Origin of the sequence: Ktedonobacter racemifer DSM 44963, from assembly GCF_000178855.1 — a bacterium.
Taxonomy (GTDB): Bacteria; Chloroflexota; Ktedonobacteria; order Ktedonobacterales; family Ktedonobacteraceae; genus Ktedonobacter; species Ktedonobacter racemifer.
Genome location: NZ_ADVG01000002.1, coordinates 2595037 through 2710379, shown reverse-complemented (window position 1 = coordinate 2710379; position 115343 = coordinate 2595037). Strand labels below are relative to the sequence as shown.

Below are 115343 nucleotides of genomic sequence, written 5' to 3'. Positions count from 1 at the left end.
CCTGCGCCCAGGATAGTAATACGAAGTGATGACATATTTTCTCCTCCTCTTCTTCTAGCTCTATATTTGCGCTTTTAGCGTCACAAAACAGTGTTGTTATCGCAAATTATAAAGAAGAAGCTTTCTTTCTGTAAGGAGTGACCGCAAAGTGATATAGTTACCTCCTAGTAACCATCATTTTCTTCTCTTAACTTGACTTTTTGTTTTGTTCAGCTAAAAATATCTATATGTAAAGCCTTTTCATAAGGAAATGAAGATGTGAATATTTGTGTAGATGAGGGGAAACGCTATTTCTAACTTATGGCTTTACAGCGTATAAGGGAGATCTGTACTAGAATTACGCCATGCGCATAGCACTGCTTCTCTTGTCATGTGTCAACGTTGTGGTACTGGGAGTTGATGAGATACTCTATGGTCTACTCGATCTCACGAAGCAACCACAGTTTAACCAGATAGATCAAATAATTAAGTCGTTTGCCCTTGTTAGCCTCTTCATATCACTAGTCCTTCTCGCGATCTATATAATTCGGCAGGCGGTAGCTCAAGAACGGCAACTCAAAAAGCAGGGAAGAAAAAAATCGGTAGTGACTCCGGAAGGGGGTGATAGAATAGAGAGGAGGAGGTGAACGATGAACAAGCGAGAAGCAGAGGAGCAGAGCAGTCTGCCAACGTGTCCCAATCCCGCATGCTCAGGGCCGCGCGTTGTGCGCAATGGCAGCCACCGGGGACGGCAACGGTATCTGTGCCGCACCTGTAAGACGTACTTTGGAGCAACGCAAGGCACGCCGATGTATGGGTTGAAGACGCCTGCCCCCGAGGTAGCGCAAGCGCTCTTGGTGGTGATGCGGCGCGGCAGCTTGCGGGCTGCCGAGGAGATCACCGGGCACAAATACGAAACGATCAGTGTCTGGCTCAAGCGAGCAGCAGAGCATGCCGAGGCCCTGACGCAGGTGATGGCTTGCGATCTGCACGTGAGCCAGGTGGAAATCGATGAGTTCTGGTCGTTTGTCCAGAAAAAAAGGGGACTGAAGGGGCGTCCGACGAAGGAGCACGCTGGGCTTGCCTCGTCCAAGATCGGGAGAGCCGCTTCGTGGTTGCCAGTGCCACCGGACCGCTGGGCGAGAACCTGATGACGCGGGCCGTCAGCAGGACGGTCCTGCGAACCCATCGCCGCCCGCTCTGCTGGTTTAGTGATGGCTGGCATGGCTATGCGGCCATTCTCCATCGTGCCTATCGCCAACCCCAGTCGCGTCAGGGCAAAACCGGACGGCGCAAGTTGGTGGTGCCTGACACCGTGTCGTTGACGCAAACAGTCAAACACCGTGATGAGCATGGACGCCTCCTGTCAGTAGCAATCCGCATGGCGATGGGAGCAAGCCAGGGACCCGCCGGGACCGTGCACGTGGAGCGACTTCATGGTGCGTTGCGTGATCGGTTGAATGCGCTGACCCGCAAGACGCATGCTTTTGCCAAACGAGACGCGACCTGGGATGCGCTGGTCGGCTTGCAGATCTTCGATCACAATTTCCATCGGGCTCATTACGCTCTACGCCTGCCGCTTCAGATTGTCGATGGCGTTCATCGCTATCACCATCGATCTCCAGCAATGGCTCTGGGCGTGACTGATCATCTCTGGTCCTTCCAAGACTTGTTGACTACTCGACTCCCTATCACCTCTTAGAGGAGTCACTACCAAAAAATCTTTAGCGGGAACATTTTGCGCACGACAAGCCCAAAGACCAGGCCTTACAGGCGAGAGGCCTATCTACAAAAGGCTCTGTTTATGGGTCTTACTATTGCTGGATTATTTCGACCTGTGGCGTATTTGATGTTCCCCTATGCAACGGCTCCTTTTAAACCTGTGACTCTCCTGGATTGGGCTGGTATCCTTGGGATGTCTCTATGTTTGCTCATTTATGCCATTCTCAGCAGCGATCTTACCAAAGGGAACAGTGTTAACAGCGGAAAAAGGAGAAATCAAGGGAAGAGAGAAAGCGTAAGCGAACTACATATGCATAAAGCACGTTCAGGTTTGGAACTGTAATCAAGGATATGATATAGTTACCTCATGGTTACCAGAAATAAAGTTGAAGAGCCGATTATTCGGCCGGATTGTCGCACGCGGCGCGGTCTGGAATTGATCGCCGATCAGTGGACTATGCTGGTCATTGTGGCCTTGCGTGGAGAGACAAGGCGCTTTAGCCAGATACATGCACATATCCAGGGTATCTCGAAGAAGATGTTGACGCAGACCCTGCGCGGCCTGGAGCGTAATGGCCTGGTCAAACGCGTGGTCTATCCTGTGATCCCACCTATGGTGGAGTACTCTCTGACGCCATTGGGTCGGACGCTTATCGAGCCGATCTGGGCGCTACGCGAGTGGTCGGAGCAATATATCGAAGAAGTTGAACAAAAGCGCGCCGACTATGATCAGGTGGATAGAACCACTCTTCAGGATCAGATCATCACGCTTGTCCAGCAACGGGGAGAAGTATCCTCCTGACCGACGCTGCTAAAGCACGCGTCTACATATCATGATACGAGATACTTCCGTACCATGATATGTAGACGCGTGCTTTAGCAGCGTCGTACCCTTAGCCGAGGAAGAAGGCCTCGAGCGCGGGAGCGAGAACGTTGTCGACCGGCCCGTGGTCCTGGCCTTCGAGGGTGCGGCGCTGGGCATTGGGGAGGATGTTGGTAATCGCTTGTGCTCCGGTATGCATAAACACATGGCTGGCTCCGCCATCCATTACGAGCGTGGGAACGGAGACAGAGGCCCACTTCTTGAGTGGGCGCGGATCGCCGCGCATGGTGTCGCCCATGATAGTGCCATCGTATGCGATTGTGTGGGCTACTGCCTCCAGCCCAGGCCACATGGGTGATTGACGCATCTGGGCAACCATTTCGGCGGGAACTCCCACCGCCTCCGTCATAAAATATTCAACTGCCTGACCCCGTTGATCAGATGAGATCAGCTCGTTCAAGTGTGATACATAGTTCTCTGGTGTGGGAGGTCGGCTATCATCGACGATAAATGGTGGTTCGTATATCGCTAGCTTTGTGATTTTACCAGGGAGGAGGCGTGCCGCCTCAAGGGCCAGGACCGCTCCAGAGGAGTGACCAAAGACAAACGCTGAACCTCCAGCCTCGTCAATCAGGGCCTCGATATCCTCTATCTCGCGTTCGACTGCGTATGGCGTGGTATCTCCACTGTCGCCTCGCCCTCGCCGGTTATAGGCGAATACAGTGAAATGTGGCGCCAGGACCGTGGCTAAGGATGTCTCGGCTATGCGCGTCGCGGTCGCGCCTGCCACAAGGATGAGTGCGGGGCCTTCCCCAAATTTGTCGAAGGCGATGGGTGTACCATCTTTGGAAGCAGCTTTTCGCATGTTATCTCCTCTCATATCGGCCGCATTCTCTTTCTTACTAGCAGGTTAAGTGTACCATTCTGGCCCCTAAAAATCTTCTCCAATCTTGCCCTCTGTCACCTGCATGCCTTGATTTCTCGCTCCTATGGCGTTCACACATGGGGGTGTGGTGTGGAGCGTGTTGGCAGCCTGCTGCTGAGGCCTCTCCGGCATACATGCACGGAGGTTCCTGTTCCTCACCCACCGTTTCCGGCCTCTCCCGAAGGAGAAACCGGCTCTTGGTGGAGATAGGCAGGACTTTTCAGCCGACGCGCTCCGGCACGGGCAGCTCCGCTTTTGCGTCGAGCCACTAAGCCCATGCTTCGGGGCAAGGGCTGCCCCTCATTTGCACGTTGTTGAAGCTCCTCCATCACGGCTTGCAGGCGCGGCTCCGCACCTTCCCAGACAGGCTGGGTGAGAGAGGGGATCGTTTGCTGCGGTTCCAGGTAGGAAAGCAAGAATGCCGAGTAGAGATCACGCTGCACCGGCCCGAATCCGCAAGGACATTGGTGCCAGCGCTCTGATCTTGGCTTCTTGTGATACTGCCCCGACTTCTGGCAGTACTGAGAGAGTCTGGTCTGGTAGGCTGAGGCTTCGTGCAGGGTGCCGCCAGTTTTTGCAACTATGCGAGTCAAATGCCCTAGAAAGATCCCTGGTGCGCGAAGTCCGATGCTCCGACCATACTGCTTCTGCCATCCTTTGAACGAGGTTTTCTCTATGGTGATCGTGTTCCCCACCGAAGCGATGCGATGAGCCAGATTGCCATGCAGACTCTTGCGGTGTGCTGCGAGTCTGTGCTCAGCATTGGCGTGTTGTCTCCTGGTCGCCTGGTACCGCTTGCTCTCCTTCCAACGCAGGCGTTTGCCCGACTTCACCCGGCCTTGCTCATCGTAGTTTTCTGGATTGTTGGCACGGCGTTGCCGGTCCATTTTCCGTTGGATGCGCCGCTTTTTTCGGGCGTTCTGGGTTAATTCCTCGCAGAACGTGACCAGATCGGCTTTGCCCTCGCGCGGCACAATGGCAAGGCTGGAGGGGCCGATATCCAGACCAATCGTGTCGGTTCCGGTCTGCACGTGTTTTTTCTTGATGAGTGCGTGCCCCTCTAAGATGAGCTGGACGCGCATAGCGATTGCCATCGTGATCGGCCCCTTGAGCGGATGGCGAGGAAGCCTTGCGGCGGACCAGGCGGACATATTTGATCTTGTGGCGCATACCATGCTGGATCACGGGATCGTGCCAGTCGATGATCGCCGGAATGACCTCTTGGTTCCAGATCAGGAAGCCACCGTCTCCCGCATTGGGGTCCAGCACGAAGCGCATGCCGGCGTCGTTGCGTTTGCCCTCCACGCTATCAATGCCACGTCCCTTGCTGCGGAAGCGTACTCGTTTGGCTTTCCCAACACAGACCCGATTGACCGCCTGATAGGCGCGAGTCGCAAGGGTTTGAGCCATCGTGCTCTCAATGTGGTCGACGATCCAGGAGACACGGGCACGCTTGGCATACTCGTGCATCTCATATTCTGAGAAGTGGTATTTTGTGCGTAAGGCAGAAAAAGCCTGAGCGCGTTTCTGTTTGTGCGAGTGTGGGAGAGCCCGCGCCTTGTTCCATGCAGGATCATTGCGCATGCACCGGAGCCGCTTCATGGCTTCAGCAAGCAGAGCGTTGTAGAGGCACCGAGCCGCTTCCAGGTGCGCACGTACCTGGCGTTCCTGGCTCCAGTCGACTTGGAGAGGGAGTTCAAGAAGAAAGGTCGGTGTCTTTGCTCGCTTCATGACGTGCTTTGCCTTCCGATGCAGAGTATCTCTTGAGAAAGAGACAGGACGGCTGCCCGTCCCTCGTGTCTTTCCACACGTTCACATGTCTACACAGCTATTCCAGTTGGGCAGGCTTCTTCCGGTCACTCGACGACGTACCGTTCGGAAATGGATTCGTGAGAAGCAACTCCGTGCGATTACGTTAGGTCGAAGAGGAGGATACCGGATCCGCGTTCTGACTGAAAGGAGTTTCGCGCGCAAGCGTGAAACAAGAGAAGACGATGATCTTTCTTCATCTTGTGGAGAACACAGTACGAAAGAAGAGTGATGCTTCCCCTCCACCCAACCAGCCCGAAAGGAACGCCCATTCATCCCCGCCTTAGAAAAAGCGGGGCTTTCTGGGCCGTTCTCTGTAAATGACGTGAAAAGTGAGTACTAGCAGGAACGTGCCTGGGTACACCGCTCCTCATCGGGTATACTTCTCCTGGACCTTGTAAATTGCGCTCGTTGTCGCGAGACTGATTGATCGTTGTCGCAAACCATATGCTGCTCTCCTGAGGAAGAATGAATGCGATACGACACGTGGTGAAGAGCAAAAAGACGTCGTCAATATCATCTGAACTGATCTGGGTTGTAAAAAGAAAGAAGGAACTCCCCTCATGGTCGTCGTTGACAAAAAATTCGGCAAATATGTTCACCCTGAGGTCGAACGGAAATTCTTGTTAGCCACCATTCCACCTGATACCACTTTCCATGCAGACATTACAGACCACTATATTCCAAATACCACCTTCCGTTTACGGAGAATGCAGACTGAGCATGAAGTAACATTTAAGTTTGCACAAAAATTACGCGTTCATCCTCATGATACCCGGGTAATTTTACATACGAATTTTTACATATCGGAAGCTGAGTATGTTTTCTTAGCTTCTACTCTGCCCTCTCATCGACTTGAAAAAAGACGATTTAGGTTCCATGGAGGAACGATCCCCATGGCTATTGACCAATTTCAAGGACATCTCGAAGGCTTAGTGATTGCAGAAGTGGATTTTGGCCCGAACGGTGATCCTTCATCTCTCACCATGTCCTCTTTTTCACTTGCAGAAGTGACTGATGATGAGCGTTTTACCGGAGGGCGTTTAGCTTTGATAACCCGTCCACAAGTAACAACACTTCTTGACGAGTTCAATATAAAGTAAAGAAGAGGCCCGCCGTTCGCGAACGGCGGGCCTCTTCTTTACTTTGCTGTACTCTTACTTGAGCATCATAGGCGCGGCTTGTTGCGCGAGCTGGACGAGCCAGAAGGGCAGGACCGTACCGACCGCGAGTGTGCCGATGGCCGCGATGACCAGGGCAGTCCAGGCGAACCAGTTAAGGCTGGGCGCTGGATCTTGCTCCTCTGCCTCGGCGGGGAGAGGTGAGTTCACCACAGCCGTGCGTGTCTCTGGTTTGACGGCGACGGCGGCGCCACCACGCGAGAGCGTCGCGGTGGTGCTCCGAGTGGCACCAGCCGAACGTGCCGGGCGGCGAGACTCGCTGACCTTGGGCGAGGCTGGAACGGTTCCCAGGGTCGGTGCCTCTTTCTCCTCCTCCGTCTGCTCCATGAACATGGTGGCGATGACGCGCAGGTAGTAATACATACCCAGGACGCTGGCGAGGACACCAATGATCAGAAGTTCAGGATGCCCACCCGCGAGCGCGGCGTAGAAGATGTAGTACTTGCCAGCGAAGCCTGCCATGGGCGGGAAGCCCGCCAGGGCCAGCAGGAAGAAGGCCAGCAGACCAGCTACGACCGGGCGTCGGTACCAGAGACCGCGCAGATCGTTGGAGCTGCTACCCCCGTTATCCAGGCCCTCTAGAACTGAGATTGTGCCGAAGGCGCCCAGGTTCAGGAAGGTATAGCAGGCCAGGTAGAAGAGTAGCGCGCTCATGCCGAGCGTGCCACCCACCACGATGCCGATCAGCATATAGCCAGCGTGCGCGATGCTGGAATAGGCCAGCAGGCGCTTGACGTTGGTCTGTACCACGGCCATGATATTGCCGCCAACCATGGTCAGGATGGCGATGGCCCAGATCACGGGCGCCCAGGTATCATGGAAGGGCAGCAGAACCAATCCGAAGAGACGCCCAAAGGCGATCATGGCAGCGGCCTTGGTGCCGACCGACATAAAGGCCGTCACAGGAGCGGGCGCGCCCTGGTAGACGTCGGGCGTCCAGGCCTGGAAGGGAATCGCCGAGACTTTGAAGGCGAAGCCTACCGTGAGCAGGCCTAGGGCCACGATCAGAAGAATCGGAGCCTGTGCCGTGCCGTTAGCTGCGCCAGGCAGGTGCGAGGCAAAGAAGGCGATATCCTGGAAACGTGTGCTTCTGGTCGCGCCATATGTCAGGGCCAGGCCATAGAGCAGGAAGGCCGAGGCAAAGGAGCTGAGCAGGAAGTACTTCATACCTGACTCCAGCGAGGCGCGACGGCGCTCGATGAAGCCCGAGAGAATATACAGGGCCAGCGAGAGCATCTCAATGCCCAGGAAGATCGTAAGCAGGCTGGTCGAAGCGGCCAGCAGCATCATGCCCGCGGCAGCCAGGAGCATCAGAGTGTAATACTCGCCCTGGTGTACCAGTTGCAGGCGCTTGAGATACGGCGGCGAGAGCAGGATGCCCAGGCCAGCGGCGCTCAGGATAATCAGGTACGCCAGTTGCGTGCCCTGATCTGAGCCAACCATGCCATTAAAGGCCTCGCCCTGATTCCCGCCAAGTAAAAGCCCGATCGTGGTTCCGATAGCGCCAGCCACACCCACAAATGCCAGAATTGGCAGAATGGTGTAGTTCTGTGGCCCGCTATGCTTGGTGCGCTCACCCTCATGCGGCAATACGGCATCAACCAGCATCACAATGAGAGCCATGCCCACCAGGACCACTAATGGCGCTATTCGCCACCAATCAGCGGCGGTGACAGTGAATGTAAACGTCATTGACCATACCTCGTGAGAGAGGAGCCTCCTTTATGGCGGCTCCCTCTACGCTCATTTGATGAACGCATTGCCTAGATTTTGCATCGTGTTCAACACCGGCTGGTGCAGCAGGAAGGTGAGCGGCGCAGGCTGCAAGCCGATGTAGAAGATCAACGCCAGGAGTGGTAAGATCGCCAGGAACTCGCCCATACGGATATCCGCCAGGCCGCCGCGACGTGTGACCTGCGCCACCGGACCCAGGGCCGGGCCTGGACCCGTCATCACGCCCTGGAAGAAGCGCAGCATGTACCAGGCGGCAGGGACGACCACGGCGGTTCCCAGCACACCCAGAGTCACGTTACTGCGGAACGCGCCCAGCAGCGAGAGGAACTCGCCCGCGAAGCTGTTGAGTCCAGGTAGACCCAGCGACGAGAGGGCCGCGATCAGCAGCACCGTCGCCATGATCGGCACACGTGTCGCGATGCCGCCAAAATCGGCGATGTTGCGCGTTCCCACGCGCTCCTCGATGTAGCCCGCGATCAGGAAGAGGGCCGCGGTCGTAATACCATGGTTGACCATCTGCAGGACCGAACCCTCGACGCCCTGCGCGTTAAAGGCGAACATACCCAGCATAACCACGCCCAGGTGGCTGATACTGGAGTAGGCCAGAATGCGCTTGAGATCCGTCTGAACCAGGGCCAGGACCGCGCAGTAGAGAATACCGACGACGGCCAGAATGCTAAAGAACGGGGCCAGGGCCTGCACTGCCAGCGGGAAGAGCGGAATGCAGATGCGCAGGAAGCCATAGGCGCCAGTCTTCGACATCGCGCCAGCCAGGATAGCCGTCACGGGCGCGGGCGCCTCGCTATAGGTATCCGGTAGCCAGGAATGGAACGGCACAAAGGGAATCTTGACCGCGAAGGCCGCCGCGAAGGCCAGGAAGAGCCAGAGCTGCGTTGTGCTATCGAAATGGGCCGCGCAGGTGACCGCACCCGTATTGGGATTGGTCAGACCGTTAGTCAGGGTGCCCATATCGAGCGTGAAGCCACAGCCTGCACCCACCGTCCGCGTATAGAAGTAGCCCACGGCGATAATGCCAGCCAGCATCAGCAGGCTACCCGCCGAGGTATAGAGCACAAACTTGAACGCGGCATAAATGCGGCGCTCTCCGCCCCAGGTGCCCACCAGGAAGTAGGCTGGAATCAGCATCAACTCCCAGAAAATGTAGAAGAGGAAGAGGTTCGCCGAGAGAAAGACGCCCAGGATACCGCTTTGCAAGAGCAGCATAAAGGCCATGTAGCTCTTAAAGCGCTTCTGCTGGCGGTAGGAGGCTGCCATACACACCAGTCCGAGCAGCGAGGTCAGCACGACCAGCAGCAGACTGATGCCATCGACATCCAGGGTATAGTTGATGCCAATCGAAGGAATCCAGGGCAGGCGCTCCTGGAAGCTCGAATGGCTGAAATTGCTCACCGTGGCCTGCGAATACAGCAGAGCCAGAATGAACGAGAATAGCACGTTGGCGCTTGCGAAGGCTAGCGAAACCCAGCGAATGAGTACCTGGTTCGCCTTCGGCAGACAGAGCACAACGGCTCCTCCAATTAGCGGGAGGAAGATCAGTAACGAGAGAATGTACGACTGCATAACTTCTACCCCCTCACCGCGTAGTACAGAACGATCAGCAGCACGCCGAACAGGATCGCCAGCGCGTAGTTGCGCATATAGCCGGTTTGCAGGCGACGGATGCCACTGCTCGAACCGCGGAAGAGCGCGGTAATACCAGTATTGATGCCGCCCAGCAGGCTCCCATCGAGGAAGCGCGTGGCGAGGCGACCCACGCCCTGAACGGGCTTGACGATGATCCAGCCAAGGGCCTCATCGACATAGTACTTATTGAAGAGCAGCTTGTAGACCGGGCTGGTGCTTTCTTTGTAGGCAAAGCCCTGCGCGTAACGAGCACGAGCCAGGAAGAAACCTACAAGCGCTGCTGCGATACTCAGGCCAGCCGAGACCCATTCGAGACCCAGCGAGATTTCAGGAGTCTGAACACCCGAGAAGGCCGGAGCCAGGAAGTTGCCCAGCGGCGACCAGTTAGGCAGGCCGATCAGCGAGAAGGAGCCGAAGACACCACCGATGATCGAGAGGAAGGCCAGGATCGCCAGCGGCATCCACATGACAGCCGGAACCTCGTAGACCTGGTAGATGCTGGCGGGCGCGCCATGGCCGTGGCCATGATTCGCGGGAGCCAGGTCTTCTTCCTCGTCATCCTCGTGCGCGGACTGGACCGCCGCGCCGCCGCGATACTCGCCATAGAAGATGGAGAAGAAGAGGCGGAACATATAGAAGGCGGTCAGGCCAGCCGTCAGGATACCGACACCCCACAGCACGTAGTAGCCGTAGTTGGCGGTATGCACGGCCTGGGCGAAGATCGAACCCAGGATCTCGTCCTTACTCCAGAAACCGGCCAGGGGTGGCAGACCACTGATGGCCCAGGTCGCGAAGAGGAAGGTCCAGAAGGTAATCTTCAAGCGGCTACGCAGGCCACCCATATTGCGCATATCCTGTTCGCCGCCCAGGGCATGAATCACCGCGCCCGCGCCCAAGAAGAGCAGGGCCTTGAAGAAGGCATGCGTCAGCAGGTGGAAGATGCCTGCCGAATAGTTGTAGACGCCCTCGGCCATGAACATATAGCCCAGCTGGCTGATGGTCGAGTAGGCCAGGACGCGCTTGATATCTAGCTGTACCAGGGCGATGGTCGCCGCGAAGAGCGCCGTCGCGCCACCGATACCCGCTACAACGTTGAGCGCCACGGGCGCGATCTGGAAGAGCGGATGTGCGCGTGCCACCAGGTAGACACCAGCGGTCACCATCGTCGCGGCATGGATCAGGGCGCTGACGGGTGTCGGGCCTTCCATGGCGTCGGGCAACCACATGTAGAGTGGTAACTGCGCCGACTTGGCGGCACAGGCCACGAAGATCAGCAGCGTAATCGCCACGGCTGTCGCGCTACCGGTCGAGACCGCGTTGACGTTCGTGAAGACACTCTGGAAGTTCAGCGTGCCATAGTTCAGGAAGATCAGGAAGATGGCCAGCATCAGGCCGAAATCACCAATGACGTTGATGACGAAGGCCTTACGTGCTGCGGCCACAGGGGCCGAGCGCTGGTACCAGAACCCGATCAGCAGGAACGAGGCCAGGCCCACCAGGCCCCAGCCCATCAGCAGGAAGAGGAAGTTATCCGCGGTGACCAGCAACACCATCGAGAAAATAAAAAAGTTCAGATAGGCGAAGAAACGCCAGAACCCCGGATCATCCTCCATATACCCTGCCGAGTATATATGGATCAGCAGGCCCACGCCCGTCACGACCAGCAACATCGTCGCGGTCAGGGGATCGAGCAGTAGACCGAAGTCGACATTGAACGCGCCGCTACCAGTGCCCGACGTGATCCAGTGATAGACCACTGTATCATTGACACGGCCGTTATTGGCGGCTGATGTGCCGAGCATCGAGACAAAGTTGCTTAGCGCGAAGAGAAAGGCAAGGCCACACGCGCCCCAGCCCACGGTCAGGATCGCGGCGCGGGGCAAGACTTTGCCAACCAGCCCCAGCACGATAAAACCGAGCAAGGGTGGTAGCAGTACCCACAGACTAAGATTGATCATACTGCCCCCTCATTAGCCTCGCAACATATTCATCTCGTCAACATCAATGTTGCGGCGGGTGCGGAAGATGGAGACGATAATGGCCAGGCCCACGACCACCTCGGCGGCGGCCACGGTCAGCACCAGGAAGACAAACATCTGTCCATCCGCGGAATCGAGAAATGTTGAAAAGGCCACAAGCGATAGGTTGACGGCATTGAGCATCAACTCAATAGACATAAAGATTACCAGCGGGTTGCGCCGGATAAGCACGCCAATCGCACCGATACCGAATAATATGGCGCTGACGATCAGATACGCTGAGAGTGGCGGCAATGTAGAAATTTCAGGCATGTTAGAAAAAGACCTCCATCCTCACGTTCAGCGAAGACCCTGAAAAACAGGGAAGAATAGCTTCATCTCAGGCCCTCCGACCGAAGACCAGGGCGCCCAGGATGGCGACCACGATCAACAGGCTGGTGACCTCAAAAGGGAAGAGGTAACCATGGAAGAGTGCCAGCCCAAAGGCTTCAACGTTGCCATGCGTGGCGACGGCATGGCTATAGCTCTCACCGGCCTTGAGCACTGTTGGGCTACCAGAGACATTCTTGAAGATCAGGTAGCTCAGCGCGCCAACCAGGACTACGCCCAGCAGGCTGCCGACATAGCGTTGCCAGGGGATGCGATCCTCTCCCTTGTCCTGCGCATCAGATGTGAGCATGGTCACGACGAAGAGGAAGAGCACCATGATCGCGCCCGCGTAGATCAGGACCTGCACCACGGCGATAAACATCGCGCCCAGTTGCAGATAGAACATCGCCAGGAAGAAGAGCGTCAGAATCAGGCTGAGCGCGCTGTAGACGGCGTTCTTAAAGGCGATGACCCCGATAGCGGAGGCGGCGCTGGCGACTGCCAGCACGGCGAATGCGAGTATCGTAGGTGTCATAATAACGATTCCTTATTTTCCTAGCTGGCGGCGGTCCGCGTCCTGGTCAGGATTCTCGAACAGCACGGGGCGCTCAGTCTGGTAGTCGCCCAGGCCGACCGCAGTCGCGCTGGCGACTGCCAGCACGGCGAATGCGAGTATCGTAGGTGTCATAATAACGATTCCTTATTTTCCTAGCTGGCGGCGGTCCGCGTCCTGGTCAGGATTCTCGAACAGCACGGGGCGCTCAGTCTGGTAGTCGCCCAGGCCGACCGCAGTCGCGCTGGCCTGTGAGCCATCGAAGGCATTGCCCTTCTGCGGCACAGGCTGCTCAGCCGAATCAGGTTCGGGCGCGGGATCGGCCCAGACCTCGTTCGAGCCAACGGTCGCGCTGCCCTTCGGCTCCAGAAGCTGCTCTTTATGATAAACCAGGTCTTCCGGATGGAACGAGGCCAGCTTGTATTCCTTCTCCAGGGTAATCGCGCCCGTAGGACAGGCCGCCTGGCAATAGCCACAGAAGATACAGCGCAGCATATTGACATCGAAGACGCGGGCATAACGCTCACCTGGAGAGACGCGCTCCTCCTCGGTATTCTCCGCAGCCTCGATGTAGATGGCGTCAGCTGGGCAAGCTCCTGCGCAGAGATAGCAGCCCACACAGCGCTCCAACCCGTTGTCATAGCGGTGCAGCACATGGCGTCCGCGGAAGCGCGGCGCCAGTTCTCGCTCCTCCTCGGGATAGGAGATGGTGGTAGGCTTCTTGCCCATATTTTTCAGGGTCGTGGTCATACCCTTGAGAATTTCAAAAGACATATGAACTCCTTAAAGCTTTAAGGACGCGTTCTTAAGTATGAAGTAAGAAGGGGGAATTTTGTGGGGACACCCCACACCCCGGCAGGAGGGAGACCCTCCTGCACCTCCCCTCTTTCTACGCTTGAACTGCTGTTGGCTCTTGCTCGGAGCTGGTGCTTTCGGTGACGGCTTTGGGCTCGTACTTGACCAGGCGAACCGAGGTGGGGAGCAGGAGCTTGCCCTGCTTCTCCTCAAAGCGCGTGCCCTCGCTGAAGCCCTGACGGCGAGCGACAAAGAACATGACCGCGAGCACGACCAGGCCAGCCACACCACTGATCGCCCAGTGCCAACCCAGCGCCACCACAAAGGCGGTGATTACCGCGTTGAGGACGGCCAGGGGCAGCAGTAACTGCCAGCCGAAGCGCATCAGGCGGTCATAACGGATACGTGGTAGGGTCGCGCGCAACCACATAAAGATGAACAGGAAGATGGCAATCTTGACGACGTAGATGATGATCGAAGCGCCAGGGAAGAGCGTCTCCAGGCCGAAGAGGCTCCAGCCACCCAGGTAGAGCGTTGTCGCCACCGAGCTGACCGTGATCATGTTGATATACTCAGCCATCTGGTAGAGGCTCCAGCGCAGGCCTGCGTATTCCGTCAGGTAGCCCGCGGTCAACTCTTGCTCGGCCTCGGGCAGGTCAAATGGCGCGCGATTGGTCTCGGCGATGCCCGCGATGAGATAGATGACAAAGCCCAGGGGCTGCGCCAGGATGAACCAGGACATGCCAGAGGCTCGCTGCATATCGATAATGCCGACCATACTCAGGGTCTGAGACCACATGAGTACGCTGCCGAGGGCCAGGCTCAGACTGGTCTCGTAAGAGACCATCTGTGCCGCGCTACGCAGAGCGCCCAGCATGGAGTAACGGTTGCCGGAGGCCCAGCCACCGAGCACGATGCCGTAGACTGCCAGCGAAGAGATAGCCAGGATCCAGAGCAGGCCAATGTTGACATCGGCAATCAGGGGATCCCAAACATTGTGTACGCTGGTCTTGCCGCTCCAGTTGAGACCAATGGGCACCACGGCAAAGGCCGAGAGCGCCACGATGGTTGAGAGGATTGGCGCGATACCGTAGATAAACTTACGCGCCTGCCCCGGAACAAGCTGCTCTTTGAAAGCCATCTTGATGCCGTCGGCGAGCGGCTGTAAGAGACCGAAAGGGCCAACGCGGTTTGGTCCCAGGCGACCCTGGATCTTCGCCAGCACGCGACGCTCGATGAGCGTCATATAGGCAAAGACCGTGAGCAGGATCGCGATAACGATAGCGCTTTTGATGACCGCGGCGACGATCTCGTTGTTTAAGAAATCAAGCATGAGCTACCTCCTGCTCCAACGAGCGAACGCCCTGCATGCCCAGATCTTCGTGGGCCAGGCCCGCGTAGAAGGGGTTGTGCTCGGCGATCTCGTCGAAGATATCGCGGGGGTGCATATAGTTCCAGTCGGCTCCCAGGGCCTGGGCGAGCTGGATTAGGATCTCCCAATCGGCCTTGGCGCCGGGCAGGGGCCGCAGGGCCTTGCGTACGAGCTGCACATGGTGGTCGAGGTTGGTCATGGTGCCGTCCTTCTCGGCGAAGGTCACGGCGGGCAGAACCACGTCGGCCTGCTGGGCGGTCTCGTTGAGGGCGACGTCCTGCACGACCAGGAACTCGATGGACTGGGGCAGGGTCGCGCCATTCAGATGGCGCAGCGGATTGGCACCCATGACGAAGAGGGCCTTCAACTGTGAGCCAGTGAGCATCTCATTGTAGGTCATACCAACCGTCGTCGTCGCCTGGTAACCAGGAAGCGCGTCGGGCAACAGACCCATGTCGCGCGCGCCGAGCGAGTTGGCATCCTCAAAGAGGGGGCCAACGCCCGCGCCCTCGCGGTCAATGTTCTTGGTGACAAATGCCAGGGCTTGCAGGTCGGCGGCCAGGTCTTCGCAACCGGGATCGAGGGTCGCCATCTCATCGTACAGGATGACCGCGCCCTTCGCGGCGCTGCCAGCACTGACGATCTCCTGAGCCAACTGGCGGAGTTGCGCCACGACCTCGGCACCAAAGGCGCTCTCAGCCTCGGCGATAACGCCCTTCTCACGGCCAACCTTGCTCTTGATATCCTCGTAGCCGCTGGTCTGGACCTCACCCGCCTCCAGAACGTAGTTGAGCAGCAGCTTGGCCGCCTTGCCCGCGCCATTCTGAGGGACATTCACCTTGGCCGCCTTGTAGGGGCTATTGGTGAAACGATCCAGTTCGGTGGTCTCCGAGTTGATGATGCTGATCTTGGCTCCGGCCTTCATGGCTTTCTTGATGCGCAGGTTGAGCACTGGCTGGCGCTCATAGGGATCGGAGGCGACCAGCACGATGTGTCCAGCCTTCTCCAGTCCGGCGATGCTGTTGGTCATCATCCAGGGCTTGCCGGTCAGGCGGTCGCGCGGGCCGAGGAAGAGTCCGTGATGGTGATCAACGTTGGCCGTGCCCAGGACCTCGCGCAGCAGCTTCTGGAAGAGATAGGTCTCTTCGTTGGTGGTGCGGGTCGAGCCGATACCTCCGATGGCCTGCGCGCCATGCTTGCTCGCGATCTCTTGCAGACGCTGAGCGACATAGGCGATGGTCTCGGGCCAGGAGGCGGGTGTAAGCGTGCCATTGCGACGGATCAGGGGTGTGCGCAGGCGCTCGGGATTGTTCACATAGTCAAACTCCCAGCGACCACGGTTACACAGCCATCCATCATCGATGGCGTCGTTGTTGCGCGACATCAGGCGCGTCACGCGGTCGACGCGCACATCGACGCGCGCATTACAGCCGACGCTACAGTTATTACACACGCTGGGAACGCGTTTGAGCTCCCAGGGGCGAGCCTTGAAGCGATAGCTTGTGGCCGTTAGCGCGCCCACCGGGCAGATCTCCACCGTATTACCGGAGAAGTTTGAGTCAAAGGCGTTGCCGGGGGCCGTGCCGACCTCCATCTTGTAGCCGCGCGAGATCATAACCAGGCCGTTGTCCATCGAGATCTCGCTGCTAAAACGCGTGCAGCGCTGGCAGAGAATGCAGCGCTCGCGGTCGATGTTGATATCCTTGCTGATGGGCACAGGCTTGGGATAGTGGCGCTTGTTGAGATCGAAGCGCGTCCCGCCGGGTCCATGGCGCAGGGTGAAGTCTTGCAGGTCGCACTCGCCAGCCTTGTCGCAGATCGGGCAGTCCAGCGGGTGATTGATGAGCAGGAACTCCAGCGTACCCTGGCGCGCGTTCAGCACCTTCTCGGTCTTGGTATGCACTACCATACCCTCGCTCACAGGCGTGGTACACGCCGTCTGAGGGGGCTTGGGCATGTTCTCAACCTCAACGAAGCACATGCGGCAGGCACCCAGCGGCGGCATTTTGGGATGGTAGCAGTAGATCGGCACCTCGATACCAGCCTTCTGCGCGGCGGCCCACACCAGGGTACCTGGCGGAACCTCGACGGGAATGCCATCGATGGTGAGGTGTACGAGTTCGTCCTTTTTCTCTTCTGGCATAATTATTTCTACCTGACGGTTTGTATCATTCCTATGGATAATTAATTGGCGCCAGCGCTTAACGTGGCGGCTTCTGCGTTGATGATCGTGTGCTTGTGATGCCCGCCGACCATGCAGTGGCCGTGCGTCACATGGTACTCGAACTCCTCGCGGAACATGCGCACGCCGCTGGTAATCAGGCTGGTTGCCGCGTCGCCCAGGGGGCAGAACGACTTCCCGCTGATATTGCCGCAGATGCTGGTGAGCAGGTCGATGTCTTTCATCTTGCCGTGCCCATGTTCCAGGCGCTCAAGAAGCTCGGTGAGCCAGTAGGTGCCTTCGCGGCAGGGCGTACACTTACCGCAGGACTCATCGCGATAGAACTCGACTGCACGCGCGATGGTTCCAACGATACAGGTCTCGTCATTAATAACGATCACACCACCTGAGCCGAGCATCGAGCCAGCCGCCGCTACGGACTCATAGTCCATGGGAATGTCTAGCTTGTCGGGACCCAGGAAGAAGGTCGAGGAACCGCCGGGAATGACGGCCTTGACCTGGCGGTCGTTAAGGATGCCACCACCATACTGTTCATCATAGAGAAGCGTGCGCAGAGGTATGCCCAGGGCCACCTCGTAGTTGCCGGGCTTCTTGACGTGTCCACTCAAACCAAAGATACGCGTGCCTTTACTCTTCTCTGTGCCGAAGGAGGCGTAGTACTCGCCACCCTGCTCAATAATCGCGGGCACGGTGCAGAGTGTCTCGCAGTTATTGATAACCGTGGGACCGCCATAGAGGCCGACCACCGCCGGGAAGGGTGGCTTGAGGCGAGGATAGCCACGGCGACCCTCCAGCGACTCCATCAGCGCACTCTCTTCGCCGCAGATGTAGGCACCCGCGCCACGGTGAACGATCACGTCGATGCTATAATCGCTACCCAGGATGTTACTGCCGATCAGGCCCGCTTCATAGGCCTCATCAACGGCGCGCTGGACCTGGTCCGCCGCGTAGGGCAGCTCGCCACGAATGTAGATGAAGGCCGTCTTGACGCGACAGGCATAGCTGGTGATAAGCACGCCCTCGACCAGCAGGTGTGGGTTGCGCTCCATCAACATGCGGTCCTTGAAGGTGCCTGGCTCGCTCTCGTCCGAGTTGCAGCAGAGGTAGCGTGGCTTATCGTTCTTGGCCAGGAAGCTCCACTTCATACCCGTGGGAAAGCCCGCGCCACCGCGTCCGCGCAGACCAGACTTCTTGATCTCTTCTACGATCTGGTCTGGCTCGCTCTTCAGGGCCTTGGCCAGGGCCTCATAGCCCCCGTTCTGGCGATAGACCTCAAGCGTGTCGATTCCCGGCACATCGATATATTTTGTAAGAAACTTGGCTGTTTCTGGCATTGCACATTTCCTCGTAACTGGTGCCTTTACCGGGAGATACCGGACTTGGACTCGTTGACCTGTTTGCCCTGCTTCAATTCGCGCTCAAGGTCGTCAATGAGGGCATCGGCCTTCTCAAGGGTGACGTTCTCGACGAACTGCCCATTGACCTGAATGACAGGAGCATAGCCGCAGGTCGCGAGGCACTCGACGCCCTGGAGGGTAAAGTTGCCGTCCGGGGTGGTCTCGCCGCGCTTGATGCCCAGGCGCTGCTCCAGGTGTTCCATCACGCTATCGCAGTTGCGCAGATAACAGGAGATGCTGGTGCAGACCTTCACGATCTTCTTGCCCGGTGCCTGCTTGTGGTACATGGTATAGAAGGTCGCGACGCTCTCCACGTCATCGATTGTCATACCCACGGCCTCGGCCACGGCCTCCAGGCCCGCGCGCGTGATATAGCCCTCTTCTTCTTGCGCGATATAGAGCGAGGGCATAACCGCCGAACGCGCGGCAGGATAACGCTTGGCCAGCTCGCGCATGCGCTCTTTAGCCTTCTCTGAAATCATCTATCAACCTCTCCAAGCACGATATCAATGCTACCAATGGCGGCGACAACGTCCGAAAGGAAGGTTCCCTCGACCATGCGCGGGAGCACCTGCAAATTGGCGAAGGATGCGCCGCGCACATGCATGCGATAGGGTTTGGGGCCGCCATCGCTGACCATATAGAACCCTAGCTCACCCTTGGGGGCCTCGGTGCGCACAAAGACCTCGCCTTGGGGTGGACGATAGCCCTCGGTGAAGAGCTTGAAGTGGTGGATCAGGGCCTCCATGCTACCGGTGATCTGCCACTTGGGTGGCGGTGTGACTTTTTTGTTCTGGACGCGGTAGGGACCCTCGGGCAGACCTTCTAGCGCCTGCTCAATGATCTTGCGGCTCTCTTCCATCTCCAGCATGCGCACCATATAGCGATCATAGACGTCGCCCGTGGAGCCGACTGGAATGTCGAAGTCAAACTTCTCGTAGCCGCTGTAGGGGAAGACCTTGCGGATATCCCAGACCACGCCGCTACCTCGCAGGGTCGGACCCGAGGCGCCATAGGCCAGGGCATCCTCCTGTGTCAGGATGCCGATATTGCGCGTGCGCTCCAGCCAGAGCTGGTTATTGCTCAGCAGGTCGTGATACTCTTGCAGGCGCGGCGGGAAGGCCTTCAGGAATTCGCGCACCTTGGCCTCGAAGCCTTTGGGCAGCTCGGCCTGCAGGCCACCAGGGCAGATGTAGCTGGTCATCATACGCACGCCCGAGATCAGCTCGAAGATATCGAGGATCATCTCGCGCTCGCGGAAACAGTAGAGGAAGACGCTCTGCGCGCCCAGATCGAGCGCCGAGGTTCCCAGCCAGACCAGGTGGCTCGCGATACGCTGAAGCTCAGCCAGGATGACGCGTGTGTACTTAATCTTATCGTTGATCTCGTCATCGATGCCCAGGAGTCGCTCCACCGCCAGGCTATAGCCCAGGTTATTATTGAGCGGTGCGAGGTAATCCATGCGGTCCGTCAGAACCAGGGCCTGATGGTAGGACTTGACCTCGGCGGTCTTCTCGATGCCAGTATGGAGAAAGCCAATATCGGGTACGGCTTTAATAACGGTCTCACCCTCGATGGTCAGAACGAGGCGCAATACGCCATGCGTACTGGGGTGCTGAGGCCCCATGTTGATGGTCATCGTATCGTTACGCTGACCCTCTTCGAGGAGCTGCCCCTCATCAAGGGTATAGGAGTACCCGGCTAGCGGTGTACTCGTCTTCTCTTTTTGCTGCATAAGCTGTCCTCTTTAGTGCCTCTCCGAAAACCTGAGCGCGTTAGCGCTAGCCGCGAGACTGGCGCCGCGCCCCCGAATGGGGGTTGGTTTTCGTATAAGGTCATGGAGCTGATCTAGGCCTCTTCTGTTGTTGGCAATGTGCCTGGCTCTTGACCAGGATTGATCTGTGCGCGGCCCTCATTAAACTGGCGACCCTCGGAAGAGCGCAGCGACTGCTGATAGTAATCGCCAACGCCGGGATCGACATTATAAGGAACCTGGCCACCCCAGTGAGGCTCGGGAAGCTCGAAGCCCGAGATGGGATAATCTTTGCGCAGAGGATGAGTGGTCCAGTCCTCAGGCATCATAATACGGCGCAGATCAGGATGGCCCGCAAAGGTAATCCCAAACAGGTCGTAGACCTCGCGCTCATACCAGTTCGCGCCAGCCCAGACGCTCGTAATGCTGGGAACCTCTGGATGGGCCTCGCGTCGCTGACCCACACGCACCTTGAGACGAATAAAACACTGGTGTTCAATAGAGAGAAGCTGGTAGACGACATCGAAGCGTGGTGTGCGCTCTGGCCAATCAACCGCTGTTACCGTCTCAAGAAAACTGTACTGGAGCTGTGCCTTCAGGAACTGACAGACCTCGACCAGGGAGCCTGGATCGAGGATAATTGTCTGCTCGTCACGGTGTTCAACGGTTTCGAGCACGCCCTGCGGAAACTTCTCCCGCACAACGTCCACTGTAGAAGCTGCTGTTATGACCATAAAATAACTTCCTAAAAAAGTAACCGAACACTGAATGGGACTTTAACCAGTTAACATGGCAAGTTGTGAGTGCAATCACTACCAAAGAAATTAGTTAAAGATCATTAACATAGGCCGCAGGTCGTAGGGGAACGTAGAGCTAAAAGCCAGATCCATGGCGACGTGAGTCGCGCTTTACACCTGCGGCGTCAGGGCAAGGAGACGATATTGGAAATAACCGCCCTTGCGCACAAAGAGGGCTAACCAGAAACTGGTTGGCCCCCACTTTTCGCTTGTGTTTCGTTTCTTCTGTATAAAGTGCCGCTGCTACCTTCTCTCAGGCAGGCAATCAAGATTGGCATATCGTGTAGGGTCCATGCAAGCGTGGACTAAAAGAAGCCGACCCTACAGATCCATATTCGTGTTTGAAGGACCAACGAGCTTGAGGCCGCTATCCTTCAGGGGATCGGGTGGATTGGGAATGCCCTCACGAATCTTGCGCTGCAACTCATTGAAGCCGAACAATAGCATATCGGGAGTAGGGGGGCAACCTGGGATAAAGACATCGACTGGAACGATCTTATCTACCCCCTGTACAATGGCGTAATTGTTGAAGACGCCACCGCAGGAGGCGCAGGCTCCCATTGAGATGACCCACTTGGGTTCTGGCATCTGGTCATAAATCTGGCGCAATACGGGAGCCATCTTGACCGAGCAGCGTCCAGCGACGATCATCAGATCGGCCTGGCGTGGTGAGGCGCGATAGACCTCGGCTCCAAAGCGCGCAAGGTCGAAGCGACTGGCGCTGGTCGACATCATCTCGATGGCGCAGCAGGCCAGGCCGAAGAGCGCGGGCCAGAGAGAGGAGCTACGGCTCCAATCCAGGATCTTGCTCACCTGCGTGGTTAGCACGCCAAAGCTACCATCCTTCTGATGCATTGGTAGCTCGCGTGGTGTCTGCGTGTTGGAGTAGGTCTGTACCGGCTCCCAGGGATTGGTTATTCCCATGAAAAAGCTCCCTTCCGCCAAACATAGACATAGCCCACCATCAGAATCGCCAGGAAGACGAGCAGTTCAATGAGTCCGAAAAGCTGTAGCTGGTGGAGCAGGACTGCGAGGGGATAGAACGACACAATTTCGATGTCAAACACAATAAAGAGCATACCAGTCAACAGATATTTGACTGGGAAGCGTTTCTTGGGCGGCTCAATCTCTTGAATACCGCATTCATAGGGCGCGAGCTTCTCCGGCGAGGGTTTGCGTGGCCCAAGCACGTTGGTTACCACCATAACCAGGATGCCGAAGAGGACCGCAAGCGTTACTAAGATAAAAATGGGGAGTGCTGATCCCATATGCGGAACCTTCAATTTCTAATAACTGCACTATTTGCATGAAAAAAATGCATCGACTAGTGTCAAAAATACACTTCCTCAGCATCTATTGTAGTACAGTCTTACAGGCGTGTCAAATAAGCCCACATCAGCGTACAGGGCTTTTTGGTTTACCCGAAAAGAGTGAAAAAGAAGTCATTTCTTGCGACACTTAGGAAAACTCAAAACACCCCTAAGAAAGCGAGAAATGACCTTGGATGTACCTTACCATATCTGACGAAATGAAAAAAGCCTTTCCCGAAGCGCTTCACGTGGATCCCACCTCCTTCTACGCCGCCTTTGCTCAGGTGAAAGATCGACGTGGCAAACGAGGGAGACGTTATCCCCTTCCGTTGATATTGACGCTGCTGCTGTTAGGAAAGCTGGCAGGAGAGAGCAGTATCCACGGGATTGTGGAGTGGATTGACGAGAGAAAGGAGCAGCTTCAGGGCTATTTGGGCTGGCCGAGGCGCTTTCCAACGAATTCGACCTACACCTTTGCACTCAGTCAGTGTAATGACCAGGAGATTGCCACCGTCTTGGCTGGTGTTGTGCTGAAAGCCAGAGCGGTTGAGCACTGCGGTGAGGAATCTGGTCGGCTTTCCAAGCCAGGTCAAGAGAAGCCGCTCATTCAGACAGCCATGGATGGCAAACAGATGCGAGGAACCTTAGGACACCAGAGCAGTGAGCAGCCTCCTGTCCATCTGCTCTGCCTCTATGAGTGCCAAAGCGGCATTGTCCTCGCCCAACGTGGGGTTCGCAGCAAAGAAAATGAGATCAGTGCGGCGGCTGCCTTGTTGCATCCCGCCTTGGTCAAAGGGCGTATCATTAGTGCCGATGCCATGCATACGCAAACAAAGTGGTGTGCGGCGGTTGAGCGCTATGGAGGCTACTATCTGCTGATTGCCAAGCTGAATCAGCCACAACTCTATGAAGATCTCCGCGACTTTTTTGAGGAAGAAGACGCTCCCCGCCAGCAGTGGCAGTATGCCAGGAGCGTTCAAGAGGGGCATGGACGTCTGGAAATCAGAGAACTGTGGAGCAGCACGCTGATGAATGACTGGTTTGAGCCGCAATGGGCAGGTGTGGCACAGGTCTTCCGGTTGCGCAGGCACACGACGCATCAAAAGGATGGGAAGGTGCGTGAGGAGATCGTCTATGGTCTCACCAATCTGCCGCCTCGTCTGGCCAACGCAGCACGCTTACTCCAGTTGCAGCAAGCCCATTGGTGTATTGGTGCGATCCGTTTCGCCGAAATGAGCGAAAGCTCAAGGATGGCGAGCAAGGAGAAAGCTCCTTGACAACTGATCGAGTGATGTGGGGCGCAATTCCCCATCCTCTGGGTGAAAGAGGAAACGCGGCTCCCTCACGGTAGCGACTGGTCATCAATCCGTGAAGCAGGGAGAAATGCGGAAGAGCCTGGACCTCGACCAGGTGGTCTCCGCTACACAGGTTCCTACGGTTAGCGCAAGCGAACGCTCGATGAACCGTCGTCACAGTGAAAGAGCCAACGCGAGGTAAGAGGCTCTGACCAAAATGGTCACGGTCACATAGGGGTCGAGAACATCAATGCGGCTCTCGACTTCACCCCCTTGACCCGGCGGATAGAGACGAACCTATGGGAACGCAAAACACTTGATCGGAACGGAATAACTCTGCGAGAACTCTCGCTGGTGGTCGATCTAGCGAGCAGGCAACCAACCGCATGTTCTCGGAGAGAAGGATTGCCGAAGAAGCAAAGGCCTCTGGGAAAGCCAGAGGATACGCTGACGTCGGCACGGTGAGATGGAGGATAGAGCCATGAGTCACAGGAAAGAAACGGAAGCGATGGTTGTCCCCCAACCAATCGAAGACTGGACACAGACGCCCTGGCGTAAGCTAGAACGAACGGTGTACCGACTGCAAAAACGGATCTATCAAGCCTCTCTTCGTGGCAATGACAAAGCAGTTCACAACCTTCAACGGTTACTCATGAAGTCGAAAGCAGCCGGACGCTGGCAGTACGCAAGATGACGCAGGATAACCAGGGCAAGCGGACGGCTGGAGTCGATGGAATCAAATCTGTCAAACCAGCCCAACGCCTGGCGCTGGTGAAATACCTTCGTCATCACAAGCAGATCAAACCACAGCCAACCAGACGAGTCTGGATACCCAAGCCAGGAAAGGCAGAGAAAAGGCCATTAGGCATCCCGACGATGCTGGATCGCGCTCATCAATGCCTGACAAAATTGGCGTTGGAGCCCGAATGGGAGGCACGATTTGAGGCTGACAGCTACGGGTTTCGTCCTGGTCGCTCAGCTCAGGATGCCATTCAAGCCATTTTCATTTACATCTGCAAACAGCCCAAATATGTGCTTGATGCAGATATCGCGAATTGCTTCAACCAGATCAATCACGAAACACTCTTACACAAACTCCAGACCTTTCCCGCGATGAGGCGCGCCATCAAAGCCTGGCTCAGAGCAGGAGTGCTGGAAGACAACGTGTTCGAGCCAACGACAGCCGGAACTCCGCAAGGAGGTCCACTGAGTCCCTTACTTGCCAATATCGCCCTGCATGGGATGCTGCAAGCTGTTCAACAAGGCTACAAAGGCAAGGATAAGCCCAGGCTGGTTCGCTATGCAGATGACCTGGTGGTGCTGTATCGAACTCGCGAGGGGATTGAACAGGCCAAAAGCAGGCTAGAAGACTGGCTGAAAGACATGGGATTAGAAATGAAGCCGAGCAAAACCCGTATCGCTCACACGCTCGAAGCGCTTGGGGCAGAAGCCCCTGGCTTCGACTTCTTAGGTTTTGAGATCCGACAGTACTCTGTTGGTAAACACCATTCAGGAACTCTGCACGGGAAACGGCTTGGCTTCAAAACACTCATTCGCCCCAGTAAAGAAGCTATCAAACGGCATCGGGAAGGGCTGCGGGCGGTAGTGCTCGCAGGCACAGGGCTTTCTCAAGGCGCGCTCATTGGGCAACTGAACCCAAAGATCCGTGGATGGTCACGCTACTACCGCAGCGTCGCCGCCAAGAAAACTCTCAATGACTGCGACTACCACCTGTTTCCGCTTCTGCTTCGCTGGGCCAAACGCCGACACACACGCAAGTCTGCGAGTTGGATACGAACGCGCTACTGGCGAACAATGGGACAAGATCACTGGCGCTTTGCAACGCCTGATGGACTCTATCTCAGCGATCACGCAGCAACGGCGATCCAACGCCATGTGAAGGTGAAAGGCACGGCCAGCCCGTTCGATGGTAACCTGCTCTACTGGGCGAAGAGATTACAACAATCTCATCCGCTCAACAGGAGTAAACTGGGGGCCTTGCTGCACAAGCAACAAGGGAAATGCCGTTGGTGTGAACTGCACTTTACCGAGAACGATTTGATTGAGATCGATCACATCACTCCCCGCAGTGAAGGGGGTACAGATGCACTCAGTAATCTTTTCGCTCTCCATCGGCACTGCCACGATCAACGACATACAAAGAAGCATGTCTGGGGTACTCATGACACGAGCCATCCCATTGAGGAGCCGGATGAGGGGAAAGCTCTCATGTCCGGTTCTGAAGGCGGGCAGGAGGGAGCGATCCCTCTTGCCTAGCTCTCAAAACAGCCTACACTATCGGCGTGATGTGACGATGGGTGAAGATGCCTCTCAAGTCCGTTTGGCAGGGGCTCCAGCAGCGTTAGCAGCCCTTAATGGAGGGGTACTCGCCATGATGGATTGGTTGCAGGTCAACAATGTCGCCTCTGCTATGCGGCATTGTTGTGCTCAGCCTCGCGAGGCCTTGCAACTGCTGTGTGGCAAGTTATCACGGTAATACGGGTAAACCAAAAAGCCCTGCATCAGCGTACACGGCTACAGGCTCGCTAGCGGCTACTGTTGGTGTGGCTCGCTACTGGCGTACGCGGCTACTTCTTATTCCAAAGCATAGCAGCACTATCCCCAGAGTAACAAGATGAATGTGCAGGTCTGAGGCCAGAGGCCTCAGACCTGCACATTCATCTTGTTTATCCCTTGAGCGCCATAGGCGCGAAAGGGATGCCTACTTCCACACGCCTAAACATGATAAAATATATCAAATGAACCTCTGGGCCAACATCGAAAGCAACGACGCGAATAAGGACGTATGGACGCAGATAAGCGGGAACGGCCCGCGCAAACGCGCGCGCAGGCCAAATGAACGAGAGATCCAGGCAACTCTGCGCCACTGGCTGCTGCATGACTATGTAGCGGCATATTGTCGTACCCTCGCCGCCACGCGCATCTTCCGGCGCTGCTACTGGGTCGATGCCCTGGGGCTCAATGCGCGCGAGCAGACACTTGTGCCAATGCCTGAACACGCTGAGAATGGCAATAGCGCGAAGAAGCGGCGCAAAAAAGAGCCAGATGCGCCCATGCTGCCACAGGCCCTGCTCTCCATCTCTCTTCTGGCGCGCGAACTTGTTCAGGAGCAGCCCCCTTTCTCGCTTTATGGCCTGCTGCTAAGCGGTTCCAGGCAGAATGCACATACAACGCAAGAGACGCTGCCCCAGGATGGTGGCGTCCTGCGCAGCAACTGGCTGGATGGCGGTGCTGCTCTGCTACGTGAGCTTGAGCCTTCGCCAGCCATATTTCTGCTTAATCCCTTCGCGCCTTCGCTCTTTGGCAATGACGATTTACTCAAGATCTACCAGCGTACCGCCCCCACGGAACTCCTCCTCTGGCTTCCCCATCAAGCGATTGGTGCCTGTCTCCAGGCCGCGCGAAGCGACGAACAGGTAGGGCTCAAGCTTACCAACCTGTTGCGTACCGACCGCTGGAAGACCCTCCCCAGTACCGAAGCTGAGCGTGCGCAGGCCATAGATGGTTTTCTCAAACTGTTTATACTGAGCATGAAGCGCTACTTTAGCCTGCCCATCCAACGACTCGCGTTACCGGTCCAGGTGGGGCCAGCCTGGATGGAGTATGTACCCTCGACCCTGCTCTTTGCGACCAGGCGCCAGGACAGCTTTCAACATATGAATGAGGCGCTTTGTGACTACCGGCGGCGTCTTTATGCTCTGGTCCATGAAGGTGTTCTTGCCGAGGAGTGGTTTCTCATCCAGGAGCAAGAGCGACATGCAGTCTCCCTGAATCAGTTAACGCAGCGCATCATTCAGTTGGGGCGAGGACAGCGTGTGCGCCGCTGGCCCGATCTACGCCAGCAGGCCATGCTCGAATACTTTGGCCAGTTCACGCTCAGCGACTATGACGGCGTTATGCAGCACCTGCTACAGAGCGGCGAGGTACGCTGCGAGTGGCGGCGCCCGCGCCTCACCAGCGAAGACCCTGTTTCGCCTGGTAACGACGACTTACTCATCTGGCGCTAGTAACTCTTATCAAGTAAGAGGAACATGATCCAGTACAGCCCCCTGCCACATACTTTTGCACAAAAAGAAGGTATCACCAGGGGGAAACGCAGGACATGGGGAGATCCCGCGTTTTAGTGACACCTCCTATTATAAATTTACGTTTTGCGTAGGTAATTAGTCGCATAATTTCGAGAGAAAAAGTGTTGTTTTTGAGCATAGATCTATACAGTAAGTATATGGGGAAGAGCGTGTATGAAGAAACAAGATGTATCATCGCGCAACGGACTCAACGAGTTAAACGGAGCCGAATGGGTCTACTTCACTCGTAGCATCCTGACGACCTCATACCCCTCAGAATATAGCCATCACCTACGCAAGGCCCACGGCGCGAACAAGCCCCCACAGCTCATGCGCCAGTTGATAGAGTTCTTTACCAAGCCGGGCGCACGCGTCCTCGACCCCTTCGCGGGCGTCGGCGGAACGCTTATTGGTGCCTCGATCTGTGCCAAACCCCGCGAGGCCCTGGGGATCGAGATCAATCCGCGCTGGGTAGAGATCTACCAACGTGTACTGGAAGAGAACCAGGACCAGTTGCTGCCCCAGCCTATGCTGCATGGCGACTGCCTGACCCTCATGCGCGAGATGGAGAGCGCCAGCTTTGACTTTATTGCCACCGATCCCCCCTACAATGTTCATATGACCCAGACCATGTCGGGCAAGCGCAAGGCGAACCAGCACGCCAGCCGGCGCACCACCTATGATATGCGCTCAGATGATCCTGCCGACCTCGCCAACCTGCCCAGCTATGAGACCTATTTAGAGGCCATGGAACATATCTTTCAAGAGTGTGCCCGCCTCCTGAAGCCCAGGAAATACATGGTCATCATCGTGCGCGACGCCTATCAGCATGGCGAGTACATCTTTACCCACGTCGACCTGGCGCGCCGTGCTCGCCTCCACGGCCTCATTCCCAAGGGCGAGATCATCTGGTACCAGGCCGGGACGCGCCTGCGCCCCTACGGCTACCCCTTCGCCTACATTCCCAACATCGCCCACCAATACATCGTCATCCTCCAAAAACAGTAACATAGGATTAATGGTGTGTGATGATACTGGGCTGGCGGAGCCAGCCCAGTATCATCACACACCATTAATCCTATAAATAACTATGTGGCATTTTTAGCTCTTGAGCGACATATGGAGTGAAATCGCTAGCGAGAAGAACGACTTAGTAGGACGGAACCATGCAACAACATTTGTCCTCAGCCCGAGGTGACGCCTTCGCGGCTGAACTCTACCAACGCTATGCTCAGGAGATTTTCGCCTACTTGCGCATGCATACGCCGACGCGTGAGGATGCCGAGGACCTGCTCATTGATGTCTTCCTGGCGGCGCTTGAGCAGAAAAACTTTCAAAATGTGCCCATAGAGAGACAGCGAGCCTACCTGTGGCGGGTGGCGCAGAACAAGACGGTCGATCTGCACCGTCGCCTGAAGCGCCGCCAGATATCGCCCATAGAACAGGTCGCGGACGCGCTCTACTTCGATGAGGAGCAGGGACCAGAACAACACGCCATGCGTACGGAGCGCCATGCCCTGTTGCGTACGCATGTGCAGCGGTTGCCAGAGCTACAACGTAAGTTACTCTACCTGCGCTTTGTTAATGGACTGCGTAGCGCGGAGATCGCGCGCATTCTCGACAAACGCGAGGGGACAGTACGCATGCTGCTCTCGCGCACCCTCAATACCCTCCGCTCCATCTACGAGAAGCACAGATGAGAAGTACTAAAAGGGATAGACACTATGGCTACATCGAACGAACATTTCAACGCTAAAGACATAGATACACAGATCGAGCAATCGCTGGCGCAGGCTCAATCCAACGAACCCAACGCGCAATTGGTGGCCGATCTACGGCAGTTGCACCAGGCCGATGCCCAGGCCGATACCCAGTCACTCAACTACGCCTGGCAGCATATTCGCGCGCGTAGTCGCTCGCAGCGATCACTGGATAACGAAGGGAAGGTCATTCCCATGCATATACCTTCATCACGCACGCCTGACAAGACGCAGGGTGGGCCGCGCCAGCAACGCTTCGCTTCTACCCGGCGAGCTTTCACACTCATTGCCGCTGTTCTGGTGGCGGCCCTGGTCGTGGGCAGCCTGCTCACCGTGCTCTACCGGGCGCGCTCAGCACAGGGAGGAAACGTTACTTTACCCCACTCTACGGTGATACCTAAAGCAACGAACCAACCCACACAGGTTCATCCCGGCAAGGTTGTCTATACTCATAAAGAGAAAGATAGTATTATCATAGGCTTGCAGTGGTCCCCTGATGGTAAACACATTGCCCTGGCTGGGAATGATGTGCGCATCTGGGATGCCACGACGGGAAAAAACGAGGTCACCTACCATCCTACTGGCGGAGGGCGAACTCCCGTTCAAAACATTGCCTGGGCGCCAGATGGCAGTCAGCGTCTCGCGGTTGCCACCAATAATGTACAAATCATAGATGCGAATACTGGCAAGGCCCTGATCACTGGTCCTAACCAGTCTACTGCTCATATTGGTAATCTACTAACTAGCTTATTGACTCCTCTGACGTCTCATAGCGCTGGCACTGCCTCCATAACAGGCCTGGCCTGGTCACCAGATGGCAAGTATATTGCTTCTAGTTTGAATGACCCGATCAGTGAATCTCAAAACCCACAGGATCACCCGATTCTCATCTGGGATAGCAAGACTGGTGCAGTGGTCAAGACCCTGATTGGTCATACCGCTGATGCCTATCACGTGGTCTGGTCGCCAGATGGCAAATACCTGGCCTCTTTCTCTCAGAATTGGGACGAAACGGTGCGTGTCTGGAATGCAAAGACGGGGCAACTCGTTTATACCGTTCACGCCGTAGGCTATGGAACGATGAATGAGTTAGCCTGGTCGCCGGATAGCCAGTACCTGGCTGTCAGTATGAGTGTGCAGATTGGCAATAATACCGTTGGAGAGATCAAGAACAAGTACCAGGTCCAGATATGGCAGGCATTAACGGGCAAGCCTGTTTTGACGTATACACTTCACTCGCCAAATGATATTGTGCAATACCTGGCCTGGTCGCATGATGGCACACGCATTGCCACAGTTGAGAATGAGACACAGACGATCTCTAGCGGATCGAATAAAGGCCAACAGATAGTAGTAAACAACGTCGAGATCTGGAATCCTCTGACCGGGAAGACGCTTTTCACCTATCAGGAAAGGAGTGGGGATATGCGAGTCGTTACCTGGTCACCTGATGATACGCTCATTGCCACAGCAAGTATGAGTGTAAGTACCCTGCCCCCAGATAAGAAAGCGAATAACGCTACAATCAATGTAAAAGTGTGGGAAGCTCCCGCAAAATAAAAGAGTCGTATGCTTTGAGAAGCAGAGTGGAGGTCACCGGACGCGTCCGGTGACCTCCACTCTGCTTCTCAAAGCATACCTAAAACAAGAGTTTTTGCCGGGAAAAGCTGTGCGTATATGATGCGCAGGCTCATGCGGTACCGTTACCCTACCAATAAGATTGCCTGGCGAGTATAATTATTGGAAACATTACGGTAATAGATAGGATGAAACAAGTTCCCCAAAGAGAGAGTAACGCAATGCCACGGAAGACACGAGAGAACAACGAGTACAGTGACCAATTTCAGCGACGTGAAGTGATAGAAGAGACGTATATCCCCATGCAAGAAGAGACACACGGAATCGACGAAGTTTTAAACGAGCGCAACCATATCGCCGTCCTATCCTCACTTGAGTACGGCGAGCGCTTCCATGCCGCCGGCAAGCGCGATGTTGAGCTATACATCCGCACCTACAATACGATGCTGCGTAGCTCCGGCGAGGTTAATCTGAAGGCCCTGGTGCAGGCGCACTACAACATTGATTCGATCCTGCATCCCGATGCGCGCATGTCACAACCCGATATGTCAGCGTTCATCTATAGTGCGCTGCGCCTGCCAATCTCCATCCTGCACTGTAACCTGGTGTTGTTGGGGCAGTCTGAGGATGTCTTTGTGCAGCATAACTTCCCGGTCAATAGCTGGCAGGCCGTGACGGCCTCGGCCAGGCGCCGCAAGTGGTTCTATGATGGCAAGGAGACCCTGGCGGCCTACGTCGCCAGCGTCAGCGACACCGATGATATCGTGCCTGTGCTGGTGGCCTTCCAGATCGAATGGAACAAGATGTACTACCTGATCAACGAGGACCCGACGACGATCAAGCTGCTGGAGACACGCATGGATCGTAGCTCTCCGGTCTTCGCCGAGATCAGCAAAGTGCTACGCGAGCGCCTGCATATCGCGCCCGATGATTGGAATCGCCTGGAGGTCATCTGGGGCGATCAACTCTGGGAGACCCTGCTGAGTATGGGTCAGCAGCGCAAGAACTTCCGCCTGCGCATGCTGGGTGGTTCGCATGTAGGCTATGTCCGCGCCACTCGCCAGTGGTGGAACCCGGTCAAAGATGTGTTGGAGAGTCTGAACGTGCAGAATCGCCCAATCTACTTCGTCTCCAGCAATACCCATAGCATGGTGAACGTCCTCTCCGGCTCCCTGCTCAATCGCGAGGAGGAGCTAACGCGTTTCGCCCTCAATGGCGACGATTCCTACCTGAACGCGGAATGCCGCAAGTTGCAGGAGGGCGAGGTTCCGGGCAACTGGCATAACTTCCTCTACTTCGCGGGCCGCGAGTGGGTCAATACGCCCGCAGGTAAGGAGTTCCTGAGCGAGCGCGAGGAGGAGGAGCGAGCGCGAGGCATCTATCGCGTGGATGCGCGCCATGGGGTGGAGATCGATGCCCAGATCTTCGACCTCTCCAAGCTACATCCAGGTGAGATCGACCCGCGCTGTCGTATGCCACACCTGGACTATCTGGCCCAGAGCCAGGCCTTGATCCTGAATATCGACTATCCCCTGGGCATGGCTGCCTATCGGATGATGCGCGAGATCATGGAGAACCTGGCGCAGCTACGCGGCATCTATATCCTGGGCAAGGCTGCGACACTTAATGGCAGCATCGGCGATGTCATGATCTCCAATGTCGTGTTGGACGAGCATAGTCAGAATACATACTGGCTCGACAACTGCTTTACGGCGCACGATGTCCAGCCCTACCTGATCTATGGCTCCGTGCTGGATAACCAGAAGGCCATTTCGGCCAAGGGTACCTACTTGCAGAACCGCCAGTACCTGGACTTCTACTATCGCGCCAACTACACCGTTGTCGAGATGGAGAGCGGCCCCTACCTCAACGCAGTCTACGAAGACCAGTATCTCACGCGCTACCCGGTAGGCGAGAACATCAACTTCGCGCGCCTCCCCTATGAAGTGGGTCTGCTACACTACGCCTCAGATACGCCCTACACGCGAGGCAAGAACCTGGGCGCAGGCAGTCTCTCCTACTTTGGCATGGACTCGACCTACGCCACTACCATTGCCATCACCAAGCGTATCCTTGAGCATGAGGTCGCGTACCTGAAGCGGCAGAAGATGCCGCGCCCCCTGCCCCACCAGGTCGTCTCACTCGAGGGCACCGAAGAAGGGAGCAAAGTATCCTAAAGCATAAAAAGAAGTACGGCTAGGCCGTACTTCTTTTTATGCTTTATTTGTGTTTAGGAGATGCTGAGACTGAGTTTGAGTGCGTAGTCGACGCGCTGCATCTCTTCATTGGTGATGACGCCTCTGCGGCGTAAGAGACGTGATTTCTCAATCGTCATCAGTTGTTCGCATTTGACATCCGTGTAATCGGTCAGCCCATTTTCTGCATTGGGGGAGATACGCACATGCAATGGCAGTTCGCGTTCCGTGCGACTCATGGAGGCGACGATAGTAAGCGGATAATTTCTTGAGCCGTTACCACGGTCGTTCTGGATAATTAAAGCCGGGCGTGTGCCCTGTTGTTCGGCTCCACGTCCGGGCGACCAGTTAACATCCCATATTTCGCCTCGGCGAGGTTGTGGATAATCTACTTGCTGCACATCATACGTTCTGGGGCTGGCCCGGACATGCCTGGCCTCTTCGCTCATGCAACCATACCTTCATGCCCGGCCTCAAAAAAGAACTGGGCGTCTTCTAGCGTTTCTGGAAGGGAACCAAGATAAGCGTAGGCTTCGTCGAGGGAGTAATTAAGAGAGGAAGATAATTCGCGTTCACGCTTCTGAATAATGGCTGATTTGAGCTGCTGATAATTATCCTGGCGCATGAGTTCCATGATAGTCTCCACTACATCTCCTAGTGAGGAGTCTAGTTCAACTGCAAGGGCTTTAAGCTCCTTGTGCTGTGTTGAGGGGATTTGAATGGATTTGCGAACGAGGTTCTCATGACGGTAAAAGTCGGTATGCGCAATAGCCATGAAGATGCCTCCTGGTCTGTACACGACGTCTTACTCTCTCTATTGTACTTGTCGCCTAAGCAAAAGTCAATAAATCTGGATCCGGTTTGTTTAGAAAAATAAGAAATTCTAATTTTTGAGTTTTGTAGTTTTGCGGTATTTTCGTAAAGCTTCTAGAGCTTTCCTGCTTTACTTTATCGGCCCGCCACCATAAATCTGTACCTCCTTGCTTCCTTAAAAACAGCTCCGTCTACTAATGCGCCTATAAGCGTGTTCGCTTTTATTTATAAAGTCATGTATAGAAAGCCTTTGAAGTGATGCTACGATAGCTAATCGAGTGGTTCTAGAAAAACAGTAAGCGGATCTGGACAAATTTCCTATACAACTTGAAGATGAGGTTGTTCGTATGAATCACGAGGTTTATTTGTTAGTGGAAGGAATTATTTTATGACAGATCCCAGGTTAGAGAAACTGGCCAGTGTGCTGGTCAACTACTCTTTGAAGATACGGCCCGGAGATAAGCTCTCGATTGAGGCACCAGATGTGGCCGCACCCCTGGTGCGCGCTGTCTATCGCGAAGCCTTGCGTGCAGGCGCACTGGAGGTCATACCCAGCATTCGTCTTGCGGGACTCGGCGAAATTCTCTTAAAAGAGGCTAATGAAGAACAGCTTGTCCATATTTCCGAGCATGATCGCTATGTTGGCGAGTATTTCGATGCCGTGCTTACCATCTGGGCTGAGGAGAACACTCGTGCGCGTAGCCGTATCGATCCTACGCGGATCGCGAAACGTAATGAAGCACGTGCTGAGTTAATGAAGCGCTCTTTGGAGCGTATCGCCAGTGGCAAGGCGCGCTGGTGTGGCACGCTTTTCCCCACTCATGGCCATGCCCAGGACGCGCGTATGTCCTTGAGTGAGTATGAAGATTTCGTCTATGGCGCTGGCCTGCTTGAGCAGGAGCATCCCGTAGCGGCCTGGCAGAAGATTGCCGAGGAGCAGCAGCGTATCGCTGAGTACCTGGAGCGGCACGACGAGATTCATATCGTGGCCCCGGAGACCGACATTACCTATCGCGCTGGCGGACGTAAATGGATCAACTGTGCCGGGACGGAGAACTTCCCTGACGGCGAGGTCTTTACTGGCCCCATCGAAAATTCGGTTAATGGCACCGTCTACTTCCGCTATCCTTCGCTCTATCACGGCAATGAGGTCGTGGGAATCCGCCTGACCTTTAAAGGGGGCAAGGTCATTGAGAGCAGTGCCGAGCGCGGTCAGGACTTCCTCAAAGCCATGCTGGATATGGACGCTGGCTCGCGTACCCTGGGCGAGGCCGCCTTTGGCCTCAACTACCAGATTCAAGAGGCCACGGGCGATACCCTCTTTGATGAGAAGATCGGCGGCACCATGCACATGGCTCTAGGAGCCTCCTTGCCCGAGTCGGGCGGCATCAACGATTCGGCCCTCCACTGGGATCTTGTATGCGACCTCCATGAAGGAAAGGTCTACGCCGATGGCGAACTCTGCTACGAGAACGGCCACTTTCTCATCTAATGGGTAAGGTATATGGTGGCGCCCTGGCAGAGCCAGGGCGCCACCATATACCTTACAATACATATGAACGTTTCTATGTGGCCTATGCGCAGTTGGTCTCTTCCTCTGGCAATTTAGCGTAGATTACCAGCTGGCCTGCCAGCGCAATTTTCTGCCACTTTTTGTCCATCGCTAACCCCCTCAGCTTCTCCCCAACTTCTGGTGTGTTTGTGGCGTGCTGTGTGAGGGTTTCGTCAACGCGGTCGAGTGTTGGGACATAGATAAAAAAGTCCTGTAGAACGTCCTGCTGCATATGCGCGTCCTTCCTTCTTGTGTTGACTTCACCTCATGACCCCCTTGCGCTCCTTGCAAGCGTTCCTTCGCCAATGAAGGTAAGACATGTCGATAAGGTAGACGAGAAAAATAGCCGCCAGTTAAAAAAATCAGCGTTTGATAAGACCAAAAAAGAAAATCAAGGTTTTCCTCTCTATACAACTAGACGCTGGAACCTTGATTTTGTGACATATGAATTTATATATTCTCTATGGGTGGGTATGGCGCGCCATACCCACCCATAGAGAATATGAAAGATTTTATCCCTGTGATTCGGCCGCTTTCCAGGGGAGGGGAGACCAGCGGTTGCTCTGGGCGAAGCCAAAGCCTTCGTCGGCGACGGTACCTTCATAGCCGGCAGGGATGGCCTCGAAGTAGGCGGCGAGTTTGCGAGGGAAGATCGCCAGGTCGAAGGCCCAGGGGTCGCCTGCCTCCTCGACGATGGAGCGCCAGGAGCGGTTCTCCTGCCACTCCTCTGTGAAGTAGACGCCCAGCTCGGAGAAGTTTTTAGCCAGGACGCGCAGGATGTGCCAGATGCCAGCCCCGACCTCTGGTTTATAGGTCGCGCCTGTCTCCGTGAGCAGGGCTTCGTCTTCAAATTGCAGGTTGATGCCAATCCAGGGCTGTGGCTCTTCATCCAGGGTGGGCACGCCAATATTTGGATAGAGCGAGACATCGATACCGGCACAGGTAATGGGTTTGCCCTGCGCAGGCCGGAGGGTAAAGGTAGCGGGATAGATATCGCCAAAGCTTTCCTCTTCGCTCTCGGGCCATGTGATCTCGTCCAGCCATGCCAGGACGTCCTGGTCGTCGCAGCCCAGCTCTTTCAGCGTGTCCTGGTAGCGGGTCAGGAGCTCTGCGAAGTCTTCTTGATCTTCATAGATTGCATAGGTCTGAATTTGCGCGTAAGTTGCCATATCGTTAATCCTTCATGGATAGAAGCTGGTTTACTCATTGCTTGGTCGGAAGTTTCCCTTTATTCTATCAATAAATCGCTTAATATGCTATCTGTAAGTCGTAACCCCGGGGCTTTCCAACTCTTGCCCTTGCTCGCTACGCTCGCCTAGGGGTAAGAGGGTGTGGGTGGAAAACGGCAAAGCTGTTTTCCACCCACACCCTCTTACCCCTGAGCGCCGTAGGCGCGAAGGCGCTCGCTAATCGGTTGTGAAAGGATGTTACTTATGCAAGAGGAGACCATCACGCTGTATCGTCCTACTGGCCCGGAGGAGTTGGCCTTGATTGTGGAGAGCCAGTGTACCGCCTTTCCGCCGCGCCTCTTCTGGCAACCTATCTTCTATCCCGTGCTCTTCGAGGAATATGCTGTCCAGATTGCTCGTGATTGGAACGCCCGCGATGGTAATTCAGGATATGTGACGCGTTTCCGGATGCGCAAGGCCTTTCTCGATCGCTATGAGGTACAAAAAGTGGGGAGCGCGATCCACCAGGAGTACTGGATTCCGGCTGAGGAGCTGGATGAGTTCAACCGTAATATTGTTGGCCCCATCGAGGTCATCGCGGAGTATCATTCATAGAGCCAGTACCCCTGGCGAAGTTATTAATCCCAGGTTGTTCCTAGCCTTGCCAGGCGGTCGCGGTATTCGATGCGGTCGAGCCAGGCCTGGGGCCAGGCGTCGAGTCCGAGGTGGGCGCCCGCGAAGGCTCCGGTCAGGCAGGCGATGGAGTCGGAGTCGCCACTGGTGGTCGCGGCACGCTGGATGGCCTTGATAGGCTCTTCGGGATAGAGCAGGAAGCAGAGCAGGCCGGTGGCGAAGGCCTCTTCGGCGATCCAGCCCGCGCCCGTCTGCAAGCAGGGATCACTCTGGCGGTCTGGCTGCTTCGATGCGGCATCGAGCCGCTCAAGTACCTGTAGGCATTCATCCCAGCCGCGCTCAATAAACTCCTGTGGCGTATTGCTGAGCGAGATCTGCCAGAGGGGCCCCAGCCAGAGCTGATGGTAGACGCTGCGCTGGCTCAAGGCATAACCTCGCAGGCGCTCGACGAGCCCTTCGGGTTCGCCGCCTGACACAAGATCGGCAATACACCAGGCCGTCAGGTCAGAGGCCGCGAGCGCGGTCGGATGGCCGTGGGTGAGCGCGGCCTGGAACTGAGCGATGGCGGCGCGCGTCTCAGGTGTAGCCTCGTCTTGCTCGGTGCGTAGGAGTCCCACTGGAGCTACACGCATATTAGCGCCACAGCCCTTGGAGCTGACGACGGTGGCATTCTGCCAGGGAAGGTTACGCGCCAGCCCCTCGCAGGCCTGGAGGCAGGTATTGCCGGGCGCGCGATTATTATCTGGGCTACGATCCCAGGCGATAAAGGCGGCGCGCAACGGCTCTTCCAACGTATCGGCGCTATAGGGCTTCTCGGCGGCCAGGAGTGCCTCTCCAACTGCCAGCGTCATCTGCGTGTCATCCGTCACGCGGGCGGGATTGCCCTGTAGCTCGTCCGGCCCTTCTGGCCCATATTTCGCGCTAATCTGCTCGACGCTCATAAACTCTGTATCGGCTCCCAGGGCGTCGCCAAATGCCAGCCCGAACAGGCTTCCCGACGCTCTTCTCTGTTTTTCCTTATTCATCTCAAAAAAATCCTCTACTATCGGCCCGGCGAAACATAGAATATGTTGAAATACTATATCATACCTATTCAATATTTGTCATGAGAGATCGCGACACTTCGCGCCTGCGGCGCTCAGGGGTAAGGGGTCTGTATACCTTTTGCGCGGCATTCGCCGCGCAAAAGGTATACAGACCCCTTACCCCTGGAGGAGGTTGTAGCGTAGAATCGGCATGGAAAATATTTGGATTGGAAATAATGTTGGGCTATGCCAGGCTCTCCAGGGTTGGGAGTAGGGAGGTGAGCCAGGGCTGGCCGAACTTCCAGGCGCCATAGAGCAGGAGGTTGGGTTCACCGGTGGCGGAGATGCGCCCGTGGTGCTCCAGAATAAAGGCGCGTAGGCTCTCCTCGCTGGTGTGCAGGAAGCGTAACTCTTTGATTTCGTCCTCTTCGGGTTCTCTCTGTTGGACCTCGGAGAGAGGAATGTGCAGACGTGTCAGGAAGAGGAATTCGCCGTGGGGCATAGCGAGGTCGTAGGCTGCGCCCAGGCAGTACTGTTCGCGGATATCGGCCTCCTGGATGCCGGTCTCCTCGCGGATCTCGCGGCGAATGGCGGCGAAGGGGTCCGGGCGCTGGTCCTGCGCGTCCAGGCCACGCTCGAAGAAGCCTCCGATGACGTGATAGCGCCCCTCATAGACGTCGACGCCCTGGCGTTTGTCCAGCAGGATATAGTCGTCGCTGGTCTCGACCACGGAGCAGACGCCGATGGCGTTCCCCAGTTCGTCGCGCCTTCGCTCGCGGGCGAAGCTGGCCTCACGTGTCGTGACATACTCTTTATAGCTGGTATCGCCCAGGCGGAGCATGAGCCTCTCGCCCGCTGTCTTGGCACCTACGAGGCGGTAGAGCGGCGCATCGAAGAGGCGCTTGTTGAGGGCGCGGGCCTGGCTCAGCCTCTCTTCCCAGAGCGTGTCCATCCAGGTTTGAATGGCAGGAGTCATGGGCATACGTTCCTCTGGCTGATAGAGAATGTCTACCCGTTCAGCCGGGAAGCAGCCCCGGGCCAGGATCTCAAATTCCAACATAAATAAATTTTCTCCATGTATTACATACGCTGAGAACATGATGCGGCTGGCGGCCATCGGCCGCCAGCCGCATCATGTTCTCAGCGTATTTTTATTCCCATTCGATAGTGGCGGGTGGCTTGGAGGTAATGTCGTAGACGACGCGGTTGATCTCATGGACCTCGTTGACGAGGCGGTTGGAGATGCGCGCCAGGAGTTCGGGTGAGAGGCGCGCCCAGTCGGCGGTCATAAAGTCGCCCGTGGTCACGGCGCGCACAGCAACGAGATTGCCGTAGGTGCGACCGTCGCCCATGACACCGACGCTCTGGATGGGGGTGAGCACGGCGAAGGCCTGCCCTAACTCGCGATAGACGCCCGCGCGGCGGATCTCGTCTATGACGATCTTGTCGGCCTTACGCAAAATGTCGAGCTTCTCTTTTGTGATATCGCCGATAACGCGAATGGCCAGACCGGGACCAGGGAAGGGATGGCGCCAGACCCACTCTTCGGGCAGACCCAGCTCCAGGCCGATCTCGCGTACCTCGTCCTTAAAGAGCATGCGCAGTGGCTCGACGAGCTTGAAGACCATCTCTTCGGGGAGACCACCCACGTTGTGATGCGTTTTGATGCGCTTGGCGGTATTGGCGGTGTCGTGGCTGGTGCTCTCGATGACGTCCGGATAGAGCGTACCCTGGGCCAGGAAGCTGATCTTGCCCTGCTCTGTAGCGAGCTTGACGGCCTCTTCCTCGAAGACGCGAATGAACTCTTCGCCGATGATCTTGCGCTTACGCTCGGGATCGGTCACACCAGCTAGCTTGCCGAGGAAGCGCTCTTCGGCGTCGATAGCGACCAGGGGAATATGCAGGTGGTTGCGGAAGGTCTCGGCGACCTGCTCGCCCTCGCCCTCGCGCATACAGCCTGTATCCACAAACATGCAGGTGAGTTGATCGCCGATGGCCTTATGGACCAGCAGGGCCGCGACGGCGGAGTCAACGCCGCCCGAGAGGGCGCAGAGGATGCGCTCTTTGCCGACCTGCTGGCGAATGCGTTCGACCGTCTCGTCGATGACCTTCTCCGGTGTCCAACTGGCCTCACAGCCGCAGACACGGAAGAGGAAGTTCTTAATGAGCTCTTTGCCCTGGGGCGTGTGCGTGACCTCGGGATGGAACTGGAAGCCGATCATCCCCTTGGGGTGTGCGATGACCGCGACGGGATTGCTCTCGGTGGTCGCCAGGACTTTAAAGCCCTCGGGGAGCCGGTCCACGCTATCGCCGTGACTCATCCAGACCGGAAGGCGCAGCGGGGTATGTTGCGCGGGGCGATCCAGGTGGGTAGTCTGCTCCGGGGAGGGCTTGAGACCCTCGAAGATGCGGTAGGTCGCGTAATCCTGCTCTGCGTCGGCCACAACCTCGATGGTGGCGGGTCCATACTCGCGTGTGCCATGCTTGAGCTCGACGTGGCCGCCTAGCTGCTGGGCCATGAGCTGCATGCCATAGCAGATGCCGAGCACAGGCAGGCCGCTATGGAGAATGGCCGGGTCGCAGCTTGGGGCGTCCTCGTCGTAAACACTTGAGGGGCCGCCCGAGAGGATAAAGCCCTTGATATCCAGGTGGTCTTTGGCTTGTAACTCGGCCAGCGTGGTCGAGGCAGGCACCAGCTCGCTATACACGTAGCACTCACGAATGCGGCGTGTGATTAGGCGGCTAACCTGCGATCCATAATCTAGCACAATAATTGCCTGACGGCGCTCCAGTTGCATATATCCCTCTTTGTTAATGTCGATGTTATAGTGGAGAAGAGCGAAATAATTCAGTCAGCATTGCTTGCAAGTATATCTAATCGTCCAAAGCGGTCAATAGTTTGATCTATACGCCGCTTGTACTAGTCCCTCGTCCCTTAAATCGTCCAGTATGAGGATGTGGAGTTGGAAATGCCGCGGCATTTCCAACTCCACATCCTCATACTGGACGATACTCGCGTGTAGACCTCTACACATTTACCTCAATTTAAGATATGATGTTTGAGTATACCACAGATTGTACCTTCGTCATCGTCAAAGTAGGAGTCGAAGCAGGGTGGCTCAAGGAATAGCCTTTTTCTCTCTCTTCGTGCCTGGGCTGCTTATGAAAGTGAAGCCTGGAGCCGAATAAGAAGAAGAGGTGATTTTTGAGATGCCCTGGGAATCGAAGCAGGGCCTGCGTCCGAGCAAGAAAGGAACATGCTATGGGGGCGTCTAAACAGGGAAAATGGTATGTTGCCGAAATAGTTGAGGAGATTCATGTGGAGGGGGCAGAAGAGAATGTTGTCCATAGAAACCTTGTCCTGATTCGGGCGAACTCCGCAGAAGAGGCATTCCAGAAGGCTATGGCTCATGGACAGGAGGGGGAGATGATCTATGATAATCCCCAGGGCCAGCGTGTAACCTCGACTTTCCGTGGGCTGAGCAACCTGACGGAGATCTATACCGATCTGGAGGATGGGGAGGAGATTACCTATTATCAGTGGGTGGGTCTCGATGAAGATGAGATTCAGAGTATGCTCTTGCCCAAGGATGAGCTGGATATCTTTCGCCAGTGGAATGAAGAGGAAGATTCAGATGTTCCCGATATTCGCGCGCGAGCACTCTTAGAGGAGGTGCCACAGCCAGCCTACGAGGATGAAGCGTCCGCAACCGCTGAAGAAGATCTGGAAGAGATCGATCCCCAGGCGGTGCTGGCCGAGGTAGAGCGTATTCTACGTGAGCCTCGCGACACACGCGAAGATTATAGATAAAGAGAGAGAAAACAGGGTGTTCTGGCGCGTACACGCCAGAACACCCTGTTTTCTCTCTCTTTATGAAAAATGTAAATAATGTAGGCAAAAAGGACAATGCTATTGATGTTCCTCCTGGATAGCAGTACAATAGTAATCTATGGTAGAATGTCGGACGCGCTGAAAGGAGAAATTCTACTCATGAGTACGACCCAGCTAGCCGCGCGGTTGTTCCAGCTACAGGAGCTCGACCTGGATCTCGATCGCGTCAAGGCTGAGCTTCAGTCCCTTCAGCAATCTCTCCAGAACAACTATACGCTGCGTAAGCTACAGTCTGAGCAGCAGAGCGTTGCGCAACAGTTGCAGGCCAGTCTCCAGACACAACGCGAGGCTGAATGGCATCTCGAAGACCTGACGAAGCGTATCGAGGCGCAAGAGCAGCGCCTTAACAGTGGGAGTCTGAGCAATACGCGGGATTTGCAGGCGCTCCAGCAGGAGGTCCAGCAGCTTCGAGCTCAGCACGCTCGTCAGGAAGAGTCTCTGCGTGAGATTGTAGACGTTACTGAATCGCTGAAAGAAACCTCCGAGCGTTACGCGCGCGAGTTAGAGCAGGCACAAGAATCATGGTCGCGGGATAATTCTACAGAACTGACTCGCCAGCAGCAACTTGAGACGCAGCGCACCAATCTCGATCAACAGCGCTCCCTGATTACCTCAGTTCTCGAAACGGACCTGCTTGAGCGCTATACCTTAATGCGGCGCACCAAGCAAGGACGGGCCATTTCCAGAGTTGAACAGAGTTCTTGCCAGTGGTGCCTGGCCGTGCTTGCCCCCAGCGAATTACAAGAGGCGCTCCGTAGTCCTGAACTTCAGGTCTGCACCAATTGTGGTCGCATTCTCTACTACGAACTTTAATCTCTTTGACCCATATGCATCGTCCGACAGTGCCAATGCCTACCTGGTAACCCTTCTGAAAGCAATGGATGTTTACATGACGACTCACTGGCCGCTCAGTGAAAGGCGCAATGTTGCGCACTTCTCCTCCTATCCTCTTAGCCTACTATCACCCCTCATGCTGTAGAATATTTCCATCTGCTCCAATTTTCGTATGCAAATGTATGCAAGCACACACCCACACCGAATTTCGTTGTTGCTGCTTCATTCGTAGGTGCCTCAATGTGACCAGCACATTTTTGGTCTTACCCCGCGTCCACAGCCAAGTTAGCGTCTTCGTCCGAGCCAGTACCGGAGACGGCCTGGTCAATGAGCCCGATCAGGCGGAGGGCTTCACCCAGGATATTCAACGCTGCGTTCTGATCTCTCTCCTGCCCGAATTGATAATACGCACATGTGGGGTTCTGGCAGAGGAACACGCGGTCCGACAACTGCATGGTTTCCCACTTCCAATCGCAACCATGGCAGGTTTTACTCGATGGAAAGAAGCGATCCACTTTGATCACCTGCCCGCCTCGCTGCTCTACCTTGCTGGTAAGCAGAGCAAGCAGTTTGCCTAACGCCGCATCCGAAAATGACCGAGCCAGCGTGCGATTTTTCAGCAACCCTTTGAGATGGAGATCCTCAATGCCGATGATCCCATAGCAGTTAGCAAGCTGGGTCGTCAGCTTATGGAGCACGTCATCACGCAGACACGCAATCCGATAATGCAGCCGTGCCACCTGTCTGCGAGCTTTCTCCCGGTTTTTTGAGCCCAGTTTGCGGCGATGGAGCCGCTTGTTCGCCTGACGAAGTTTCTTGAGCGCTGTTTTGAGGAAGGCTTGGTTCTCGTATCCCTCGCCGGTACTCAAGGTTGCCAGTCGGTTCAGTCCGACATCGATGCCACACGCAGCCGGTTTCTTCGCCGGGATCGCATCCGGGAGTTCGACCTGGATGGACACAAACCACCAGTCGGCCGTTTTGGTAATGCGCGCGCCTGTCACTTTGCCCACAAAGCGCAACGACTCTGCCATATTCACCCAGCCGAGTTTGGGTATCCAGATCCGATGGTCCCCAAGCTCAAATTGATCATTGGCCAGATAAAAGCTCAGTTTGCTTTTCTTCTTGCTCTTGAATGTGGGCCGACCGGTCTTTTTTCCCGTTTTCAAGCCTTCAAAATAGGCGGCCCAGGCTTTTGCCAGGTCGAGGAATGGCTGATCGGAAGCATTCTTGGTGACCTCCCAGGTCCAGGGGTACTCTTGCCGTCGGATCTGGTTGAATTGCTTCTTCAATTTCAAAGCAGTTGGCTTCTCGCCCGCTTGATACTGCCGGTTCCATTCTGCCAGTGCCCAGTTCCAGGTAAAGCGAGAAACACCTGCAGCTCTGACAAAATAGCCTTTCTGTTCTTCTGTTGGATGCAGGCGTATCTTATGCGCGCGAATCATTGCCCACCACTCCTGATAGACGTCAATACCCCTTCTTTCTTCTGGTATAGAACATTTATTCTCATGTGTCTATGAGAATGGACTTTATGGGCATATTGCCACGCTTTGTCTACATTCTCCTCTCTTTTTAAGAACTGTTGAAAACTCTTTTTATGGGTCACTATTTGCTTGAGCCTTGCAAAGCAAATGAATTTTGGCGAAATGCCGATAATGAGAAGAGCGAACGTTGACAAAAACGATTTGTTCCGAGTATGCTTGGAGTACGAGGAACCGTTCGTTCAAATTCTGGCCTGGCCAGTTTAAAGGAGGTGCAGTTCTATGCAAAAGCACAAGATCTGTTACTGTGTGCTTGAATGCACCTTGTCTGTCCGGCATGAGGCGAGTGTTACAGACAGTCTTTCGCCCGCCAGGTTCCCTTGATTCTCCTGGTTCAGCAGGTACCTGGCGCACGCTAGTATTGCCTGTCTGTATCGCTTCCGGTCATGCCTCTCCGAAAACCTGAGCGCGTGAGCGCTAGCCGCCCCCGAAAGGGGTTGGTTTTCGCATAAGGAGGCCATGGGTTGACTGGAAAAGGCTCTCAACGTAGTGCTTCCCCAGTTGAGAGGTCGACACTCCCTCCCACGTGGCAGACACCTTCATGCCGTTGTTTGTAGCGCGCCATTCTTCTATCAATGAACCAGTGCAACATGCCTCTCTTCAAGAGATGGCTATGTCTGCCTGGCAGTATGGCTGCCGTTTTTCTGCAATTCCTTGGGAGGGAACAGCTTGATTGATGATCCGGCTTTGCTTACCGGTGTTGTGCTCAATGGAGCACATGGCATCTATGACGTTCACACTGACACAGGCGTCTTTCGTTGTACGCTGCGCGGAAAATTAAAGAAAGCCTTCGCACGCGTCCAGTCGCAGAGCACCCAGGCTGTCGCCAAAGGGCGCAAGCTGAATGAGTATCAGTTGCGACGCGCCGAACGTGAACGTGAGAAAAATAATAAACCCGCACTTGAACCCGAAAATCCTATTCAGTCACGCCTCTCGCCAGGCGATTATGTCAGGCTGCGCAAGCTTGATGAGAGTACAGGCCTGATCGAAGAGATTCTGCCGCGCCAGAGCGAGCTCTCGCGCCTGGACGCTGGCTCAACGGAACGTAAAGCGATTCCGCAGACACTGCTGGCAAACCTTGACCAGGTGATTATCGTGCTGTCGGTGGCCCAGCCAGAGCCGCATTTCGCTTTTCTGGATCGCTACCTCGTCATCTGTGAGGCGGCGCAACTTCGCGCCATCATCTGTCTTAATAAGGCCGATCTTCCTCATTCTTCGCGTGTTGATGAGGCTGCTGATCTCTACGCCAAGCTGGACTATCCCGTCATCTGGACCAGTGCGCAAGATGGACAGGGAATAGTAGAGTTGCGTACGATCTTGCAGGATCGCACTACTCTCTTTACCGGGCCTTCAGGCGTGGGTAAATCGTCGCTGGTGAACGCTATCGAGCCAGAGATGGCGATCCGTACGGGTCTGATTAGCGAGGCGACGGGCAAGGGTCGGCATACGACGACCGGCTCGCAGCTCTACCCGCTTTCTTCTGGTGGCTGGCTGGCGGACTCGGCGGGTATTCGCGCCCTCGCCGCCTGGGATGTCTCGCCAGAGGATCTTCCGCGCTGCTTTGTCGAGTTTCGCTCCTACCTGGGCGAATGCGTCTTTAACGATTGTAACCATATCGACGAAGAGGGCTGTGCTATTATTCAGGCCGTTGAGGATGATGTGATTGATACGCACCGCTATCGTAGTTATATTCGCATCTACAACGGAGACGAACGCTAGGCCAAATTCAGTATCAATGTTGTAAAGAAGCACGCTGTGGTGATGGGCTCTGCCTTCGGCAGAGCCCATCACCACAGCGTGCTTCTTTACAACTCTATCAATCCGCGTTGGGCGGCGAGGGCGACGGCTTCGGTGCGGTTGGTCGCGCCTAGCTTGCTCATGATGGAGCTGACGTGAAATTTGGCGGTGCGCTCGCTGATGACGAGATGGGAGGCTATCTCTTTATTAGGCATGCCCTGAGCCAGGAGGCGCAGCACCTCCAGCTCGCGCTCGGTGAGCTCTTCAACCCGGGGAATGCCTTGCAGGGTCCGGTAGTTGTTCTCGCGTTCGCGCTGGCCCATGTGCCGCAGCAGCTTAGAGGCGACGAGAGGCTGGAGGAGCGAGCCTCCCTCCATAGCCAGGCGGATGGCCTTGAAGATCTCATCGCGGGGCGAGCCTTTGAGCAGATAGCCATCTGCGCCCGCCTGGATGGCGTGAATGATGCGTTCATCTGTATCAAAGGCGGTAAAGACAATGATACGCGCATTCTGCCGACGCTGGCGAAGCTGCTTGATGGCCTCGACTCCGTCCATGATGGGCATTTCCAGGTCTAAGAGCAAGATATCTGGCTTGAGGAGCTCGGCCTGGCGGATGACCTCGTCGCCGCTGGCACATTCTGAGATGACCTCAAAGTCGGGCTGGGTCTCCAGTACCGCGCGCAATCCCTCGCGTACGATAGGATGATCGTCTGCCAGCAATATATGGATCATTGTCTGTGCCTTTCTCTTCATGTTAGTCCATGCAAGCATGGACTCTTCCCGTTAGTATGGGACCGCGATATAGAGATGTGCTCCCTGGCCGGGATCGCTTTCAAGGCAGAGCGTGCCATTGAGAAGCTTGACGCGCTCGCCTATGCCTTTGAGTCCAAAGTGCCCCTCCTGGGTGGCAAGCGTGTCGAGGTCGAAGCCCTGACCATCATCTTTGATGCTTAACTGAACCTGGTGCTCGTTGGCGGTCAGCTCCAGGTAAATATGCGTGGCCTGCGCATGTCGATGGGCGTTGTTGAGCGCCTCCTGCGCAATGCGGTAGAGACCAGACTCCACGCTTGCTGGGAGCGGCGGAAAGAGCGCCTCTGGCGCATACCGGAAACTAACCAGCGCGCGCGGCGCCTGCTCTTCGTGCGCCTTCTCCTCATGGACCAGGGCCTCAAGGGCTTCGGGCAGGGTGCGTCCCTGAAGTGGCGCGGCACGCAGATCCATCACTGAGCGTCGTGCCTCCTCCAGGTTGCCGCGAGCCAGGCGGAGCGCGCGCTGCAAGGCCTCGTGTGCCCGTTGGGGTTTGCTCTCGGCGAGGGCGTCGGCGGTCTCCAGTTGCAGGGTGACCGCGGCCAGGCCCTGGGCAATCGTGTCATGAATCTCACGGGCCAGGCGGTTGCGCTCCTCGATGGTTGCAAGGCGAGCCGCGGCGCGCATGTGTTGCGACGAGATGCGTGCTCGCTGGATTGCCAGGCCGATCTGGTCGCCGATGATGTGTAGCAGTTGCAGCTCTTCTGGCTGTAGCTCGCGCCAATCTTCGCTGGCGACATTGAGAACGCCGATGCGCGTATCGCCAGCGTAAATAGGGATGCTGGCATGAAAGCGTAGGCCAAGCGCCGAGGGATCGCTGTTGCGTTCCGCGTTCTTTAAGCGGCTACAACGTAGCACGTCGATATTTGAGGCACCCGAAAGCTCGCCACCTAAGAAGGTATCGAGGCATTGACAGGAGCCTGTCATGCGCTCAGGGTGGTCCGCCAGGTAGGGCGGGAGATCTTGTGAGGCCGCGAGATAGGTACTGCCCCATTCATTTAGCAGCCAGACCCAGCCCGTGCGTAGCCCGAGCAGGTCCGTGACACGGACCAGGACCTCCTGGAGGGCTTCGTGAACATCGATACTATGATTCAGGTAGCTCGCAATATCATAGAGCACCGCCAGGTCACGGTTATTATGTAGCAGCGAAGGAGTTTCGACTGGTTGTTTCTCAAATGGTTCTTGTGTCATTGCTCACACGCAGGAGAAAGATATAGCCATTACGGTTAGTTGGTAGGAGCGCACTTGATAGAAGATTCTCAGCGCTAAGAGAAGTATAACACCGCTGGGTGAGGGTGTCGAGCAGGTGCCTGCTATCTCGTTAGAATCACAAGATGATGCGCTGCTGGCTCTCTGGAAACAGTAGAGCTAGTTCTCGTTATGCCATGTTGCGTCTCTTTGCCACCCCAGATCTATGCTTGTGTTATCTCCATTGCTAATGTTATCATAATTGTCGATATGCATTCCTGATTGTCGATATACATTCCTGACTTACAATTTGTTGGCGGCGCATCATGCCGTCTCCTGTTTCGGAGGAAGCCTTATGGCCGTGCCACCAGGTCGGCGCGAAGCGAAGAGTACACCTTCTTCGGCGTCGAATTTTCTCGGTTGGTTGTATAGAATCTGGATTGCTCTGAGTCGTCCCCTCTTCGCGGTGCTGCTGGCGTTGATTGTCGGCGGTATCTTTATCATGGCGACGACCTCGGGCACGTTTGATGATCGACTGAATACCGTCTTGAGCGGTTATCAGTACCTTTTTCAGGGCTCCTTTGGCGATCCACAGAGTCTCTCCTATACTCTTGTGCGCGTAGGTCCCTTGATACTGACTGGTCTCTCTGTCGCTATTGCGTACCGGGCTGGCCTATTTAACATTGGTGCCGCGGGCCAGCTCGCTGTTGGAGCCATGACCGCGGGTATTATCGCCTATACCTTTCCCACCCTCCCGGGCATCGTGCTTGTGCCACTGATGCTGCTGGGAAGCATTGTCGCTGGTGGTATCTGGGGTGGTATTGTCGGCCTGCTTAAAGCCTGGCGTGGCGCGCACGAAGTGGTGACCACGATCATGCTCAATTGGATAGCTTTCTATGTAACCGACTATCTCATCTCTGGCCCCTACAAGGCTCCTCACCAGGCGACGCAGACGCCGTCTCTGCCAACTCAGGCGCAACTTCCCTTCCTGGCCACGACCTATAATAATACGCTGGGCCAGTTCTTGCCTCAGATTACCAATCCTGAGCAGTATCTTACCGATGTCGGCTTGCTAATTGCGCTTGTCGTTCTCATCTTTTACTGGTTCCTTACGAGCCGGACCGCCTTCGGCTATGAAATTCGCGTCATTGGGCAGAATCCCAGGGCCGCGCAATATGCGGGTATCCGCACCAAGCGCAATATGTTCCTGGTGATGGCGCTGTCCGGTGCCTTCTCTGGCCTGGCGGGCGCGATCCACCTCATGGGTCAGCCTCCGTATCAATTGTTTGGCTCGACATTTGCGATTGACCCGACCGGCTTTGATGCGATTGGCGTCTCGCTGCTCGGGCGGACCACGGGCGTGGGTATCCTCTTGAGCGCCCTCCTCTTTGGTGGCCTGCGCCAGGGTGGAACCACGATGCAGCTCTTTGCCAAGATTCCTGGCGACATGGTGTATGTCATTCAGGCGCTGGTGCTCTTTAGTATCGCTTCCGAGTTCCTGCCCGCGATTACACGTGCCTTCCGTCGCCGTTCCAGGCGCGCGGCCGTGCCTGCGATTGAGGTTCCGCTGGCGGGTCCCATCGTAGGCAATCCCCTGATCGTGATTGAGAACGATACCTTGCACGAAGTCGAGCCTGGCGCGTCGGACGCGGTGATGACAAAGCACGAGGGGATTCCTGTCGAGAGCATCCACTCCGAGGAGCGCCCATCAAATCCCATTGAGGAGGGTCGTTAGTAATGCTTGGCTTAATCTTGAGTGTGCTGCGTTCAAGCGACCTGTGGGCCGCGACGCTTCAGTTCGCTGCCCTCCTGCTGTTGCCCGCGCTGGGTGGCGTGATCTCAGAGCGCAGCGGTATCACCAATATCGCTATGGAAGGCATGATGCTGACCGGGGCATGCGCGGGTGTCATGGTGGCGCGTGCGACCAATAACGTGCTGCTAGGCGTCGTGGGCGCGATTGTCGCGGCCACGCTGATCTCCCTGATTCATGCGCTGGTCTCGATTAACTTCAAGGCCAACCAGGTCGTCAGCGGTATCGCGATCAACCTGTTCGCGCTGGGGTTGACCAACTATATCGTCTTTATCCAGACGGCGGGCCAGGGCGTGCCTTCACTGAATGATTCGCTGCGCCTGCCCCAGGTCTCGCTTGGTCCGCTCTCCAACATTCCCTTTATCGGTCCCGTCTTCCTGCAACAGAATATTATCTTCTATGTCGCCGTGGTGATCCTGTTCGCGACGCAGTTCCTGCTCTTCCATACCAACTTTGGCCTGCGTATTCGCGCGGTCGGTGAGCATCCCCATGCCGCGGATACAGCGGGCGTCAATGTACGCTTGATGCGCTACATCTGCGTGGGTGCCAGCGGCGCCTTCGCTGGCCTGGCGGGCGCCTATCTCTCGCTGGGCATTGCTGGCGTCTTTACCTCCAATATGACGGCTGGCACAGGCTTTATCGCGCTGGCAGCGATGATCTTCGGCAAATGGACCCCGTGGGGGACCGCGGGCGCGTGTGTCGTCTTTGGCCTGGGCGAGGCGCTGGTCTCACGCCTACAGGGACCGGGCATTGATCCTAACCTGTTGAGCACGCTGCCCTACATCCTGACGCTGTTCGCCCTCGTTGGCCTGGTCGGTCGCACGATTCCACCAGCTGCCGATGGCGTTCCTTACGAGCCAGGCACGGAATAGGAGGTTAAAGAGTTATGCAAGAAAGCACGCTTATACAACCCGTGGGCGAGAGTAACGCTCCCTACGCGGTAGAGATGCGTGAGATCTCCAAGGTCTGGCCCGGCGTGATCGCCAACGATCATGTCAACCTGCAAGTGCGCCAGGGCGAGATTCATGCCCTCATGGGCGAGAATGGCGCGGGAAAATCGACCATGATGAATATCCTCTATGGTCTGATTCGGCCTGACAGCGGAGAGATCCTGGTCAACGGCAAACCGGTCTCCATCCACGGGCCGCGTGATGCTATTCGCCTGGGGATTGGCATGGTGCACCAGCACTTTATGCTCATCCCACCCCTGACGGTGGCAGAGAATATCATTCTTGGGCGCGAACCTGGTGGTGTGGCTGGCACTTTGAATCTAAAGCAAGCGCACGCCGAGCTGAAACGCTTGAGCGATCAGTACGGCCTGCCCATTGATCCCGACGCCAAGATCAAAGACCTCTCGGTAGGTTTGCAGCAGCGCGTAGAGATCCTCAAGGTCCTGGCGCGAGGCGCGGACATCCTGATCATGGACGAGCCAACGGGCGTGCTCACGCCCCAGGAGACGGATGAACTCTTTGGTGTGCTGCGTGGCCTGGTCAAGCAGGGCAAGACCATCATCTTCATTACCCACAAGCTGCGCGAAGTCCTGGATCTGACCGATACCATCACGGTCTTGCGCCGGGGCAAGAACGCTGGCAGCCTGGTGACGCGGGACACCAACCGGCGCGAGATCGCGCGTATGATGGTTGGCCGCGACGTACTGCTGCGGGTGGAGAAAACGCCTGCCCAGCCGGGACCAGTGGTGCTGCAAACGAAGGACCTCTGCGCGAAGTCCGACCTGGGCCTTGATGTGTTGTATGATATCAACTTCGAGGTACGCTCAGGCGAGATCCTGGGCATCGCGGGCGTCGAGGGCAACGGCCAGTCTGAGCTGATCGAGGTTATCTCTGGCATGCGCAAGGCGACCTCGGGTCAGATCACCATCACTCCGGTCAAAGAGGGGAAGGCGGGCAAGACCGTTGACCTGACCAATATGCACGCCGACGATGAGCGCTTGATGGGCCTGGCGCATATTCCCGAAGACCGGCGCGAGAGCGGCCTGGTGCTCAGCGAGTCGATCAGCGACAACATCATCCTGGGCCGCCAGCGCTGGCCCGAGTTCGCACGTGGCAAGTTCTTGCTCTCGCTGGGCAAGATTCGCGAGGCGGCGCGCAAGCTGGTCGCGGACTTCGACGTGCGTACGCCATCGGTTGATATCCCCGCCAGAGCGCTCTCCGGTGGTAACCAGCAGAAGGTGATCATCGCGCGTGAGCTTGCGAGCAATCCCGAGGCCCTGATCGCGGCCCAGCCTACGCGTGGCGTCGATATTGGTGCCATCGAGTTTATTCATCGCCGCCTGATTGAGCAGCGTGATGCCGGTAAGGCCGTGCTCCTGATCTCAGCCGAGCTGGATGAGATCCGCTCCCTCTCTGACCGCATCGCAGTCATGTACGAAGGGCGAATCGTAGACATCGTCGGACCAGAGATCACTGAGGAGGAACTCGGCGTACTCATGACCGGTGGCGGTCACCACGAAGAGAATTAAACAGATAGAGGGTGTATGGGTACGCACTGGCGGAGCCAGTGCGTACCCATACACCCTCTATCTGTTTTTGTCCTTATTTTGCTGGTAATATTAAGAGAGAGGCGAGCTGATTTTCGTAAGAAAGAAGAGATGAATTATGAGTGAGCAAGCTGCGGTCTCTATTCCCCAGGGGTTGGTGGAGGCGGTGCGTGGCGCGAAGAATGTCGCTGTCCTGACGGGGGCGGGCATCTCCGCTGAGAGTGGCCTTCCAACCTTTCGCGATCCCCAGACGGGTCTCTGGGAGAAGTTTCGCCCGGAGGACCTGGCGACTCCTGAGGCCTTCCAGCGCAACCCTAAACTGGTCTGGGAGTGGTATGCGCACCGGCGCGAGCTGATGGGCCTGGCTCAGCCCAATCCAGGGCACGCGGCCCTGGCGGCCATTGAGCGCCATGCCGCGACCTTTACGCTTATCACCCAGAACATCGATGGTTTGCACCAGCGAGCGGGCAGCAGGAACGTGCTGGAACTGCATGGCAATATCGCGCGCACCAGGTGCTTTGAAGAGGATACGCTGGTGGAGTCCTGGTCGGCGAATGGCGAGGTGCCACCTCATTGTCCTCGCTGTGGTGGCCTGTTGCGACCAGACGTGGTCTGGTTCGGGGAATCGCTGCCGGAGGAGACCTTTGAGCAGGCGCTTGAGGCCGCGATCTTCTGTGATCTCTTCTTCTCTATCGGCACCTCGGGCCTTGTGGAGCCAGCTGCTTCACTGACCGAGGTCGCGCGCCGGGCTGGGGCCACCATTGTCGTTCTCAATCTTGAAGTCGAGCCGCTGGCCTCGCCTGACCTCTACCAGCTCAATGGACCTGCCGGGCAGACCCTGCCGGAGCTAGTGCGCCAGGCCTGGCAGGGCGAGGTCTAAGCGTCAAGGCTTTGCAGGTTACTCACAAATGCCTCTACTCCTTGCTCAGGAAGCACTGTCAGCCCTTGCCATGGCCGAACAGATTGGTGCGCATATCCTATGGGAAGGGCATCTGTATTATTGCCTGTTCGTTATCTCCTACGCCTGGAATCGGCTGGAAGAGGCCTCTGACTGGCTCTAGCTTTTGCGGCGTCTTGAGCAGAACTGGCAACAGATGCAATTGCTGGCCGTAGGGGAGACTTTCTCAGCGCAGCTTGGGTTGGCAAGAGGAGATCTCTCGGTTGCCGAAGAGGCCCTGCACCAATTCAAAGCCCTGTTTGAGCAAGGTGGGTTTGCCCATCATGCTCCCTGGGTCATCGTTCTGCGCATCAAATTGTGGCTGGCGGAGGCGAATCTGACCGAGGACTCAGCGTGGGCGGCGCAAACTACCTTCTCCCCGGATGCCTGGAATCCCTTGTGCCTGCTGGCCGAGGAAGCCTCCAACCAGCAGATCGCAGAGATTTGGTGATCCAACTTTCAATTGTCAAGAAATATGTCGGCAGTCTTATCTTGAAACTGGGAGCAGAAAATCGCACCCAGGCGATTGCGTAGGCACGCGCCTACTCTCTACTCTAAGCGTTTTCCTCCCCAACATCTGCGTCTTCCCCTTTTCAATATTCTCCCTTGAGGTAGACTTTTGGCGACTGTCAATACACAGTCCATACGCTATTCTTTGGCATAGGAGAACCACAAAGAGAGAAGAGGCTTCGGTCACATTTCCTCGCCTCGTTCTGTCAGAGAAGTGACGGGGGAAATCCACTGAGAGGACATGGAGGCCGGCTTCCGTTGAACGGAAGTGAAGTGGGCGCCAGAGATGCGAATGCGGAATACTGATCATCCCGATGCAGCATCATCTCAACAGAGACAGGTGGATTACAACAAAAAGAGTACATCTCGTATGAATAGAACTTTTAGCAGTGTGGAGACAGCCACACACTATCAGGAGAAGGAAAACAACATGGAACAGAGAGCATCAATGAGTATCCCTATGATGAAAATAAAAGGAAAAGTGATAGCTTATTGGGTGACCACTGCGCTCCTTATGTTCGTGATGTTCTCGGAAGCTGTGGGAGAGTTGACGCATCAGTGGGGAACTCTGGAGACGCACACGATCCTTGGTTACCCACTCTACCTTTTGACGATCATCGGGATATGGAAGGTACTTGGGACCATAGCCCTCGTTGTGCCGCGCTTTCCCCGGCTCAAGGAATGGGCATATGCCGGCATGTTCTTTAACATGACTGGCGCCTTTATCTCTCACTCCGTTGTCGGTGATGGTGTATCCCATCTCATCGCGACCGGTTCCGTAGTTCTTCTCATAGCCGCTTCCTGGGCGCTTCGACCACAAAGCCGCACACTTGGGAAACTGACTGATGGTACCTGTAGCATTCTGAAACGTGCGTAAACCAGCATCCCGGTTCAGCATCATCTATCTATGTACAACAAAGATACCCATAAGGAGAAGAAATCCATCATGCAAGCACGAATGAGCAATCCAGCAACGATTCTTCCTGATGCCATGAATGCCATACTCACCCTGCTCAAAGCCACGAGAAAGGGCGGCGTACCGCAGCAGACGCTTGAGCTTGTCCACCTGCGCACGAGCCAGATCAATGGCTGTAGTGCCTGTGTTGACTCAGGCTCACGCAGCGCCAAAAAGGCAGGCGAAACAGATGAGCGGCTCTTCGCCGTGGCAGCCTGGCGCGAGACACCCTACTTCACCGACGCCGAACGCGCTGCGCTCGCGCTCGCCGAGGCCGCCACTCGCCTCGCCGACCGGACTGACCCGGTCCCAGACTCGATCTGGAACGAGGCCGCCTGCCACTACGACGAGCAGGGGCTGGCCGCCATCATTCTCATGATCGCCACGACCAACCTCTTCAACCGCCTCAACGCCACCACCAGGCAGGTGGCGGGCCAGAAGTGGTAATGTGAATGATGAATCTCAAATCGGCGCGATTCGCGCCGATTTGAGATTCGCGCCGATTTTAACTCCGTCGTTACAGATTTCTTCGATACACGCGTTCATCTTCCCATCTCGGACGTTCGGTGCCGTATCATGTCAAGGGGGTTTTGTGTTCAGTTTCTTCAAGTTCTCTGTGGCTCGTAGTCCATTGCGTTCCAGTGCCTTTCTGCGATTATGGCTGGGGTTAAGCATTTCTTATGTGGGCGATCAGTTCACGACCATTGCGTTGCTCTGGTTTGTCTTACAACTCACCGGGTCAGGGGTGGCGATCAGCCTGGTTCTGCTGTGCTTTCAACTCCCTGGCATGCTGACAGGACCGTTGCTTGGAACGATGTTGGATCGCTGGCAGCCTCGTCTTGTGATGGGGATAGATAACTGTACACGCGCGCTCCTGATCGGGGCTCTTCCTGTTCTCTCCTGGTTGGGTATCTTGCAGTTGTGGCATATCTATGCCCTGGCATTGCTTGCAGGAGCGCTCTCTCCCGCGACGGGAGCGGGTGTTCGCGTCATCTTGCCACATCTTGTTTCAGAGGATGAGCTTCCGCGAGCAAATGCGCTTTCTTCAACCAGTTTGCAATTTGCGTCGCTTCTTGGTCCTGCACTTGCTGGAATTGTGGTCACTCAGGTAGGAGGGGCCTTCGCCTTGTTGATTGACGCAGTGAGTTTCCTCCTCATGGGGCTCCTCGTCTTTTCGCTTCCTCCCATCGCTAGTCACACGCTCAAAGAAGCGTCTCTGGGAAAGACAAAATGGTTGGGTGGCTTTGATCTGATCTTCCGTAAAAAGGAGATTCTCCTCCTCACAAGCTTATCAGTAATCTTCTTTTTCTCGTATGGTCCACTGGAAGCAGCTCTGCCGCTCTACAGTGAGAGGATGCTGCATGCCGGAGCCCAGGGGTATGGCTTGCTCTGGACTGGTTTCGGGGTAGGAGCGTTGGTTGGCACGTTGTTCACGGGTTTCGTTGCCGCGAGGGTGCGGCCAGGGATGAGCCAACCGCTGATCGCCATCCTTTGGGGAGGATTCCTTTGCCCACTGATGGTTGTCCATTCGTTGCCCCTTGCACTTCTTTGTCTCGCTCTGGGAGCCTGCTCCTGGGCTCCGTATATGCCCATAGAAACCGCTCTTTTGCAGCGACTCATCCCGCCTGCGATGAGGGGACAGGTCTTCGGTGCGCGCCTTGCCTTGACGACTGCGGCTGCTCCATTTGGGGCGTTGATAGGTGGATTCCTTTTGCAATACCTCTCTCCCGCACTGGTTATTGGTCTTTCTGGCATTGCATGTGTGTTAGCCGGGGTAGGCGGCTTCTTATCACCAACGATGCACAGCCTGGGCGCAAAAGAGGAAGCTCGACCAGGTGAGTAAGAGAGGGGAGCGCTCGTCTTGAGAGTGGGAAGAGAGGTATTTTCGATCCCACGACGGAGACAAAGGAAATAAAACGAGAGGCATCCGTGGCGAGGTTTCAAATGTTAAGGCTTTGCAGGATTGCTCGGGTCCGGCTATTAGGTGTGTAGATTATGACCCTGATATCAGCACTACCGAGCATCTGCAAGGTGAAATGCTCAAACTCTAGAATGCCCAGGGTTGAATGCTCTATGACCTTGGGACCGTCCAGTGCGCTCCGTACATCATGGTGGGGCCACCACTGGCAAAACTCGGGACTTACCTGCTTCAAATCCTCAATTAACTCCTCGAAATAGGGATCATCGGGATAGCGCGCGCTAGCCGCCCGGAACTCCGCCAATGTGCCTCGCGCAATCGCCTCCCAATTTGAGCGTGCCCGCATCGTGGGGCTGGTGAAGAGGCGCCATACCAGGTTGCGTGTGTATGTGGAGGTTGCGTTTGAAATGGAGAAGATGGTGTCAGCAGCTTTATTCCAGGCTAAATAATCATACCGGCGGCCCATGACATACGCGGGAGTCGGATCGAGATCGTCAAGTACTTGTTGGAGCGCCGGACTGACACTCTCGTGTGTAGGAGAAAGCGGAGTCGGCAGTGGTTGCCCAGCGAGCACAAAGAGGTGCCGACGTTCATTTGAGGTCAGCTTGAGCGCCTGGGCGATACTCTCAAGAACCTGGGCCGAGGGATGCACATCGCGTCCCTGCTCCAGCCAGACGTACCAGGAGGTGCCAATATTGGCAAGCTGTGCAACCTCTTCTCGGCGCAGTCCTGGCGTGCGACGGCGGATACCAGGCGGCAGTCCCACATCGGTGGGCGAAAGGTGCATCCGCCGCTGGCGTAAAAAAGTGGCAAGGGTCTGACGGCGTTCACGCTCATGCATATCGGTTGCTCCTTATCCTGGTGGTGAGAGACCTATGATCAAGAAACCCTGTTCCTGGCATCAGCAACAGAGTATAGTCAAGCCAGGCGCCTGCGTCAACAGGGCCTAGCTTCTTTTCCTCAAGAGAACCTTCGCACCTGCGGCGCTCGCGGTAAGGGTGTGTGCGTAAAAAACAGCAAAGCCGTTTTTTACGCACACACCCTTACCCCTGAAGACTGGCGAACCGAGGTGAGAGTCAGAGGGATGGCGTGGAGGACCGAGGTGAGAGTCAGAAGAGCATTGGAAGCTCTGTAAATGTTTGCTAGAAGCGAGGAAATTATTCTATGTCTCTGAAGTTTGGTGTATCCCTGCCGCAAGGCTGGGCAATGGAACTGGTGGGAATTAAGGATCCAGTCGAAGCCTATGAAGCAATGACGCGCGTGGCTCAGGTTGCTGAAGAAGTGGGTTTTGTATCTGCCTGGCTTGTTGATCACTTTCATACCATCCCACGCCCATCCCAGGAGTTCACCTTTGAATGCTGGACCACCACCGCGGCCCTTGCGCGCGACACGACGCGTATACGCGTAGGCCAGTTGGTCACCTGCAATGGCTATCGTAACCCTGCCTTGCTTGCGAAAATGGCCAGTACCGTCGATGTGCTCTCGCATGGACGGCTCAACTTTGGTATCGGTGCGGGCTGGTTTGAGCATGAGTATCGTGCTTATGGATATGACTATCCCGAGGCACCTGAGCGCCTGCGGTACCTACGAGAGGCTGTGCAGGTTATTCGAGCCATGTGGACTCAGGAGGAAGCCGCCTTCGAGGGGAAATACTACCAGGTACGCGGAGCTATCAATCAGCCCAAAGGCGTGCAAAAGCCGCATATCCCCCTGCTCATTGGAGGTGGCGGTGAAAAAGTGACGCTCAAGCTGGTCGCGCAATACGCTGATGCATGCAACCTGAGCGGCGATCTAGAAGCCATCAAGCGAAAACTGGCCGTGCTCAAAGAGCATTGCAAAACGGTCGGGCGCGATTATGAAAGTATTCATCGCACGATTACCTGCCTATGTGCCATTGGCGAGACCGACGAGCAGGCCAGGGCGAAATTCCCCGCCACGCTCCTGGGCAGGCCGGTAGCAGCAGGCGCCTTGATTGGCAGCCTGGATACCATTCGCCGCCAGCTTGCTGAGTTGGAGGAAGCTGGTGTCCAGGAAGTCATCCTTGGATTCTCCTCAGAGGTCTTGCAACTGGACACCTTGCGCTTCTTCGCTCAAGAGTTCATCGCCTAAGCAATATAGTTATTGCAGGGTCCATGCCGGCATGGACCCTGCAATTTTATTTATAAGGTCTAGTGGTCTAGATGTCTTGACAAAGCCATGGGAAGTGGGTAATGTTTCTTTTAGAATATATCGTTCGGGTATAGGTCCCAAAAAGCGTATTTAAAATGTGCTGGCAATGATTGCCAGAAAGGAGAGCTGTATGACGCACTCTCGTCGACCCCTGGTGCTGGGAGGCACCCTCTTTCTCCTTCTCTTCTATCTCTGTGCTTTTACCCTGCTCAATGGTGGTGGCAAGGCTTATGCACAGACGTTCTCTGCTGCTAAGAGTGGCGATGACATGTTCGCCGCGCCAGCTCCCGCGAGCAAGCGTATTGTGGGTTATTTCACGGCCTGGAGCATCTATGGACGCAACTATAATTTGCATAACGTAGATGTTAATGGTCAGGCTGGCAAGCTGACGACCATTAACTATGCCTTTAGCAACATCAGTAGCGATCTTAAGTGTCAGCTTGGGGATAGCTGGGCGGATACTGACAGACCATTCGCCGCCACCGAGGCCGTGAACGGCCAGGCTGATAGCTGGTCCGATCCCTTGCGGGGCAACTTTAATCAGCTCAAGGAGCTGAAAGCCTTGCATCCCGGTCTCCAGACCATGATCTCGATTGGCGGTTGGAGCTGGTCCGCGCTCTTCTCGGACGCGGCACTACCTCAGAACCGGGCAGCCTTTGTCCAGTCCTGCATCGATCTCTATATCAAGGGCAATTTGCCATCCGCCAATGGCGCGGGGGCTGGCGTCTTCGATGGTATTGACATTGACTGGGAGTATCCAGCCGCGCCTGGTAACACTGGTAACGTTTATCGGCCCGAGGATACGCAGAACTTTACGGCCCTGCTGGCCGAGTTCCGTCATCAGCTTGATGCCTTAAGCAAGCAGACCGGGAAGCGCTATCTCTTATCGGCTGCTTTGCCTGCTGGCCCGGATAAGTATCAGAAGATCGAGCTAAATAAGATTGGTCATTCCCTGAACTGGGCTAACCTGATGACCTATGATCTGCATGGGGCATGGGATGCCCAGGGACCAACCGATTTTGCTGCCCCGCTCTATAGCAGCCATAAGGATCCCTCCCCTGCTCCCACAAATGCGTACAGCGTCGATAACACTGTGCGTGCCTACTTGAGAGCGGGCTTTGAGGAAGAAAAATTGGTGGTCGGTATTCCCTTCTATGGTCACGGTTGGACGAATGTACCAAATCAGAACCATGGACTCTATCAGAGCAGTCCAGACATGCAGCCCGCGCCCGGCGTGTATGAGGCTGGTATCAATGATTACAAAGTCCTGGCACAGCTCAATTATCCTACGTATCGTGACCCCATTACCAAGGCATCCTGGATCTTTGATGGCACCACCTTCTGGTCGTTTGACGACGCCACGGCGGTAGCTACTAAGGTCCATTATGTGAAAAGCCACGACCTGGCTGGCGCGATGTTCTGGTCGCTGGATGGGGACGATAGCTCGGCTACCCTGACCACGACGGTCTACAATGGCTTCCACTCTGATTCAGACGATTAGTCTATTCCTGGCGTGTGAGATGAGGTGCTCAGGCGAGCACCTCATTCTCTAGAAGATTGTGCTTGTTTTTGAGCGAGAGGCCGCTTCCCTGGCGGCGTAGCATCACCATTTCCGCGGCGATGCTCAACGCGATCTCATCGGGAGTCTCCGCGCCCAGGTCCAGGCCGATGGGGGCGTGGACGCGTTCCAGTTGCTTGCGTGGGATGCCCTCTTCGCGCAGGCGATGAAAAATCTGTTTGACCTTGCTGGTGCTCCCGATCATACCGATATAGGCGGCCCGGGTGGATAGCGCGGCCTTTAAGGCGTCTCTATCCAGTTGATGCCCGCGCGTGACGATCACCAGCCAGCTCGACTCATCGGGTTCAAGGGCCTGGATGGTCGCGGGGATATCGCCGAAGATGAGCTGCACCTTCTCGCCAAAGAGCTGAGGATCGGCCAGGTCGCGCCGGTCGTCCACCACGACAATGCGGAAATCTAGCGTATGTGCCAGGCGCGCCAGGGCCTGTGCCACATAGCCCGCGCCTACGATAACCAGGCGTGGCTCTGGGCGTAGGACCTCAAAAAAGACCTCTAGCGTCGCACCACAACTGCCAACTGACTCGCCGTTATCGGCATCGATATGAATATGCGCCAGGTGTGAGTGATTCTCACTCAGCGCCTTCAACCCCTCATCGACGACCTTTTTATCTGTGACGGGTCCCGCCATACGCCCCTGGGGTGTGCCATCCGCCGCGATCAATAGTTTGGTGCCAATCTCGCAGGGGGCCGCACCCATCGTCTTCACGACTGTGGCCACGACGACGCGCTCACCACGTCGCAGGGCCGCCTGAATCTCATTGTACAAAGTAATGGCAGTCATTGCCCACCTCTCGCGTACTACTCAATCGCTGAATACTTATCCTGATATTATACTATTACATCGGCTACAATCTCTCCTCCTGGTCGCTAGTATTTTCCTCTTTTGGCCTACGTGAAAAGAATATGATAGTGGCACGATAACGAGAATCTTCCTTACGATAGGCGAGGTGGATATAGGGTTCAAGCCATGCTAGCAGCCTTCTCGTGACCAATCTTCATAACTTGACAGCATGCTCCAGGTTGTTCTATAATATTAGAACAAATTTTCAAGTTATGGATTGAATGGGGCGAGATTTTAGCGGAACGTGAATGGGTGTTTCTGTCAGGGATGGCACAGTAGAGTTGTACTGAGTAGGCGTACATACTGGGCAAAGCGCATATTTCCCAGAGACGACAACGTGATTAATCATCTAATAGGAGTGTTAGTAATGAGTAACGGCCAGACATTTAACCCTAGAGAACACCTGATAAATATTAAGAATGGGAAGGGCGTATCGGAGTACCTGGAGGTGAAGTGGCGTTTGGTGTGGTTCCGCCAGGAGTGCCCCCAGGGGACAATCGAAACCGAAATCGTACACCTGGACCTGGATAAGGATGTCGAGGCTGAGGCCTTTGTGTGGAACGCCGAGAAGCGGCGTAGCGAGAAGGTCGTGAAGACAGCCAAAGGCGTGGCCATCTTCCGTGCGACTGTCCATGATGGCAAGGGCGGATCGGCGATGGGGACCAAGTCGGAGAACGCGGCGAACTTTCCAGATTTCATCGAGAAGGCCGAGTCGGGCTCTATTGGCCGTGCGTTGGCCGCGCTTGGCTATGGCACGCAGTTCGCGCCAGAACTTAACGAGGAGCAGCGCATTGTCGATGCGCCCGTAGAGCGGCCCACGAATGGCAGCTATGCTGGTAGCAATGGCAATAGTCACACACAGGGTGGCTTTGCGGCCACCGCTAATGGGCGCTTTAGCGGTCAGGGGCAGCAGAGCGCGAACGCGCAGGGCCCAAATGGAGGCGCGAGCAAGAGTGAACCAGCGCCTGACGCGGCTGCGACGGAGCAGCAGATTTCTAGCATTAAGAAGCTCTGTCAGCATCTGGAGAAGCCAGAACCAGATAACCTCTCGAATCTGACCTTCTTAAATGCGAAACAGTTGCTCCAGCAGTTTACGGAGGAGTATAGGGCGCAGAAGCAACAGAAAAAGGCGTCCTAACCATCCTCCAGAAAGCTTGATTCTACATGACTCCTAGCGATATCGAGTACGCCGAAAAGCGTATGAAACAGAAATGGTATGACCTGGCGCTTGCCGAGCAGCAGGGAGCCTCGCTCCCGACCCTTGAGCGGCTCTTTAACACGTATATGCTCGCTGTCGAAGAGTATAACCGATGTTCCGAGTCCTATCTCGTGGAGCAGCAGCAGGCCAGAAGCACACTGCCCGCTGTGCGGACTTCGCAGCAGCTTATGTGTGTGTCACAGGGCGAGGAGCGCCCAAAGGAGCGTCGTCAACGTAGGAAAGCCTCGTAGGGTCATGTACCCCCGCATCGAATGCGGGGGCTTGCGAGGGGCGCTCGCGCCGTTCGCAGGCCCGAGACATGAGCAGACTCAGCCAGGGGAGGAGCATGCTCCTCCCATCGGGCTCCGTTGCAAGCGAATGCGGCACAGCCGATGTCCATAGGCACGTTCAGGTGCTTCACCAGCCTGAACCTCTGCGGGGAAGCGTTAAAAGGTGTAGAGGGAGAAGCCAGTGCGCTTTCCAACAAACCGCTTGCACACGTTGTCGAGGTGAGCTTTACCCGTGAAAACGGAGGCCCTTCGGGGCACCAAACAAGGAAACACCCATGTCCAACGTCTTTGTTCTCGATACCATGAAACGGCCGCTGACCCCGGTCCATCCAGGGAGGGCCCGCCTGCTGCTCAAGGCCAGCAAGGCAGCCATCTATCGGACCTCTCCCTTTACCATCATCCTCAAGCGGGAGGTCGAGCATCCTGCCCCCGCCCCGCTGCGGCTCAAGATCGATCCGGGCGCCCACACCACGGGGTTGGCGCTGGTGGACGATGCGGGCGGGGATGTCGTCTGGGCGGCCGAACTCACCCATCGGGGAGCTGCGATCAAAAAAGCCCTGGACACTCGCCGGACGGTGCGCCGGGGGCGCCGATCCCGCAAGACCCGCTATCGCGCCCCGCGCTTTGCCAACCGGAGGCGCAGAGCCGGCTGGCTGCCCCCCTCGCTTGTCTCGCGGGTGGAAAACATCCTGACCTGGGTCACGCGGATCAGCAGGATCGCTCACGTGACCGCGCTCTCCCAGGAACTGGTGCGTTTCGACCTGCAGAAGATGGAGTACCCAGACATCTCCGGCATCGAGTATCAGCAGGGCACCCTTTTTGGGTATGAAGTGCGGGAGTACTGCTTGGAGAAATGGGGAAGGGCATGTGCGTACTGCGGATCAACGGGCGTCCCACTTCAATTGGAACACATCGTTGCGCGCGCCAAGGGGGGCAGCCAGCGGGTCTCCAACCTCACTCTGGCGTGTGAAGCCTGTAACCGCAAGAAGGGCACCCAGGATATTCGCGTGTTCCTCGCCCACGATCCTGTGCGTTTGGAGCGCATTCTCAGGCAAGCGAAGACCCCGCTCACAGCTGCGGCGGCCGTCAATGTCACGCGCTGGGAACTCTTCGAGCGGCTCAAGGCGACCGGGTTGCCCGTGGAAACGGGTTCTGGAGGCCTGACCAAGTACAATCGAACCACACGGGCCCTCCCCAAGACGCATTGGCTCGACGCGGCAGTCGTGGGAGCCTCCACGCCTGAGCGCTTGCGCACGGCGGACGTCGTGCCCCTGCTCGTGCAAGCGACGGGGCGTGGGCACCGACGGCTGTGCAACGTCAATGCGCTGGGGTTCCCGGTCAGCCACCGCAAGCGCCACAAGCGCTACTTTGGATATCAAATGGGGGATCTGGTGCGAGCCGTGGTCCCCGAGCGCTTTGCCTGCTGGGGTACTCACGTGGGGCGTGTGGCGGTGAAAGCCAGCGGCTACTTTACCATCACGACGGCGCACGGCAAGGTCACCGATGTGCCTCACCGCTTTTGTTGGCTAATTGGGCGCAGCACTGGCTACGCCTACCAGGTTGGGACACGGCACGCTGCCCCAACCCCAACCAGCCCGTAAGGAACGGGCACCATGCCCCCTATGGGGGTTCCCCCCGGCTTGCAAAGACCGGGGCTCCCTGTCCCGTATTTCTGTAAATATCGTAGGTCAAAAAAGAGGGCGCAACCTGACGGTTGCGCCCTCTTTTTTGACCTACGATATTTACAGGCCATTGACGAAATTGACGAGCTCTTTGGCCACGGCCTCGGGGGCGTCGAAATTGACCAGGTGGCCGGCATTGTGGATAATTGCCAGCCTGGAATGGGGAATCTCACGGTGCAGGCGCTCGGCATATGTGAGCGGCATCTGCTGATCTTTCTCACCCCAGATGAGGAGGACTGGCTTGTTGAGCACTGCCAGGTCGGTGGAGACGGCATTGGTGTAGTAGGGGATGAGCAGGCGAATGTGCTGGTAGAGCACCTCTTTGCCCACTTCGCTGTTCCAGGGCGCGATATAGTTATCGATCACGTTGGCGAAGCCTTTGACATTGACCACGCCCTTGCCCAGGGTCTCACGCAGATCGCGTACGACATCCTCGACTGAAGCCTCTTTAGGGGCGTCAAAATCCTGGCGCTTGCTCATCTCGGACATGGGCCAGTTCTCGTCGAAGGAGTGGAGGTAGCTAATCGTATCCAGGAGGACCAGGGCCGAGGTCTGCTCGCGATAGAGGCGCGTCGCCAGGATCTGCGCGACGCCACCGCCAACGCCATGCCCGACCAGGATGATATTATTCAATTTGAGGTCTTTGAAGAGCAGGGCCAGGCCGTCTGCCTGTCCCCAGACCGAGGTATCGGCGGGCCAGGGATGCTCCGACTGACCGTAGCCAAGCATGTCGAAGGCGTAGACCGCGCGGCCCAGGCCAGCTAGCAGGGGCATGATCTCTTCCCAGGCGAAGGCGCCGGCGGGGAGGTCATGCAGGAGCACGATTGCCCCCTCGGGACCACGCTCGGCGTTCTGGACGATGTAGCTATATTTGTAATGGATAGCGCGCCCTGTGCGCCGCTCCCTTGAGGTATTGAATCTTGTAGGCATAAGTCCTCTCTTGATTGGATAAATGATATCTATGTGATATGTGTGCGTTGTTCCTGACTTGACTTCTCGCGCCTGCGGCGCTCGCCCTGGTTGGTGGTGTGATGCTCCCTGGTGGCCAATGGTCACCAGGGAGCATCACACCACCAACCATGAAGGTTTTGCACACGGGTTATCTATACTATAGCGTGCTTAGGCTTTGGCGTACAGAGCAGATACGTTGTAGAAAGCGTTAAAGCCAGCATAGCGAGCCGCCTCTGCCCCTAGCTCATCCTCGATTACCAGCAGGCGGTTGTACTTGGCGACGCGCTCACTGCGGGCGGGGGCGCCAGTCTTGATCTGCCCGGCATTGGTGGCCACGACCAGGTCGGCAATTGTCGTATCCTCAGTCTCGCCGGAGCGGTGCGAGATGACTGCGGTATAGCCCGCACGCTTGGCCATCTCGATGGCCTCCAGGGTCTCAGTCAGCGTACCGATCTGGTTCAGTTTGACCAGGATGGAGTTAGCCGAACCCTCGCTGATGCCACGTTTGAGGCGGGTGGTGTTGGTGACAAACAGGTCGTCGCCTACCAGTTGGACGCGACCTCCCAGGCGCTGACGCATCATGGACCAGCCTTCCCAGTCGTCTTCTGCCAGGCCGTCCTCGATGGTAACGATGGGATATTCGCCAATCCACTGCTCATAGAGATCGATCATCTCTTTGGAGTTGAGGGTGCGACCCTCGCGCGCGAGCACATATTTGCCATTCTCATAGAGTTCGGTCGAGGCTGTGTCCATACCCAGGAAGATATCCACGCCTGGTTTGTAGCCTGCGGCCTCGATGGCGTCGACTATCAGCTCAAGAGCCTCGCGGTTGGATGAGAGCGAAGGTGCGAAGCCACCCTCGTCGCCGATATTGGTATTGAACTTCTTGCCATGCAGGACCTTTTTCAGGCCCTGATAGACCTCGGCGCCCCAGCGCAGGGCCTCGCGGAAGGATGGCGCGCCAACGGGGAGGATCATGTATTCCTGAAAGTCGGTCGAGTTATCGGCGTGCTTGCCGCCATTTAAAATATTGAGCATTGGTACAGGTAGCGTACGAGCCGAGACGCCTCCCAGGTAGCGGTAGAGCGGCTGTTGATGGGCCTGGGCTGCGGCTTTGGCAACGGCCAGAGAGACGCCCAGGAGAGCGTTCGCCCCCAGTTTTCCTTTGTTAGAGGTTCCATCCAGTTCGATCATGATCTCGTCGATCATTACCTGGTCGGAGGCGTCCAGGCCAACAAGGGCGTCGCTGATCTGGTCGTTAACATTCTCAACGGCCTTGAGTACTCCCTTGCCGCCATAACGGCTCTTGTCGCCATCGCGCAGTTCGACAGCTTCGTGAGCGCCGGTTGACGCGCCCGAGGGAACCGCTGCGATCCCATGTGCTCCGCCCATCAGAAGCACTTCAACTTGAACGGTTGGATTGCCACGCGAGTCAAGTATCTCGTGCGCGGTAACCTCTTCAATTGTTGTCAGATCATCCGTATTCAGTGGCATACTACAAAATCCTCCACGAAAACAAGATTTGATATCTATTGCATTGCTATGATAGCGCCATGCGGGGCCCTCGAAGCTGTGCTATACCATACATAGGTAGTATAGCCATACCAGTACAGGATGTAATAAGTGCCATACACCCTCGCCGTGGCTATTGTACATCCTGAAGAGGGGGGTGGGCAAGCAATCCCTCTAGTGTCGAAGAGAGGTACATGGTTTATGCTCACCCGAGGGCGAGCATAAACCATGTACCTCTCTTCGACACTAGCATAGGCAGGTACCGTGTTATGGTAAGAGATTATGTAGAGCGCTATCGATCTTATCGGTGTGCTCTGGCTTGCCCACGGTGACGCGGATAAAGTCGCGCATCTCTGGCTGCGAGAAGTAGCGGAGCAGGATGCCATGGGCCTCAACCGCAGCGCGAATCTCTCGCACGCTCACCTGGTCTTCATCTACGCGCATCAGGATAAAGTTTCCCTGCGAGGGTACTGGATGAAGGAAGGAGTAGCTGTCCAGGAGGGCGTACAGTCGCTCGCGCTCCTGCGTAATGCGTCGGACGTTATCCAGAGTATAATCCAGGGCCTTGAGGGTCTCAATCGCGCCGATATGACCAGCGACATTCACCTCAAAGGGACACTGTGCGCGGCGCATATAGGCCTGAATCCACTCAGGGGTCAGGGCATAGCCGATGCGGAGTCCTGCTAACCCGGCCCATTTACTAAAAGTGCGCATCACGATCAGATTTTCATACTGAGGTACCAGGTAAGCGAAGCCGTGAGGATTATCCGCGAACTCCACATATGCCTCGTCCACAATCACAATGCGACCTGTATCGAGCAGCGTCAATATATCTTGCTCGCAAATGGAGTTGCCAGTGGGGTTATTGGGCGAAGTCAGCACAATGAGCTTGGTTTCAGGAGTGAGCGCATCGAGGATGGCATCGATATCAAGCTCATAGCCCGGCTTGCGGGGAACCTCCAGTACATGCGCGCCACAGAAGGTCGTGACCGAGGTATAGAGTGAAAAGGTTGGGGGGCAGCAGAGAACGTTATCTCCTACCGAGAGAAAGAGGTGCCAGAGGAGATTGATAAGCTCGGCGCTCCCATGATGCACGACGATATGGCGTCCATCGACACCAGTATAATCGGCGAGTGAATTGCGTAAAGCGGTTGAGTTCGCGTCAGGATAATTATTATAGTTTCTAAAATTGCTAAGTGCTTGCAATACTGTAGGTGCGGGTTCATAGGAGCTTTCATTACTATTAAGTTTAATAATATCCTCTATGGGAATACCTGTGCGCTCGCTAAATGCCTCCAGAGACTCGCCTGGAGCATATTGAGCCAGGCGATCCATCTCTGGGCGCACCGTAACAAGACGGGGAGAAGAGTATGTATACATGTACGACTAGTCCTACTTCTCTGAATCGGCGTCGACGAAGATCTGCGCGGGCCTGCGAATGAGAGTGCTGCGCGGGCTAAAGCTGCCTGTTGTGCCACCGCCCAGGTTGCCACTATTCATGCCTCCGAATGGGCGATTGAGCGGCGGGACCGGCGTCGGCTGCTGCTCGATATTGGTGCTGGAAGACTCACTTGCTGTAACCGTTGAACCCTGTAAGATATCCAGACCCTGGCGCAGTGTCATCATATCACGCATAAAGCAAGCGACAGCTGAGGCGGCGGACCCTTTTTCGCGAGAGGAGTCAAAGCGTCGAGATGTCGCGGCACCCGCGGCTTGCGCGGCCTCGGCCATGGGGTCGGAGGTTTTGGCGGCGTAAACATCCTGGAAGATATCGTCCCAGTCGCTCCAACGGCCACGGAGGGGTTTCCAGCCAAGCTGGCCGTCGCTAATTGTGCGCCATTTCTCTTCGGTAAACTGAATCCAGTCGTCGAGGAGGCGCGAGTAAGTAGCCAGTTGTTGGCGCAGGCGCTCTTCCTCTTCAGATGAGCGTTGAGGGAAGCTGCGCGGTAAGCCATCCGTGCTCTGCGTGCTGACGTAATTATTATTACCAAAACTATTATTGCCCATGCCCTGATTGCCGAAACCATTGACATTCGCGAATGATCCAGCACTGGGAAAGAACCCAGGAGTGTGCATGTTCTGACCATCGGTCGTAAACTGGCCCATCTGCCCATTGGGATTGGGAAAGCCAAGCATAGGAATCTCAGTGCCTGCGGGGAGCTCACCAATGACTTGAATGCCACTGGCACCAAGCATGGGTCCCATGATGGCGGTTCCATCTTGCAGGAGCACACCCTCTGAGGGCAGGCCACCAATCACGATCTCTTCGTGGCCTACGGCATCCAGAATGCGCCAGGCCAGGCGGGGGTGTTTCATTGCCCACCAGAAGCGGCGGACCAGGAACGTTGAGGCAAATGTAAAATTGACGACCAGCCAGACAATACCGCGCACTGCTAACCAGTTTACGAGCGCCAGAATGACAATCATGTACCAGGGGTCACGATTTCCCGCTTCTTCTATGAAGGTTAGTACTGCGGCGACCATCAGGCTAGGATCGCGCAGTGGATTCACAAAATCCAGGATGCGTTTTAGCCAGCTATTGCCTTTCCTCTCTTCCAAAATGCGCTCCTCTCGGTTCTGCCACTGGTTCGACAGAGTACTATTTTTGCGATACGTTTCTTGGACTTATGCAAAGCTGATTCTAGCATGCGCCCCATTTAACTGCAAATTTTGTCTAGAAGGCAGGTAGTTATGGGTGATGTCGATGCTTCTGTGCTACCTTGATTTTATTTCGCTGTTATTTAAAATAACAGATAACGAGGCATGTTTTTGACCAGGGAGACGCGGAAAAACGAGGTGGCAGTCCTGGCACACGACAGTTATTTGCCTTCTTTCTCTTCTTTACAACGAGGAGCGTCGTGAGAAGAAACGACAGGCAGTACTATGGTACTGAACATGCGATAGCTTTTAGAGGGAGAACGATGAAACTTTTGGCTGCTCTCTAACGGGCTATTTGATAGAATGGCTGTGATTTGCGTCTAACTCTCTGGGGGATTTCTTGCGCCTCTTGCGCTCCTTACTCCCCCATAAGAACTACTTGTTGAGTCTATTTTCATCTACTGATTCGTGTCATAGATGAAGGAACCGTCCTGTGTTCTCAAAGTACTGTCGAGATAAAGGCATAGCTCCTAAGAGGGCCTTGAATGTGGGTGCAGCGTCGCATTATTTCCATAGGCATTGGTGTGTTCTGGTAATTCTGCTCCATTGTATGGTAACATTACACATGGTGTCTTGCGTAACGCTTTCTTATATTGTCTGGTCTGATCATACCTTTGTATGTGCCAGGTGTACTCTTGAGATAAGAGGGGTAAATTTGCTTCCCACCTGGAGGAAACAATTGTAGCCGGTCTCCCAGGCCATAACAGTAAGCACCTGTTAGAAAGGACAAACCTCATGCCCACGCGGATGAAGACGGATGTTCATCTTCCGCAGTTGAAGCATGCGCGTCGTCTGATTATTGCTTCCAATCGCGGTCCCGTTGAGTTCCAACTCGGCCAGGATAATACGCTCAAAGCAAGACGTGGCGCAGGTGGAATGGTAACTGCCCTCATTGATGTTGGGAACCAACTCGATATGACATGGGTTGCGATGACCATGACCGAAGGCGATCGCATGATCGTCAAGGAGATGGAGCAACATGGAGGCGTAATGCCTTCTCCACTACGTGGTCAGAAGATGAAACTGCACTACGTCTCGGTTCCCAAAACAACCTACCGTAAGCATTACGATAAGATTAGTAATGAACTGCTCTGGTTTCTACAGCATTATATGTATGATCCCGTTCAAAGTAACATGCGACAGTTGCAAGACGCCTGGGAGAATGGGTATTGCGAGGCCAACCAGGCTATCGCGGATGCTGTAGCCGACGAAATTGAGCGCGAAGACTCGATGCCAGTTGTTATGTTACATGACTATCATCTCTACTTAGTCTCCTCGCTCATTCGCAAAGTCCACCCCTCGATCATTATTCAGCAGTTTATTCACATCCCCTGGCCCGATGTTCGCTGCTGGCATTTTCTGCCAAGCAATATCACCCAGGCTATCTATAGCGGTCTGGTAGGCAATGATATCATTGGTTTTCAGACAGAGCGCGATGCACGCAACTTCCTGGAAGGGGCACGCACCCTCTTAGAGGGGGCCGTGGTGGATTTTGAAGAGGGGGCTGTCTGGTGGCAGGGCCACCGCACGCAGGCGCGAGCCTATCCCATCTCGATCTCCGTTCATGAAGAGCGACGCGTTGTGAAAAGCGCGCCCGGCAAGCGTGCCACCGAGGAGATGAAGCCTCTCCTCAACGAATTTACGATCATGCGCACAGATCGTATTGAACCCACCAAGAACATTCTTCGTGGCTTCCAGGCATATGATTATATGCTTGAGGAGCATCCAGAGCTGATTGGTCGCGTGAACTTCCTGGCTTTCCTGGTGCCTTCACGCCAATCATTGCCCATCTACCGCCGTACAACTGCGGAGGTTCAGGCGATTGTAGAGGAGATCAATCAGAAATATAGTACCGACAATTGGACGCCTATTCACGCCTTTTATGGCAATGATCGTGTACGCGCCCTTGCGGCTATGCAGTTCTATGATGTGCTGCTGGTTAACCCCATTATTGATGGTATGAACCTGGTTGCCAAAGAAGGGCCGATCGTCAATCAGAGAGATGGGGTGCTGGTACTCTCGCGTACCGTTGGCGCGTTCCAGCAACTCGCGAAGGGGGCGGTTCCTACCTCGCCCACAGATGTGATGGAGACAGCGCAGGCGCTCTATAAGGCGCTGACAATGTCGAAAGAGGAGCGTCACGCGAAGGCGACCTTCGCATGCCAGGCGGTGGAGCGTAGCAATCTGACAACCTGGCTAGCGAAGCAGATCAATGATATCAATGATCTCCTTGAGCGCGAGCCAGCGGAGACGCCAGTTGAAGAAGCCGAAGGTTCCCCAGACGATGTCGTCGCGAACGTTGGGTAGAGGCTTTTCGTAGCGAACTGAGCGAACTCTTTAGATAGATAGATGAATAGATGCCAGCAGCCCACAAGCTGGCTTCTCGCACCCTCGATAGTATCCTCATAGAGGTCATCTATATATCAGGATTGGAAGCACCTTCGGTGGACGCAATGGTTGCGTCATCACCGAAGAGCGGGCTTCTATTTTCTCTTCTCCCCTCCCACTCTACTCCTTATGCCTTCCGGATTGCTGCAGTGTAGCCAGCATATCCCGTATCTGTCGCAGGCGTTCTACCATGCCGGGCACCTCGTCCACTACTTCGTCCGCGCTTGTCAGCAGTTCGGGCAGGGCGTCAGTATGCCGGACGGCGATGGTATAGCCGGTGAATCCCTCCTGGCGTAGCTCACGTACCGTGTAGATGGCGTTGAGGTCGGTGCGGTCATCGCCCGCGAAGACCACGCCACGAAGCTGCTTGTGCCCTATATAACGCTTGAGCGCCTCACCCTTGTTGATTTTTAAGGGCGCGAGTACCTCGACGACACGCTTTCCCTCGCCGATCACCATACCCTCCTGGCGCGCAGGCTCTTCGAGCAGCGCCAGAATTTGCTCACGCGCCCCGTCTGGATTGGCACACTGACGATAGTGAATGGAGCCGCCCACGCTTTTGGCCTGGACAATAATGCCGGTTTCATGTGCCATTTCGCGCGCCACCAGGGCCAGCAGGCGCTTACCAGGCTCTACATAATTCAGCGCTTCGGGCACAAGCTGGATCTGGGCGCTGCTTGTCGGCAGGTCCTCGCTCCACTCCAGTCCATGTGTCCCTATATATGTCAGTCCGGAAACCTGAACCATTCGCGCGCCATCCTCTGCGGCCCGGCCCGTCATAATGGCTACCTCGGCGTAGCCAGCCAGCTCGGTGAGGAGCTCAGCGACGCCCTGGTAGAGCCTGGCCTCTGAAGGGGTGGGAACGATCTCGCTTAGAGTGCCATCAATATCAAAAACCAGTCCCAGCGGCCGCTGTGCCAGAACGTCTTGCAATTGTATCTTGCTCATGAATGCCTTTCTCTCTAAATAGAATGTCTTCTTGTGCGTTTTCACCTCATTATAGTACGCTGAGTAACTACTTAGCTCCTCTCTTCAAGAGATACTCTCAGCGTCTGCGACGCTTCGCGGGGTTATGGGATGTGGGATGGAAATGCCTTAGGCATTTCCATCCCACATCCCATAACCCCGCGAGCCACGTAGTGGCGAGAAGTCATGAGTAGAAGCCATAACATTTGTCAAGTCCCTTTTTGGGGGGATTTCTTCTCGCTTGACGGGAAAAGACACAATCTCTCCCCCGAGCGCCTGGAAACCTTCCAGGTGTAACCCCACCGCATTCCCTCGGGGGGTGGGGGGCGCATCCAATAGGTGAGCTAGCCGCGCGGCTAGCTCACCTATTGGATGCCAACCTTGTTCGCATCGTAGAGATCCTGGGTCTTGAGCAGGTGAACACCCACGATGATCATTTTTCGCATCACGGCAACCAAAGCCGTCCCTTTTTTCAAGCCACGATCCACCAGACGCTGATAGTAGTCCTTGAAGGGAGAGTGTTTCTCATGCAGCGAGCGCAAGGCAGCCAGGTAGAGCAAGCGACGAACTCGTCCGCTCCCCCGTTTGGAGAGCTTGCTTTGTCCTTTCCATTTCCCACTCTGCTTCACCTGGATATCCAACCCAACGTAGGCCACGACTTGATCCATATGGGCAAAGCGCTGCACGTCCCCCAATTCGGCTCGCAGCACTGCAACGGTCAGTGGTCCAAACTCGGCAACAGCCAGCAAGCGCTTGGCCTGGGGATCATTGGTCAGCAGCTGATCAATTTCTTGCTCAAGCTGAGCCAGATTGATGAGCGTATGCTCCAGCTGATCACACACAATCGACATGCTTTTCGAGCGTGCCATCACCGCCACCCCGCTGGCAATCGAGGTCTGAGCCAAGGCGAAAAGAGCTTGAGCAGTTGGGCGGCCATAATGGTGAGGAGCCAACTCATGCAAGAGGTGAGACAGCTGCTCGACCCCGGCGTCCACGACCGCCTGAGCACTGGGATAGCGCTTCAGGACTGCCAGAGCGGTGGGGCGTGTTGGGTCGGCAAACACCTGCACGAACTCAGGAAACAAAACGACCAGAAGCGCATGCAGTTCGTTTTTGTAGCGGACCACATCCTCACTGAGTTGTTGTTGCAAGCGAAGCAGTTCGCGGTAGGTCCCAGTGTGCTCATCGGGCAAGTAGCCAAAGCGGGCTTCCCCACTGAGCAAGACGCGTGCGATGGTGCCGGCATCCAGTTGATCCGTTTTGGCACGCAGGCCTCGCTGCTGCGCAAAGGCATGCACTTGAGCCGGATGCAACAGACAAAGCCGGTATCCAGCCTTGAGCAGGGCCTGCGAAAGATTTTCTCCGTAACGCGAGGTCGCCTCTAATCCAACGAGAATCGAGGAGGGATCGCTCTTGAGGCTCGCGAGTTTCTCAAAGAGCCAGTCAAAGCCCTCTCTCGTATTGGCAAAGGTGCTTGGTTTGAAGACCTGCCGTTTCTCAGGAGTCAAACAGCACATGGCGCAGGTTTGACTGCCAATGTCGATTCCAACCACATACCGAAGAGATGCCGGTTCTGGCGGCGTCGGGACAACATTGCTGTTGGACATGATCAGCCTTCTCCTTTCTCATGGAGTTGGTTCTCGCATGCATCCATGCTCCACCCAGGTCGTCGCAACAGGAGTCCTGTCCTTTCAGGAGAAGCGAGAACTCACGCTGGATCGGCAGTCATCTTCTCTGCGACAAACGCTGCAACAAGCCCAATGGTCGTTTGCCATCCTGATGGACAGAGAGCCGTCTACTCAAGGCGGTCACCGTTAGGGTCAACAGGCCGCATGTCACGACAAAGGCTCTCCTGTTGGTTCCATCGTCGAGAAGAGATGAGCTTTTGCCTTCTCTCTTCTCTCCTAACAATTAGTATATGAGTCACGTAAGCTAAGAAGAAGCCGGTGGGGGTCACCCCCACCGGCTTCTTCTTAGCTTACTATAATTTCTATTTCGTTCTCTGTGCCTGGCTGAACCTCTATTTGTGAGCCATGACGGCGCACGTGGAAGTGTACATGCTGGTCACCTATGTAGAGGCCGCGTACCTCCAGAGTATTGACCCAGGAGGGTAGGGCCGGTTGTTCGAGCACCAGCCGCTTCTGCTCGGCGTCGGCACGCAGGCCAAGAAGTGCGTTAAGGATCTGTCCGGGTGCGCCCGTGGCCCAGGCCTGGGGCGAGCAGGCGACCGGGTAGCGTGTCGGACCAAAGCCCTCGCGCTGGATAAAGCCACAAAACAGCTCGGGTAGGCGTGCATCCTCGAAATGCTGACTGGCCTGGTAGAGTCCTTTGAGCAATTGAGATGCCTCAGACTTGCCACCGTAGCGCGCGAAGCCAGCTCCAACCATGGCCGTATCGTGTGGCCAAACCGAGCCATTGTGATAGCTCATGGGATTATAGCGAATAGCGCTGGTTGAGAGGGTACGCATGCCCCAGCCATTGAACATGTCCTCGCGCATCAGGCGCTCGATGGCCAGCTTAGCCTGCTCTTCGGGAACGATCCCGCTCCAGAGACACTGACCAGCGTTGGAGCTAACCGTCTTGCAGGGCTTTTTCTCGCGGTCAAGCGCGATATAGAAGCTCTGCTCCTCTTCCCACCAGAAAGCGCGCATGAAATTACCCTGGAGCTCGCTTGCCTTCTGCTCCCAATGCCCGGCCTCGTCCTCGTAACCCAGGCGTCCGGCCAGGTAATGCATATTGCGGTACGCGGCAAAGGCGTAGCCCTGAACCTCGCTGAGCGCGATGGGAGAGTGAGCCAGCTCGCCGTTCTCATGGGAGGTAGAATCCCAGGAGTCCTTCCAGCCCTGATTGGAGATGCCACTATCAAGAACGCGGTGGTACTCCAGGAAGCCGTCGCCATCTTTGTCGCCATACTCGACCATCCAGCGCGCGGCCAGTTGCGCGTTTGGCCAGAGCTGGCGCAGGAAATCGAGATCATTGGTCCAACGAATATACTCGCCGAGGGCGATCAGGAAGAGCGGCGTGACATCGATGCTTCCATAGTAGGGCACATAGGGGATCTCGCGGCAGTTCGCCATCTCGCCTGTGCGCATCTCGTGGAGCATCTTGCCTGGCTCTTCTTCAGTGAAATCATCGGTTTTTGTACCCTGGTGCATGGCCAGGAAGGCCAGCGTGCCGCGTGCGACCTCGGGGAACCAGGGGAGATATTGCAGGCAGGTAATCAGGCCATCGCGCCCAAAGGGGCAGGAGAACCAGGGAATGCCCGCGTAGGGATAGTAGCCATAAGGTGTCAGTGTGCAGAGCATTAACAGGTCATCCATCCCACGTTTGAGCAGGCGGTTCAAGAGGTAATCATCTGTATGTATTGTTGGACGCTCAAGAGGACGAACGCCCTCAACCTCAATATGTTTGGCAAAGCGTTCGGCATTAAGCTCGCGCAGTTGGGCGCGCATCTGGAGCACGACTGGCTTGCCGCGCTCAAGCTGTAGCGACCAGTGGACGCGATCCTCACTGATATATTTGCTAGGTGGCGTAAAGGTAATTTGCGTCTCGCGAGTGACCTGGTCACGTCCGATATAACTCAGAGTTACGCCCTTGTCGGTAACCTGGGCTGGCTGTAACTGACCATGCTCTTCGCGCTTGAGTCCGCGCACCTCAAAGAGGTCGCAGAAGTCGCTACCAAACTTGAGGCTAAAACGGAGCGGTCGTGGAAGCTCGCGAAAGCTTGTAATGGTAAAGGTCTGGATCAGCTCCTCATTATGTAGCTCCAGAAGTCGACTGACATAGATTTCGCCTTGCTCAATGAAGGTGTCAGCGTCGACTCTGAGCGCTGGATTCGTTAAATCTACCTGGCTGGCAAGCCCTGATGGTGAGACATGGTGCGAAAGCATGACCAGAGGATGACCCTCTAGAAAGAAATTGCTCTCGCGGAGAAAGCGTGTCCCATGCCAGTAGAGACCCATAGCCTGGTTCGCGCCCAACAAATCGCCGCGTATATTGGCGACAAGAAAAGCATCTCCGCTCTTCAAAGTGATGTGTGTGGCGCTTGAATGGGCCTTTTCTTCGACTATCTCTGGTTGCTTGAAGGCTCCATCGGGGCCTTCTTCTGCTGGAAGCAGCAGTACATCTGGCTTGTGATCCGTCATAATACTAATAACTTTCTACCTGATACTTCGCTACGATGCGTTAAGAGTGAACAGTCACGCCAGGCGCGCGAAACGCCAGGAGTGTGAGGGGTACCCGGTATGTTATATGCTTCCTGCCCGTGTTACACCCTTCCAGGGGCTAGCTTTAATTGTACCGATGCTAAAGTTCAGACATGTTTCAATCTCTGAATGCGACTTTCTTCTCCTCTGGTTACGAGCAGAAAGTGACGTAGCGTGATACTACGAGAAAGACATCTTACCGGAGAGTACTCTAGCGTGCTTACAGGCTCCTGCAAGCGTCTCTATACCTGAGTTAACACAGAGATTAGAGAAATAATAACAGGGAAACGCTTTTGATGATGGGGCCTGGCAAAAATGTGTAGTGCCCTCCTAGTACTCATGGGCTGTTTGTTTGCTTGTAGGCATATAAGGTTTCTCTCGGATTTCAGAAAAGAGAGCGAAGGGTGCATAGGACTTTTTGGCCTAATGTATGCTACAATAACCCCATGTTAAGAACACTCACCGCCACACGCTATGTGACACCCTTACGCGAGGGTGGCTCACTGCCCGCGATTGTAGAGGCCGATGATGATGGTCTGTATGTGCTGAAATTTCGCGGTGCCGGCCAGGGACCAAAGGCCTTGATTGCCGAACTGGTTGCTGGCGAGATTGGTCGTGCGCTTGATCTCCCCGTGCCTGAAATTGTTTTTGTGGAGCTGGACCCTGTGCTGGGTCGCTCAGAGCCAGATTTTGAGATCCAGGCCCTGATCAAGCAGAGCGCGGGCCTGAACCTGGCGCTAGATTATCTGCCGGGCTCATTGGCCTTTGATCCACGCGATGCGCGTGAGCTAGATCCATTCCTGGCCGCCTCCATTGTCTGGTTCGACGCCTATGTCTCCAACGTGGATCGCACGCCACGCAATACGAATATGCTGCTCTGGCATCGCCGCCTGATCCTGATTGATCATGGCTCCTCGCTCTATTTTCACCATATGCCAATCGACTACATGGAGCGCAGTCGTACGCCATTTGTGGCTATCAAAGACCATGTCCTCCTGCCTTTTGCCAATGGCTTGCAAGAGGTGGACGCGCGCATGAAGTCGTTATTACCTGTTACGCGCCTGGCCGATATTGTCGCCGCCATTCCTACATCCTGGCTGGAGAATGACGCACGTTATACCGATCCCGATGCGCATCGAGCCGCATACCTGGCCTATTTACAGGATCGTTTGTCGGCTTCACATGTTTTTGTAGAGGAGGCGTTGCATGCCCGCGAACAGCTCGTATGATTACGCCCTTGTGCGTGTAGTGCCAAGCGTGGAGCGTGGTGAGTGCCTCAATGTGGGTGTGATCCTCTTCTGTCGCACGCGCCAGTTCCTCTGCGCGCGCATCGAGCTTGATGAGCAGCGTCTGCTCGCGCTCGACCCAGATATCGATGTGGCGGTGGTACGCGAGCACCTGGAGACCATCGCCTTGATTTGTGAGGGGAAGGCAGAAGGGGGGCCAATCGCGCACCTCTCACTCTCCGAGCGTTTCCACTGGCTGGTTGCGCCGCGTAGCGCCATCATCCAGACCTCGGCGGTCCACTCAGGCCTCTGTAACGATCCTGCCGCAGTGCTCCAGCACCTCCTCGATACCATGGTCCGCCTACGCAAGCAGAAAATAGCACACGCCTGATATATAGTAAATAGTAGTAGAGAGAATGTGGAGTGGAGATGCCCGCGGGCATCTCCACTCCACATTCTCTCTACTACTATTATCTCTTTGGATGACTATACACCTGTGAATTTTGGCGAGTAGGTGACTTCCACCCGCTCCTCAATGTGTTCTTCGGTCGTCTTTGGCCGGATACGAGAATCTTCTAAGAACTGTACGAGATCGTCACGGTGGATAAGCCAAGTACGGGTCTGCGGGTTCTTGCGTCCCGGCAGTTGACCATATTGGAGACGTTGACACAATGTCCGCTTAGCTAGTTCCGTCAGCTCCGCTGCTCCGGCAACGGATAACCATTCCGGCCCGCTCTCAATAGCCACTTTATCTGGCGCGGTAGTTGGGTCAGGATGGATGTAGACTTTGGCCCCTAAGACATCGAGCGCGTTTCTCTTCTCTTGGAACGTCGCCTCATGGTAGCGGCCCTGCATCGTGTTTAAGAAATCTAAGAACCCCATGATGCTCTGCTGGTAGACATCGGCCAGCTTCCGCACGTCGTGAGAGTTGGCGTACTCTTCCTCACAACGGCGTAAACGGTCTTGTTTGCCGCGGATGTTGGTCGATAAGCGTGTAGTAGTAACTGCCTTCGGGATGCTTATCGCGTTCAGCAATAGCGTAGGCGATGTCGTTCTGAAGCTGCGTCATAAGCTGCTTGCCCTGTACGTCTTCCAGCATGGTATGCAGCGACTCTTGGATATTGCGCTCAATGGTACCTCGAATGAGGTCTAGTCCTTCAAAGACGTGGCAGCAATCTTCCCACACCAGCCGGTCAATGTGGTGCGTCCGCACCTGCGGCAGTGCCGGACACGCCCCAAGGCTATTCGCATGGTTGACACAGACGTAGTACGGGTAGACGTGTTCTTTCTTGCTGCGGTAGTAGTGGGAGTGCATCTTGTAGCCGCAGGTCTTGCAGTAGATGTGCCCCTTCATCAGAAAGTCCTCGGGGATATGGGGTAAGTGACTTTTCTCGGCGCGGTTGGTTTTCAGCCTAACCTGGGCCCGCTCGAACAGTGACACCGGCACGATAGCAGGCAGGCCACCGGGGATTGTCTTCATGTTTTCGTTGGGCCGCCTGGTTTCAGTGCCTTTGGCTGTCAGCGCCTTCTTACTCTTGCAGATTTGCAACGTCCCGATATTTGCCACGTCCTTGAGCATCATATGAACAGTGGAGGGTAGCCAGACTGTGTTCTTGACGTTGAAGCCACGGGCACGGGCGGGCGGTATAATACCGTCTTCGGTCAACTTATGGGCGATGCCCCGGATGCTCATATCCAGCTCAACAAACATCTGGAAGATCGAGAAGCGAATGGCAGCTTCCTCGTGGTTGACCATGTAAAAGGTCTTGTCTTTATCTCTCCATTCCCAGCCGTAGGGTGCCCGTCCCGTGCCAACGGGTAGGCCCAGCTCTAACCGTGTCTGCCAACGGCGGTTGGCATACTCAACGATCTTTTCACGCTCTGATTCGGCGCTCCATGCCAAGATGGAGCGGATAAGCTTACCAGTGAGAGAGCTGTCTATCTTCTCGGAGACAGAGACGACTTCGCCGCCGTGGCTCTCGATTTCTTCAAAGATCAGGGCTGAGTGGACGAAGTTACGGCTGAAGCGGCGCAAGTCCCAGACGATAATCATATCCGCCTGACAATCGCGGATAAACTGGCGGGCGAGAGTTAGCTTTTCCCGTAAGGAGTAGTGGATAAAGCCGCTCTTGGCTTCAGCCAGCACCGTCACCACGTCAATGTTGTGCAGCTCTGCGTACTGGCGGCACTTGTTTTCCTGGTATTCCAGGCTCTCGCCGTCCTGCTCCTGCTTATCAGTGCTCACCCGACAGTAGATGATCGCCCGGTTCTTGCTTATGATAGTGTCTGCCACCGCTGTATCCTCCTAAAGAAAAGGGACGGTTACGATGAGCCGTCCCTTAAACAACGCGTATCGCCCGTTATTCTTGGGCGTAGAGTCCAAACAGAAAGCCGATGTTGTAAGCCAGGCGGTGTGAACTGTCGCTCATAAAGTCGCGAATAAACGTCACCAGCTCCATGTCCGTCACGGGCCGCGTATCACGATAGACGGCTTGCTTGCCTGCCTGAAAGCCCGCTTGTACGTCGGGGTGTTCAATGTCAAAGGGAAGCTCTAAGATCGTCATTTTGTGCTCTCCGGTGGTTGCTTCGCGAACGAATTATCTTTGGTGCCGTATAAGGTGACACCAATGGGGCTACCCTTGGTGCCCACGGTCACATCGGGGATGCCATCATTGTTTACGTCTCGTGTCTCAAACTGCACCACGGCGTTGTCTGTGGCGGATTGCAGCATAAAGGTTTGGGCCTTTTCCGGGTGGCCTTCGAGAATGTCGTAGACAGTCACAAAGCCTTGGTAGACCTCACCGATAAAGTGATGGCCTGATTGCTCGTAATGGCTGATGTGAGCATCCCCATAGTGCCACTGGGCCTGTAAGCCATTCCAGGCTGGCAGCAGCACGTTGACGGTGAACATGAGGAGCAGCAGACCAATAAACAGGCCGCCACCGATAGACAGTAGCACACTACCCTTCTTCGGCTCGGGTTCGTCGTCGTACCGCTGCAAGTCTTTTTTCTTCATAAACTGGATTTGTCGGGGATCGAAGGGCGGCGCTTCCTCCACCAGCATGTAGCCGTTATGGGCGAACGAGGCGGTAGTGAGCTTGGGCTTTTTCTTGTGCGGCTTATCTGGTGGTGTTGGCATTTCGCGTACAGGTCGGTACGTCACGACTACACCTGCCTTCCCTGAAGGGTGCGGGTGGCTTCCTCGGCGGTAAGCAAGCCATCAAGATACTGCTGGTTTACGGGGTCGATCAGCGCCAGGTTGTCGTGGCAACCGCATGTCGGGTCGCTGCAGAATTGCTGGGCGTCGGTATGGACTGGCTCGTCCAGTACGGGTATTACTTGAATAATGTTATCTGCGTAAGGTTGCATAGGTACACCTCTCTTGACAGAGGGGTATCCATGTGGCATGAATTTACATGAGTACCCCATCATTACCTACCGTTTCGGGGATAATCTCACAATATGGCTCTCCTGTTGGCGCAGGAGAGTCTTTCTTTTGCACCTCGCTATCCGTGCCCGAGAAAAACTGTATCTATCCGAATTTTACCAGGAAAACCCGTTTTTTGCAATAGAAGTTATAACTTTTAAGATATAACACAGAAAGTAGAAAATATACGTTAGAACGTAGGGGATAGGTTCTCAAGAGTAGAAACTACTGGTATGATAGACCTAAAAAACAGGGGTGTTACTTGTGCTTCGTCTAAAAGTGAAAGAAATAGCCACCGAGAAAAAACTATCCATGAATAAGCTGTCCCAGCTATCGCAGGTCAGCTACCACGTCATACAGGATATTTATAAAAATCCCTACCGGGTCGTCACGACCGATACGATTAACCGGATTGCAAAAGCACTGGGAGTGCCTGCCACTGAGCTATTTGAGGATGTTGAGCCAGAGGAACGATAAACATCACTGACAGGCTCTCAATCACTTGTTCAGAAGTATAGAGATTTAAGGAGGAATAGCTAGATGGATGTTACAAGTATTGACCCGCATATGGCACAACAGATAGCCGATCTTGGCGTTAGGCTCGGAGAGACGGCAGTCAGAAATACAGCCACTGCTATAGCTGACAGAATTAAAACAGTAAAAGCCAAACGGGATGATAAAGCGACCATTAACGAACTGCAAGAAATAATATACAGCTTAATAGATGATAAAAAGAGGTGCTTCAAATCGCCCAGGCTTATGAGCAAGAATTTGTTGCTCATAAAATCTCCCAGAAAGATATCGAATATATTACCGACAGCTTTATACCTGTGCTGAAAAAACTGATTGAGCAGACTTCAAATGACGGCAATAGTGCTGAGGCTGCAAATATGGAAAAAGCCCTCGACGCCCTAACGCCGTTACTCTCGGTTGAGATGCTAACCGTCTTACAGCTAGTCGGCTTTAACTTCAAGCAAGCGATAGGTGAACCGCTCACGCTTTTGCTGCAAAAGTTTATTACGTCAAAAGTTCCCCTGGACCCACAGAGTAACCTTGAGCACAGTAAAGTAGTGATGGCCTTCAATATGGAACTTCTGAAAATAGCGCAAGATCAGGACATGTCTGATAGGTGGATGCAACTGAGGGCCAGTTGAGTTTTATAGAGGTACGCGGCAGGCGGCTGCACGCTGGTAAATGTTATAATGAGCTATACCTATAACCGCTCGTGATCGTAAATTACTTTGGGCGCGTGCTGGCGGTTCGTGCACTCTCTGCAAAAGTCATTTAACGGCGGATGCAAAGGATGGCGATAGAGACGTGGTACTGGGAGAAGAAGCTCACATTGTGAGCGAAGAGCCAAACGGACCACGCTTCCGCCCGATGCCTAAAAACGAGGTTGACAGTTATGCCAACCTCCTTCTTGCCTGTCCTGCGGACCATAAGATAATTGATGAGCAAGTCACCTATTTTACAGAGCAACGTCTGCACGCTCTGAAGCGTGAGCACGAACAGTGGGTGAAAGATCGTATCTCAGCAACCCCTCCTGCAATCAAAATCCGTGACCCAGAAGCAGGCAAACTGGTTATGCTCCAGCGTATTGATACTGGCAAGGAATTGATGAGCATTGTGGCGCATACGCTCGCTGCTCACCACGATAACCCTGAGCCTCAGTCAATCGAGGAGGCTGACCTGATTGGCGCTTTCTTTCAAGACACTCTCGACTACATCGACATATGGGATGATATTGAGCCAAGCGGCCGCATACAAGCAGAGTTTGCGATGAGTACAGAACTTACCCGTTTGCGTGAAGCTGGACTACTGGTGTATGCAGGAGTTAAGAAGCACATTATCGAAGGGGGCGTAAAAGCACCTGAACCGTGGCCGGTTGCCTGCATACTTATCTACAGAAAAGACGATGAAGCTATTAAAGCCCAACCAACGGATAAGTAAATCTATAGCCGTATAAGCAACAGGGCTAATACTAAACAGTCCCCCTAGTGGGCGTACTTCGAACTTTTGAGTCTAAAGATCCGTATTTGACAATTCAAGCTCTCGTACACGTATAGATGGCTTTGTACGATTATGCAGATGATTTGCTTAGCATAATGGCTCATGTAAATATAACAAGAAAAGGAGCAAGAGAAATGAGCAAAGTCGTAGCGATCGAGCACGTGACGCTTGATGGAGTAATGCAAGGACCAGCGCGTCCTGACGAGGACCGCCGCGACGGCTTAGAGTATGGTGGCTGGGCCATGGCCGGTAATGATCCCAAGATGCAGGAAGTGATAGGCGCCAGCGTGGGCAGTTCGTGGTCCCTGCTGGTTGGGCGCGTCACCTATGAGGATCTCTATGGCTTCTGGCCTAAGCAGCCCTCTAACCTTATGACAGATATGCTCAACAACGTCGAGAAGTTCGTAGCCTCCACCACCCAGATCGGATTGCCTTGGCAAAACTCCACGTTGCTGTAGGGTGACGCCACCGACACGGTCGCCAAACTCAAGAAGGAGCATGATAAGACTCTGGTAATCTTTGGCAGCGGTATGCTGGTCCAATCGCTGATGAGGCGTAATTTTGTTGACGAGTTTAAACTACAGATTCATCCCCTAGTACTCGGCAAAGGTCGCCGTTTGTTTCCTGATGGCAGTCCACACACGAAACTCAAGTTAGTCGATTCGGTGACCGCAGCTACCGGCGTCATCATTGCGACGTATCGGCCGGCTTCAGAGCGCTGATCACCAGTGAGATCCAGCTCATCATATCATTTTGCTTTTTTGCGAAACGCTTGATATTCCTCGTCCTTTGCTTTTGCATCTTCATCGTCGATAAATCTATCAAGGACCATATAGATAGACGACATTGAAGATCGTTGTTGTTTTGGAAGATCAAAGTTACCAGGCTCTAGAAACATATCAAAGGCATCTTTAATATCAGCTTTGCTCGCAGGCAACATTGAGCTAGGAAATACCATTGTTGGGTATTTAGTTTTTACCTCAGCCATGACCTTTGCTATCACTCCGCCATATTCTTGGACTATTTTTTCCCACGGGATACGCAACGAGGTTACATCCTCTGTTCTTTTTGAGAACCATCAACAAAAAGCTCTTGCCCTTGAAAATTTAATGATATTAAACTAGAATAAAATAGCATTAAATAAAATGCTCATGAACAGAGAACATTTCTTCCAGAAAGGCACGACTATGCCCACACACTACTTGCAAGTGACCGATGGGATCATTGCTTTTGATGATCAGGGCCAGGGTCCTCTCGTCCTCTGTATGCCTGCTGGAGGGGACTTGCGCTCCGAATATCGCTATCTGACTCCTCAACTCGTTGCTGCAGGATACCGTGTCGTGACGATGGATATGCGAGGGCAAGGGGAATCGAGTGTCAACTGGCTCGCGTACACTGACGCGGCGCTCGGTTCGGATATGCTGGCACTTATGAAACATCTGGGCACCCTTCCTGCCTTCCTTATTGGCACATCCAAAGCGACCGGAGCTGCACTTCAGGCATCACTGCAAGAGCCTACTCTCGTACGTGGATTGGTTCTCATCGGGCCTTTTGTCGCAGCCCCACGATCCGCTTTGCTTACCAAGCTGACGGTTTCTCTCCTGTTAGCACCTCTCTGGGGTGTAGCGATGTTTCGCTCGTACTTTCCGAGAATGTACCCCAAAGCCCGCCCCACTGATTTTGAGGAGCACCGCCGCCGCGTGATGGCGATGCTCAAGGAACCTGGCCGCTTGCGAGCCTTACGACAGTTATTCTCCGAGAGCAGTGGGGAGACCTACGCTCGTCATGGAGAGGTCCAGGCTCCAACCCTGATCCTAATGGGGTCGCGTGATCCTGATTTCAAAGCCCCCGAACAGGAAGCTCTCACCCTCGCTGGACGTTTGCCACACGCAACTGTGCAGATCATCGAGGGCGCTGGTCACCATCTTCACGTTGAGGAGCCAGAGGTGGTTGGGCAAAGCATCCTGGCCTTTCTGGAAACATGCCAGCAATCAATAGCCTCGTCTTTGCAGGAGGTGCGATGATGGCAACACGAGCTGGTTTGGATTCCGAGACGATTGTGCAAAAAGCCGCTGAACTTGCGGACAAGGGGGGGCTGGATACCCTCTCCATGGCCACCCTCGCCTCCGAATTGGGAGTCCGTCCTCCGGCGCTCTACCACTACTTTGCGGGACTGGCAGGATTGCGACGCCAGCTTTCCCTTCTGGGATTGCAGGAAGTATCAGTTCGGGTGGGACAGGCAGTTCAGGGGAAGGCTGGCGATGATGCCGTGCTTGCCCTTGCGCACGCCCTGCGGGACTTTGCGAGTGTTCATCCAGGGCTCTATGAAGCTGCCTCGCGCGCACCTGATCTCGAGGACCGCGAGTGGCAGGTGGCTGGACGAGAGGTGGTTGAGACCATGATCCGTGCTCTGGCTGCCTACCGACTCTCAGACGATGCTACTCGGCTTGTAGTGCGCATGCTCCGCAGCATCGTTCATGGATGCGTCTCTCTAGAACGCATTGGGGGATTTGGCCTCCCGAATGTGAACGATGAAACGTTTGGTTGCTTGTTGGGAGCGCTGTTGGACTATCTGGCAGGCCATCTGGCAGGAAAAGGTGCATAAACTAGCTCCCCTGGCCTTTCGCGAGCCGTTCGGGCAAGGAGAAGACATGAGCAGTCTCTGCGATCCATCCGTGAACATCCAGACCTCTTCCTGCTCTGTCCCTTCGACTCCCTCCTGGTTCGGCGAACTCACGTTCCTTGCTCACTCCCTTCGATGCGTCAGCATCTTCTCCGCTATCTCAGAATGCGTGCGTTTTGCCCGTCGTCGCTTCGGGTTGTATGAAGTCATTGATTTTGTAGCTGTGCTGTTAGGCTATGCGGCAAGCTCTGAACGCATCCTCGAAGCATTCTATGAGCATGTGCAGCCTTTTGACGACGCGTTCATGGCACTGTTTGGACGGGAGCGTCTGCCCGCACGCTCGACCCTCTCCAGCTTTCTTGCTGCTCTGGATCAACAGGCGGTTGAGGCATTGCTCATCGTGTTTCTCGAAGACCTGTTCGCTCGACCTCTGGAGAAGGTGGAGAAAACGGGAGGGCTCTGGGATCGGCAGGGAACTCATTGGGTGGTGTTCGATGTCGATGGCACACGTCAAGCTGCCCGCCAACGAGCCTTGCCCTGCACATCTGATCTCCCGCCTGCAAACTGAACTGATGAATATTGACGGCCACCCCGCTGCGGAGGTAGCCGTTAGTCTGTGAAAGGGAGAATGTTTTAATGAGTAGTCTCTTGTAAAACGCGGATTGCTTCGGCAATGTGCTTCTGTGGTGCGAATTGCGACGAAAATATGTGACGTACAATGCCTTCTTTGTCGATCACATAGGTCACGCGTCCTGGCATAAATCCGAGTGTTGTAGCCACCCCATATTTTTTTCTAAGCTCTCCGTTTTTATCGCTCAGTAAAATGAAGGGGAGTTTATATTTGCTTGCGAATTGCTGATGTGATGCTTCCGAATCAGAGCTTACGCCAATCACTTCTGCGCCCGCCTCTTTAAAGACTTCATAACTGTCTCGAAATGAGCAGGCTTCTGCCGTACAGCCTGGGGTGTCATCTTTTGGATAGAAATATAAAACTATGGCCGATTTTCCAACCATGTCGTAAAGATGAAATGATTCACCTGTCTTTTGCGTGGGAAGTGTGAAATCAGGAGCGCGGTCTCCAACCTGAAGTTTACCTTTACCGGATGGAGCCTGCTGGGTATCTGTGTCCATATAGACAACTCCTGGCCGTCTTTGACGGCCTGTACCAATATAGTAGACTGTTCGCACAAAGTGCGTATACCTTGAATTTAGACACACCACACTGAACGCTGTCAATCGTTGCTGACGGGACGAGGGCTGGCACTAACAAGCTGGCGGGAGGAAATGCGATTACAGCATCTCCCCCGCTACGCGGCTATCTAACTATGGCGAAATTATACACATTTACGTGTATCTTCCCAGGCGCAGTTGTGGAAACACCATATGCAAGAGAGAACGTAAACTTCGCAGGTGTCCAATACCTCACCCAGGCTGTACCGCCGAGGCCTGCTCCTTCCGTGATAGCTACGAGGTCTTTCAGGAGGCGGGCGCGGAAGTGATTGGCGTAAGCTCAGATTCGAGCGAGGCCCACGACCGCTTCGCGAAGAAGAACAATCTTCCCTTTATTCTCGTTAGCGACGAGGGCGGTGCGCTGCGTAAGCGCTATGGAGTGCCCTCAACGCTTGGCCTCTTGCCGGGGCGTGTGACCTATATTATTGATAAGCAGGGAGTTGTGCGCCATATCTTCTCGTCGCAGTTCGCGCCACAGAAGCATGTCGATGAGGCTTTAAAGATTTTAAAACAACTATAGAGGATAATGCAGAAGTGGCTCTCGGCGAACGCCGAGAGCCACTTCTGCATTATCCTCTATAGTTGTATATGTTGTTGCTGGTGGGCGTTGAGGAGCTGGGTGAAGTTGTCGGCGACCTGATGCGAGTCGATCACGGTGTTGATGAGGGCGATGGCCTCGCGCAGCTGGGAGTGCAGGCTGTCCTGGGATGGGACGATGCCCTGGTTGGCAACTAGCAGCAGGGCGGCGTTGGCGACGATGAAGTCACGCCTAGGTCCCTGCTCCTCACCAGCGAGAATATGCCATGTATCGCTTTGCGTGGCTGCTAAGTCTACTTCTTCACGAATCTCCTCCAGCCGAGCTCGTTTCAGGCCGAGATCCTCAGGCGAGCATTCCTCAAAGACGATCTCATCGCGTGTAACCTGGATGAGCAGGTTTGTGGGCTGCTGGGGATCGGAGAGGCTGGAGGCATTGGAGAGCTCATCAATGCCATCGTAGCAATGGACGATGATGCCCTCGCTCTCCAGGTGGAGATAGAGTGAGAGCACATAGGGGAGCATTGCCAGGCTACAGATGCCTGTAGAGTGATGGGTGGGGCGCAGGACCTGGGCGTTAGGAGAAACAATTTTAAAGATATCAAGCGTAAGCGGGGTGGTTCGTAGTGTTTCCTGCCAGTTGGGGTCGCCCACGTCACAGTGCTGAGTTAACTGATTCATGGCTTCGTGCCAGAGTGCCTCGCGCGCTTGTTTGAGCGCCTGGGAGTAGGGGAAATTTAAGGCTGAGAGTGGGATAAAGGTAAAGCCATAGCTATCAAGCTCTTGATTGAGTGTAGGAATAGATAAGTGCGAGTGTCGATAGCCAAAGGTCTCCATCGCCTGGGCACTCCCATGATAGGAAGTAACGTTGGTGGTGCCGGTCTTACAAATTGTTACCAGGGGAGCGGCAACAATCGCGGCGGCTGTGCTAGCGTGAATTGTTTTGCAGAAGTCGCCGCCGCTACCGAAGACGTGGTCGTGTGTGTGCAGAAGTGACAGGTCCTGCTGCTTGCTCTGTAGAAAGTGTTCAACGCGTGTGCGCAGGTGATCGGCCAGAAAGTTGACCTGGTTGCGCCCGATATGCCCATTGCCCGGCGCGAGGAGCCGCAAGATTTCTAGCAGTTCCTGTGGGCCCTGTTCGGGATCGCTACAGGCGTCAAAATAGCGTGTCAGCGTCGCGTTATCGGGCGGATCGAGCTGTCGCTCGTGTGCCAGAAAATTGGCGAAGGTCTTGCGCAAAGACCCGAGCTGGCAGAGTATAGCCTCCTCATGTTCTGCATCTTCAAGAGAAGTAAAGAGGCGATGAAGGTCGTCTTTCTGAAGACGGACCTGCAATCTATGCGCATTAGATGGCAATTGAATACTACTTCCCATATGTTGTTGCCTTACTTTGATACTAGATAAAAATTATGAAATGCCAGAGAAAATTCTAGTTTTGTTATTGTGCTGAGAAAACCAGTGAGCTGTGACCTTCTCGGTGTGCAGGCTTCTTTATATCCAGTATAAAGTAAGGCATAACTATCATCCTGTCAACAGGTAGACGAAAAGTCATTCAGCAGGATTTTCCAGCTTGTGCTGAAGGGCCAGGCGTAGATGCTGCATCGCTTTATTTTTGCGCGCGACCGAGAGCGAGGCGCGCAGGCGCTGTGTCTCAACGGGATGCTCCGGCCATTGGATGCCGTCCAGATCGATATTGTGTTTATGGCAAACGGCACGCAACTGTTGCGGATCATCGAAGCGCTCTTTGATTGAGCTGAGCATGGCATAACGCTGTGTTTGTGGTAGCTGCACTATGGCGTTAATGGCTAGCTCCAGCCAGTGAGTGGCGTCTTCATTATGTTCCACCACTTCAGCGGGATCGAGGTCCTGGTTGCTCGTATGCAAGGTCTGAGAGATGTTGCCCTGGAAGAGTTCGCCATCATCGTCAAGGGTAAGCTGACTGCATGGTTTATATTGGCGAGCGAGCGAGACTGTTTCATTGAAGGCCGCCCGGCTGATGTAGGCCCTGGGGTTTTCGATGGTGTGCTGGCGTAGCACGAGCCAGCAATGCAGGCGCAGGCTCTGCTTCACATCATCCACGTCCAGATCATATGTCTCGGCGCGAGCCATACTATTCTTCCGGCTAAAGCGGCGCTGTGCCTGAAGACTGATGTAGCTGTCGTACTGGTCAAAAAAGCAGTCTATCTCTTGCCCAGCAGGATATAGGGGAGGTTCTGTGTCTACTGGCACCGCCATGGTCGCTTGCATGATCGAGTCTCCTTATATGGCTTACTGCTGTGGTGTCCATCCATAGGTGTTACTTTACTACGTGGGTTTCTTCCCTACAGTAAAATTGTTTTTGTTTTCAAAGGAGAACAGTTCAAATTGTTTCTTTGTTTCATTGTGGCTTACAAAACAATAATAACATAGAAAACTATAAGAGGGCAATACATTACAGAGCAATTTTTGTTGACAAAACTATTTTGTTCCCGCCCTTTTTGCGTTATACTGTGAAAGAGGAGGAAAACGCGATGGGTCGAAAAGAAAAGCATATTGAACTTGAGAATGGAGAGGCAACCTCGGTAGGGGCCAGGATGCGCCTGGCACGCCAGGAGAAGGGCATTCGCCTCTCTGATATGGCGCGTCAGATCGGCTATACCAAAAGCCGACTCTCCGCAGTTGAAAATGGGTATGGTCGCCCTTCGCAAGAACTACTCCTGGCATATGAACAGGCGTTAGCACTTGCGAGAGGAACGCTCCTGGAGCAGATCAGCAAACCTGTGATAGTGGTCCAGCCTGTCACGGCTGGCATTGGCAGTAGTGTGCTGCATCCAGATATGGAGATGCAAAGGCATGGAACTGAATCTGGTGAAGAGGAACCGGAGGCGCCCGATCATAAGCGGGGCGCGCATCTAGCTGTAAGCGAGCAGGCCACGGTACTAGAAGCCGCGCGCGCGCAGGAGCAGACCAGTGAGGCGCCCCGTATCACAAACTTCTATGGGCGTAACCAGGAGCTGGCGACCCTGGAACAGTGGGTAGCCCAGGATCACTGTCGTATCGCGGCTGTCCTGGGCATTGGTGGAGTTGGCAAGACAACGCTAACCTCTATGCTTAAGGAACGCCTGAGGGAGACCTTTGATTTTGTTTATTGGCGGACACTCCAAAATGCACTCCCCCTGGAAGAATTTCTCGTAGACTGTATTCGCTTCCTCTCTGGCCTGGAACAGGTAGAGCTGCCAGAAGACGTTGGCGAGCTGATCAAACAGCTTGGTTCATATTTACGCGCCCATCGCTGTCTCTTGATCCTGGATAATGTGGAGACCATTCTGGCGAGCGGCCAGAGCGTAGGAAGCTATCGCCCTGGCTACGAGGGATATGGCGAATTCATTGAGTATGTCAGCAATAGCGAGCACTTGAGTAGCCTGGTGCTGACGAGTCGTGAGCTGCCCCAGGAAGTAGAGTTCTGGAATCATCCCCGGCGGCAGGTACTCCACCTATCCGGCTTTGGCCTGGATGAGGGGCGTATGATCCTCCAGGAACGCGAGCTACTCGGCAGCGACGAGGATTTCTCCCGGTTGATTCATAGCTATGCTGGTAACCCTCTGGCGCTCAAGCTGGTCGCCGCGCCCATCCGCGAGGTCTTTGGTGGAGATATCTCTGAGTTTCTCGCCGAACGTGGTATGGTGATTGGCGATGTCTATGATCTCATTGATAAGCAGTTTCATCGCCTCTCAGACGAAGAGCGCGAGATGATTTACTGGCTGGCGCTGGCCTGCGAGCCGGTCTCTTTGAACGACCTTGCTAAAGAAATCGTGCGTCCCGTTCCACGACGCATGCTTCTTACCGCCCTTGATTCCCTGCGGCGACGCTCTATGATTGAGAATAGCAGTGGCGCGCACTTCGGCCTCCAGCCTGTCATCATGGAGTATGTGACAGATGCCCTGGTGAGCAGTTTCTGTCAAGAGATTGAGCAAGATAAATACGCGCTCCTCACCAGCCACGCCCTGGTGCGGGCCGAGGCTAAGGACCATATTCGCAACAACCAGGTGCGTCTCTTTCTTGAGCCAATTGCGCTCCAACTCCTCACGCGCCTGGGAATGATGGAGTGTGGCGCGCGGCTGAAGACGATGCTACACAACCTTCAGCTACAGCGCCCACAAACGCCCGAATATGCGGCGGGGAATATTCTCAACTTGCTGGTGCAGCTTAAGATTGACCTGCGTGGCTACGACTTCTCTAACCTGGTGGTCTGGAATGCCTACCTGCAAGATGTCTCGCTCCCCGAGGTTAACTTCGCTAATGCCCAGTTGGAGCGCTGCGTCTTTAGCGATACCTTTGGTAGTATCCTCTCAGTTGCTATCAGCAACGATGGGGAGCGCCTGGCGGCGGGAACTGCTAACGGCGATGTGAGGTTGTGGAACGCGCATACGGGCGCGCCACAGGGCATCTGCCAGGGGCATACCGACTGGGTGCGCGCCGTCGATATTCGCTATGATGGAAAACGTGTCATTAGCGGCAGCGACGATCAAATTATCCGCCTCTGGAATACCAGGACCACGCAATGCTTGAAGACGCTCGTTGGCCATACCAACCGCATTCGCTCAATTGCCTTCGCGCCCGCGGGCGACCGGGCGATCAGCGGTAGTGATGATATGACCTTGATGCTCTGGGATCTGGAGAAAGGCGAGTGTCTGCGCATCTTTCGCGGGCATGAGAGCCGCATCTGGTCTGTGGCCTATAGCCCGGATGGAGCGTATGTTGCCAGTGGGAGCAGTGATTTTTCCGTGCGTGTCTGGAATGTGGAGAATGGTGCGTGTGTGCGCGTGCTCAATGGACATAGCGGGCGCGTGCACTCTGTGACCTTCAGCCCCGATGGGCGTTACCTGGCGAGCGGTAGTGAGGACCAGGTGATATGCCTGTGGGACCTACAAACTGGTGAGTGTCTACGAAAGCTCCAGGGCCATACCGGGCGCATCTGGCCTGTACGTTTTAGCTACGATAGTAAGCAGCTTGCCAGCGGCAGCGAGGATCGCTCTATCCGTATCTGGGATGTTGCCAGTGGAGAATGTCTCTCCACGCTCCGGGGGCACCATAACCGTGTCTGGGCGCTGGCATATAGCTTTGATAACCGCATCATCGTCAGTGGCAGTGATGACCAGACCATTCGCATGTGGAACTGTGAGGACGGCCAGTGCTTTAAAACGCTTCAGGGTCATAGTAGCCGTGTACGCTCCGTGCGCTTTAGCCCGGATGGCACGCGCCTCTTAAGTGGTAGTGATGATCGCGCCGTGCGCCTCTGGGATGTGGCAAGTGGCCAGAGCATCAAGACCCTGCAAGGCCATAGCACCTGGATCTATGCCGTGGCCTACAGTCCCCACGGCAATATTGTCGCCAGTGGCAGTGATGACCAGACCATTCGCCTCTGGGATGTGAATACTGGCTATTGTCTGCGTACCCTGGGCGGGCACGAGAACTGGGTGCGCGCCGTTGATTTCAGCCCCGACGGTACGCAGCTAGTGAGTGGCAGCGATGACCAGACTGTGCGCCTCTGGCAGGTCAACACTGGCCTCTGCATACGCATCTTACAGCATCGGCAGAGCCGCCTGTGGTCGGTCGCCTTCAGCCCGGACGGCCATACGATTGCCAGTGGGGGTGAGGATAACGTCGTGCGCCTCTGGCACAAGGAGACGGGTGAATGCCTGCGAGAACTGCATGGGCACGAGCGGCGTGTGCGCTCCGTCACCTTTAGCCCGGATGGCCTGGTGCTGGCAAGCTGTAGCGATGATAGTACAATCCGGATCTGGGAACTGGCGACCGGCAAATGTGTACGCATCTTTAAGGGCCATATCAACTGGATCTGGTCGGTCGCCTTCAGCCCTGATGGGAGCTGCCTGACCAGCGGTGGGGATGACAATAGCGTCAGATTGTGGGACGTCGCAAGCGGGCGCCTACTCTGGACGGGAAGTGAGCATAACAAGCGCATCTATGCCGTGGCCTTTCACCCTCAGGGGCATATGGTTGCCAGCGGGAGCTATGATGGCACCATTCGCCTCTGGGACGTGCAGAACGGCGAGTGCGTCAAAACGCTCCGCCGGGAGCGCCCATACGAGCGCATGAATATTCGCGGTGTGACTGGCATCTCATCCGCCCAGCGCGCCATGCTCCGCGCCCTTGGAGCCGTGGAAGAGTAATAACAACATTTGGGATAGGTGGTATGGTGCGCCCTGGCAACCGAAGGCTGCCAGGGCGCACCATACCACCTATCCCAAATGTTATCTATACCCGCCTCAGGAGAACATAGAAAAGTAGTTGGCCCATATGGCAATGTGCTAGTATATAGCAGGGAAGAATATATTTGGAGAAGAATATCCATCATGACAAAACCACAAATTGCCCCCTATGGTGCCTGGGCATCTCCCATCACGACCGATATGATTGTTGCTAAAGCGGTCAGGCGAGGACAGGTACAGATTCAGGGCCAGGATACCTACTGGCTGGAAGTGCGCCCCGAAGAAGGTGGGCGTGGTGTAATCGTGCGCCAGGGAGCCGATGGTGTGACGCAGGATATCACACCAGCCCCGTTTAACGCCCGCACGCGGGTCCACGAATATGGCGGCGGCGATTATATAGTTCACGAAAATACAGTGTATTTCGCGAATTTTAGCGACCAGCGCCTCTATCGCCAGCCTCTGGGTGGAGAGCCAGAGCCGCTAACCGAACCCGGCAATAAGCGCTATGCCGACCTGATTATCGATGGGCAGCGGCAGCGCCTACTCTGTGTCTGTGAGGACCATACCAATACACAGCGCGAGGCCGTCAATACTCTGGTGAGCATCGCCCTGGACGGAAGTGGATCGGTTCATACGCTGGTCGCAGGCAATGATTTCTACTCCACACCACGCCTGAGTCCCGATAAGACACGCCTCTGCTGGCTGACCTGGAATCACCCCAACATGCCCTGGGATGGCACCGAACTCTGGGTTGGTGAACTGGATGCTAACGGCTTTGTGAGCTATGCCCAATATGTCGCTGGGGGAGCGAGCGAGTCGATTTTTCAACCTGCCTGGTCGCCTGATGGCACACTCTACTTCGTCTCTGATCGCAGCGGTTGGTGGAACCTCTACCGCCTGAAGGGCGAATCCATCGAGGCCATTTGCCCAATGGAGGCCGAGTTTGGGCGCCCGCAATGGACCTTTAGTACAAGCACCTACGACTTTGCCTCGGCTGAGCGCCTGGTATGCATCTATGGCCAGAACGGCGACCACCTGGGAATCATCGACCTGAAGACCGGTGCATTAACGGAGATAGAGACGCTCTATACCTCGCTGGGGGCGCCCGCCATCTCTTCTGAGCGCGTCGTCTTCATCGCTGGCTCGCCGACGCAGCGCCCGGCGATTGTGCAGTATGATCTCGCCAACAAGAAACTTGAGGTCCTACGTGCCGCTGAAGCTGTTGAGCTCGACGAGCGCTACTTCGCCTTACCCCAGCCAATCGAGTTTCCCACTACCAACGGCCAGACAGCGTATGCCTACTACTACCCGCCAACTAACCCCGAGTTTCAAGCGCCAGAGGGCGAGCTTCCCCCGTTGATTGTAGAGATCCATGGTGGCCCGACTAGTTCGACATCGAGTGTCCTGGGTCTGGGGCGCCTCTTCTGGACCAGCCGAGGCTTCGCGCTCCTGGATGTCAATTATGGTGGCAGTACTGGCTATGGTCGGGCCTATCGTGAGCGCCTGAAGGGCCAGTGGGGCGTTGTAGATGTTGATGACTGCGTCAATGGCGCGCGCTACCTGGTTGAGCGCTCGCTGGCCGATGGCAAGCGCCTGCTCATTCATGGTGGGAGCGCGGGCGGGTATACAACCCTGTGTGCCCTCTCGTTCCGCGACACTTTTGCCGCCGGAGCCAGTCACTTTGGCGTCAGCGATCTTACGACCTTTGTGCATGACACACACAAGTTTGAGTCGCGCTACCTCTTTGGCCTGGTTGGTCCCTATCCCGAGGCGAAGCAACTCTATGTCGAGCGCTCGCCCATGACCTACATAGATCGGCTTGCTCGTCCGATTATCTTCTTCCAGGGTCTTGAAGATAAGATCGTACCTCCCAGTCAGGCCGAGGTCATGGTTGAAGCCCTGCGCGCCAAGGAAATTCCCGTGGCCTATCTTCCCTTTGAGGGAGAGCAGCATGGCTTCCGCATGGCGGAGAACATCAAACGTTCCCTGGAGGCCGAACTATACTTTTACGCCCGTATCTTTGGCTTCTCCCTTGCAGACGAGGTTGAGCCAGTCGAGATAGAGAATTTGTAGAAGAGAGGACATACCGTGACGGCGACAGAACAGAAGAATCTTCAATTTACGAGCAGCGACGAACACATCAGAGAACTGCTCACGCATATGAATATTATCTCCGACCTGGGGGCCTTCTCCGCCCTGGCCGACTGGGACCAGCAGACGGGTATGCCAGAGGGGGCGGGCGAGGCGCGTGCGCACCAGATGGCAACCATGCAGGGCCTGATTCATGAGCGCTTGACCAATCCTCGCCTGGGTGAGCTGGTATTGCAGCTCGAAGAGGTCGTCAAGCAGCCGGAGTATACCGATGCTGATCGTGGCCTGGTGTATCATGCGCGCCGCTCCTACGACCAGTCAACCAAGCTCCCGCGCGAGATGGTTGAAGAGATGGAGCGTGTGCGCGTGAAGAGCTTTGAGGCCTGGGTCAAGGCGCGCCACAACAACGACTTTGCCAGCTTCTCGCCCTGGCTCCAGCGCACGGTCGAGTTTCAGCGCGAGGTCGCGGACCGCTTTGGCTACCAGGAGTGCCGCTATGATGCTTTGCTTGATCTCTACGAGCCGGGTCTGACTGCTAGCCGCGTCGATGTACTCTTCGCTCCCGTCCGTGAGGTCAGCGCCACCATACTCAAGCGTATTCAGGAGAGTGGCCACAAGGTTGACACCAGTAGTCTCTCCAACACCTTCCCTGTCGAGAAGCAGCAAGAGCTGAATAAGCACCTGTTGGAGAGCATGGGCTATGACTTCAATCGTGGGCAGATGGCGGTTTCCGCGCACCCCTTTACCACCAGCTTTGGCTCGCCTCTAGATGTGCGCCTGACCACGCGCTACGACGAGAAGAATCTGCCCTGGTCGATCATGTCCTCCCTGCATGAGGGCGGTCACGCCGTCTATGAGCAGGGCTGTGCGCCCTCGCTGCTACGCACACCGCTGGCCAGTGGCGCCTCAATGGGCGTGCATGAGTCGCAGTCGCGCCTGTGGGAGAATGGCATTGGTCGCTCTGAGGCCTTCTGGCGTGGTCAGTTCCCCATCGTCCAGCGCGCCTTCCCCGAGCAGTTCCAGAACCTGGATGCCAAAACCTTTGCCCACGCGCTTAACCATGTGGAGCCAAGCCTGATCCGCACCGAGGCCGACGAGGTCACCTATAACCTGCACATCATCATTCGCTTTGAGATCGAGCGCGCCCTGATCAACGGTGATATTGCCGTTGAGTCGCTGCCCAGCATCTGGAGCAGCAAGTACAAAGAGTACCTGAGCGTTGAGCCGCCAACCGATAGCCTGGGCGTGTTGCAGGATGTCCACTGGTCCTCTGGCTTTGGCTACTTCCCGTCCTACACCCTGGGCAACCTGTATGGCGCTCAGATCTACTCCAAGCTGCGTAGCGTCTTCCCCGATTTCGACGCGCGCCTGGAGCAGGGTGATACCCGCTTCGTCCTGAGCTGGTTGCAGGAAAACATGTACGCCTATGGCGCGACCTACAAGCCTGCCGACCTGCTCAAGCGTGTCGTGGGCGAAGAGGCTGACCCCCAGTACTTCGTCCGCTATCTGACCGAGAAGTTCTCCGGCATCTACAACCTGTAAATAGCCTAAATACGCCTATGGGCCTATGCTCTCCTAGGAAGCACAGGCCCATACTTTTTTTTGCTTTATTGTGACTTAGGATTGTGTGGAAGTAGCATAGATTCTGATAGTCACAGTACGAGTTACAAATTGATCAGCGTAATGGAAATGCATATCCAGCCATTGCTCTGTTGCATGTACTCTTTTGACTGACTCATAGCTAGAAAGGCGAGCAATAATCAGAAACAGGTGCGGATGTTTGGTACCATATGCCGCTAGCTTTTTGGTATCTAAGGCATCAGGAGCGTTGTTGAAGTTATATGTTTCCCACGAAAAGAAACCTGGTGAATCAGGAGAAAAGTGGGCATCATTGGCGGGATAAGCGTGAAGATAGTATTCCATTGAAATCTGGCACCCCTGGATATTGTCGTAGCAGACAAGTCCATCACCTGGCTGATAGTGCTCTACCAGCCATGCGGAGGATACGTTCCAGTCTTCGACCTGGGCACTGCGATAATATGTGGGAACAGTACTATACGCGAGAAAGAGCAGCTCTATGATTAGCAACGCCTGCACTCCTCGATTGCGTAATGCTGTTACTCCGCTTGCTACTAATAAGAAGAATGCTGGTAGAACAACCACTAGATAGCGTGAGGAGAAGAGACGAGTTGCTCCCTGGGAAACGATGAAACTGGCTACAATCGGAATAACAAGCCAGCAGAGTAAGAGCCATAACCAGGGGAGAAGGTTTTGTTGCGAGAGTAACGTTTCTGTCGAGTTACTCTTTTGTATGACACTTTCGCGTAACCTGGGCTGATATTGCAAAAGATATGATGTGGTTACGATGAGAATGGCCGCGCAAATACAGGCCAGGCTTCCATAGAAGTAGAATTTTTGGTTGCCACTGAATGTTTGGAATAAATGATAAATGTTGGAGAGATGAGGAACAGGTAACCAGCCAGTTTTTGAGCCGTGGCGGGTGAGAATGATCACTGGGAGCAAAAGCACACCCATGCTGACCGCGCTCAGTAGCATGGCTTTAAATTGGCTTCGTGACTGTTTTTGCCAGGCATTGGGAACGAGGAGGATACCTGCTAGTGCGATTCCCTGGGCTAACAATACGAGAACACTGAAGAGATGGGTATAGACTGCGAGTACACCAGCTATGGTATAAATAGTCCACCAGCGAGCTTGATGCTTCTGTCCGAGGATTGCTTGCCAGAGTGCCAGGAATGAGAGGCAAAGCAGCAGTGATTGAAGCGCATAGCCCCTAGTCTGTTGTGCATAGGTGAGTTGTAAATCGCTCAAAATATAGAGACATGCTGCCAGGCAGCCACCAATAAGCCCAACTGCGCGCCGGCCAAGCATATAGATGATCAATGCACAACACGAGGCACTGAGAGCCGAGGGAAAGCGCACAATAAATTCTGTCGGTTGAAAGCCGAAGAGCGATGTGACTTGTAGCCAAAAATGTAGCAGGAGATAATATAACTCCATATTGGGCTCAGGGCCAGTAATTAGACGCCAGACTAAAGATAATGGTTGACGCGCTAATTCTACAGAGAAAGCCTCATCGAACCAGATACTTGGTGTTCCCAGGTGATAGAAGCAAAAGACAATAGCTAGAATAAATATGCAAATCCCTGCAATCCAATGTCGGTACCTTGTCAGTATAAGAGGCTGTAACCAACTATTACTACCAGCAACTAGTTGTTGCGGTATTGCCGTATCTGCATCAGCATGAGATGGTTGCGACATACCAGGTGTTCTCCTCAGCGTTAAAAGATGTAAATTATGTATTGCTCTGTTTTTATAGACGCTTTTTTATGTATAAATTCATTGAGATATTGTATGCTTCTCACGAAGGTACTATACAAAATATTGCCCAGGGATAAAAAACAAAAGAGGTGGTTCTGCGTACGCAGAACCACCTCTTTTGTTTTTTATCCCTGGGCAATATTACATCATGCCGGGCATGCCGCCCATGCCGGGCATGCCGCCAGCGGGGGCTGCGGGGGTCTCTTCGGGAATCTCGGAGACCAGGGTGTCGGTCGAGAGGACCATTCCGGCGATGCTGACCGCGTTCTGTAGGGCCGAGCGGGTCACCTTTACGGGGTCGATGATACCGGCGTCGAACATGTCAACGTAGCGGTTCGCGTAGGCGTCGAAGCCAACGAAGCCTTCGGCCTTGCGGACCTGGTCGACGATAACGGAGCCATCGAGACCGGCGTTCTGGGCGATCTGGCGCAGAGGCTCTTCGAGCGCGCGGCGCAGGATGGTCACACCAGTAGCCTCGTCACCAGCGGGAGTCTGGACGTTGTCGAGGACCTTGAGGGCCTTGATCAACGCGGAGCCACCACCAGGGATGATGCCCTCTTCGATTGCGGCGCGGGTCGCGGAGAGCGCATCCTCAACACGATGCTTCTTCTCTTTCATCTCGACCTCGGTCGCGGCACCGACTTTGATAACGCCAACGCCACCGGCCAGCTTGGCCAGGCGCTCCTGGAGCTTCTCGCGGTCATAGTCGCTGGTGGTATCCTGGATCTGGGTGCGAATCTGGGCGATGCGGGCCTGGATGGCCTGGTTGGAGCCGGCACCCTCGACGATGGTGGTGAAGTCCTTGGTCGAGGTTACGGAGCGGGCGCTACCCAGGTCATCGAGAGAAGTGCTCTCAAGCTTGAGGCCCTTCTTCTCGGTGATAACAGCGCCACCGGTCAGGATGGCGATATCCTCTAGCATGGCCTCGCGGCGATCGCCGAAGCCAGGAGCCTTGATACCCAGGACGTTGAAGGCACCGCGCATCTTGTTGACAACCAGGGTTGCCAGGGCCTCGCCGTCGATATCCTCAGAGATAATCACCAGGTCCTTGCGGCCACTCTGAAGCACGCGCTCCAGGATGGGCAGGATGTCAGCGATGGCGCTAATCTTCTTGTCGGTGATGAGGATGTAGGGGTCGTTGAGCTCGGCCAGGGTGTGCTCGTTGTTGCTCGTCATGTAGGGGGAGATGAAGCCACGGTCGAACTGCATACCCTCGGTATACTCTTTCTCCATCTCGATGCCGCGGCCCTCTTCGACGGTGATCACGCCGTCTTTGCCGACCTTCTCCATGACCTCGGCGATCAGGTCACCGATTTCAGGATCAGCGGCGGAGATCGAGGCGACCTGGGCGATCTGCTCGCGGGTCTCGACGGGCTTGCTCATCGCTTTGATCTCGTTGATGACCGCCTCGGAACCCTTCTCCAGGCCACGACGCAGGATCATGGGGTTGGCGCCCGCGGCGAGGTTCTTCAGGCCCTCGGTCACGATGGCGTGTGCCAGCACAGTGGCGGTGGTGGTGCCGTCACCAGCGACATCGTTGGTCTTGGTCGCCGCCTCTTTGAGCAGCTGAGCGCCCATGTTCTCAAACTGGTCGGGCAGATCAATCTCGCGGGCGATGGTGACGCCATCGTTGGTAATGGTGGGGGCGCCAAATTTCTTGTCCAGCACAACGTTGCGGCCCTTAGGACCAATCGTCACTTTGACGGCGTCAGCCAGCACATCCATGCCCCGCTTCAGAGAATAGCGTGCTTTCTCATCAAACTGTACACGTTTAGCCACGATACATCTCTCCTATTTATGGTACATTGGTTGTATTTCTTGGAGAAGTTGTTTGCCTTCTCTTCAATGATGTGTGTCTTGGTCTACTCGATAATACCCATGATGTCGCTCTCGCGGAGGATCAGATACTCCTCACCCTCGAGCTTAATCTCAGTACCAGCATATTTCGCAAATAGGACGGTCTGACCAACCTGAACCTCGAGAGTGGTGCGTTTGCCGTTGTCTAGCACTTTGCCAGAACCAACTGCTAGCACTTCGCCTTCCTGAGGCTTCTCTTTGGCTGTATCCGGCAGGACAATACCGCTCTTCGTGACGGCTTCACGAGCCAGGGGTTTAACTACCACGCGATCACCAAGTGGTCGAAGCTTGACACTCACAGTTGGCATACTCTTTTCTCCCTGATTACTGCTTTGCTTTATTCCAGATGACTGGATCTGATCTTTGCATGATCTTCGGCAAGATCTTTTAATTTAGCACTCTTCGCATGAGAGTGCGAACCGCATACATAATACACCATCAATGGCGAATGTGCAAGGGTTTCGCACCCAAAATTTGCCTATGGCGTGCAGCTAAGGGACACGAAAAGCTATAACGCGCTAGTGAGAGACTCTACGTTATATTGATGAGTACGTTACTGCCTTCGCCCCTTCTCTTCTTATGATAACCTTCTCTTCCATTCCTTCTCTTTAGATGCTATACTGCAAAATAGAGCCATTATGGAAGTTATTCAACATGTCTTTTTATACAGTGTCCTTCGCGCCTGCGGCGCTCAGGGGTAAGGTGTGTCTGGTGGTGGGCTGGCTTCGCCAGCCCACCACCAGACACACCTTACCCGATGCGAGCTAGCGAGCTGCTCCTGGTAGGTACCTGTTGAGAATTGGTAGGCGTGGTAGACAATGAGAGCTACCTGGGAGGAGAGGACGTGGAAAACTGGGCTGAAAAGCGTTTATCTTCTTGCGACTTATCGCTTCTGTCTTCGTAGTACTCTACAGAGTCCGTTTTTTCTATTGCCCTCGAAAAATAACTCATGAAAGAACAGCGTGGAAATCTGAGAAATTTGTCTGGTGCGACAGATGGTCAAGCGAACCCGCAGAAATTTGGCAACTATGACCTGGTGCATCGTATCGACGTGGGTGGTATGGGCGAGGTCTACCTGGCGCGCCAGCGTAGTGCTTTTGGCCGTGAAGTCGCGGTCAAGATTATTCGCTCGGACCTGGCCTATGACAGTGTAGCGCGTAAGCGCTTTCTACGCGAGGCCGAGGTTAGCGCGCATCTGAAGCATGAACATATTCTCCCCTTGTTCGAGTTTGGCGAGGAGCAGGGACGCCTCTTCCTCGTAACCCCCTATATCAAGGGCGGCACGCTAGCGCAGCGTTTGCAGCAGGGGCCGCTCTCATATGGCGAAATCTATCAGCTCTTTAAAGCCCTGGTGCAGGCTATTGCCTATATTCATAAGCGAGGTGTCATTCACCGCGACTTGAAGCCCAGTAACATTCTGCTGGATCGCGAGGATGATGGGAACCAGGTCTATGTGCGCCTGATCGACTTTGGGATTGCCTCGCTTCAGGGGTCGCTTGCCAGCCCTCCTCTGACCACGGCTGATCATGAGGTTGGGACTGTGGCTTATATGGCGCCTGAACGGGCTGATGGCGTCGCAGCTCCCAGCAATGATATCTATTCGCTGGGCATTATTCTCTATCAAATGATTACGGGGCACCTGCCGCATATCAGCACCGGTACGATGCTGCCGCCTCCACTTGAGGAGGTTGTTGCGCGCTCTGTCGCCCCCGATCCTGCGCGCCGCTATGCCAGCGCCGACGAACTACTTCAGGCATTTGAGCAAGCCTATCGGTCTCTGCGTGTGTCGCCCGAGACGCGGCCCTCTGGCCTGAGCGATAAATTTCCCGTCGTCTCGCCAACGCCAAAATCTGCTGGGCCATCCAATGTACCGCCAACGCCCACACGTCAGGGACGTGATCTGGCTAGTAAGACAGCGTCTGGCATGCCCTCGGGAGCTTATCCCGCGATTCCTGCCTCTCCACGTAGCTATCAAGCTACCTCAGCCGAGGGCATGCAGGTGCGGGAGAAGAGCTCACCCGATCTCGGGCAAGGACTGCCTGGAAAAAAGAGTCCTATCCCGCCTCGCAAGGAGCAGGCGGTCTTGCAGCGCGAAGAGTTTATCCTGCCTGGCAGTACGAAGTCCTTTGGCGGTGGCGACTATGATGCGCCAACCTCATTTGTGGATCCTGCGCAACTGCGGCAATCCTCACCACAGATGAGTCGTCCTCCGGCACCCAGGCCACAAAAGAACAGGCGTCCTTTAGCCCTTCTTATTCCCATTGGTATCGTAGCAATTGTTGTACTGATTATTGGGATGTCGCTCTTTGTCTTTCAGAATGCCATTACGGCCAAAGTGACATTTAGCCCACAGGTACAGACGATCAGCAAGGTGTATACTATTCGGGCCGTCGATGGAACCTCTCATGTGGATACTAACGCGGGCACCATTCCTATTAATGAGGCTCGTAAGACCGAGACGGGTACACGCTCTGGTCCAGCTACGGGTCGCCCCTTCTTCTGCCTCTTTAATTGCCCGACCGTGGTTGCCAGCAACGATATTATTAACCTGGGTATTGAAACCAAACAAGGTCTGATTAAACAGTTGACCCAGGATTTGAATAACGAGGTCAAAGGCAAAAACGCCAGTCCGCTGGGGCAGCCTTCCTTTAACGATAAGCAGAGTTCATACCAGCCCGAAGTTGGCCAGAAGAGTTCTACCGTCTCCGTGACGCTGACGGAGGAGGGGATACTGAGCTACTACAGCAACAGCGATGCGCAGGCGGTGGCGCGCCAGAAACTGTTGCAGGATGCGGGGGCGAACTTTGAGGTGATGAATTCTACGGTACGCGTAGGCCAACCCGTGCTTAAAGGAACTGATGCGCAGGGGGCAACGCTGCTGGTACCGATTGCCAGCGTGATACGCTATCAGATCACGCCTCAGAAGCTCCAGGCTATGCAGAATCATCTCAAGAGCATGAAGAAAAGCGATGCCCGGGCGTATATCGCAAAGCAGGAGGGGATTGATCCCAATAGCGTTTCGGTCAATCTCTCGTATGGCGATACTCTTCCCGGCAATGCGCAGCAGATCACAGTGTCAAGCCAGAATCCCGCGACCCTGCCCTCCGTCCAGCTACCAGCAGTACCCACGCCGCAGAATACGCCTACGACGGATAATTCCGACAATAACGATGATAATAACAGTATGGGAAGCCCGGCTTTCCCGCCATATGATCCTCGCTATATGGGGCAATGATCACCAGTGGAGGAAGAATAAAACCAGGGGCTGACGCTGGGGAGACGACGCTGCTAAAGCACGCGTCTACATATAAAGGCGCGAGATGCCCCGTACCTTCATATGTAGACGCGTGCTTTAGCAGCGTCGGGCTACCAGGGCTGAATGCTCCTGCGTCTCCGCTCTATTCTTCCTCTCCCACCGTCTCCTGTCGCTGTTCCTCCCAGATACGCTTGACGATGCGCTTGGTGATTTCGAAGCTGAAGCCACGACGTTGCAGAAAGCTTCCCAGGCGACGATAGAATGTGGCGTAGTCGATACTGGGCTGGCGTAGCAGGCTGCGCGCCTTCTTCTCCGCGGCGCGTTGTGCGCGCCCCTCGTCGTTCTCCTCATCTACAAGCTCGTCAATGACTTCGCGCTGTATGCCTTTCTGGCGCAGCTCATTCTTAAGGGCCTGAGCACCTTTGGGACTGAACTGCTCTCTATTCTCCAGCCAGAACGAGGCAAAGCTGCGGTCATTGACCAGGTCCATGCGGTCCAGGCGTTCTAGTACCACCTGGATATGTTCGGGAGTGGTACCTTTGCGGCGAAGATAGTTACGAACCTCCTGGCGGCTACGGGGACGAAATGAGAGGTAGTTCAAGGCGCGGTCGACCGACTGCTGTAGGGCCTCCTCTTGCTGGATCTGCTCAACCTGGGCGGGAGTGATCTCCTGTCCCACATGTAAACTCATCTGTAAGACCAGCATAGCATTGGCGCCGAGCAGGAAGTGCTCGTCGACAAAAATATTTATACGGTCAGGATTATTGACCTGTGTTTGCAGTGATGTAATTCGCATAGGGGTATTATAGTTTTTTTACGGTGTGGCTCCAAGTGGAGGCACATATAAGCCTTTTTCCACGGACAAAAGTACGCTTCCTTCCTATTCTTAAACATACTTATAAAAGTGGAAGAGGGTCTAATCTTAGAGTGGATCTGTGAAATGAGGAGGGCTTGGAGGGAGCCTTACAAACGTTTGGTAGGTTGGATGTAAGTAGTAATTCATCCAACCTCCTGGCTGAATGAAATGACTACTTGAAGCTTGCGCTCCTAGAAGAGGGCGGCTTCAGGCTCGGGCAACATCTCGTACAGAGGAACGTCTTTTTTCTCGGTCAAACGGTTATTCTCGTCGACGAATACAAGATGTGGAGTCAGGGTACGAATCTCTTCTTCCGTGAAATCAGCATAGCTAATAATGATGACCAGATCGCCTTCAGCGGTCATACGAGCGGCTGCGCCGTTCAAGCAGATGACACCGGAACCACGCGCGCCAGCGATGGTGTAGGTCTCGAGGCGGGCACCATTATTGATGTTGACAATCTGTACCTTCTCGTAAGGGTAGATGCCTGCCGCATCCAACAGATCCTGGTCAATCGTGATGCTACCGACATAATTGAGATTGGCCTGGGTAACGGTGGCGCGATGAATTTTCCCTTTACACATGGTACGCAGCATAATAGTGGTTGTTCCTTTCCGCGTTACAAAATGATGTGCTTATGTAGAACTAACGATACGCATTAACAATGGCTGAGTATTGAATACTCTACCCTTATTATAACTATTCATAAGAATGAACGATTGGTACCCTTATTATAGCCATACTTTTGCCACTTGTCCTATATTTAGGCATAGGGGCTATTACTAATTGGTTGTTTGCTCGCGTGGCGAGGGGATTGCCTGCTGCCTGCTAACTATGGCTGGGCTGAGGCTCGGATTCGACGAGAGGGCGCTCCAGGAGCGAGAGGAGAGCCATCGCATAGGCCTCGGCTACGTTTTGGGCATCATGGATGGTGTCGCCAAGCATCAAGCGATAATGGCATTTCCAGCGGCGTGCGGGCCAGGCCGCCAGGCGAATAAGCGTATAGGTTGGCGCGTGTTTCTCTAGCTCTTCGCGCAAGGAAACTTCGTCGAAGGCGTTGAGGCCTTGCTGTTGTAAACGTGCCTGAGTCTCTATAGAAAGCATAAGATATTCCACCTGTGTTGTCTGTGATGTAGATAACTCTGCAACAAACTGCTATTTCTATTATATTTACTCCCCAACATCGCCATCGGCTTCACGCTGTCTCGGAGTATTGCTGAGTATATTATAAAGAACAATTTTTTATTTGAAAAGGTCGTCAAGGATCTGTTGGTCTACAGGGAAGGCCAGTTCGGGGAGGGCATCCGGTTGGAAGAAGCCTAGTTCACTGACCTCTTCTGCCTGGGCCGAGAGGGTATGAAGTGTGTTGTCGAGGATGGTGCCCTGGTAGGCGATGATGACATGGGGACTGCTGGTCTCGCTATAGACGCCAATCAGGCCGCCCAACTCGATATCCAGGTTAGTCTCTTCCTTAACTTCACGTAGTGCGGCCTCTTCAACGGTCTCTCCCCGGTCCACGTACCCGCCGGAGAAGCCCCATTTGCCCTTGCCTGGATTAATATTGCGCCTGCCAAGCAGAAATTTTCCCTCGTGGCGGATTACGACTATCGCTACCACTTTGGGATTGAGGAAGAAGATATAGCCGCAGTTCTCGCAGGCGAGGCGCTCTGCGTTGAAAAGTTGTTTTTTGACCAGCGGTGTAGCACATACCGGGCAATATTTGATGTGCAGATCGGACATTCGTATACTCTCCTGACTAGCATCATAAACGACGATCCCGGCAGCGGCTCATAGGCACAGGCGACAGGTTTGCAGATTTGACAGACGTATTCATGCCAGCTGCACGCTTATGCCCGTTTCCAGCGGAAAATGTCTCTCAAGTAGAGAAGCAGAAAACGCCCTGAGCCTCTAATTTCTGACTATTGTACCATGCTAGAGGTGTCAAGTAACTGTAAGTTGCTTTTGATTCTAAGTTATGTCAGGGCTTACTGCGGCGTGCTCCGCCTGGGCGCTCACTGAAATGGGCGAGCGTGGTATAATACCAGCGTTATTACCACTATGCTCGATGAGGAGATGGATATGACTATGACTCAAGAGACCCGCATCGAACGCGACTCCATGGGCGAGATGCAGGTTCCTATAGATGCTTATTATGGTGCGAGCACACAGCGTGCAGTGCTAAACTTCCCCATTAGCTCGCTGCGCTTCCCCCGGGCCTTCATTCGTGCGCTTGGCCAGATTAAGCAGGCAGCCGCGCAGACCAATGAGGAGTTGGGGGCTGTTGATGGCTCTATCGCCGAAGCCATCGTTAAGGCGGCGCAAGAGGTCATTGATGGCAAGCTGGACGCGCATTTTGTGCTGGATATTTTTCAGACCGGCTCTGGCACCTCGACGAATATGAATGCCAATGAGGTGATCGCCAACCGCGCCAGCGAGCTGCTGGGCGGTTCGCGTGGCTCGCGCAAGGTGCATCCCAATGATCATGTCAATTTTGGTCAGTCCTCTAATGATGTCATTCCCTCCGCGATGCATCTCTCTGCACTGGTCAGCATAGAGAAAGACCTGGTTCCTGCACTTGAGGAGCTTCAGCAGGCCTTGCAGGAGAAGGCGGACGAGTTTATGTCCGTGATCAAGACCGGGCGCACCCACCTGCAAGACGCGACCCCCATTCGCCTGGGTCAGGAGTTTCTGGGCTATGTAGGTCAGATTGAACGCGGCATCGCTCGTGTGCGCCGTGCGCAGGGCGAACTGGCTGAGCTTGCCCTGGGTGGAACGGCGGTTGGAACAGGCGTGAATACGCATCCCGAGTTCTCGGCCCGTGTCTGCCAACGCCTCTCCCAGGCCAATGGCATCGAGGTACGCGAGACGAGCAATCACTTCCAGGCGCAGAGCACGCTGGATAATGTCGTAGAGGCGAGCGGCGCGCTCAATACTCTGGCAGTCAGCCTGATGAAGATCGCGAACGACATTCGCTGGCTTGGTTCTGGTCCCCGTGCGGGCATTGGTGAGATTGAACTGCCCGCCGTACAGCCTGGCAGCTCGATTATGCCCGGCAAAGTAAATCCGGTCATCGCTGAGTCGGTCTGTATGGTCTGCGCCCAGGTGATGGGCAACCATACGACGATTACGGTCGCGGGCCAGGCGGGCAATTTCGAGATCAATGTCATGATGCCGGTCACAGCCTACAACCTCTTGCAGTCGATTGAACTGCTGGCGGCCTCGGCGCGCAATTTCACACGTCAGTGCATCAAGGGCCTGAAGGCGACGACGAAGGGACCTGAGATGGTCGAGCGTGGCCTGGCGATCTGTACCTCGCTAGCGCCAGTGATTGGCTATGATGCCGCAGCCGCGATCTCGAAAGAGGCGCACAAAACAGGCAAGACCATTCGCGAGGTGACGCGGGAGAAGACCGACCTTTCCGAGGAGGACCTGGATCGCATCCTGGACCCCTCAAGTATGACCAGACCCGGCCTGGACGGAGGGCCCGCTGCAGGCTAAACAGACAGGACCGGAACTGTGTGTTCCGGTCTTTCTTTTTTTCGTTGGGAAATAGACTGTGTCAAGGAGGGCTTTATGGCTTCGATGTCTCAACCTTCAAAGGACGATATAAAGCGCCAGTTCGGGCGTATGTCTCATGCCTATGTCGAGAGCGCGACCCACGCTAAGGGACATGACTTACAGCTCCTGCTAGACCTGCTTGCGCCCCAGACAGGCATGCGCGTGCTGGATGTCGCGACGGGTGGCGGTCACACGGCGCTGGCGGTAGCGCCATATGTGCAGGAAGTCGTGGCCTCCGACCTCACACCCGAGATGCTGGAGCGCGTCCAGGAGCTATGCCAGGCGCGTGGCGTGACGAATATCTCTACCCAGGTGGCCGACGTCGAAGATCTTCCCTTCTCAGACGCGGCGTTCGACGCTGTGACCTGCCGTATCGCGCCTCACCACTTCCTGGATATCGAGTGCGCGGTACGTGAGATCGCGCGCGTCTTGCGCCCGGGTGGCATCTTTGCGCTTGAAGATAGCCTGGTCCCAGAAGCGCAGGAGTTGGACCAGTTTATTAATACCGTCGAGAAGATGCGCGATCCAACGCATGTGCGCTCCTATAGCGAGAAGGCGTGGCGGCGCTTCCTGGAGCAGGCAGGCTTCAGGGTCGGCGAAACTCAGATTTTCCGCAAGACGCATACCATTGCCGACTGGCTGCGGCGCGCTGGTGCGGATGACGCCACCAGGCAGGGTGTGTACCAGGCCTTCGTCGAGGCCTTGTCAGCCGCCAGGGAGCACTATGAGATCAGCTTCCAGGATGATGGCACTCCGGTGACGTTTACCGACGACAAACTGCTCTTGCGCGCCGAGAAGGCGTAAATAACTCTGCTGGAAAATTTTGTTCGTACAAGTTTTTTGGCCTGAAGAGCTGCCCACTGCGCGAAGGAGCACTCCAAATTCGGTAGGGACCAGCTTTAGCGCGTCCCTACCGAGGGTTAACGTCTTTCACAGAGATTTGTTCGAGCAACCTGATACAATTTCCTCGCAAAGTCGTATGCCGGTTAGCGAAGCTGGCGCCCCATAATGCTCATGGGCTTGTCGCCGCCGGGAAAGTAGAAGTGGGGCAGGAGGGGCCGCCAGCCACGTTTGCGATAGAGCTGCATACCATTGGTCTCGCCGTCATAGGTTGAAAGCAGAGCTGTGCGGTGAGGCGTGTTTTGGAGTAAGATATCGTGGAGCCAGCCTCCAAGGCCACAGCCCTGCGCGCCTGGCTGCACCGCTAGCTCCACCAGTTCCAGAGTATCCTGGAACCATTCGCACGCCATGGCGTGAGGCATAGCCTCGCGGATCGTATCATGCCACCACTGGCCTGGGCGGCTGGTATAGCCATAGATAAAGCCTGCAATTCGCTGGGCCTCTTCGTCGTAGGCCGCGTGGAAGCGAAAGCCGGAACGCAGGCTATGGCGCGGTAGGACCAGCCCAAAGCTCTGCACTCCCTCTTCCTGTGTATTGTAGGGTGGGGCCTCAAAGGCCTGGCGATAGACATCAAGAATCTGTTCTGTCCAATATTTGATCTCCTGGGGACCCAGGGTCAGCAAGCGTATGCGCACAGTAACCTCTCTTCTGCCACATGCACTTCTAAAGCCAGATACGCCATCTCTCTGCGTTTTCTACGCCAGATGAATCGGAGAGGTGAGCGTGGTTGGGCCAGGTGATGGCTTCTGAATCCAGTCCTTTATAGGCGATGGCAATGGCGCCAGACCACGTCTCGTCCGGTCCCAGCGCATCCATCTCTTCCCGCGAGAAGAAGCGAGCATCATCGACCTCCGCCAGATTGGGCAGCAGTTCTCTGAGAGGCGAGATAAGATGGGCCTTGTACATAAAGAAGTAGTTGTGTTCGCCATCATCCATCACCCACAGGCGTACTCCAAGCAGGCCCTCAATCTCAACGCGCAGGTTAGTCTCCTCGAAGGTCTCGCGCGCAGCTGCCTGGTCCGGCAACTCGCCTGTCTTTACACGCCCCGAAGGCAGCAGGTAACGCCCTTTGGTGACGCCGTAGCGATTGCGTACTAGCAAGACCTTGCTATCGTGAACCACGATGGCGCCCGCGCCCAGGCTCAGGGGGCGCTTGGGTCGCATCCCCGCCTTGTCGGCTGTCTCTTCTGGCTCCGTCATGGCGTACTGCTCCTACTTTCTAAGCTTTAGGGGTGTAATCACTAAGTCCTGGAAACGTTAGATGCTGTGGGGTCCATGCAAGCATGGACTCTGCTCACCCGAGAAAGTCCATGCTTGCATGGACCCTACACCTACTTAGTGAGATGATCATTTAGCTCTTTTTTTGGCTCCTGTGAGGATATTATAGCATTTCACTGGTTCCCACAACTGCAAGAGTGGAAGCGAAGAGGCGTCATGTGCTCTCCGCTTCCTTGACAGTTCTGATAGCTAGCGTAGATGGCGTATAGGCGAGAAGAAGAGCCAGCCAAACGCCAGGCTGATGCCAATGGCACCAAATAGCAGCGTGGCTCTCTCTCCAATTAGCGTACCTAACAGGCCACCTACCAACGAACCAAGTGGCGCTGAACCACCAGCCAGAAAGCGGATTGTTGCATTGACGCGACCTTGCAAAGCCGCAGGCGTGATTGCCTGACGCAAGCTGATCTGATTGACATTATAAACAGTTGTAGAGATTCCCATGAGGAATTGCCCGGTTACGAGTAATGGCAATGCTACTAGCAAGGAACCATGCGCAATGAAAGTCAGTAGCGCGCCCGCGCTTGCGAGTAGCGCCGTAGCAAGGAGAGTTGGTCCCAGGCCACACCAGCGGGCGAGCCGCTCAGCAATTATTGCTCCGAGGAGACCACCCAGCCCGCCAACGCCAAGCACGATACCTAACAGCGTGGATGAAAAATGCAGTTCATTGACCGCATAGAGCGTATAGACAGTGAAGATGATGGACCAGCAGAAATTGAGCGTACTAGAATAAGCCGCAATAGTGCGTAGCAGAGGGTGCTTGAGGATAGCTTGCAAGCCTTCGGCGATCTGTTTCCAGATGGAAGGTTGCGCCTTGCTTGCTCTGGAGGCTGGGGCGGGTACTCTGATCCATTTCAGGCAGATAGCGGAAACCAGGAATGATGCCGCATCAACAAACAGGGCAAGCGGCGCTGAAAGTACCTGGATAATCATGCCCGCTACTGATGGCCCGGCGATCCCGGCAACCGCCCGGCTTGCCTCCAGCTTGCTATTCCCTTCTAACAGGCTTTCCCCCTCTACCAGTTCAGGCAGATAGGATTGATATGCTATGCCAAAGACGACAGAGAAGCAACCAGCCAGAAACGCGACCGTGTAGAGGTACTCAATGCGCAGAAAACCTAGCAGGAAAGCGACTGGAACCGATCCAATAAGGACTGCCTGCCCTATGTCGGAGACAAGTAGCAGAAATCGGCGTGGTAAACGATCTACCCAGACGCCCACGAACAGGCTTAAAAGCAGTAACGGAGCATACTCCGCAGCACCCAGTAATCCGATTTGTGCGGCATTGGCATGTAAGATGAGTACGGCAGTAAGTTGAAGTGCGAGTATCGAAACCTGGCTACCAAAGAGAGAGACGCTCTCGCCAAACCAGAGCTTCAGGAAGTCACGGTGATGCCAGAGACCTGAGAAACGCGTAAACATACAGCAAGTCCATTCTATGGAGAAACCACACGAATATAGAAGGTTAGCGTGTGATGCACTTGTAGAAGTTAGAATATGTGGATAAGAATGAAGTGCTGTCTAGATCAATCTGGCCTGGTCGTGACTGGAGTGGTAATGTGTGAGGGGAAAGGACATGAGATGGAAGTTTGAGCGATAAACATCAATACATTGATGTTGTTCACGGAGTATAAGCGCATGCGCTCTCCCTTTCCTCTCTAGCTTTCCTACACATTGTTGTCGCCAACTATACTGACAGGCAAGGAAAATGTCAAGATTACCTCTGGATAGGGATAGGGGATGGTGGCGTGGGTTGTTGCAACCCACGCCACCATCCCCTATCCCTGTTCTTAAGGCACGAGGCGGTGCATGTCGCGGGGGAAGGTCGTCGTCAGGCGTACGTTGGGTGCGCCGAGCAATTGCATGAGCAGGCGTTCGGAGCCAATGGCGAACCCTCCATGTGGTGGCATGCCATAGCGGAAGGCCTCCAGGTAGTGCTCAAATGGCTCCATGGACATGTTGCGGCTCTGGAGCGCCTCCAGGTAGTCCGCGTAGCGATGCAGGCGCTGGCCACCGGTCACAAGTTCCAGGCCACGGAAGAGCAGGTCGAATGAGTTAGTGTATTCGGGTCGCTCCGGGTCTGTATGGGTATAGAAGGGGCGCTTCTTCGTGGGATAGCCCGCCACATACAGGAAGTCGCTACCAAACTCCTTCATCGCCCACTCTCCCAGCCAGCGCTCGTCCTGGGGCGAGAGGTCTGGCTCGCCCCGTACGTCGACCTTGTGCAGTTTCAGGATAAGCTCCTGGGCGTCTTGAAAGTGGATATGTGGGATCTCGGCAGGCACAACAGGCAGGTTGGCCTTGAGCAGTTCCAGTTCGGGTGCGCAGTGCTCCTGAAAGGCGCCAATAATGTCCGCCAGGATGTCGCGTAGGAGCGCCATAATCGTAAAGTGGTTCTCGATAAAGCCCATCTCTACGTCCAGGCTGACATATTCGTTCAGGTGGCGCGTTGAGTCATGCTCCTCGGCACGGAAGACGGGACCAACCTCAAAGACACGCTCGAAGACGCCAACCATGATCTGCTTGTAGAGCTGTGGACTCTGGGCCAGGTACGCGGGCCGCCCAAAGTAATCGAGTTTGAAGACGTTGGCGCCACCCTCCGTGGTCGTGCCAAGGATCTTGGGCGTATGGATCTCGGTAAAGCCACGGGTGAGCACGCTCTCGCGAAAGGCCTGTGACAGAACGGACGAAAGGCGCAGCACCGCTCGCCGGGTAGGATGCCGATGTGTGATCACGGCGTGATCGAGCAGCGTGCTGAGCTGAGCGTTGATCTTGCGTTTGTTGATGGGGAAGGGAGGCGTCTCGCGAATCGGCTCAATAAGCTCAATCGCCAGGTTGTGGAGCTCAATGCCGCCAGGAGCCTGGGGAACGCTCTCGACCAGCCCTTCAATCGCGACCAGGCTCTCGACTCCCGCCTCTGCCTCGATCAGGGGAGCGATCTCCGCCTCGCTCTCGGCCACCGCCTGAATCTGGCCCCAGCCGTCGCGAATAACGAGGAAGTGAATGCTGCCAAGTTGGCGCCAGGACTGCAACCAGCCCTGCACGCGTACGCGCTCACCGACATGTTTGTGGATTTCCGTAGTTAATGTTCTTGTCTTCTGCATGGTGTATGCTCCTTCTCAATGAGATTTCCACTGATTTTCTAGTGATTTTTGCACAGGAAAGCATACCTGAAGTCATGCAGACGTCCAGTCGTCAGGTGCTTCCCCAAAGATTCAGATTGTTGTCGTTATCGTCGTCGTTACCGTTGTCACTCTCCATAGGCATCCTTTCTCTGCTCAAGCGAATGCTGGTGGTTTGATGGACAATACAAAAAGCCCTCATCCTTTGGAGGACGAGGGCAGAAATTGCTTTTTGCCTGTCGTGGTACCACCACCATTTGCCCCGAGCAGTCTGTAGCCTTTACAAGGCAGACCTCTCAAGGGGCCTCAGCCGGTTTTCTCTCTGCTGGTTAGCAAG

Annotated in this window: 104 protein-coding genes and 4 pseudogenes (1 of these 108 running past the window's edge); 51 read left to right on the top strand and 57 right to left on the bottom strand. The window is 55.2% G+C overall.

All coding sequences use genetic code 11. From position 1 onward, the window contains the following. A protein-coding gene (locus tag KRAC_RS28065) for an NADPH-dependent F420 reductase (RefSeq protein WP_007913114.1) crosses the window boundary here: on the bottom strand, positions 1–35 show its 5' end (the start). Its footprint begins 625 nt before the window's first position; the window shows 35 of its 660 coding nt (coding positions 1–35); the start codon lies at positions 33–35; its stop codon lies off the left edge, out of view. Positions 36–629: 594 nt separating this feature from the next. On the opposite strand from KRAC_RS28065, the gene KRAC_RS28055 reads away from it, so the two are divergent. The 4 genes from KRAC_RS28055 to KRAC_RS28040 all read left to right on the top strand — a co-directional run bounded on the left by KRAC_RS28055 (position 630) and on the right by KRAC_RS28040 (position 2503). Further along, positions 630–1130: an IS1/IS1595 family N-terminal zinc-binding domain-containing protein gene (locus KRAC_RS28055; protein ID WP_007905782.1), complete on the top strand. Its 501-nt coding sequence runs from the start codon at positions 630–632 to the stop codon at positions 1128–1130. Continuing rightward, positions 1091–1681 carry a hypothetical protein gene (locus KRAC_RS28050; RefSeq protein ID WP_244421978.1) on the top strand — a complete coding sequence of 197 codons (591 nt, stop codon included), beginning with the start codon at positions 1091–1093 and terminating at the stop codon, positions 1679–1681. Before KRAC_RS28055 ends, KRAC_RS28050 begins: the two co-directional genes overlap by 40 nt. Before the next feature lie 102 nt (positions 1682–1783). After that, the gene (locus KRAC_RS74690) at positions 1784–2044 is read left to right on the top strand and encodes a hypothetical protein (RefSeq protein WP_007913107.1); all 261 of its coding nucleotides are present in this window, start codon (positions 1784–1786) and stop codon (positions 2042–2044) included. Between the two features lie 24 nt (positions 2045–2068). Next, positions 2069–2503, top strand: a complete 435-nt coding sequence (locus KRAC_RS28040) for a winged helix-turn-helix transcriptional regulator (protein WP_007913106.1) — start codon at positions 2069–2071, stop codon at positions 2501–2503. A 91-nt stretch (positions 2504–2594) separates the two neighbouring features. Here KRAC_RS28040 and KRAC_RS28035 read toward each other — a convergent pair whose 3' ends face one another. Together KRAC_RS28035 and KRAC_RS66570 are read right to left on the bottom strand one after the other, a co-directional pair. Next, entirely contained in the window at positions 2595–3389 is a 795-nt protein-coding gene (locus tag KRAC_RS28035; RefSeq protein ID WP_007913105.1) for an alpha/beta fold hydrolase, read from the bottom strand. Between the two features lie 215 nt (positions 3390–3604). Further along, a pseudogene (locus KRAC_RS66570) lies at positions 3605–5180 on the bottom strand (nuclease/transposase family protein). 641 nt (positions 5181–5821) lie between these two features. On the opposite strand from KRAC_RS66570, the gene KRAC_RS62645 reads away from it, so the two are divergent. Next, positions 5822–6361: a CYTH domain-containing protein gene (locus KRAC_RS62645; protein WP_007913103.1), complete on the top strand. Its 540-nt coding sequence runs from the start codon at positions 5822–5824 to the stop codon at positions 6359–6361. A 54-nt stretch (positions 6362–6415) separates the two neighbouring features. Here KRAC_RS62645 and KRAC_RS28015 read toward each other — a convergent pair whose 3' ends face one another. The 15 genes and pseudogenes from KRAC_RS28015 to KRAC_RS27950 all read right to left on the bottom strand — a co-directional run bounded on the left by KRAC_RS28015 (position 6416) and on the right by KRAC_RS27950 (position 22282). Next, positions 6416–8131, bottom strand: a complete 1716-nt coding sequence (locus tag KRAC_RS28015) for an NADH-quinone oxidoreductase subunit N (protein WP_007913102.1) — start codon at positions 8129–8131, stop codon at positions 6416–6418. Positions 8132–8182: 51 nt separating this feature from the next. Further along, positions 8183–9754 (bottom strand): complex I subunit 4 family protein, encoded by a 1572-nt coding sequence (locus KRAC_RS28010; RefSeq protein WP_007913101.1) that lies wholly within the window; start codon positions 9752–9754, stop codon positions 8183–8185. Positions 9755–9759: 5 nt separating this feature from the next. After that, complete coding sequence (gene nuoL, locus KRAC_RS28005) at positions 9760–11775, bottom strand: NADH-quinone oxidoreductase subunit L (RefSeq protein ID WP_007913100.1); 2016 nt, start codon at positions 11773–11775, stop codon at positions 9760–9762. A 12-nt stretch (positions 11776–11787) separates the two neighbouring features. Next, complete coding sequence (nuoK, locus tag KRAC_RS28000) at positions 11788–12108, bottom strand: NADH-quinone oxidoreductase subunit NuoK (protein WP_007913099.1); 321 nt, start codon at positions 12106–12108, stop codon at positions 11788–11790. Positions 12109–12175: 67 nt separating this feature from the next. After that, on the bottom strand, positions 12176–12700 hold the full coding sequence (locus KRAC_RS27995) for an NADH-quinone oxidoreductase subunit J family protein (protein ID WP_007913097.1): 525 nt from the start codon (positions 12698–12700) through the stop codon (positions 12176–12178). Positions 12701–12712: 12 nt separating this feature from the next. Continuing rightward, complete coding sequence (locus KRAC_RS71725; protein ID WP_007913095.1) at positions 12713–12853, bottom strand: hypothetical protein; 141 nt, start codon at positions 12851–12853, stop codon at positions 12713–12715. A gap of 12 nt (positions 12854–12865) precedes the next feature. Beyond that, positions 12866–13492: an NADH-quinone oxidoreductase subunit NuoI gene (gene nuoI, locus KRAC_RS27990; protein WP_007913093.1), complete on the bottom strand. Its 627-nt coding sequence runs from the start codon at positions 13490–13492 to the stop codon at positions 12866–12868. A 115-nt stretch (positions 13493–13607) separates the two neighbouring features. Beyond that, positions 13608–14846 (bottom strand): NADH-quinone oxidoreductase subunit NuoH, encoded by a 1239-nt coding sequence (gene nuoH / locus KRAC_RS27985; RefSeq protein WP_007913091.1) that lies wholly within the window; start codon positions 14844–14846, stop codon positions 13608–13610. After that, complete coding sequence (nuoG, locus tag KRAC_RS27980) at positions 14839–17028, bottom strand: NADH-quinone oxidoreductase subunit NuoG (RefSeq protein WP_007913090.1); 2190 nt, start codon at positions 17026–17028, stop codon at positions 14839–14841. Before nuoG ends, nuoH begins: the two co-directional genes overlap by 8 nt. 41 nt (positions 17029–17069) lie before the next feature. Then, positions 17070–18401, bottom strand: a complete 1332-nt coding sequence (gene nuoF / locus KRAC_RS27975; RefSeq protein ID WP_007913087.1) for an NADH-quinone oxidoreductase subunit NuoF — start codon at positions 18399–18401, stop codon at positions 17070–17072. Positions 18402–18427: 26 nt separating this feature from the next. Next, positions 18428–18946 carry an NADH-quinone oxidoreductase subunit NuoE gene (nuoE, locus tag KRAC_RS27970; RefSeq protein ID WP_007913085.1) on the bottom strand — a complete coding sequence of 173 codons (519 nt, stop codon included), beginning with the start codon at positions 18944–18946 and terminating at the stop codon, positions 18428–18430. After that, positions 18943–20103, bottom strand: coding sequence for an NADH dehydrogenase (quinone) subunit D (gene nuoD, locus KRAC_RS27965; protein WP_420795829.1), 1161 nt, complete (start codon positions 20101–20103; stop codon positions 18943–18945). Before nuoD ends, nuoE begins: the two co-directional genes overlap by 4 nt. 209 nt (positions 20104–20312) lie before the next feature. Continuing rightward, a complete protein-coding gene (locus tag KRAC_RS27960; protein ID WP_007913076.1) occupies positions 20313–20951 on the bottom strand; it encodes an NADH-quinone oxidoreductase subunit C in 639 nt (212 codons plus the stop codon). Between the two features lie 462 nt (positions 20952–21413). Continuing rightward, positions 21414–21869: pseudogene (locus KRAC_RS27955) on the bottom strand (NADH-quinone oxidoreductase subunit B); the annotation flags it as partial. Between the two features lie 59 nt (positions 21870–21928). Beyond that, positions 21929–22282 carry an NADH-quinone oxidoreductase subunit A gene (locus tag KRAC_RS27950; RefSeq protein WP_007913072.1) on the bottom strand — a complete coding sequence of 118 codons (354 nt, stop codon included), beginning with the start codon at positions 22280–22282 and terminating at the stop codon, positions 21929–21931. A 236-nt stretch (positions 22283–22518) separates the two neighbouring features. Here KRAC_RS27950 and KRAC_RS27945 point away from each other — a divergent pair, with 236 nt between their 5' ends. From KRAC_RS27945 to KRAC_RS27910, 8 genes and pseudogenes are all read left to right on the top strand, one after another. Then, entirely contained in the window at positions 22519–23601 is a 1083-nt protein-coding gene (locus KRAC_RS27945; protein ID WP_007913070.1) for an ISAs1 family transposase, read from the top strand. 499 nt (positions 23602–24100) lie between these two features. Beyond that, positions 24101–25896, top strand: a pseudogene (gene ltrA, locus KRAC_RS27940) (group II intron reverse transcriptase/maturase). Next, on the top strand, positions 25889–26116 hold the full coding sequence (locus KRAC_RS27935) for a hypothetical protein (RefSeq protein ID WP_007913068.1): 228 nt from the start codon (positions 25889–25891) through the stop codon (positions 26114–26116). The pseudogene ltrA and the gene KRAC_RS27935 overlap by 8 nt, the downstream one beginning before the upstream one ends. A 262-nt stretch (positions 26117–26378) precedes the next feature. Next, the gene (locus KRAC_RS27930; protein WP_040444247.1) at positions 26379–27647 is read left to right on the top strand and encodes a hypothetical protein; all 1269 of its coding nucleotides are present in this window, start codon (positions 26379–26381) and stop codon (positions 27645–27647) included. Positions 27648–27881: 234 nt separating this feature from the next. Further along, on the top strand, positions 27882–28715 hold the full coding sequence (locus KRAC_RS27925; protein ID WP_007913064.1) for a TRM11 family SAM-dependent methyltransferase: 834 nt from the start codon (positions 27882–27884) through the stop codon (positions 28713–28715). A 158-nt stretch (positions 28716–28873) separates the two neighbouring features. Next, positions 28874–29407, top strand: a complete 534-nt coding sequence (locus KRAC_RS27920) for an RNA polymerase sigma factor (protein WP_007913061.1) — start codon at positions 28874–28876, stop codon at positions 29405–29407. Positions 29408–29431: 24 nt separating this feature from the next. Beyond that, positions 29432–31027, top strand: coding sequence for a WD40 repeat domain-containing protein (locus KRAC_RS27915; protein WP_007913060.1), 1596 nt, complete (start codon positions 29432–29434; stop codon positions 31025–31027). Between the two features lie 239 nt (positions 31028–31266). After that, on the top strand, positions 31267–33222 hold the full coding sequence (locus tag KRAC_RS27910) for a DUF6909 family protein (RefSeq protein ID WP_007913053.1): 1956 nt from the start codon (positions 31267–31269) through the stop codon (positions 33220–33222). Between the two features lie 53 nt (positions 33223–33275). Here the strand turns inward: KRAC_RS27910 and KRAC_RS27905 are convergent, their stop codons facing one another. Continuing rightward, on the bottom strand, positions 33276–33689 hold the full coding sequence (locus KRAC_RS27905; protein ID WP_007913052.1) for a type II toxin-antitoxin system PemK/MazF family toxin: 414 nt from the start codon (positions 33687–33689) through the stop codon (positions 33276–33278). Further along, a complete protein-coding gene (locus KRAC_RS27900) occupies positions 33686–34015 on the bottom strand; it encodes a hypothetical protein (protein WP_007913050.1) in 330 nt (109 codons plus the stop codon). The genes KRAC_RS27905 and KRAC_RS27900 overlap by 4 nt, the downstream gene beginning before the upstream one ends. A 426-nt stretch (positions 34016–34441) precedes the next feature. Here KRAC_RS27900 and KRAC_RS27895 point away from each other — a divergent pair, with 426 nt between their 5' ends. After that, the gene (locus KRAC_RS27895; RefSeq protein ID WP_007913048.1) at positions 34442–35545 is read left to right on the top strand and encodes an aminopeptidase; all 1104 of its coding nucleotides are present in this window, start codon (positions 34442–34444) and stop codon (positions 35543–35545) included. Positions 35546–35627: 82 nt separating this feature from the next. Here KRAC_RS27895 and KRAC_RS27890 read toward each other — a convergent pair whose 3' ends face one another. Together KRAC_RS27890 and KRAC_RS27885 are read right to left on the bottom strand one after the other, a co-directional pair. Then, the gene (locus tag KRAC_RS27890; RefSeq protein ID WP_007913046.1) at positions 35628–35837 is read right to left on the bottom strand and encodes a hypothetical protein; all 210 of its coding nucleotides are present in this window, start codon (positions 35835–35837) and stop codon (positions 35628–35630) included. A gap of 280 nt (positions 35838–36117) precedes the next feature. Next, entirely contained in the window at positions 36118–36774 is a 657-nt protein-coding gene (locus tag KRAC_RS27885; protein ID WP_007913044.1) for a hypothetical protein, read from the bottom strand. A gap of 264 nt (positions 36775–37038) precedes the next feature. Here KRAC_RS27885 and KRAC_RS27880 point away from each other — a divergent pair, with 264 nt between their 5' ends. Further along, positions 37039–37389 (top strand): hypothetical protein, encoded by a 351-nt coding sequence (locus KRAC_RS27880; protein WP_007913042.1) that lies wholly within the window; start codon positions 37039–37041, stop codon positions 37387–37389. A 23-nt stretch (positions 37390–37412) separates the two neighbouring features. Here KRAC_RS27880 and KRAC_RS27875 read toward each other — a convergent pair whose 3' ends face one another. From KRAC_RS27875 to guaA, 3 genes are all read right to left on the bottom strand, one after another. Next, complete coding sequence (locus KRAC_RS27875) at positions 37413–38432, bottom strand: ADP-ribosylglycohydrolase family protein (protein WP_007913040.1); 1020 nt, start codon at positions 38430–38432, stop codon at positions 37413–37415. Between the two features lie 244 nt (positions 38433–38676). Then, complete coding sequence (locus KRAC_RS27870) at positions 38677–39492, bottom strand: NUDIX hydrolase (RefSeq protein ID WP_007913037.1); 816 nt, start codon at positions 39490–39492, stop codon at positions 38677–38679. Positions 39493–39583: 91 nt separating this feature from the next. Beyond that, positions 39584–41230, bottom strand: a complete 1647-nt coding sequence (gene guaA, locus KRAC_RS27865; RefSeq protein WP_007913031.1) for a glutamine-hydrolyzing GMP synthase — start codon at positions 41228–41230, stop codon at positions 39584–39586. 464 nt (positions 41231–41694) lie between these two features. On the opposite strand from guaA, the gene KRAC_RS27860 reads away from it, so the two are divergent. After that, on the top strand, positions 41695–42243 hold the full coding sequence (locus KRAC_RS27860) for a DUF4288 domain-containing protein (protein WP_007913029.1): 549 nt from the start codon (positions 41695–41697) through the stop codon (positions 42241–42243). A 180-nt stretch (positions 42244–42423) separates the two neighbouring features. Further along, a complete protein-coding gene (locus tag KRAC_RS27855; RefSeq protein ID WP_040444246.1) occupies positions 42424–43137 on the top strand; it encodes a zinc ribbon domain-containing protein in 714 nt (237 codons plus the stop codon). A 284-nt stretch (positions 43138–43421) separates the two neighbouring features. Here KRAC_RS27855 and KRAC_RS27850 read toward each other — a convergent pair whose 3' ends face one another. Next, positions 43422–44600 carry an RNA-guided endonuclease InsQ/TnpB family protein gene (locus KRAC_RS27850; RefSeq protein WP_007913025.1) on the bottom strand — a complete coding sequence of 393 codons (1179 nt, stop codon included), beginning with the start codon at positions 44598–44600 and terminating at the stop codon, positions 43422–43424. A 765-nt stretch (positions 44601–45365) separates the two neighbouring features. Here KRAC_RS27850 and rsgA point away from each other — a divergent pair. Further along, a complete protein-coding gene (gene rsgA, locus KRAC_RS27840; protein WP_007913024.1) occupies positions 45366–46415 on the top strand; it encodes a ribosome small subunit-dependent GTPase A in 1050 nt (349 codons plus the stop codon). 86 nt (positions 46416–46501) lie between these two features. Here rsgA and KRAC_RS27835 read toward each other — a convergent pair whose 3' ends face one another. Further along, on the bottom strand, positions 46502–47164 hold the full coding sequence (locus KRAC_RS27835; protein WP_040444242.1) for a response regulator: 663 nt from the start codon (positions 47162–47164) through the stop codon (positions 46502–46504). A 51-nt stretch (positions 47165–47215) separates the two neighbouring features. After that, on the bottom strand, positions 47216–48430 hold the full coding sequence (locus tag KRAC_RS27830) for a GAF domain-containing sensor histidine kinase (RefSeq protein WP_007913022.1): 1215 nt from the start codon (positions 48428–48430) through the stop codon (positions 47216–47218). 352 nt (positions 48431–48782) lie between these two features. Here KRAC_RS27830 and KRAC_RS27825 point away from each other — a divergent pair, with 352 nt between their 5' ends. The 9 genes from KRAC_RS27825 to KRAC_RS27790 all read left to right on the top strand — a co-directional run bounded on the left by KRAC_RS27825 (position 48783) and on the right by KRAC_RS27790 (position 56979). Then, positions 48783–50162, top strand: a complete 1380-nt coding sequence (locus KRAC_RS27825) for an ABC transporter permease (protein ID WP_007913021.1) — start codon at positions 48783–48785, stop codon at positions 50160–50162. A 2-nt stretch (positions 50163–50164) separates the two neighbouring features. Beyond that, a complete protein-coding gene (locus tag KRAC_RS27820; protein ID WP_007913020.1) occupies positions 50165–51109 on the top strand; it encodes an ABC transporter permease in 945 nt (314 codons plus the stop codon). Positions 51110–51123: 14 nt separating this feature from the next. Next, positions 51124–52716 (top strand): ABC transporter ATP-binding protein, encoded by a 1593-nt coding sequence (locus KRAC_RS27815; RefSeq protein WP_007913019.1) that lies wholly within the window; start codon positions 51124–51126, stop codon positions 52714–52716. A gap of 136 nt (positions 52717–52852) precedes the next feature. Next, a complete protein-coding gene (locus KRAC_RS27810; protein WP_007913018.1) occupies positions 52853–53614 on the top strand; it encodes an SIR2 family NAD-dependent protein deacylase in 762 nt (253 codons plus the stop codon). A 28-nt stretch (positions 53615–53642) separates the two neighbouring features. Continuing rightward, entirely contained in the window at positions 53643–53795 is a 153-nt protein-coding gene (locus KRAC_RS71720) for a hypothetical protein (RefSeq protein WP_007913017.1), read from the top strand. A gap of 33 nt (positions 53796–53828) precedes the next feature. Continuing rightward, on the top strand, positions 53829–54122 hold the full coding sequence (locus tag KRAC_RS27805) for a hypothetical protein (RefSeq protein WP_007913016.1): 294 nt from the start codon (positions 53829–53831) through the stop codon (positions 54120–54122). Between the two features lie 489 nt (positions 54123–54611). Next, positions 54612–55058 (top strand): DoxX family protein, encoded by a 447-nt coding sequence (locus tag KRAC_RS27800; protein WP_052568665.1) that lies wholly within the window; start codon positions 54612–54614, stop codon positions 55056–55058. A gap of 69 nt (positions 55059–55127) precedes the next feature. Continuing rightward, positions 55128–55583, top strand: coding sequence for a carboxymuconolactone decarboxylase family protein (locus KRAC_RS27795; RefSeq protein WP_007913013.1), 456 nt, complete (start codon positions 55128–55130; stop codon positions 55581–55583). A gap of 1 nt (position 55584) precedes the next feature. Continuing rightward, a complete protein-coding gene (locus KRAC_RS27790) occupies positions 55585–56979 on the top strand; it encodes an MFS transporter (RefSeq protein WP_007913012.1) in 1395 nt (464 codons plus the stop codon). Positions 56980–57076: 97 nt separating this feature from the next. Here KRAC_RS27790 and KRAC_RS27785 read toward each other — a convergent pair whose 3' ends face one another. After that, a complete protein-coding gene (locus KRAC_RS27785; protein WP_007913011.1) occupies positions 57077–57895 on the bottom strand; it encodes a helix-turn-helix transcriptional regulator in 819 nt (272 codons plus the stop codon). A gap of 323 nt (positions 57896–58218) precedes the next feature. Between KRAC_RS27785 and KRAC_RS27780 the strand changes: the two genes are divergently transcribed. Both KRAC_RS27780 and KRAC_RS27775 read left to right on the top strand, forming a co-directional pair. Continuing rightward, entirely contained in the window at positions 58219–59163 is a 945-nt protein-coding gene (locus KRAC_RS27780; protein WP_007913010.1) for an LLM class F420-dependent oxidoreductase, read from the top strand. Between the two features lie 190 nt (positions 59164–59353). Further along, a complete protein-coding gene (locus tag KRAC_RS27775; RefSeq protein ID WP_007913009.1) occupies positions 59354–60724 on the top strand; it encodes a glycoside hydrolase family 18 protein in 1371 nt (456 codons plus the stop codon). Between the two features lie 28 nt (positions 60725–60752). Here KRAC_RS27775 and KRAC_RS27770 read toward each other — a convergent pair whose 3' ends face one another. Then, entirely contained in the window at positions 60753–61583 is an 831-nt protein-coding gene (locus KRAC_RS27770) for an XdhC family protein (protein ID WP_007913007.1), read from the bottom strand. A gap of 427 nt (positions 61584–62010) precedes the next feature. Between KRAC_RS27770 and KRAC_RS62640 the strand changes: the two genes are divergently transcribed. From KRAC_RS62640 to iscB, 3 genes are all read left to right on the top strand, one after another. Continuing rightward, positions 62011–62781 carry a hypothetical protein gene (locus KRAC_RS62640; protein WP_007913006.1) on the top strand — a complete coding sequence of 257 codons (771 nt, stop codon included), beginning with the start codon at positions 62011–62013 and terminating at the stop codon, positions 62779–62781. Between the two features lie 26 nt (positions 62782–62807). Further along, positions 62808–63092 carry a hypothetical protein gene (locus tag KRAC_RS27760; RefSeq protein WP_007913004.1) on the top strand — a complete coding sequence of 95 codons (285 nt, stop codon included), beginning with the start codon at positions 62808–62810 and terminating at the stop codon, positions 63090–63092. Positions 63093–63406: 314 nt separating this feature from the next. Continuing rightward, positions 63407–64732 (top strand): RNA-guided endonuclease IscB, encoded by a 1326-nt coding sequence (gene iscB, locus KRAC_RS27755; RefSeq protein ID WP_007913002.1) that lies wholly within the window; start codon positions 63407–63409, stop codon positions 64730–64732. A gap of 141 nt (positions 64733–64873) precedes the next feature. Here the strand turns inward: iscB and KRAC_RS27750 are convergent, their stop codons facing one another. From KRAC_RS27750 to KRAC_RS27735, 4 genes are all read right to left on the bottom strand, one after another. After that, positions 64874–65743, bottom strand: coding sequence for an alpha/beta fold hydrolase (locus KRAC_RS27750; protein WP_007913000.1), 870 nt, complete (start codon positions 65741–65743; stop codon positions 64874–64876). 189 nt (positions 65744–65932) lie between these two features. Further along, a complete protein-coding gene (eno, locus tag KRAC_RS27745; protein ID WP_040445117.1) occupies positions 65933–67237 on the bottom strand; it encodes a phosphopyruvate hydratase in 1305 nt (434 codons plus the stop codon). Between the two features lie 306 nt (positions 67238–67543). Continuing rightward, positions 67544–68656, bottom strand: a complete 1113-nt coding sequence (gene hisC, locus KRAC_RS27740) for a histidinol-phosphate transaminase (protein ID WP_007912997.1) — start codon at positions 68654–68656, stop codon at positions 67544–67546. 12 nt (positions 68657–68668) lie between these two features. Continuing rightward, a complete protein-coding gene (locus KRAC_RS27735; RefSeq protein ID WP_007912995.1) occupies positions 68669–69835 on the bottom strand; it encodes a hypothetical protein in 1167 nt (388 codons plus the stop codon). Positions 69836–70669: 834 nt separating this feature from the next. Between KRAC_RS27735 and KRAC_RS27730 the strand changes: the two genes are divergently transcribed. Next, complete coding sequence (locus KRAC_RS27730) at positions 70670–72241, top strand: alpha,alpha-trehalose-phosphate synthase (UDP-forming) (RefSeq protein WP_007912993.1); 1572 nt, start codon at positions 70670–70672, stop codon at positions 72239–72241. A 201-nt stretch (positions 72242–72442) separates the two neighbouring features. On the opposite strand, the gene otsB is transcribed toward KRAC_RS27730, so the two are convergent. Together otsB and KRAC_RS62635 are read right to left on the bottom strand one after the other, a co-directional pair. Beyond that, positions 72443–73270, bottom strand: a complete 828-nt coding sequence (gene otsB, locus KRAC_RS27725; RefSeq protein ID WP_007912991.1) for a trehalose-phosphatase — start codon at positions 73268–73270, stop codon at positions 72443–72445. Positions 73271–73653: 383 nt separating this feature from the next. Next, entirely contained in the window at positions 73654–74895 is a 1242-nt protein-coding gene (locus KRAC_RS62635) for an IS110 family RNA-guided transposase (RefSeq protein WP_007912989.1), read from the bottom strand. Between the two features lie 37 nt (positions 74896–74932). On the opposite strand from KRAC_RS62635, the gene KRAC_RS71715 reads away from it, so the two are divergent. Further along, a complete protein-coding gene (locus tag KRAC_RS71715; protein ID WP_007912987.1) occupies positions 74933–75106 on the top strand; it encodes a hypothetical protein in 174 nt (57 codons plus the stop codon). A gap of 155 nt (positions 75107–75261) precedes the next feature. On the opposite strand, the gene KRAC_RS27715 is transcribed toward KRAC_RS71715, so the two are convergent. Next, positions 75262–77433 carry an amylo-alpha-1,6-glucosidase gene (locus KRAC_RS27715; protein ID WP_007912985.1) on the bottom strand — a complete coding sequence of 724 codons (2172 nt, stop codon included), beginning with the start codon at positions 77431–77433 and terminating at the stop codon, positions 75262–75264. Between the two features lie 506 nt (positions 77434–77939). Here KRAC_RS27715 and KRAC_RS27710 point away from each other — a divergent pair. Next, positions 77940–78722: a HipA family kinase gene (locus KRAC_RS27710; protein ID WP_007912983.1), complete on the top strand. Its 783-nt coding sequence runs from the start codon at positions 77940–77942 to the stop codon at positions 78720–78722. Continuing rightward, the gene (locus KRAC_RS27705; RefSeq protein ID WP_007912982.1) at positions 78700–79110 is read left to right on the top strand and encodes a DUF3037 domain-containing protein; all 411 of its coding nucleotides are present in this window, start codon (positions 78700–78702) and stop codon (positions 79108–79110) included. The genes KRAC_RS27710 and KRAC_RS27705 overlap by 23 nt, the downstream gene beginning before the upstream one ends. Before the next feature lie 95 nt (positions 79111–79205). On the opposite strand, the gene KRAC_RS27700 is transcribed toward KRAC_RS27705, so the two are convergent. From KRAC_RS27700 to KRAC_RS27680, 5 genes are all read right to left on the bottom strand, one after another. Further along, positions 79206–79601 (bottom strand): MerR family transcriptional regulator, encoded by a 396-nt coding sequence (locus tag KRAC_RS27700; RefSeq protein ID WP_007912981.1) that lies wholly within the window; start codon positions 79599–79601, stop codon positions 79206–79208. A 61-nt stretch (positions 79602–79662) separates the two neighbouring features. After that, a complete protein-coding gene (locus tag KRAC_RS27695) occupies positions 79663–81012 on the bottom strand; it encodes a recombinase family protein (RefSeq protein ID WP_007912980.1) in 1350 nt (449 codons plus the stop codon). A 67-nt stretch (positions 81013–81079) separates the two neighbouring features. Next, complete coding sequence (locus tag KRAC_RS27690) at positions 81080–81283, bottom strand: hypothetical protein (protein ID WP_007912979.1); 204 nt, start codon at positions 81281–81283, stop codon at positions 81080–81082. Then, a complete protein-coding gene (locus KRAC_RS27685; protein ID WP_157507123.1) occupies positions 81280–81882 on the bottom strand; it encodes a hypothetical protein in 603 nt (200 codons plus the stop codon). The genes KRAC_RS27690 and KRAC_RS27685 overlap by 4 nt, the downstream gene beginning before the upstream one ends. A 2-nt stretch (positions 81883–81884) precedes the next feature. After that, positions 81885–82088: a hypothetical protein gene (locus tag KRAC_RS27680; protein WP_007912977.1), complete on the bottom strand. Its 204-nt coding sequence runs from the start codon at positions 82086–82088 to the stop codon at positions 81885–81887. Positions 82089–82401: 313 nt separating this feature from the next. Here KRAC_RS27680 and KRAC_RS27675 point away from each other — a divergent pair, with 313 nt between their 5' ends. The 5 genes and pseudogenes from KRAC_RS27675 to KRAC_RS79725 all read left to right on the top strand — a co-directional run. Then, complete coding sequence (locus tag KRAC_RS27675) at positions 82402–82623, top strand: helix-turn-helix domain-containing protein (RefSeq protein WP_040444231.1); 222 nt, start codon at positions 82402–82404, stop codon at positions 82621–82623. Positions 82624–82883: 260 nt separating this feature from the next. Next, entirely contained in the window at positions 82884–83300 is a 417-nt protein-coding gene (locus tag KRAC_RS27665; protein WP_157507120.1) for a hypothetical protein, read from the top strand. Positions 83301–83490: 190 nt separating this feature from the next. Next, positions 83491–84096 (top strand): hypothetical protein, encoded by a 606-nt coding sequence (locus KRAC_RS62630; protein ID WP_157507118.1) that lies wholly within the window; start codon positions 83491–83493, stop codon positions 84094–84096. A gap of 194 nt (positions 84097–84290) precedes the next feature. Beyond that, positions 84291–84614, top strand: a complete 324-nt coding sequence (locus KRAC_RS74685; RefSeq protein ID WP_211221327.1) for a dihydrofolate reductase family protein — start codon at positions 84291–84293, stop codon at positions 84612–84614. Positions 84615–84632: 18 nt separating this feature from the next. After that, positions 84633–84878, top strand: a pseudogene (locus tag KRAC_RS79725) (dihydrofolate reductase family protein); the annotation flags it as partial. A gap of 26 nt (positions 84879–84904) precedes the next feature. Here the strand turns inward: KRAC_RS79725 and KRAC_RS27650 are convergent. Then, on the bottom strand, positions 84905–85201 hold the full coding sequence (locus tag KRAC_RS27650) for a hypothetical protein (RefSeq protein ID WP_007912966.1): 297 nt from the start codon (positions 85199–85201) through the stop codon (positions 84905–84907). A 142-nt stretch (positions 85202–85343) separates the two neighbouring features. Between KRAC_RS27650 and KRAC_RS27645 the strand changes: the two genes are divergently transcribed. From KRAC_RS27645 to KRAC_RS27635, 3 genes are read left to right on the top strand one after another with little or no spacing between them, the layout of a single operon-like run. Beyond that, positions 85344–86180, top strand: a complete 837-nt coding sequence (locus KRAC_RS27645) for an alpha/beta fold hydrolase (protein WP_007912964.1) — start codon at positions 85344–85346, stop codon at positions 86178–86180. Then, entirely contained in the window at positions 86177–86761 is a 585-nt protein-coding gene (locus KRAC_RS27640; protein ID WP_244422254.1) for a TetR/AcrR family transcriptional regulator, read from the top strand. The genes KRAC_RS27645 and KRAC_RS27640 overlap by 4 nt, the downstream gene beginning before the upstream one ends. Beyond that, a complete protein-coding gene (locus KRAC_RS27635) occupies positions 86754–87347 on the top strand; it encodes a hypothetical protein (RefSeq protein WP_169460949.1) in 594 nt (197 codons plus the stop codon). Before KRAC_RS27640 ends, KRAC_RS27635 begins: the two co-directional genes overlap by 8 nt. Before the next feature lie 65 nt (positions 87348–87412). On the opposite strand, the gene KRAC_RS27630 is transcribed toward KRAC_RS27635, so the two are convergent. Then, positions 87413–87910 (bottom strand): peroxiredoxin, encoded by a 498-nt coding sequence (locus KRAC_RS27630; protein WP_007912960.1) that lies wholly within the window; start codon positions 87908–87910, stop codon positions 87413–87415. A gap of 166 nt (positions 87911–88076) precedes the next feature. On the opposite strand from KRAC_RS27630, the gene KRAC_RS27625 reads away from it, so the two are divergent. Then, on the top strand, positions 88077–88529 hold the full coding sequence (locus KRAC_RS27625; RefSeq protein WP_075164358.1) for a peroxiredoxin: 453 nt from the start codon (positions 88077–88079) through the stop codon (positions 88527–88529). A 56-nt stretch (positions 88530–88585) separates the two neighbouring features. Here KRAC_RS27625 and KRAC_RS27620 read toward each other — a convergent pair whose 3' ends face one another. Both KRAC_RS27620 and KRAC_RS27615 read right to left on the bottom strand, forming a co-directional pair. Then, positions 88586–89917 (bottom strand): glycosyl transferase family 3, encoded by a 1332-nt coding sequence (locus tag KRAC_RS27620; RefSeq protein ID WP_007912957.1) that lies wholly within the window; start codon positions 89915–89917, stop codon positions 88586–88588. 174 nt (positions 89918–90091) lie between these two features. Beyond that, the gene (locus KRAC_RS27615; RefSeq protein ID WP_007912956.1) at positions 90092–90790 is read right to left on the bottom strand and encodes a hypothetical protein; all 699 of its coding nucleotides are present in this window, start codon (positions 90788–90790) and stop codon (positions 90092–90094) included. 263 nt (positions 90791–91053) lie between these two features. On the opposite strand from KRAC_RS27615, the gene KRAC_RS27610 reads away from it, so the two are divergent. The 3 genes from KRAC_RS27610 to KRAC_RS27600 all read left to right on the top strand — a co-directional run bounded on the left by KRAC_RS27610 (position 91054) and on the right by KRAC_RS27600 (position 98385). Next, on the top strand, positions 91054–94713 hold the full coding sequence (locus KRAC_RS27610) for a WD40 domain-containing protein (protein ID WP_007912955.1): 3660 nt from the start codon (positions 91054–91056) through the stop codon (positions 94711–94713). A 183-nt stretch (positions 94714–94896) separates the two neighbouring features. Further along, entirely contained in the window at positions 94897–96825 is a 1929-nt protein-coding gene (locus KRAC_RS27605) for a S9 family peptidase (RefSeq protein WP_007912953.1), read from the top strand. Between the two features lie 15 nt (positions 96826–96840). Further along, positions 96841–98385 (top strand): carboxypeptidase M32, encoded by a 1545-nt coding sequence (locus tag KRAC_RS27600; RefSeq protein WP_007912950.1) that lies wholly within the window; start codon positions 96841–96843, stop codon positions 98383–98385. 75 nt (positions 98386–98460) lie between these two features. On the opposite strand, the gene KRAC_RS27595 is transcribed toward KRAC_RS27600, so the two are convergent. From KRAC_RS27595 to groES, 3 genes are all read right to left on the bottom strand, one after another. Then, complete coding sequence (locus KRAC_RS27595) at positions 98461–100122, bottom strand: glycosyltransferase family 39 protein (RefSeq protein ID WP_007912949.1); 1662 nt, start codon at positions 100120–100122, stop codon at positions 98461–98463. Positions 100123–100323: 201 nt separating this feature from the next. After that, the gene (gene groL / locus KRAC_RS27590) at positions 100324–101961 is read right to left on the bottom strand and encodes a chaperonin GroEL (protein ID WP_007912947.1); all 1638 of its coding nucleotides are present in this window, start codon (positions 101959–101961) and stop codon (positions 100324–100326) included. Positions 101962–102044: 83 nt separating this feature from the next. Continuing rightward, positions 102045–102347, bottom strand: a complete 303-nt coding sequence (groES, locus tag KRAC_RS27585) for a co-chaperone GroES (RefSeq protein ID WP_007912946.1) — start codon at positions 102345–102347, stop codon at positions 102045–102047. Between the two features lie 641 nt (positions 102348–102988). Here groES and KRAC_RS27580 point away from each other — a divergent pair. Next, positions 102989–105274 (top strand): serine/threonine protein kinase, encoded by a 2286-nt coding sequence (locus KRAC_RS27580; RefSeq protein ID WP_007912943.1) that lies wholly within the window; start codon positions 102989–102991, stop codon positions 105272–105274. A gap of 163 nt (positions 105275–105437) precedes the next feature. Here KRAC_RS27580 and KRAC_RS27575 read toward each other — a convergent pair whose 3' ends face one another. From KRAC_RS27575 to KRAC_RS27560, 4 genes are all read right to left on the bottom strand, one after another. Beyond that, positions 105438–106091, bottom strand: coding sequence for a RecX family transcriptional regulator (locus tag KRAC_RS27575; RefSeq protein WP_007912941.1), 654 nt, complete (start codon positions 106089–106091; stop codon positions 105438–105440). A 251-nt stretch (positions 106092–106342) separates the two neighbouring features. Next, positions 106343–106747, bottom strand: a complete 405-nt coding sequence (gene panD / locus KRAC_RS27570) for an aspartate 1-decarboxylase (protein WP_007912939.1) — start codon at positions 106745–106747, stop codon at positions 106343–106345. 232 nt (positions 106748–106979) lie between these two features. Then, positions 106980–107255 (bottom strand): hypothetical protein, encoded by a 276-nt coding sequence (locus KRAC_RS27565; RefSeq protein WP_007912936.1) that lies wholly within the window; start codon positions 107253–107255, stop codon positions 106980–106982. Positions 107256–107393: 138 nt separating this feature from the next. Further along, positions 107394–107891: an NUDIX hydrolase gene (locus tag KRAC_RS27560; RefSeq protein WP_007912934.1), complete on the bottom strand. Its 498-nt coding sequence runs from the start codon at positions 107889–107891 to the stop codon at positions 107394–107396. 345 nt (positions 107892–108236) lie between these two features. Between KRAC_RS27560 and KRAC_RS27555 the strand changes: the two genes are divergently transcribed. Beyond that, entirely contained in the window at positions 108237–109649 is a 1413-nt protein-coding gene (locus KRAC_RS27555) for a class II fumarate hydratase (RefSeq protein ID WP_040445101.1), read from the top strand. An 84-nt stretch (positions 109650–109733) separates the two neighbouring features. After that, positions 109734–110513 carry a class I SAM-dependent methyltransferase gene (locus KRAC_RS27550; RefSeq protein WP_040445099.1) on the top strand — a complete coding sequence of 260 codons (780 nt, stop codon included), beginning with the start codon at positions 109734–109736 and terminating at the stop codon, positions 110511–110513. Positions 110514–110695: 182 nt separating this feature from the next. Here the strand turns inward: KRAC_RS27550 and KRAC_RS27545 are convergent, their stop codons facing one another. From KRAC_RS27545 to aspS, 4 genes are all read right to left on the bottom strand, one after another. Continuing rightward, the gene (locus tag KRAC_RS27545; RefSeq protein ID WP_007912928.1) at positions 110696–111244 is read right to left on the bottom strand and encodes a GNAT family N-acetyltransferase; all 549 of its coding nucleotides are present in this window, start codon (positions 111242–111244) and stop codon (positions 110696–110698) included. A gap of 28 nt (positions 111245–111272) precedes the next feature. Then, entirely contained in the window at positions 111273–111809 is a 537-nt protein-coding gene (locus tag KRAC_RS62625; RefSeq protein WP_007912927.1) for an NUDIX domain-containing protein, read from the bottom strand. 267 nt (positions 111810–112076) lie between these two features. Next, on the bottom strand, positions 112077–113306 hold the full coding sequence (locus tag KRAC_RS27535; protein ID WP_007912926.1) for an MFS transporter: 1230 nt from the start codon (positions 113304–113306) through the stop codon (positions 112077–112079). 368 nt (positions 113307–113674) lie between these two features. After that, positions 113675–114988 (bottom strand): aspartate--tRNA(Asn) ligase, encoded by a 1314-nt coding sequence (gene aspS, locus KRAC_RS27530; protein WP_007912924.1) that lies wholly within the window; start codon positions 114986–114988, stop codon positions 113675–113677. Positions 114989–115343 lie beyond the last annotated feature (355 nt).

Coding starts and splice junctions, on each gene's coding strand:
- KRAC_RS28015 (WP_007913102.1), bottom strand. CDS start 8,131: ATGACGTTTACATTCACTGTCACCGCCGCTGATTGGTGGCGAATAGCG.
- KRAC_RS27825 (WP_007913021.1), top strand. CDS start 48,783: ATGGCCGTGCCACCAGGTCGGCGCGAAGCGAAGAGTACACCTTCTTCG.
- KRAC_RS27615 (WP_007912956.1), bottom strand. CDS start 90,790: ATGCAAGCGACCATGGCGGTGCCAGTAGACACAGAACCTCCCCTATAT.
- iscB (WP_007913002.1), top strand. CDS start 63,407: ATGTCCAACGTCTTTGTTCTCGATACCATGAAACGGCCGCTGACCCCG.
- KRAC_RS27900 (WP_007913050.1), bottom strand. CDS start 34,015: ATGGCTATTGCGCATACCGACTTTTACCGTCATGAGAACCTCGTTCGC.
- KRAC_RS71715 (WP_007912987.1), top strand. CDS start 74,933: ATGCATCCATGCTCCACCCAGGTCGTCGCAACAGGAGTCCTGTCCTTT.
- KRAC_RS71725 (WP_007913095.1), bottom strand. CDS start 12,853: ATGACACCTACGATACTCGCATTCGCCGTGCTGGCAGTCGCCAGCGCG.
- KRAC_RS27830 (WP_007913022.1), bottom strand. CDS start 48,430: ATGACACAAGAACCATTTGAGAAACAACCAGTCGAAACTCCTTCGCTG.
- KRAC_RS28010 (WP_007913101.1), bottom strand. CDS start 9,754: ATGCAGTCGTACATTCTCTCGTTACTGATCTTCCTCCCGCTAATTGGA.
- KRAC_RS27770 (WP_007913007.1), bottom strand. CDS start 61,583: ATGACTGCCATTACTTTGTACAATGAGATTCAGGCGGCCCTGCGACGT.
- KRAC_RS27870 (WP_007913037.1), bottom strand. CDS start 39,492: ATGTTGGAATTTGAGATCCTGGCCCGGGGCTGCTTCCCGGCTGAACGG.
- KRAC_RS27640 (WP_244422254.1), top strand. CDS start 86,177: ATGATGGCAACACGAGCTGGTTTGGATTCCGAGACGATTGTGCAAAAA.
- KRAC_RS27905 (WP_007913052.1), bottom strand. CDS start 33,689: ATGAGCGAAGAGGCCAGGCATGTCCGGGCCAGCCCCAGAACGTATGAT.
- nuoH (WP_007913091.1), bottom strand. CDS start 14,846: ATGCTTGATTTCTTAAACAACGAGATCGTCGCCGCGGTCATCAAAAGC.
- KRAC_RS74685 (WP_211221327.1), top strand. CDS start 84,291: ATGAGCAAAGTCGTAGCGATCGAGCACGTGACGCTTGATGGAGTAATG.
- KRAC_RS27800 (WP_052568665.1), top strand. CDS start 54,612: ATGGAACAGAGAGCATCAATGAGTATCCCTATGATGAAAATAAAAGGA.
- nuoI (WP_007913093.1), bottom strand. CDS start 13,492: ATGTCTTTTGAAATTCTCAAGGGTATGACCACGACCCTGAAAAATATG.
- KRAC_RS27995 (WP_007913097.1), bottom strand. CDS start 12,700: ATGACACCTACGATACTCGCATTCGCCGTGCTGGCAGTCGCCAGCGCC.
- KRAC_RS28035 (WP_007913105.1), bottom strand. CDS start 3,389: ATGCGAAAAGCTGCTTCCAAAGATGGTACACCCATCGCCTTCGACAAA.
- KRAC_RS27730 (WP_007912993.1), top strand. CDS start 70,670: ATGCCCACGCGGATGAAGACGGATGTTCATCTTCCGCAGTTGAAGCAT.
- KRAC_RS27575 (WP_007912941.1), bottom strand. CDS start 106,091: ATGCGAATTACATCACTGCAAACACAGGTCAATAATCCTGACCGTATA.
- KRAC_RS27890 (WP_007913046.1), bottom strand. CDS start 35,837: ATGCAGCAGGACGTTCTACAGGACTTTTTTATCTATGTCCCAACACTC.
- nuoE (WP_007913085.1), bottom strand. CDS start 18,946: ATGATTTCAGAGAAGGCTAAAGAGCGCATGCGCGAGCTGGCCAAGCGT.
- KRAC_RS27910 (WP_007913053.1), top strand. CDS start 31,267: ATGCCACGGAAGACACGAGAGAACAACGAGTACAGTGACCAATTTCAG.
- KRAC_RS27945 (WP_007913070.1), top strand. CDS start 22,519: ATGTACCTTACCATATCTGACGAAATGAAAAAAGCCTTTCCCGAAGCG.
- KRAC_RS27605 (WP_007912953.1), top strand. CDS start 94,897: ATGACAAAACCACAAATTGCCCCCTATGGTGCCTGGGCATCTCCCATC.
- KRAC_RS27580 (WP_007912943.1), top strand. CDS start 102,989: ATGAAAGAACAGCGTGGAAATCTGAGAAATTTGTCTGGTGCGACAGAT.
- guaA (WP_007913031.1), bottom strand. CDS start 41,230: ATGCAACTGGAGCGCCGTCAGGCAATTATTGTGCTAGATTATGGATCG.
- KRAC_RS27610 (WP_007912955.1), top strand. CDS start 91,054: ATGGGTCGAAAAGAAAAGCATATTGAACTTGAGAATGGAGAGGCAACC.
- KRAC_RS27795 (WP_007913013.1), top strand. CDS start 55,128: ATGCAAGCACGAATGAGCAATCCAGCAACGATTCTTCCTGATGCCATG.
- otsB (WP_007912991.1), bottom strand. CDS start 73,270: ATGAGCAAGATACAATTGCAAGACGTTCTGGCACAGCGGCCGCTGGGA.
- KRAC_RS27680 (WP_007912977.1), bottom strand. CDS start 82,088: ATGCAACCTTACGCAGATAACATTATTCAAGTAATACCCGTACTGGAC.
- KRAC_RS27595 (WP_007912949.1), bottom strand. CDS start 100,122: ATGTCGCAACCATCTCATGCTGATGCAGATACGGCAATACCGCAACAA.
- panD (WP_007912939.1), bottom strand. CDS start 106,747: ATGCTGCGTACCATGTGTAAAGGGAAAATTCATCGCGCCACCGTTACC.
- KRAC_RS62625 (WP_007912927.1), bottom strand. CDS start 111,809: ATGACGGAGCCAGAAGAGACAGCCGACAAGGCGGGGATGCGACCCAAG.
- KRAC_RS27815 (WP_007913019.1), top strand. CDS start 51,124: ATGCAAGAAAGCACGCTTATACAACCCGTGGGCGAGAGTAACGCTCCC.
- KRAC_RS27535 (WP_007912926.1), bottom strand. CDS start 113,306: ATGTTTACGCGTTTCTCAGGTCTCTGGCATCACCGTGACTTCCTGAAG.
- KRAC_RS27895 (WP_007913048.1), top strand. CDS start 34,442: ATGACAGATCCCAGGTTAGAGAAACTGGCCAGTGTGCTGGTCAACTAC.
- KRAC_RS28055 (WP_007905782.1), top strand. CDS start 630: ATGAACAAGCGAGAAGCAGAGGAGCAGAGCAGTCTGCCAACGTGTCCC.
- KRAC_RS27855 (WP_040444246.1), top strand. CDS start 42,424: ATGAGTACGACCCAGCTAGCCGCGCGGTTGTTCCAGCTACAGGAGCTC.
- KRAC_RS27565 (WP_007912936.1), bottom strand. CDS start 107,255: ATGCTTTCTATAGAGACTCAGGCACGTTTACAACAGCAAGGCCTCAAC.
- groES (WP_007912946.1), bottom strand. CDS start 102,347: ATGCCAACTGTGAGTGTCAAGCTTCGACCACTTGGTGATCGCGTGGTA.
- KRAC_RS27550 (WP_040445099.1), top strand. CDS start 109,734: ATGTCTCAACCTTCAAAGGACGATATAAAGCGCCAGTTCGGGCGTATG.
- KRAC_RS27835 (WP_040444242.1), bottom strand. CDS start 47,164: ATGATCCATATATTGCTGGCAGACGATCATCCTATCGTACGCGAGGGA.
- KRAC_RS27690 (WP_007912979.1), bottom strand. CDS start 81,283: ATGACGATCTTAGAGCTTCCCTTTGACATTGAACACCCCGACGTACAA.
- nuoK (WP_007913099.1), bottom strand. CDS start 12,108: ATGCCTGAAATTTCTACATTGCCGCCACTCTCAGCGTATCTGATCGTC.
- KRAC_RS27750 (WP_007913000.1), bottom strand. CDS start 65,743: ATGCCTACAAGATTCAATACCTCAAGGGAGCGGCGCACAGGGCGCGCT.
- KRAC_RS62635 (WP_007912989.1), bottom strand. CDS start 74,895: ATGTCCAACAGCAATGTTGTCCCGACGCCGCCAGAACCGGCATCTCTT.
- KRAC_RS27705 (WP_007912982.1), top strand. CDS start 78,700: ATGCCCGCGAACAGCTCGTATGATTACGCCCTTGTGCGTGTAGTGCCA.
- KRAC_RS27885 (WP_007913044.1), bottom strand. CDS start 36,774: ATGGCAACTTACGCGCAAATTCAGACCTATGCAATCTATGAAGATCAA.
- nuoL (WP_007913100.1), bottom strand. CDS start 11,775: ATGATCAATCTTAGTCTGTGGGTACTGCTACCACCCTTGCTCGGTTTT.
- KRAC_RS27760 (WP_007913004.1), top strand. CDS start 62,808: ATGACTCCTAGCGATATCGAGTACGCCGAAAAGCGTATGAAACAGAAA.
- nuoG (WP_007913090.1), bottom strand. CDS start 17,028: ATGCCAGAAGAGAAAAAGGACGAACTCGTACACCTCACCATCGATGGC.
- KRAC_RS62645 (WP_007913103.1), top strand. CDS start 5,822: ATGGTCGTCGTTGACAAAAAATTCGGCAAATATGTTCACCCTGAGGTC.
- KRAC_RS71720 (WP_007913017.1), top strand. CDS start 53,643: ATGCCTCTACTCCTTGCTCAGGAAGCACTGTCAGCCCTTGCCATGGCC.
- KRAC_RS27620 (WP_007912957.1), bottom strand. CDS start 89,917: ATGGGAAGTAGTATTCAATTGCCATCTAATGCGCATAGATTGCAGGTC.
- KRAC_RS27710 (WP_007912983.1), top strand. CDS start 77,940: ATGTTAAGAACACTCACCGCCACACGCTATGTGACACCCTTACGCGAG.
- KRAC_RS27700 (WP_007912981.1), bottom strand. CDS start 79,601: ATGGGGTTCTTAGATTTCTTAAACACGATGCAGGGCCGCTACCATGAG.
- KRAC_RS74690 (WP_007913107.1), top strand. CDS start 1,784: ATGGGTCTTACTATTGCTGGATTATTTCGACCTGTGGCGTATTTGATG.
- KRAC_RS27820 (WP_007913020.1), top strand. CDS start 50,165: ATGCTTGGCTTAATCTTGAGTGTGCTGCGTTCAAGCGACCTGTGGGCC.
- KRAC_RS62640 (WP_007913006.1), top strand. CDS start 62,011: ATGAGTAACGGCCAGACATTTAACCCTAGAGAACACCTGATAAATATT.
- KRAC_RS27775 (WP_007913009.1), top strand. CDS start 59,354: ATGACGCACTCTCGTCGACCCCTGGTGCTGGGAGGCACCCTCTTTCTC.
- KRAC_RS27915 (WP_007913060.1), top strand. CDS start 29,432: ATGGCTACATCGAACGAACATTTCAACGCTAAAGACATAGATACACAG.
- KRAC_RS27630 (WP_007912960.1), bottom strand. CDS start 87,910: ATGGACACAGATACCCAGCAGGCTCCATCCGGTAAAGGTAAACTTCAG.
- KRAC_RS28040 (WP_007913106.1), top strand. CDS start 2,069: ATGGTTACCAGAAATAAAGTTGAAGAGCCGATTATTCGGCCGGATTGT.
- KRAC_RS27950 (WP_007913072.1), bottom strand. CDS start 22,282: ATGGGATCAGCACTCCCCATTTTTATCTTAGTAACGCTTGCGGTCCTC.
- KRAC_RS27715 (WP_007912985.1), bottom strand. CDS start 77,433: ATGACGGATCACAAGCCAGATGTACTGCTGCTTCCAGCAGAAGAAGGC.
- KRAC_RS27875 (WP_007913040.1), bottom strand. CDS start 38,432: ATGAATAAGGAAAAACAGAGAAGAGCGTCGGGAAGCCTGTTCGGGCTG.
- KRAC_RS27850 (WP_007913025.1), bottom strand. CDS start 44,600: ATGATTCGCGCGCATAAGATACGCCTGCATCCAACAGAAGAACAGAAA.
- KRAC_RS27920 (WP_007913061.1), top strand. CDS start 28,874: ATGCAACAACATTTGTCCTCAGCCCGAGGTGACGCCTTCGCGGCTGAA.
- hisC (WP_007912997.1), bottom strand. CDS start 68,656: ATGTATACATACTCTTCTCCCCGTCTTGTTACGGTGCGCCCAGAGATG.
- KRAC_RS27555 (WP_040445101.1), top strand. CDS start 108,237: ATGACTCAAGAGACCCGCATCGAACGCGACTCCATGGGCGAGATGCAG.
- KRAC_RS27810 (WP_007913018.1), top strand. CDS start 52,853: ATGAGTGAGCAAGCTGCGGTCTCTATTCCCCAGGGGTTGGTGGAGGCG.
- nuoF (WP_007913087.1), bottom strand. CDS start 18,401: ATGCCAGAAACAGCCAAGTTTCTTACAAAATATATCGATGTGCCGGGA.
- KRAC_RS27860 (WP_007913029.1), top strand. CDS start 41,695: ATGGGGGCGTCTAAACAGGGAAAATGGTATGTTGCCGAAATAGTTGAG.
- KRAC_RS27785 (WP_007913011.1), bottom strand. CDS start 57,895: ATGCATGAGCGTGAACGCCGTCAGACCCTTGCCACTTTTTTACGCCAG.
- KRAC_RS27560 (WP_007912934.1), bottom strand. CDS start 107,891: ATGTCCGATCTGCACATCAAATATTGCCCGGTATGTGCTACACCGCTG.
- aspS (WP_007912924.1), bottom strand. CDS start 114,988: ATGCAGAAGACAAGAACATTAACTACGGAAATCCACAAACATGTCGGT.
- KRAC_RS27805 (WP_007913016.1), top strand. CDS start 53,829: ATGCAATTGCTGGCCGTAGGGGAGACTTTCTCAGCGCAGCTTGGGTTG.
- KRAC_RS27645 (WP_007912964.1), top strand. CDS start 85,344: ATGCCCACACACTACTTGCAAGTGACCGATGGGATCATTGCTTTTGAT.
- KRAC_RS27960 (WP_007913076.1), bottom strand. CDS start 20,951: ATGGTCATAACAGCAGCTTCTACAGTGGACGTTGTGCGGGAGAAGTTT.
- KRAC_RS27880 (WP_007913042.1), top strand. CDS start 37,039: ATGCAAGAGGAGACCATCACGCTGTATCGTCCTACTGGCCCGGAGGAG.
- KRAC_RS27780 (WP_007913010.1), top strand. CDS start 58,219: ATGTCTCTGAAGTTTGGTGTATCCCTGCCGCAAGGCTGGGCAATGGAA.
- KRAC_RS27925 (WP_007913064.1), top strand. CDS start 27,882: ATGAAGAAACAAGATGTATCATCGCGCAACGGACTCAACGAGTTAAAC.
- nuoD (WP_420795829.1), bottom strand. CDS start 20,103: ATGACCATCAACATGGGGCCTCAGCACCCCAGTACGCATGGCGTATTG.
- KRAC_RS27930 (WP_040444247.1), top strand. CDS start 26,379: ATGAACCTCTGGGCCAACATCGAAAGCAACGACGCGAATAAGGACGTA.